Genomic DNA, 110,558 nt, shown 5'->3' with positions numbered 1-110,558 from the left:
CATCTTGAAAATATGAACTTTGTCGTGCCGGCCTTGTGCAAGTACCGTAGCTGTGACTGTGGCCCCGTCGACCAAAGGCGTGCCGATTTTCAGCGTTTCGCCTTCGCCAACAGAAAGAACCTGGTCCAGCGTGATGGCTTGCCCAATGTCTGCAGATATCTGTTCTACCTTGATCTTTTGGCCTGCGGCAATGCGATACTGCTTGCCACCGGTTTTTATCACCGCGTACATGGGGGGTTTCCTTCCGGATTGAAATAAAAGAACTGCCTTGGGCAACCGCGTAAGCCATTAAAGGTAAATACGCTTTGCGCCAAGCAAAACATAATAGCGTATTTCGCTGCCAGGGTCAATGTGCTGTTGTCGAGTGCCTTCAAGCGTAGGCAGGGCTTGGTTTGCAAACCAAGAGCGCTACTGCGGGGGTGAATGCAGCACAGCCAGCACGCCCACAAATGAAGCGGCCAAAGCCAGACCAGTAAGCAGCGCTACGGCTTGCGGCACTGCGCTAGGCGGCTGTGGGTCGCGTATCATGACGTATTCGCGCCGCCTGCTGTACAGGAATACAGTCAGTGTGCCAAATAAAAGTATAAAGCTCAGGGCGGCCAGCATGATAGAGCTGGAAAGGTAGGCCGAGCGTGCCAGAACCAGCGTGTTGAGCAACAGTGCCAATGCGGTGCGGCGCCAGGCAAGGCTGGTGCGCTCGGCTTGCAGCCCCACGTCGCGGGGGTGGGCTCTGTGTGGGGCAGCCGGTTTGCTCATCCGCCCAGTGCGTAACGCAGCAACAACACAGTTAGCACCGCGCCCACCGCCACCGTACCCAGTGTCAGTAGCACATGTAAAACAGAAACCGGTAAGGGGCGATTCAGGCGCATGGCCAGCTCTATATTGCGCCAACGTAGGTAGGCCAGTACGCACAAGGCGCACGACAAGCTGCACAGGCCTATGGCCAGCGCTGTAATCACAAGCTGCGGCGTGAGCTTGGTAGAAAACTGGTGCAACAGCACGCCCAGCGCCAAGATGGCCAAGGTGGTGCGTATCCACGCCAGAAACGTGCGCTCATTGGCCAGTGTGAAGCGGTAGTCGGGTTCTTGGCCTTGTTCAGACCAGTGGGGTTTGCTCATAGGGTTTAGCCCGTGTTGCGCAGCGCAGCCGCAATACCATTGATAGTAATGTGGATGGCTGTCTGGATGCGCTCGTCGGCCTCGCCGTCACGCCACCGGCGCAGCAGTTCTACTTGTACGTGATGCAGCGGGTCTATGTAGGGGAAGCGATGGCGTATGGACCGCGCCAAGCTGGGATTGCCGGCCAGACGCTGCTGGCTATCGGTAATCTGGTTTAGGGCATCGACGGTAAGCTGCCATTCTTGACGTAAGGCGGCAAATACTGTGTGCCGCAGTGTCGGGTCGGAAACCAAGGTGCTATAGCGCTGAGCCAAGTCAAGGTCGCTTTTAGCCAGCACCATGTCCATATTGGAAAGCAAGGTGCGAAAGAAGGGCCATTCTTGCGCCATGGCTTGCAACTGTGCCAACCGGGTCTGATGCTCGTTGGGGGGATTGTGCAGAAAGTCATGCACGGCGCTGCCGAAACCATACCAACCGGGCAAGGTTAGGCGGCTTTGGCCCCAGCCGAAGCTCCAGGGTATGGCGCGCAAGTCTTCCAGACGTTGCCCGGGTTTGCGCGAGGCCGGGCGTGAGCCTATGTTCAGTTCGGCAATCTCGCGCACCGGTGTGGCGTCAAAAAAGTAGGAAGCAAAGCCGGGCGTCTCGTAAACCAGGCGGCGATAAGCGGCCCTGCTGGTGTCGGACAAGCGTTGTGCCGTGTGCAGAAAGGTGTCGGGCACTTGCCCTTGTTGGGGCAGCAGTGTGGCCTCTAGCGTGGCAGCTACCAATGTTTCCAGGTTGCGTCGACCGATTTCGGGGTTGGCATACTTTGATGCAATCACCTCGCCTTGTTCGGTAAGACGGATCTGGCCTTTCACTGTGCCGGGAGGTTGAGCCAGTATGGCTTCGTAGCTGGGCCCACCCCCTCGTCCTACGGCGCCGCCTCGACCGTGGAACATGCGCAGGCGGATCTCTTGACCTTGTTGCTGGGCCAAGTCCGCGAAGCAGCGGGCCAAGGCCGTCTCGGCGACGTAGAGCTCCCAGTTGCTGGTGAAAATGCCACCGTCTTTATTGCTGTCGGAATAGCCCAGCATGATGTCTTGCTCAGCCCCCGATTGCAGCATCATGCGTGCCACGCCTGGCACCGCGTAATAGCGCCGCATGATGTCGGGCGCCTGGCGCAGGTCTTCTATGGTTTCGAACAAGGGGACAACGATAATCGGCGTGCTGGCTTCTTCATGAAGCAGGCCTTGTAGCAAGCCGGCCTCTTTCAGCAGCAGGAGCGCTTCGAGCAGATCGCTGACGCTTTCGGTATGGCTGATGATGTAATGACGGATGGCTTGCGGGCCATAGGTGGCGACAGCCACCCCGGCGGCGTCAAAAACTGCAAGCTCGCCGACGGTGGGTTCGGAATACCGATGACCGCGCACGCGCAAAGGCCGGGCGTCATTCAGCAGTCTTTGCAACAGCTCGCATCGCTCGTCTTCGCTCAGGCCGGCATAGTCGGGTTCAAGGCGTGCAACTTTCAGCAGCTCTGCCAGAACGGCTTCGTGCTTATCCGAGCTTTGGCGCATATCCAGCGTGGTCAGATGGAAACCAAACACTTGAACTTTACGAATAAGCGGCTGCAACCGTGCGGGCAACAGTGCGGCACCACGATGTTCTTGCAGCGACTGCGCGATGATGTGCAGGTCGGCAAGAAACGCTTGGGCGTCGGGGTAGGCTTGGCCGCTTATCGGCGAGGTATGCGGGGCCATGCTGCCGGGTGCCAGGTGCAGCATCGTCGCGCAAAGACGCGCATAAATGCCGGTGAGTGCTCGCCGATAGGGTTCATCTTGACGGTGTGGGCTGGGGTCGCCCGAGGCTTGCGCCAGATGGTTCAGGGCTGTACTGGTTTGTACGCGTCGCTGCGACATGGAAAGCTCGGCGCCCAGGGCGTGAACCTCGTGTAGATAGTGGCGTAGCGCCACGCCCGCTTGTCGCTGCAAAGCGTAGCGCAGTGTCTCGGCGGTAACGTTGGGGTTGCCGTCGCGATCACCCCCTATCCACTGGCCCATGCGCAAAAAGCTGTGCAGCGGCGTGGCGGCGCCAAGTTGCTTCTCTAGGCGAGCGTACAACTGGGGAATCTCGTGCAGGAAGGTCGAGTCGTAATAGCTCAGGGCATTATCGATTTCGTCCTGCACGCTTAGGCGCGTATAGCGTAAAAGCTGGGTTTGCCACAACTGAATGATGCGCATGCGCAAGGCGGCCTCGTTGTCGGCCAGCAGTTCCGGCAAGCGCGCGTCGGGCTCGGGAAGCCCGGACTGCTGCAGCCATTGATTGCGCTGGGCCAGCAAGCCGGCAATCGCCCGCTCAGTGTCAAGGATGCTCTTGCGTTGTACTTCGGTGGGGTGTGCTGTCAGAACGGGAGACACATATGCGTGTTCCAACATGTGCGCAATGGCGTTGTTGTCTATGCCGGCTGCGCGCAAGGTGTTCAATGCGTTCGCTACGCTGCCCCTGGAGTGTTCGCCTCGGCGCTCGTGCACGTCACGTCGACGTAGAAAATGCTGATCTTCGGCCAGATTGGCGAGATGGCTGAAATAGGTAAAGGCACGCACGACAGTCAGGGTTTGATGACTGCTCAAGCCTTGCAGCAAAGCTTGCAAGGCATCGTCGCTACCTTGATCTGCGCGCCTGTCGGCGATGGCCAACTGGCGAATATGCTCGATCAGCTCGTAGGCGGATTCACCTTCTTGTTCGCGTATGGTTTCGCCCAGCAGCCGCCCCAAGAGGCGGATGTCTTCGAGTAAAGGGAGTTCTTTGTCCAGCTCGTACGGATGGGGGGTCATGGCACTCCGGGGCCGGTGCGGCCCACTGTAGGCAAAGCATGCAAACCCTTAATCCTACAGTAAGCGCGTTGATGCAGCGTACTGAATTGAAAGCTGGGGAAAACCAAGCTTAAGCGTGACGGGCAATGACGCGGGAAGGCGGAAAGTCGAGCGAGAACGTGCTTCCGGCACCCACGCGGCTACGTATATTCAGTTCGGCGCCGTGGCGCATGGCGACATGTTTGGTAATGGCCAGGCCCAGGCCTGTTCCCCCAGTGGCGCGTGAACGCCCACGGTCTACCCGGTAAAAGCGCTCGGTCAGGCGGGGGATGTCTTGCGACGCAATGCCTATGCCGGTGTCCTGTACCGAGTAACAGGCTTGGCCTGACTCGGTTTTATACCAGCTAACGGTGATGGTGCCGTCTTTTGGCGTGTAGCGGACGGCATTGGTGAGCAAATTGCCGACCGCCGACCCCAGTTCGGCCTCTATGCCGTTGATTTGCAGTTCAGGGTCGATATTGGCCACGAAAACATGCTGATCCTTGGACAGAATCTTGGCCTGGCGCAGGGCGTGATCAATAATGGGGGCGAGCCTTACCGGTGTTCCGGCGGTGGAAGGCGACGACTCCAGTGTGGACAAAGTCAGTAAGTCGTCGACCAGCGCCTGCATGCGACCGGCCTGCTCCATCATAAGGTGGTAATAATGTTCGCGCTGCTCGTCGCTTAGCGACTCGGGCGGCAGGTCGTGCACGGTTTCCAGAAAACCCGCCAGTACCGTCAATGGGGTGCGCAGTTCGTGCGAAACGTTGGCGACGAAATCCTTGCGGGTGGTCTCCAGCTTCTCCATTTGGGTGACGTCGCGGCCAACGATCAGAAACTGCCGATCGCCGTAGCGCGTTAGCTGCACCAGCAAGCTGCGCTCGGTGTCGCCGTGACTCAGGTGCAGCAGCAGGGGCTCGGGCCATTCGCTTTGGCGTGCGTAAGCGGCAAACTCCGGGGCACGCACGATGTTGAAAATACTAAAGCCTTTGTCTTTGGCAAGGTCCAGGCCGGTATGCTCGCTGGCGACGCTATTGCACCAGGTCACCTGCATCTCTTCATTCAAGGTGATGGCGCCGTCGGGTAAGGCTTCCGCAGCCAGCATGATGCCGTCCATGTGGCGATTCAGGTCGCTCAGTTCTTGTTGGTTACGACGCAGCCTGCGGTAAACCACGGCCAGAATATCGTCCCATGGGCCGACTGAGGGCGGGGGCGGGTCATCCACATTACGCGTCCAACGCGTGATCTGCGAGAGCTGTCGTGCGCTGACCAGAATCATGCATACCAAGCCCGCCACCAGCAGCGCCCAGCCGGCAGTTTCGCCTGCCCAAGTGCTTATCAGCCAGGCGGCGGCTGCCCACATACCTAGGGTGATCAAAGTTTTGGTCATGATGGCAGGCCGGCGTTTCGATGGCTGGGAATGGCGTCAGTGTAAAGGCTGTGGGCGTTTGCGTCAGGGGGTGGGAGCGACCTGCATAGCGAAGCGGTAGCCGGCGCCGCGCACCGTTTCGATGTGCTGTTCGTGGCCGCTGGGCTCAAGCGCTTTGCGCAGGCGACGGATATGAACGTCTACCGTGCGCTCTTCTACGAACACGTGATCGCCCCAAACCTGGTCCAGCAACTGCGCCCGCGAAAACACGCGCTCGGTGTGGGTCATGAAAAAGTGCAGCAGCCGGAACTCGGTGGGGCCCACCGAGAGTGCGGTGTCACCACCATGTACGCGGTGGGTGGCCGGGTCCAGCGTAAGGGTGCCTATCTTGATGACGTCGTCGGTAAGCTGAGGGGCGCGGCGGCGTAGCACGGCTTTGATGCGCGCCATCAGCTCTTTGGGCGAAAACGGTTTGGTGATGTAGTCGTCAGCCCCGGCTTCCAGGCCTTCTACCTTGTCTTGCTCGGCGCCCTTGGCGGTAAGCATAATGACAGGCACTTGACGGGTGCGTTCTTCGCTGCGCAGTTTCTTGGCCAGCGTAATTCCCGATGCACCCGGAAGCATCCAGTCCAGCAAGATAAGATCGGGCAGTTCGGCGCGGATCAAGGTCTGGGCTTGCTCGGCGTCGAAAGCGCGCAGCACTTTATGACCGGCGAAGCTGAGGTTGACGGAGATCAGTTCTTGGATGGCGGGTTCGTCTTCGATGACGAGAATGGTCGTGCTCATGGCGTAGATAGGCTGGACGCAAAATTGAGTGATCAAGCCAACACTATATGGATGCATTATTACAGGTTTGTGAACATTCCATGTCTTTTGGATAACTGATGTCGGGTGGCGGCGGCTTAGTGCAGTCGGCTTCGGGCTAAAATGATCAGTCATACATGCAGGATCCGGCGCTCATGCAAGACAAAGATCATTCCGACACCCAACAGGGCCAAACACACTTTGGTTACCAAACGGTAGCCGAGGCCGAGAAAGCTGCCAAAGTGGCTCAGGTATTTCACTCTGTCGCTAATCGCTACGACGTCATGAACGATCTGATGTCGGGGGGGCTGCATCGCGCCTGGAAGGTCTTTACCATAGGGCGCGCCAATGTGCGTCCCGGTATGAAAGTGCTCGATATTGCCGGCGGCACGGGCGATTTGGCCAAAGCGTTTGCAAAGCGTGCGGGGCCGACGGGCGAGGTCTGGCTGACCGACATCAATGACTCCATGTTGCGGGTAGGGCGTGACCGCCTTATCGATGCCGGGGTGTTGGTGCCCACGGCGGTGTGCGATGCCGAAAAACTGCCGTTTCCAGATGCTTATTTCGATAGGGTGAGCGTGGCTTTTGGCTTGCGCAACATGACGCATAAAGATCAAGCTCTGGCCGAAATGCGGCGTGTGCTTAAACCGGGCGGCAAGCTGCTGGTATTGGAATTCTCACGCGTGGCCAAGCCGTTGGCGCCTGCTTACGACTGGTATTCCTTCAATGTGCTGCCTTGGCTGGGAAAAAAGGTGGCGGGCGACGAAGACAGTTATCGTTATCTGGCAGAATCCATACGCATGCACCCCGACCAAGAGACCCTGGCCGGCATGTTGCGCGACGCGGGCTTGTCGCAGGTCAAGTATTTCAACCTGACTGCAGGTTTGGTGGCCTTGCACGAGGGCGTCAACCTGGGCTAGTGGGTAGGCCAAACAAAAAATTGGCGTTTGGGCATCAGCCCGCCAGCAGGTTGATGCCCAATGGATGCCTTACTGCTGCGGCTTGGGCGTGTCGATGCTGCTGCGCGGCAAGGTCGGATAGACGACCTGCGGCTGTTCGCCCGTCAGTGTGTGCAGGAAGGCGGTGATGGCCTTGACTTCGTCCGCATCTAATTCGTGGCCGAGCTGGCTGGAGCCCATGATGGCGACGGCTTGTTCGAGATCCCAGACCTCCCCGCTGTGAAAGTAGGGGGCGGTCAAGGCGATATTACGCAGCGGGCCGGCGCGGAACACGTATTCGTCGGAAGCGGTATTCGTGACGGTAAAGCGGCCTTTGTCATTAGGCGGCAGAATCTCGGCGCCAGGCTTCTTGATGACGCCGAATGGGAAGTAGCCTTGTCCGCCGACGTTCACCCCTGAGTGGCAGGCAATACAGCCTTTGTTAATGAAGAGATTCAAGCCTTTGAGTTCTTGTTCGTCGAGCGTGGGCTGGCCGGCCAGGAACTGGTCGAAGCGCGCATTAGGCGTTACCAATGTGCTCTCAAAGGCTTCCAGCGCGCGTGCCATATTGTCGAAAGTGACCGGGTCGGACTCGACGCCGAAAGCCTTGCCGAACAGCTCGACGTATTCAGGCATGCTGCGCAGCGTGGTCTCGACAGCATCGGGGGTGTTGTTCATTTCGACGCTGGCCTGCACGGGCCCCTTGGCTTGCTCTTTCAGGTCGGCAGCGCGGCCATCCCAGAACTGTGCCGCGTTGAATACCGCATTGAAGACGGTGGGTGAGTTGCGTGGGCCATGCTGCCAGCCGTGGCCGATAGAGATGGGGATATTGTCCGCACCGCCCGTGCCCACGCTGTGACAGGTATTACAGCTGATAATGTGGCTGCGTGACAGGCGCGGCTCGAAGAACAGCCATTGGCCCAACTGGATCTGTTCAGGCGTATAGCCTTTTTCCTTGATGATTTCCGCAGCGGTCGGCACCGGCGCGAAGATGGTTTTGGCGACGCCGCGCAGCTGGTCGGCGGAAGCGTCCTGTGCAAGGGCGCTGCCGCTCAGGGAGAGCGCTGCCGCTCAGGGAGAGCGCTGCGCACAGGGCGGTGATGAAATGTTTTGGTTTAAGCATGGAATCCCTCCCGCTGAATTTAGGAAAACCTTAATCCCATCATGCGGTAGGGGGTATTGCCTTGATGTGTATCAAGGGATTTCGTTATAGCGCCTCTTGTGTCCAAGGCAGGGCATGGGCCAGCATCAATCCGGCCACGCCCTGCGCATCGTCCAGGTGCGCCCAGGGCAGGGCGCAGCCCTCGGGGGGCGGCACGTCGCTGGCGATGGCGCGCACCAGCGGGTCCTCGGGGTGGATCCAGGGCTTGCCGTTGGCCTGGCGGTGCACTTCTATCTTGGTGTGGCCATGGCGTTTGTAGCCTTCGACGATGATCAGATCCACCGCCCGCATATGGCCCAGCAGTTCGGGCAACTCGGGCTCTTTAGCGTCGGTAAGCTCTTCCATCAGCGCCCAGCGCTTGCCCGAGGCCACCATCACTTGGCTTGCTCCCGCTTGGCGATGGCGATAGGAGTCCTTGCCGGGCTTGTCGATGTCGAAGGCATGATGAGCATGCTTCAAGGTAGATACGCTTAAGCCTTTGGCTACCAGAACCGGAATCACCCGCTCCAGCAGGGTCGTCTTGCCGGCGCCACTCCAGCCGGCCAGCCCGATCAGGTGTTGCATGTAAGCTCCATCAATCTAAAGTCGTGTCTGTGTGGGGGCCATTATGACAAGGCGGGGCGTTGAGCAGACGTAGCGCAAGCGCTTCGAGCTCTTGGGGGGTGTTGGCACCCACAAAATCCTGGTCGTCCTCAAAGGGGACCAAAGCCAAAGCCTGTTGCCGCATCCATTGCCCGACTCCGCGCCCTCCCTTGGCCAGAAACGTTTGTAGCGAACTGCGCAGCGAGTGGTGCAGCAGGCAAAACACGGGCTGCATGGATTGCGCGTTGGCGTGCTTATCAGGTGTACAAACGACAGCGGCTTGGGCTTGGGCTTGCGCCAGACCCTGTGCCAGCCTGAAGACCAGGTCAACCGGAAAGCAAGGCGCATCGCAAGGGACGACGGCCAGATAGGGGGTGTGACAATGCGCTAGCCCCGTAGCGATACCGGCCAGCGGGCCGTCAAAGTCGGGTGTGGTGTCCGGCCATACCGGTATATTCAAACGTTGATAATCCGACAGGTGCCGATTGGCGCTAATGCCTACGTTGGCCACTTGCGGCCGGATGCGCTCTAGTGTCCAGTGCACCAGCGGTCGGCCACTCGCTAACATCAGACCCTTGTCTTGGCCCCCCATTCGACGCCCCTGCCCACCGGCCAGTATCAGGCCGGTGATCTCGTTGCGCTGGGGCGTAGAGATGAGCATGTCGTGGTTGTTGAGAGGCATGAATGAGTTAAACGTAAAAGTACCCGCTCGCAGCTTTTTGGGCGACTGAGGACGGCGCCTATGGTAACGCGGCTGCCGCTATGGCGGCCATGGAATCTAGCGGGGATTAAAAAGGGCGGCATCTTACTTGCGTCAATGTTCAGCTTCCCGTAAGATTTGTCACGTTAATGAATAGAACTCCAGGCATGGTTCGTGCCGGAGTTTTCAAGAGCGCCGTATTTTTGCGGCCCAACAGGAGTAAACGCATGACCCATAAATTTACCCGTTTCCTGGCTGGCGTAATGCTAACGCTGTCGGCTGTGGTCCTGATGGCCACTTCCTTCGACGCCGAAGCACGGCGCATGGGCGGTGGCAAAAGCTTTGGCCGGCAGTCGTCCAACGTCACGCAGCAGCGCCAGGCTGTTCAGCCGCCTGCTGCCGCGACTACGCAGCGCAGTGCGGCAACCGGCGCCGCCGCAGCAAGTGGTGCGGCCAGAACCGGCATGTCCCGCTTCCTGGGCCCTCTGGCCGGTATTGCAGCAGGTCTGGGTATTGCAGCCTTGCTTAGCCATTTGGGTTTGGGCGGCGCCTTGCTCGAATTCCTGTCCAGCGCCATCCTGATTGCCATTGTGGTGTTTGGCGTCATGTTCCTCATTCGTCGTCTGCGTGGGGCGTCTTCGCCCGCTACGCAAGCGGCTGGCGGCATGCAGCGCAACAGTCAGCAGCCTCAGGCTTCGCCGTCGTGGCAAACCTCCATGCCGTCTGCTGCAGCGCCCGCACCGGCTCAGGTGGCCGAACCTCAGCAAGTGCTTGATCCCAGCTGGTTCATTCCTGCCGATTTCGATCTGCCCACCTTCCTGGCCAATGCCAAACAGCAGTTCGCCACCATTCAGGGCATTTGGGATAAAGGCGACGTGGATGCGCTCTCCGAATATCTGACGGATGACCTGATTGCAGAGTTCCGTGGCCAGATCGAGGCACGTCAGGATCAAAACCAAACCACCGAAATTCTGCTGCTTAACGCCGAGCTGCTGGGCATAGAGCAAGTGGCGGGTGGCCACCTGGCCAGCGTGCGCTACTCGGGCATGTTGCGCGAGGCGCCCGGCGCCGAAGGCTTCCACTTTGAAGAAGTCTGGAATCTTTACAAAGCCGAGGGCCAAGGTTGGCTGCTGGCAGGTATCCAGCAAATTTCGGGTCAGTCTACGCATTAAGCCTGTTGCTTCATGCGGGTGCAAAAAGCCGGGTTCGCCCGGTTTTTTGCTTGAATGCGTTTCCATGCCAGGCAACGCATTGATCCACTTGTCCGTAAAGTAGTGCCCCTGTAAAGCAGCGCAAGTTTGATTTGGCGCATATCCATGCGCATTAAGGGCCACGACTGATAAGGGCTCGCAAGGGCAAAACGGTTAAACTTGTAGAAGTCCCCTAATATTGCGAGTCATATTCGCGCTCGGCGTACCGATGTTTCCTTTTCCTGCTTTCCCCGCCCCGGCACTGGGCGCCGGTCTGCTAAACCGCATGCTGCGTCGGCAAGCATGGGCGCAGGTGCATCTACAACCTCATGCCGGCAAAACCTTACGTTTCCAACTAGCAGGAAAAACCCTGGCATTACGTATTCAAAACGACGGCTTGTTACGCGACGTGGCGGCCAATGTACCGGCCGATGCCGTCTTTACGCTTGAAGCCAGCAAAATGGGCGAGGCCATTCGCATCCTGCGAACAAACCAGACGTCGGGGCTGGCACGCGTCATGCATATCGAAGGTGAGGCGGCTTTGGCCCAAGTGGTCATGGATCTCGCCCAAAACCTTAGACCTGACCCGGAAGACGAATTGTCGCGGCTGGTAGGCGATCGTGCTGCGGTGCGGCTCATGGGCCTGGCGCGAGGTCTGACCCAAGGCTTGCGTCACGCTGGCGAGCGCCTGAGCGGTAATGTGGTCGAGTACCTGACAGAAGAAGACCCCGTATTGCTGGCGCGTGCGCCTTTCGAAGACTGGCAGGACGAACTCAGTGCCTTGCAGCAACGCTTGGCACGCCTGGATGCCTCGATGGCAGCCTTAGAGCGTCGTAACGGCGGATTATGAAACTTATGCTGACTTTCTGCCGTCTGCTGCGCATCATCTGCATTTGCCTGCGCTACCGGTTGGACGAGCTCGTCTTGTCCGGCATTCGTCACCCCTGGGCTTACGGTTTGTTGCGCGTGGCGAGGTTGGGCCGTCCACCAAGCCAGCCTCGTGGCGAACGCCTGCGCTTGGCACTAGAGTCGCTGGGGCCCATTTTCGTCAAGTTCGGCCAGGTGATGTCCACCCGACGCGACCTCATCCCAGCCGACGTAGCCCTAGAGCTGGCGCGTCTGCAAGACAAGGTGCCGCCTTTTCCCGCCGAGCTTGCCGTTGCCACCATTCAGGCCGAACTCGGTGCGCCGCCTCAACAGCTGTTCCGGCATTTTGACATGACGCCGGTGGCGTCGGCGTCGATCGCGCAGGTGCACTTTGCAGAATTACACGATGGTAGGCAGGTGGCCGTCAAAGTGCTGCGGCCCGGCATGCTCAAGGCCATCGAGAAAGATCTGGCTTTGATGCGGGTGATGGCTGCCTGGCTTGAGCGTCTTACGGCAGACGGGCGTCGCCTAAGGCCGCGTGACGTCGTAGCCGAGTTCGATAACTATCTGCACGACGAACTGGACTTAATGCGTGAGGCGGCCAATTGCAGCCAGTTGCGGCGCAACTTTGGCCCTGGCTCGGGGCGCGAGGGCATGTTGCTGGTGCCTGAGGTGTTTTGGGACTACACCGCTAATTCGGTGTTCACCATGGAGCGCATGCATGGTATTCAAGTCAGCCAGATCGAGCGCTTGCGAGAGGCCGGCATGGACATCCCGGCTTTGGCGCGACGAGGTGTTGAAATATTCTTCACCCAAGTTTTCACTGATGGCTTCTTCCATGCCGATATGCACCCCGGCAATATCCTGGTGTCTAATGCGCCCGAAACCCTAGGCCAATATATTGCGCTCGACTTTGGCATAGTGGGGTCTTTATCGGAATTCGATAAGAACTATCTGGCACAGAATTTTCTGGCGTTCTTCCAGCGCGATTACCGCCGTGTTGCTCAACTGCATATCGAGTCAGGTTGGGCGCCGCCTGAAACCCGCGAAGAAGAACTCGAGGGTGCTGTTCGAGCCGTGTGCGAACCCTATTTCGACAGGCCCTTGGCCGAAATATCCTTAGGCCAGGTTCTGCTGCGCTTGTTTCAAACCTCGCGACGTTTCAATGTCTCCATTCAGCCACAGTTGGTGTTGTTACAGAAAACTTTATTGAATGTTGAAGGCATGGGCCGCGAGCTGGATCCCAATCTGGATCTATGGAAAACCGCCAAGCCTTACCTAGAGCGCTGGATGCGCGAACGTATAGGTTGGAAGGGCGTACGTCGACGTTTAGAGCAAGAAGTGCCACAATGGGGGCAATTGCTGCCGCAATTGCCACGGTTGGTTCATGCTCAGCTATCGCGCCCAGATTCCTCCGTAGCGCTTCAAATCGAGCTTCAGCGTTTGCGCAAAGCTCAAGAGACAGGTAACCGGCTTACAAGTGGTCTGCTCATCGTGCTGATACTGGCACTGTGCGTTGCACTGTGGGCGCTTACACAAGGCGGTTTTCAACCTTAAAACGTCGCCAGCGGCGCAGCATGCGCAGACAAATCGGACGGACGCCCGTTTTGTCATCGTTATCCAACAAGAGGGCTTTACCATCAAGGTATCCCCTGCGTCCTTTGTTGCTCACTTGGCCCAGTCGGTTCGCGGGGCGATGAACACTCAGAGAGAGAAAACTATGCTTTATCCGGAACTTTTCAAATCGATGGAAGCGGTGCGATGGAATATGGGCACCGATATTCCCTGGGGTGATTACGACGCCAGCAAGCTCTCGGATGAACAGGCATACACCGTCAAGATGAATGCCATCACCGAATGGGCAGCCTTGCCCGCCACCGAGATGTTCTTGCGCGATAATCGCGGCGACAGCGATTTTTCCGCCTTTATGTCCGTCTGGTTCTTCGAAGAGCAAAAGCACTCGTTGGTGCTAATGGAGTATTTGCGCCGTTTCCGCCCAGACCTGGCCCCCACCGAGGAAGAACTGCACAAGGTGCGTTTCGAGTTCGACCCGGCGCCGGCCCTTGAAACCCTGATGTTGCACTTCTGCGGCGAGATCCGCTTGAACCACTGGTATCGTTGCGCGGCAGACTGGCATACCGAGCCTGTCATCCAGGCCATCTATAAAACCATCGCCCACGACGAAGCCCGGCACGCTGGGGCGTATTTGCGTTACATGAAGCGCGCCCTGACCACCCAGGGTATAGAGCTTGCCCAGCAGGCCCGCATGGCCTTTTCTAAAATCGGGGTGTTGATGGCTTCGGCGCATCGCTCGCCTCAGGCTATGCACCCCACCAATCTGCACGTCAACAAAGAGATGTTCCCCAACGACACCATTCAGTCCAAGCTACCATCGCCTGGCTGGCTGGAAAACTGGCTGGATAACCAGATTCGTTTCGACAAAGAATGGGAAGGCAAGGTCAGCTCGCGCATTTTGCACAATCTGTCGCTGCTCATGGAGAACAGTTTCAATACCGTGCAAGACCTTAACCGTTACCGTAAAAGTCTGATGCGCGGCGAAGCCGTCGGGGCTTAGGTCAGATGGCCGAGCTAGCTGTGCCTCGCTTCGAGGCCAAGATTCTGTCACGGCAGGCGTGCGCTCAAGCCGTGCAGGCCGGCCACCTGCCGCGCCCTTTGGTGTTTACCAACGGTGTGTTCGATATCTTGCACAGGGGGCATGTTAGCTACCTGGACGCCGCAGCCCAACTGGGTGCCACCCTTGTGGTGGCCGTCAACACTGACGATTCCGTTAAGCGCTTGGGCAAAGGCGACGACAGGCCTCTTAATACGTGTGAAGACCGCGCTGCTTTGCTGGCTGCTTTGCAATGTGTCGCAGCCGTCACCGCGTTCGAAGAAGACACGCCCGAAGCCTTGATTGCACAGTTGAAACCTGACGTGATTGTTAAGGGGGGCGACTACCACATGCCCGATTTGCCCGAAACGCGTTTGGTGGAAAGCTGGGGCGGTCGCGCCGTGGCTATCCCCTTTGCTTTCCAGCGCTCTACCACTGCCTTGGTCAAGAAGATACGCAAGGCGCCCTAAGCGCCGAGGCCTACGGTAAGGGGCTGCGGGAAGCGTCGTTGCTATTGTGTACCAGCAGTAGCTGGTTCACTTTTTCAATATCAGCAAGCCCCAGGGTGCCGCTGGCGGCCTTTAGTCTTAGGCTGGCCATCAGGGTTTCGTAACGGGCTTGCGATAGCGCTCGGCGGGTTTCATATAGTTGCTGTTGCGCATTGAGCACGTCGATATTGATGCGCACACCAACCTCATAGCCGGTTTGATTAGCCTGCATGGAAGCCAGGCTGGAGCGTTCGGCAGCCTTAAGTGCACTGATCTGTGCCAAACCCGAGGTGACCTGCGAAAAGGCCTGCTGAGTCGACTGTATGGACTGCCGGCGAGCGGCTTCCAGGCGATAGCGCGCGTGTTGCAGACGCGAGGCTTGCTCGCGCACCTGCGAAGAAATGCCGCCACCCGAAAAAATAGGTATGGAAAGCTGCAACCCTACACTGGAATCCAGTGAGCGCGGCCCTTGGTTTTGGCCGGCAGTGCCGCGGTTGCTTGCCGTGCCAGTTTGAGCTTGTAGGCTTAAGGTGGGGTAATGGCCGCTACGGGCGATGTCTAGCTGCTTTTCTACGATCAGTGTATTCAGTTGTGCGCCAGCGACCTCAAGGCTGGCTTGTGCCGCCTGTTGGCTCCATTCGCTTAGGCGACCTGGTTGAGGCGAGGGTAGCTCAAGATCCGTGGCCAGAGGGGCCAAGCGCTCGGGGCGCTCGTTAATGATCTGAGCCAAGCGATCACGGCTGATTTGCAGAACATTGTGGGCTTGAAGTTCGGCCGCCTTGAGCAAGTCCAGTTTGGACTGCGCTTCGTACACGTCTGCAACGGTGGTGCCACCCAGTTCGAAGGTTCTACTTGCTGCGTCGAGTTGCGACTGCGTTGCGCGCATTTGGGCTTCAAGGGTGGTCAGGGTGTCTTGGGCGGTCAGGACGTCGAAGTAGGCTTGGGAAACACGCAAAATCAAATCTTGCCGGGCTTGTTGCAACCCTACGTCGGCCAAGTTGGCTTGAAACTCGGATTGGCGCAGTGTGCCCCATTTCGCCGCATCAAAGATGGGCTGGGACAGAGTAAGGTTCCAGCTGGCCACGCCCCGTGAGCTTGCATTGTGCAGGTGGGCGGCTTCTCGGGTATCGGTGCTTTGCCCTGTGCCGCCTAACGCAATGCTGGGTAGCAGCCCGGCCCGCGCTTGCGGGACTTTTTCCTGCTCGGCGTTACGAGTTGCCTGAGCCGCGGCGTAGTCGGGGTCGCGCTGTTCGGCGGCCTGCCAAGCCTGCAGTAAATCGAAGGAGCCTTGAGATAAGGCCGGCGAGCCCGAGCAGGCGAGCACCAATGAGATAAGCAGGAAGCGGCAGCGCACGATTCAGAATTTGAATTGGGAAAGCGTAATGCCGCGTAGCGGCTTGATGACTGTGTCGAACAGACCTTCGGACTCGAAGCTGGCAGCGCTGGTGCGCGTGATGCGCATTGCTGTCATGACGGAACCGGTGCCGACTACGGCCACTAAGCGCCCACCGACACAGAGCTGATATTTAAGGGCATCGGGTACACAGGGCACCGAGCCGGTCAGCAAAATGGCGTCGTATTCGGCGGTACCCCAACCTGCGTGGGCGTCGCCGATCTCGATGCGCACATTATCGACTTGGTTGCGCTGCAGGTTCTGACCCGCATGCGCAGCGATGCGACTGTCGATTTCTATGCTGGTGACTTGCTGTGCCAGTTGCGCCAGCAAAGCGGCTTGGTAACCCGAACCCGTGCCGATTTCGAGCACGCAGTCGGTGGGTTGCAACAGCAAATCTTGTGCCAAGCGTGCTTCGACTTTGGGCGCCAGCATGACTTCATGCGTATCGACGTTATTGACGATGAGCGGTAGCTCGACATCGGTGAAAGCCAGCGCCTGCATGCCCGATGGCACGTAGCGCTCGCGTCTCACGCGGGATAAGACCTCGAGCACTTTGTGGTCTAGGACGTTCCAGGGGCGGATCTGCTGCTCGATCATGTTGAATCGGGCATCTTCGATGGCGGAAAGATCAGTGGCGTTCATGTCGGCAGGCAAGAGAGAAAACCCATGATCCGTCAATTGTACCGATTCAGTCGGCTGAATGTAGACGGGGCAGGGGGGTAGAGTAACCTTGTGGAACGGAAATCGTTACCACCAGGCGTGAAAATGCTGGACCGGGCCGTGACCAGAGCCGACCTGCAAGCGGTCGGCCTGGGCAATGGCCTTGGCTAGATAATCGTGGGCGCGTTGCGCGGCTTGCGGTAAGTCGCCATTGAGCTGCGGCAACAGGGCCGCCAGGGCGGCGGAAAGCGTGCAGCCGGTACCATGGGTATTAGCGGTGTGGATGCGGCGACCGGGCAGCTCTATCATGCGATCACCGTCGTGCAGCAGGTCTACCAGCTCGTCGCCGGGCAGGTGGCCACCTTTCAAATACACCCAGCGATGGCCGTTATCAGCCATCAGGCGGCGTAGGCGCTCGGCCAGGCGTCGCATCTCTTTGGGCGTTTCTACGGTACCGCCCTCAACCAGCACAGCGGCCTCGGGGAGGTTAGGCGTGATCACGGTGGCCAGTGGCAGCAGGCTGTCGCGCAGTTCTGTGACGGCGGTGGGCTCTAGCAGCGCATCGCCGCTTTTGGCAATCATCACGGGGTCAAGCACGATATGCGCCGGCAAACAGTGGGCCAGGCGTTCGGCAACAGCGCGCGTAACGGACTGATGGCCCAGCATGCCGATCTTGACGGCGTCTACACGGATGTCTTCGAACAGGGTGTCGATTTGCTGCGCCACAAAGCTGGCGGGAACCGGGTGGATGCCGGTGACGCCCTGCGTGTTCTGGGCGGTCAGTGCGGCAATAACCGCCATGCCGTATGCACCTAAAGCGCTCATGGCCTTGACGTCGGCCAAGACGCCGGCGCCGCCCGAGGGGTCTACGCCGGCAATAGACAAGGAGTTAGGGATGGAAGCCATGGCGCGCGTGTCAGGATTGCGTGGAGCCTATGAGGCCTTCGGGGGGAGAGCTGGGGTCGGCGCTATAGAATTTGCGGGGGATGCGGCCTGCCAAGTAGGCATCACGGCCTGCCTGAACCGCATTCTTCATGGCGCGTGCCATGAGAATCGGGTCGCGCGCGCCGGCAATAGCGGTGTTCATCAGCACGCCGTCGCAGCCAAGCTCCATGGCGATCGCCGCATCGGAGGCGGTACCGACACCGGCGTCAACCAGCACGGGCACCTTGGATTGATCGATGATGAGGCGCAGGTTCCAGGGGTTGAGAATCCCCATGCCCGAACCGATAAGAGACGCCAATGGCATGATGGCAACGCAGCCTATGTCTTCCAGCATGCGGCATTGGATGGGGTCGTCTGCGCAGTAAACCATGACCTCAAAACCTTCTTGCACCAATGTGCGGGCGGCGGCCAAGGTTTCGGGCATGTTGGGGAACAGGGTCTGGGGGTCGCCCAATACCTCTAGCTTGACCAAGCTATGCCCGTCCAGCAGTTCTCGCGCCAGGCGCAGTGTGCGCACCGCTTCGTCTGCGGTGTAGCAGCCTGCTGTATTGGGCAGAATGGTAAATTCTTCCGGGGGAACCGAGTCGAGCAAGTTGGGTTCGCCGGGGTTTTGGCCCAAATTGGTGCGGCGAATAGCCACGGTGACGATTTCCGCGCCGCTGGCGTCTATGGCCTCACGCGTTTGCTGAAAGTCTTGGTACTTGCCGGTACCGACCAGCAGCCGCGAACGGTAGGCCTTGCCGGCGATGACTAGGGTGTCGGATGAGTGCATGTTGGTGATGTTGGGAAAAAACGAGCGCCCCCGGTGTCAGGGGCGCAAGACTCAAGGATAATCCATTTGCCGTACCTTGTGGCTGAGCCTTGGTGATCGGGCAGCCGGCGCCGCTAGCCGGGGTGACTAAAAGCAGGAACAAAACGGCAGTCGGGCAGGGCGGCGGACCCGCGCAAGAAGAAGGTTGTATATGACGACACATGACAATAAAGAAGATGGGCACGGTTTAGCGCGTCGACGCGATCTGGCCGAGTTCCTGCGGGCCGTTCGCGCACGCGTGGCGCCCGCCAGCGTAGGGTTGCCGGCGGGTGGCCGGCGGCGCACGCCAGGCTTACGGCGCGAAGAAGTCGCTCAGTTGGCGGGTATCAGCGTGACCTGGTACACATGGATGGAGCAAGGGCGGGAGATATCGGTGTCTCCTGCCGTGTTGGCGCGGCTGGCGTCGGTACTGCAGCTCACGCGCGCCGAACGGCATTATCTGTTCGATCTGGCGGAAAGCACCGACCCTGAGCCTCCTAAAGACGATGAGACCCGACTCCCCACCGGCCTGGATGCCTGCGTGCAGAGCATAGTCGCGCCTGCCTACATTCTTGATCGTTGCTGGAATGTGTTGGCGCGCAACCCGGCCATGCTGGATTTGTTCGACGGCTGGCCCGACCGCGACCCTCAGCCCAATCTGCTGCGCTACATTTTTCTTGACGAGGCAGCGCGGCATTTGGTGTCCGACTGGGACACCCGTGCACAGCGTGTGATTGCCGAGTTTCGTGCCGATGTCGCAGCCTATGCCGACGACGCGCCGGTTCAGGCCTTGGTAGACGAACTGATGGATAGCAGTCCCCTGTTCGCCCAAGGCTGGACCCGCCGAGCAGTGGTTGAACGAGAAGGCGGGCTGAGAGTGTTCAATCACCCCCAGCACGGGGAGCTGCGTTTTCAACAGTTCACTTTCAGATTGGCGATTCGCCCGGATTGCAAGCTGGTCATGCTGCCGCGAGAATCCTGAGAGGCGGCGCATACCCCTTTTCAGCCCTTAAGAGCGGTAATCGGCGTTGATAGTGACGTAATCGTGAGAGAAATCAGTGGTGTAGACGATTTCCGTGACATCGCCGCGCCCCAGTGCAATGCGCACCTCGATGTCGGACGCTTTCATGACGCGCTGACCATCAGCCTCTTGGTATTCGGGGTGAAGCTGCCCCTGGCTGGCCACGTGTACGCCACTGAGCCAGAGTTCTACTCGGCCTACGTCCAGGTCGGCAATGCCGGCATAGCCTATGGCCGCCAAAATGCGCCCCAGGTTGGGGTCGGAAGCGAAGAAGGCCGTTTTTACCAGCGGTGAATGCGCCACGGCATAAGCCACTTTAAGCGCCTCTTCGCGATTACCCGCTTGCTCGACTTTTACGGTAATGAACTTGGTGGCGCCTTCGCCGTCGCGCACCATATTCTGGGCGAGCTCAAGCGAGATTTCGAAGATGGCTTGGCGCAGGCCTGCGTAGGCGGGATGCGTTTCGGTATCTATGATCAGGCCGCTTTGGCCCGTGGCGATCAACACGTAAGAATCGTTGGTCGACATGTCGCCGTCAACCGTAATGCGGTTGAAGGACTGATTGGCCGACTCTAGCGCCAGTTTGCGCAGCAGGGCGGTAGGCAGGCCGGCGTCGGTGGCCAGGTAGCTCAGCATGGTGGCCATGTTGGGGCGTATCATGCCGGCGCCCTTGGTGATGCCGGTAATCGTAATGCTATGACCTTCCAGGGTGATCTTGCGTGAGCTGATCTTGGGCTGGGTGTCTGTGGTCATGATGCTGTAAGACGCTGCCAGCCAATTATTGGCTTGGCAGTTTTCTATGGCGCGTGGCAGGGCGGCGACGATACGGTCTACAGGCAAGGGTTCAAGAATGACCCCAGTGGAAAACGGCAGCACCTGATCGGCCTCCAGGCCCAACAGCTTTGCGGTTTCAATGCAGGTGGTTTGGCTGGCTTGCAGGCCGGGTTCGCCGGTGCCTGCATTGGCATTGCCTGTATTGACCACCAGCGCGCGTATGTCGGTACGCGCCGCCAAATGGGCTTCGCAAACCTGTACGGGCGCAGCCCGGAAACGGTTGGTGGTAAAGATACCCGCCACAGTGCAGCCCGGCGCCAGGCGGAATACTGTGAGGTCGTCGCGACCGGCCTTGCGCACGCCGGCTTGGGCAATGCCGATTTCGACGCCGGCAACGGGGTGGATGTCATTCGCGGAAGGGATGAGCAATGGCAGAGGCATGGTGTCGACGTCGCAAAAAGCCAGATTATCGCATCGTCAGCCGTGGTTGTATCAGTTGCTTGAGTTCGGCCAGCCCCTCATACAGGGCGTAGTGCGTGCCAGAGGGTAAACCGGTCAGCAAGGTTTGTATCCATTGCTCGTGGGACTGCGCCATTTTGCGAAACGTGCGTTGACCCTTGGGCGTGAGCTTGATGATGGAACTGCGCCTATCGGTGGCAACCTTGCTGCGTTCTACCAGGCCGTCGCGCTCTAGCTGATCGGTGATACCGGTGATATTGCCGTTGGTCACCATCATGTGGCGCGAAAGCTCGCTCATTTTCATGCCTTCGGGCGCGCGATCCAACTGGGCCATCAGGTCGAAGCGTGGCAAAGTGGTGCCATACTCTATGCGCAGGCGGCCACGCACTTCGGTTTCCAGCAGGTTGCAACAGGCCAGCAGGCGTAGCCACAGGCGTAGGTCGTGGTGGTCGTCTTGGCTAACGCGGCTTTCGATGTCGGGCGGGGGGTCGGCAGGGAGCGGCGTTGGGGTGGGAGGGGTTGTCATGAGCATCAGAAAAAGCTTTAACGTATCAATGCTTTATTGTTCAACAAACCTAAAATGTTTAAGTTTCAATGGCATCATACTGGCAAAATCCGCGTGTGGACGCTTGGTAGGCCCGTCAGCCCCTGCGCTATGGGGAAAACGCGTATAAAAAAAGTCTTGCTAGTGTCTTTTTTACGCTATATAGTTTAAGCTTAAAGTATTTTGATGGGCCCTAGTTCTACCCGGGCGCTGAGACTAGCCAACTGGCATATGGAGAACCAGCATGAAAATCGTTTGTATCGGTGGAGGGCCAGCCGGCCTGTATTTTGGTCTGCTCATGAAACTCAGCGATCCCAAGCATGAGGTTACAGTCATCGAGCGTAATCGTCCCTACGACACCTTCGGGTGGGGCGTGGTGTTTTCCGATACTACCCTGGAAAATCTGCGCGAGGCTGATCCTGTCTCCGCCGAAGAGATCGGTCAGGCGTTCAATCACTGGGACGATATCGAAACCTATTACAAGGGTAGTGTGCAGCGTAACTCCGGTCACGGCTTTATCGGCATAGGCCGCAAAAAGCTGCTGAACATCTTGCAAGCGCGTTGCGAACAGGTTGGCGTCAAGCTGGTATTCGAAACCGAAGTCACCGACGACCAAGAAATTGCGCAAAAGTACGATGCCGATCTCGTCATTGCTTCCGATGGTCTGAACAGCCGCATCCGCACCCGCTACGAGTCGACTTTCCAGCCCGATATCGACACACGCGCCTGCCGTTTTGTGTGGCTGGGCACCGAAAAACAACTAGACGCCTTCACTTTTGCCTTCGTCGAGAACGAACACGGCTGGTTCCAAGCACACGCCTATAAATTTGAACCTGGCATGTCCACTTTCATCGTCGAAACACGCGACGAAACCTGGCAGGCCGCCGGCCTGGACAAAATGAGCCAGGAAGAGGGTATTGCTTACTGTGAAAACCTGTTTGCCGACTTGCTGGACGGCAACAAGCTGATCAGCAATGCGACGCACTTGCGCGGTTCGGCCATCTGGATCCGCTTCCCTCGCGTTATTTGCCATACCTGGGTGCACGAACAAACCCTGCCCAACGGGCGCAAGGTGCCTATCGTTCTGATGGGCGATGCGGCGCATACGGCTCACTTTTCCATCGGTTCCGGGACCAAGCTGGCGCTCGAAGATGCCATCGGCCTGCGCCGCTCCATTCTGGCCAACAATGGCGATCTCGAAGCCGCGCTCAAGCACTACCAAGACACACGCAGCATCGAAGTCTTGCGCATTCAGAACGCCGCCCGTAACTCTACCGAATGGTTCGAGAACGTGGCGCGCTACGCCAACATGGAACCCGAGCAGTTCACCTACACCATGTTGACGCGTTCGCAACGTATCTCGCACGAGAATCTGCGCTTGCGCGATGCCAAGTGGATAGAAAATTTCGAACGTTGGTTTGCCGAAAAGGCGGGAGTCAAATCCACTGACGGTCAACCCGTACCGCCCATGCTCACGCCGTTCAAACTGCGCGACGTCACCCTCGATAACCGCGTCGTGGTCTCGCCTATGGCCATGTACTCATGTGTCGACGGCGTGCCCGGCGACTTCCACATGGTGCACCTGGGCTCGCGCGCCATGGGCGGGGCCGGTCTGGTCATGGTCGAAATGACTTGCCCTTCTCCCGAAGCCCGTATCACCCCCGGATGCCCGGGTCTCTGGAATGATGAACAAGAGGCTGCGTTCAAACGCATCGTCGACTTTGTGCATGGCCAGACGCACGCCAAAATTGGCGTTCAAATCGGCCATGCGGGCAGCAAGGGTTCTACCAAAGTCAGCTGGGAAGGCACGGATATGCCGCTGGACGAAGGTAACTGGCCATTGGTGTCGGCTTCCGCCATCCCCTACATCCCGGGGGTGTCGCAAGTGCCTCAAGCCATGACCCGCGCCCAGATGGATCAAGTTCGTGACGAATTTGTGGCGGCTACCCGTCGTGCCGCCAAGGCTGGCTTCGACTGGCTCGAACTGCATTGCGCGCACGGCTATCTGCTGTCCAGCTTCATTTCGCCGCTTACCAACCATCGCGACGACGAATACGGTGGTTCGCTCGAAAATCGCCTGCGTTACCCCCTTGAGATTTTCAAGGCCGTGCGTGAAGTCTGGCCCGAGAACCTGCCTATTTCCGTACGTATTTCGGCTCACGACTGGGTCGAGGGCGGCATCACCCCCGACGACGCGGTAGAGATCGCCAAGTTCTTCAAGGCTGCGGGCGCCGACATGATTGATTGCTCGTCGGGCCAAGTCAGCAAAGACGAACAACCGGTGTATGGCCGCATGTTCCAAACGCCTTTTGCCGACCGGGTGCGCAACGAAGCCGGTATTCCTACCATTGCGGTGGGCGCCATTTTCGAAGCCGATCACGTCAATAGCATTGTGGCCTCGGGTCGCGCCGATCTGTGCGCGTTGGCTCGTCCGCATTTGGCGGACGCCGCCTGGACACTGCGCGAAGCCGCTCATATCGGCTACACCGGCACCAACTGGCCTAAACAGTACTACCCCGCCAAGCGTCAGCTTGAAACCAACTTCGCTCGCGCCGCTGCTTACGCCGAGCAGCTGGTTAAATGAGCGCCGATCGCGCGCGCCATGCCCTGGTTACCGGTGCCTCCCGAGGCATCGGTTTTTCTGTGGCGCAAAAACTGCTGGCTCAGGGCTTGAACGTTACGTTGATGGGGCGTGGGCAAGCCGGCCTAGAGGCCGCTTGCGCCAAGCTGGGGCATCCCGACCGAGTGGGGTGGGTATCGGCAGACATCGGCGATGCCGCAGCGGTGCGTCAGGCATTCGAACAAGCGCAGGCCCGCTTCGGCGTGGTCAGCGTATTGGTCAACAACGCCGGCCAAGCGGTCAGCGAACGCTTCGATAGGCTGGACGAAGCCGGTTGGCACAATATGATTGCCGTCAACCTCACGGGCACTTTCCACTGCATTCAGGCAGCTTTACCGGGCATGTATGAGCAAAAATGGGGGCGTATCGTTAACGTCGCCAGTACCGCCGGCTTGGTGGGCTATGCCTATGTGTCCGCCTACTGCGCAGCCAAGCATGGGGTGGTGGGGCTTACGCGCTCGCTGGCCCTAGAGGCTGCGCGCAAAGGCGTCACCGTCAACGCCGTCTGCCCGGGCTACACTGAAACCGACCTGGTGCAAGAAGCCCTGGACAACATCATGAGCAAAACAGGCCTCTCGCGAGAGCAAGCCAAGGCCAAACTGGCCGAAGGCAATCCGCAAGGCCGGCTCGTACAACCCGAAGAAGTCGCTGACGCCGTCGCCTACCTATGCCAGGAAGGGGCGTCCGCTATCAACGGCCAGGCCATCCCTGTGGATGGCGGGGAAGTCATGGTGGGGTGAGTCCACCCCGCCTTTTAAAGAATCGAAGGAGCCAGTCATGACTCAAGAAGAACACACGATGAAGCATCACATCCGCCCGATGGCGGATTACCAAGCCAAGAATTTTCTGTGGTCGGTATCCGAAGACGGCAAGGTGGCCACCATTACCTTGAATCGCCCTGAGCGCAAAAATCCGCTCACGTTCGATTCGTATGCCGAATTGCGCGACCTCTTCCGCAGTCTCAGCTATGCCTCCGACATCAAGACTGTTGTCATCACCGGCGACGGCGGTAACTTCTGCTCGGGCGGCGACGTCTATGAAATCATCGGCCCGCTTACGCGCATGACCATGCCCGAGCTGCTGGCTTTCACGCGCATGACCGGCGATTTGGTGAAAGCCATGCGCAACTGCCCGCAGCCTATCGTTGCTGCTGTCAATGGCGTATGCGCCGGAGCCGGCGCGATTCTCGCCATGGCGTCCGACCTGCGTCTGGGCACGCCCGACACGCGTACGGCTTTCCTGTTTGCCCGCGTGGGCTTGGCTGGGGCCGACATGGGCGCTTGCGCCATTTTGCCGCGCATCATCGGCCAAGGCCGCGCCGCCGAACTGTTCTACACCGGGCGTGCCATGACGGCGCAAGAAGGCCAAGCTTGGGGCTTCTTCAATACCTTGCACGAACCCGATAGCGTGCTGCGCGAAGCGCAAAAGCTGGCTGGCCAAATAGCCAACGGCCCTATGTTTGCCCACAGCATGACCAAAAAAGCCATGCATCAAGAATGGAGCATGGGCGTGGACGAAGCTATCGAAGCCGAAGCACAAGCGCAGGCTATCTGCATGCAGACCCAAGACTTCCGCCGCGCTTACGATGCTTTCGTAGCCAAGCAAAAGCCTGTTTTTCAAGGTGACTGATCATGAGCGATAAGACATGGCTGGAGTGGCCGTTCTTCGATGAGCGCCATACGCCGCTGGCTCAAGAACTGGATAAATGGTGCGAAGCCACGCTTGCCGACATAGACCATCACGATACCGACGAGGCTTGCCGTCAGTTGGTGCGTGCCATGGGCAAGGCGGGCTGGCTCAAGGTTGCCGTCCCCAGCGGGCCTGATGGCGCCTGGGGCGGTCGTTGGCCCCAGATCGACTCGCGTGCGGTATGCATTGTGCGTGAAACGTTGGCCAGGCACGAAGGCTTGGCCGACTTTGCCTTTGCCATGCAAGGCTTGGGTAGCGGCGCTATCTCCATTGCCGGTAGCGATGCGCTGCGCAAGCAGTACTTGCCTCGCGTAGCCAGTGGCGAGGCGATTGCCGCCTTTGCGCTCACCGAGCCTGAGGCGGGCTCCGATGTTGCCGCCATGTCTTGCTCAGCCGTTCGTGACGGCGATCATTACGTTATCAACGGCGAAAAAACCTGGATATCCAACGGGGGCATCGCCGATTTCTACTGCCTTTTCGTTCGTACCGGCGAGGCGCCTGGTGCACGTGGTATCTCGGCTTTCGTCGTCGACGCCAATACGCCTGGTCTGCATATCGCCGAACGCCTTGACGTCATTGCGCCGCACCCCTTGGCACGCCTGGAGTTCAAAGACTGCAGGGTTCCCGTCAGTCACATGCTGGGTGAACCTGGCCAGGGCTTCAAAGTCGCCATGATGACTTTGGACATCTTCCGCGCCTCGGTAGCCGGTGCGGCGCTGGGCTTTGCCCGCCGTGCGTTGGATGAAGGCCTGCACCGCGCCCGCACGCGCAAGATGTTTGGCCAGACGCTGGCCGACCTGCAACTGACGCAGGCGGCGCTGGGTGATATGGCCATGGAAATCGACGCGGCGGCCCTGCTGACTTACCGTGCCGCCTGGAAGCGTGACGTGCAAGGTCAACGCACCACTCGTGAAGCCGCAATGGCCAAGATGGCCGCTACCGAGTCCGCGCAACGCGTCATTGATCGCGCCTTGCAGATGTTCGGTGGTCTGGGCGTCAAGTCCGGCATGCCGGTAGAAAAACTCTATCGCGAAATTCGTGCGCTGCGTATCTACGAAGGGGCTACGGAAGTGCAAAAACTGATTATTGCCAGAGAACTGCTCAAAGAGGCCTGATAAGCGGCCCGCCCAGAAAAGAGAACCAGGAGATAACGCCATGCAAGCATCTGCCCACGTCGACACGTTCGCGCGAGACAACCTGCCACCGCCCGAACAGTGGCCTGAACTTATACTCGAAGGCAATCCCGATGTCGCCTACCCGGCGCGTCTGAATTGTGCGGTAGAACTGGTGGACGCCCACGTCCAGCGCGGTGATGGCGACCGCATCGCTTTGCAATGGCGTGATCTCGCCACCGATGAACCTCGCGGCATGAGCTATCGCGAGCTGGCAGAATTGACCAATCGCATCGCCCATGTGCTGATCGACGACATGAAGCTGGTGCCTGGCAATCGTCTGTTGCTGCGTGGTCCTAACAACCCCATGATGGCGGCAACCTGGTTGGCGGCGGTAAAAGCGGGGCTGGTGGTCGTGGCCACCATGCCGCTGCTGCGCGCGGCCGACCTAAAGCCCATCATCGAGAAAGGCCAGATTCAGGCTGCCTTGTGCGACAGCCGCTTGCGCGATGAGCTCGAACACTGCATGAATCCGGCCCATGCTTCGCATAGCCCCGAACTCAAGCAGGCGCTTTATTTCATGGACGACAGTCCGCAGGGGCTGGAAGCCTTGGCCGCTGCCAAGCCTGCGCAGTTCACTGCTTGTGATACGGCAATCGATGACGTGTGTGTGATTGCTTTTACCAGCGGCACAACAGGCAAGCCCAAGGGGTGCATGCAGTTTCATCGCGACGTTCTCGCTATGTGCGACACGTTCTCGCGTCATATCTTGCGCACCAATCAAGATGACGTCATCTGCGGTACGCCACCCTTGGCCTTCACGTTCGGCTTGGGCGGCATGCTGTGCTTCCCCTTGCGGGCAGGCGGCAGCACGGTGCTCATCGAAAGGTTGACGCCCGCCGAGTTGCTGAAAACGGTGCAAGATTTCAAGGTGACCATGACTTTCACGGCGCCCACCTTTTACCGCCAGATGGCCGAGATCGCAGATCAATACGACCTGTCTTCCTTGAAGACCACGGTGTCGGCCGGCGAAGCCTTGCCCGACGCCACCCGTCAGTTGTGGAAGGACGCCACCGGCATAGAGATGCTGGATGGCATAGGCGGCACCGAACTCATACACGTTTATATCTCTTGCACCCCCGAAGACACCCGTCGTGGCGCCATCGGCAAGGTCGTGCCGGGCTATGTCGCTCAAATCGTCGATGACGATATGAAGCCGGTTCCCAATGGCACAGTGGGCAGACTGGCGGTCAAGGGTCCTACGGGATGCCGATATCTGTCGGACGAGCGCCAGCGTACCTTCGTGCAGCAAGGCTGGAACTTGCCTGGCGATACCTTCATGATGGACGACGACGGGTATTTCTTTTACCAGGCGCGCAATGACGACATGATCATTTCGGCGGGCTATAACATCGCCGGCCCCGAGGTCGAAGACTGCCTGATGACGCATGAAGCCGTAGCCGAATGCGGCGTTGTGGGGGTTTCCGACCCGGCACGTGGTTCCATCGTAAAAGCCTTCGTGGTGCTCAAGCCCGGCTTCGAGGGCAACGAAGCGATGACCAAGGCATTGCAAGACTACGTCAAGGCCAATATCGCCCCTTATAAGTACCCCAGGGCTATTGAGTTCATGGACAAGCTGCCGCGTACTGAAACCGGCAAGCTACAGCGTTTCGTTCTGCGCAAGCAGTAGTTTTTCACAGGCAAGCCACCGCCTTGATCGCAATATCGGCCAAGGCGGCAGGGCCTATTTCACCGAGAGGTAAACAATGAAGTTCTTGCAACCCCCCGAGTGGCTCGAGCCGCGTGGATACGCCAATGGCACCATGGCCGAAATGACGGTCGGCAGCCGCATTATTTTTGTAGGTGGCCAAATCGGCTGGAATGGTCAGCAGCAGTTCGAGACTGACGACCTGGCCGACCAAGTGGGCCAAACCTTGCGCAATATCGTTGAGGTGCTGAAAGAGGGCGGTGCCGGCCCCGAGCACATCACGCGCATGACATGGTATGTGAAGGACAAGAAGGAATACGTGGCTGCTTACAAGGGCATAGGCCAGCATTACCGCGCCATCATCGGCAAGCATTTCCCTGCCATGACGGCTGTGGAGGTGGCTGACTTGGTCGAAGACCGCGCCAAGGTCGAAATCGAAGTCACCGCCGTGGTGCCGCCTGCCGCCTAATGCTGGCTTGCAGATTTTCGGGGCCAGGCTAGAACGGGGCTCCGGGAGCAAGAAGGGCGGTCTACGGGCTGCCTTTTTTGTTACCGTTGGCCGTATTAAAACGATAAAGTGCCTAAGGCGTGGGCCGCACCAGCATGGGCATGAATCGCCACAAGTACATCAGGAAAGCCAAGACCCACAGTGTGGTGGCGCTGTGCAGTAAAGGCACGATAGCGGGCGTGGGGAACAAGGCGGCCAACCGTAACAAAGTGGCTGCCAGGATCAGCCAGTAGCTGATGACCATGCTGGTGTCCAGTGCCAGGGGACGGCCCATGTGCCCGAGTGCGGTACGGGTGATCATGCCTATGATCAACAGCCCGAACCCCCCCATGCCTATAACGTGTACCGGCGTTGCCAGTCGTGCAAACCAGGCGCCGCCTATGCCGGCAAAATGCGCGGCGGAGGCAATCAAGCCTAGGCCCAGAAAGGCATAACCTAGATACAGTACCCATAGAATGGGTCGCCCACGAACAGCCCAGGGTTTCCAGCGCAAGACCTGAAACAGCGCAGCGATACCCACTAAAAACAATAGCGGCGCTGCCGCGACGGCCTGCTTGAAAGCCAACAACAGCACCGCTAGCAAGGTCAATACCAGTTGAGCCTGGCCCAAGCGAGTCAGCATGGGAATCTTCAACTGTGGCACGGCACGCATGGCAAAGAAGGGGATAACGCGCCGTGCGACCAGCAGTGCAATCATGGCCATGCAGATCATGCCCAGGCCAAAATAATGCATTAAGCGAAGGTAGTCACCCTCCAACACAGCCCACAAAAAGAAAGCGTGACTCAAGCCTAATCCGGCGACCAGAAAGGGAATGCCCAGGTTGCGCTTGCTTGCGCCGCGAATCATGACGCGCATCAAAGCAGTGGCACTGAACAGATAAAAAGCGGTTTCTGCCAGACCCGCCACAAAAAAAGCAGGCATGCTACCTGCCAAATACCCTGCACGCGCAATGATCCATAGCAAAACGATTATGGCCAGGGGTGTCCCCTTCATGGGGTTATGGCCTGTCCAGGTGGCTGCGGCAGTGAGCAAGAAGCCCACGGCAATGGTGCCGACACAGCCCCAAAGCATCTCATGAGCGTGCCACACCATGCCGTTCATGGGGCCATCCAACCATTGGGGCGCAAAGACCCATAAGGCTGCCGCCACCGCGGCCCAGAGGGCGCCCGCTGGGTAGAGCGGGCGAAAGCCCAGGCTAAGAAAAGCACGCCACTGGGGTTTGCCGCCTGTAGGGCGGCCAGGTTCTTGAATGCGGATGACGCTAGCCATGACGAATTTCGGTAACAGGTCGTTCGGGTTGTCTATGTAACTGGTAGCCAAACCATAAGCTGCGCGCAATGCGATGCGCAAGCTCCTGGGCCCTCTCTGCCAGCGCTTGGTTGGGCAGGGTCTGTGTGGTTTCTTGAAACAAAGCCAGCCAGTGTTCGAACAGCTCGGCCTTCAGGTCGGGCAGGGCAATGTGCTTGGGCATGGGTGTGCCGTCGTAGGTACCGGCCCCCAGCAGCATGGAAGACCAGAAACTGACCATGCGCGCCAAGTGAACATCCCAGTCATGGACGTGCGCATTGAAGATGGGGCCCAATGTTTCGTCTTGACGAATGCGGTCGTAAAAGGAATGGACCAGGGTGGTGATTTCTTCCTGGGTGCACAAGGTGTCGCGCTGTGTCATGGCTAAGCCCCTATAGTGGTAGCGAAGGAAGCTGCAGAAAAAGGTATGAGGCTAAAAGATATATTTTATATGAATCTTTTTGTCGTGAGCTATATATAGGTGCTACTGAGGGTAGTCATCGTTGTGCGCGGAAGCCTTTCGTTGCAATCGGTATTGGGGTGGATTACATTGGCGAGGTTTCACACGCCTAGTCTTATCGGGCGCCACTTCTGTCGATCTGGTCTTTGCCGCCTTGCTTGTCGTGACTACTCGCTCCCCTTCTACTATTAGCTGCGTTGTACCGTGCTTCAACGAAGCCGCGAATCTGCAGGTGCTGGTACCTGCCTTGATGGCGGTGCTTAAAACCCTGGCCGACAGATACGAAATCATACTGGTAGATGATGGTAGCCGTGATCATACGGTACAGGCACTGACGCCCCTGCTGCAAGCGCATCCTCAACTGGTGATGATCGAGCTGTCGCGTAATTTTGGCAAGGAAGCGGCGCTCAGTGCGGGCCTGGCTGCCGCTAAAGGCCAGGTGATCATCACCATGGACGCAGACTTGCAACATCCCCCGGCATTACTGCCCAAGATGCTCGAACGTTGGAGCGAAGGCGTGCAGATGGTGTATGCGGTACGCGCAACCCGCCGCGATGAGTCCTGGGCTAAGCGCATGGGGACGCGCTTCTTTTACAAACTTATGCGCACTTCGGGCGGGCCTTCCCTGCCAGAAAATGCAGGTGACTTCCGTTTGATGGATCGCGTGGTGGTAGACGCCTTATTGATGCTGCCCGAACGCAATCGCTTTATGAAAGGCTTGTTTGCCTGGGTGGGGTTTCGCGCCGAGCCGCTGGCTTACGAACCCCCCGAACGCCTGCATGGGCGCAGCACGTTCAAGCCTTTCAAACTATTCGACTTTGCGCTGGACGGCCTGACCGCCTTTACCACTTGGCCCCTGCGCATGGTCAGCACATTGGGCATGTTGATATCGCTCATGTCTTTTGTCTATGGCGCATTCATCGTCATCGACTATTTCGTCCATGGCAACGAGGTGCAAGGCTGGGTCACCTTGATTACCGTGATTCTGTTTTTCTCTGGCATCAACCTGCTATCGGTGGGGGTGTTGGGCGAGTATGTCGGGCGTATCTTCAACGAGGTCAAACAAAGGCCGGTATATCTTGTACAGGCCCGGCGTGGCCAAGGCTTGGCTAAGCCTACAGACTCTGATGGGCCACAAGTTTAGTGTGGCGAGGCCGGTTTAGGCGGTAGACGCCGGAAGGCCCAGAAGCGGCTAAGCAAGAAGGTCAGGGCGGCTACGCCTACCAACACAACAGCCAGCGCCACGTCGTAGCGCAAGCCAGTGGTGTGCAGCAGTAAGGCATAAGCCAACTCGTTCAGTATGAAGCCCAGCAATGCAACGCCGAAGAACCTGAGTGCAGCTTGTTTCCAGGGGGCGTGCTGATGTTTGAAGGTAAGATGGTAATGACCAAACAGCGACACGTTGAACGCTACCAGCCAGCCGGCTACGTTGGCCAGCAGGGGTGCCAAGCCCAAAAGCTCAACGCATAGCACTGCCACGGCCCAATGGGTGGCGGCGGCGCTGCAGCCGACAATAACAAACCACGACAATTGCGTAAGCAGTGTGTTCATTTAGCAAGCATGACAAGGGAGTAGCGATGGGCGGGCAGCAGGCAGCCAAGCACATCATCATTTGTGCTGATGATTTTGGCATGAATTCGGCGGTAAACCAGGGCGTGTTGGAACTGGCGCGCCTGGGGCGCTTGAATGCCACCAGCTGTTTGGTAGACGGCCCGCAGTTTGGCGCTGATGCCGCTGCTTTACGAGATTCGGGGCTAAGCGCAGGCCTTCATCTGAATTTTACCGAACCCTATCCCGCAGCGGCCTTGATACATCCCTTGGGAACGCTGATTCGAAAAGCTTATCTACGGCGCTTGAATCCGCGCCTGCTGCGTGATCAGATCGCGCGTCAGTTTGACCGTTACGAAGACCTCATGCAGCAAGCACCGGACTTTGTTGATGGTCATCAGCACGTACATCAACTGCCGCAAATTCGAGAGGCTTTATTGGGCGAGTTGGCGCGCAGGTATGCAGCGCACCCTCCGTGGCTGCGTTGCACCACGGCTTTGCCGGTAACCGGCTTACCCCTAAGCTACCGTTTCAAGGCGGCGGTGATTCAAACGCTGGGGGCAGGGGCGCTGGGGAGGCTGGTAAAGGGGCGCTTGCCCCTGAGTCGCAGCTTAACCGGTGTGTATGATTTTCAAGGCGGCGAGGCGTCCTACGCCCGGTTGTTGAAAGCCTGGCTGTCCCAGATGCGCGAAGGGGATTTACTAATGTGCCACCCCGCCAGCCATATAATGCAAGGTGATATTTTGGGCGAACAGCGAGTGGCGGAATTTCGCGTACTGGCAGCCCCAGAAACCGGGCAGCATCTGGCGCGCCTGGGCCTCACCCTTACACTCCCAAGGAGACTCGCATGTCCGTACCCCTGAATCGCCTGAGCGAAGGCCTTGCCGTTGCTCCACAACTGGCGCCCCAAGACATGGCGGCAGTGGCACAGGCCGGGTACCGCAGTGTCATTATCAACCGCCCCGACAACGAAGGCGGGGCCGAGCAGCCTACCTCTGAGCAGGTGATGCAAGCGGCTCGCGAGGCGGGTCTGCAAGTGGCCTACCAACCCGTGGTCAGTGGCGCCATGACGCTCGAAGACGTTCAGCGCTTCAAGCAGCTTCTTGAAGAGCTGCCCGCGCCAGTGTTGGCGTATTGCCGTTCTGGCACTCGTTGCACGAATTTGTACCGCGCTTCCCAGCAGATTTGATTCTGCGCAAAGTAGGCGTCATTACCCATTTTCATCGCCTCGGGCTTGGCTTAGCATAGACGGTAGTGGCTGGCGTCTTAAAACCGCGCCTGCGCGTACCACCCGTCGTTATCACTCAACATTGGAAACCGCCATGTTCAAGAAAATCCTCATCCCCACCGATGGTTCGCCGCTGTCCGCGCAGGCTGCCAACAAAGGCGTGTGCCTGGCCCGCCAAATCGGCGCCGAAGTCGTCGCCCTGCACGTCTCGCAGCCTTTTGCCGCCACCGTGGGCTTCGATGGCATGGCCGCCGCGTATGCCATTACCGACGAAGACTACGATAAAACGGCTGCCAAGCAAGCCGAGAAATACCTGCAATCCGTGCTGGATCGCGCCGAGACGGCAGGCGTGAAAGCCACGGCTCACGCTGTCTCTAACTTCAATGTGGCCGACGGCATCGTTCAGGCAGCCACCGATAACGGCTGCGATCTTATCTTTATTGGCAGCCACGGACGCAGTGGTTTGTCGCGTCTGTTGCTGGGCAGTGTCACGGTCAAGGTGTTGGGCTTGGCGCACACCGCCGTGCTGGTCTATCGGGTCAAAGAGTCCGACTAAGCCGTCGCGCCATGCCCACACGCATATTCACAAAGGTGGGTATGCGCGTGTGGGCATGGCGTGCTTTTTTTCAGTTACTGCAATCGCTAGTAACCCGAGTCAACAAACTTTGCCGAACCAGGCATTGTTTAATCAGCACCTCAACAAGGCAAGCCCGCTTACGTTATGATGCGGCTCGAATGAGTGCCGACAGGATCAGGAAAGTGTTTCCTCGATCACCGGACAGCCTTGAAAGAGAGTGACATGGCTTTGCGTTCCACCGTCTATAAAGCGGATATCCACGTTGCCGACAATGACCGTGCTTACTATGGCAGCCATGCTGTCACGGTTGCTCGTCATCCTTCGGAGACGGACGAGCGCCTGATGGTCAGGTTGCTGGCCTTTTCTTTACATGCCGACGAAGAAGACCGCCTGGCTTTTACGCGGGGCCTCAGCGAAGTCGATGAACCCGATCTGTGGCGTCTAGACTTAACGGGGGCGGTAAAACTATGGGTGGAAACCGGTTTGCCGGACGAGCGGCGCCTGCTGAAGGCATGTGGCCGTGCAGATCAGGTGGTGGTTTATGCCTATGGCCGCAACGCGGACGGCTGGTGGGCGGGTGTAAAAAACAAATTGTCGCGCGCGCGTAACCTGACGGTCTACGGTTTGCCTGTGCAGGCGACCCAGGATCTGGCGGCATTGGCGGCTCGTAGCATGAGCCTGAATGTGAATGTGCAAGACGGCACGGCGTGGGTAACAGCGGACTCCGGTGAGGCCAGTGTTGAGGTTTTGCTTTGGCGCGAAGCTGAATAAAAAACAGCGGCCTAAGCCGCCGTGGGTATAACGCCAGTTGCGATGACACCTACTAGGCGCGAGGACGCAGCGAATCCTTATTACGCTCAATGGCTTCAAGCGTAAATGGCGTCAGTGTTTGACTACCGGTGGAACCGTCGGGTTGCTGTGCCAGAAAATCCAGCAACGCGGTGCGCATGCGGGGTTCCCAAAAGTTACGGATATGAGTGGCAATACCAGACATGCTCTCTTCGCGGTCGGGTTGCGACTCGAAAAAATCGCCTATACGGTTAGCCATGATGATCAAGGTGTCGATGCTGTTGTTCACGGTAAGGATTCCGAATCTTGTGTCCCCAGATGCTGGGGGTGTGCGTAAGCGGTAAAGCCCTGATTGCGCGCAAAGCCAATCAGTAAAACGCCCAACTGCTGGGCGGTTTGCACGGCGTAACTGGTGGGCGCCGAAACGGCAGCAACGGCGGGTATGCCCACTGCAGCTGCCTTCTGCACCATCTCGAAACTGGCCCGGCTAGAGATCACCGCCATCCCCTGGGCCGGGTTCAGCTGCTGGCGCAGCAAAGCCCCTATCAGCTTATCCAGCGCATTGTGGCGGCCCACGTCTTCGCGCACATAGAGTAGCTCGCCCTCTAGCGTGGCCCAAGCGGCGGCATGGGTAGCCCCGGTTTGTTGATGCAAGGGTTGACGTTCGCGCAGCGCCTGCATGGCGCGCACAATGGCAGAGGGCAGTATGGGGTAAGGAGGGCCCGCTACCGGTGGCAGCGGGCGCACGACGTCGTCCAGGCTTTCCAGGCCGCATAGGCCGCAGCCTGTACGACCGGCCAGCGTGCGGCGACGACGTTTAAGCTGATCCAGGCAGGCGCTGGCTATGCTTAATTGCGCAATCAAGCCCTGCGGCGTGGGCGTGACTTCGATGTCGTAGACGTCGGCAGCACTGCGTACGATGCCTTCTGTAATAGAAAACCCCAGGGCTAGATCTTCGATGTCGCACGGTGTGGCCAGCACGGTAGCGTGGCTGATGCCGTTGTATTCCAGCGCGATAGGGGTTTCTTGCGCCAGCCAGTCAGCCTCTGGCGTAGCCAGGGGCTGAGCGTCGCGATAGCGATGGACTTGCGCCTCCAGGACGCCGTTCGAATCGGCATCCTGGGTGGCGCAAGAGACAGGAGCAGGCGCGTGCATAAGGCGTGTCAGGGCTGCTCAATGGCTTCCTGGGAACTGGCACGTAGCAGTGCCAGCTGGGTACCCGTAAAGCTGGACCATTCCTTCTGCCAATCGGAGGTCTGCGTGACCTTGCGCACCTGCACTGCCGTTACTTTGTACTCGGGGCAGTTGGTAGCCCAGTCCGAGCTATCGGTGGTAACCACATTGGCGCCGGACTCCGGGAAGTGGAAGGTGGTGTAGACCACGCCCGGCTGTATCCGTTCGGTGACGTCGGCACGCAGTACGGTTTCGCCCACACGGCTTTGAATCGCCACCCAGTCGCCCTGATTCACGCCGCGATCCTCAGCGTCTTGTGGGTGTATCTCGAGCACGTCGGCGCTATGCCACATATTGTTGTCGGTGCGGCGTGTCTGTGCTCCCACGTTGTACTGCGACAGAATACGGCCGGTGGTCAACAACAGCGGGAATTTGCGCGTGCTGCGCTCGTCGGTGGGAATGTACTGCGTAATCATGAACTTGCCCTTGCCGCGCACGAAAGCGTCTGTGTGCATGATGGGCGTGCCTTCGGGCGCCTGCTCGTTGCAAGGCCACTGAACGCTGCCCCCCAGCTCTTCGATGCGAGCAAAGGAAACCCCCGTGAAAGTGGGCGTCAGGCGTGCGATCTCGTCCATGATTTCGCTGGGGTGCGAGTAGTTCATGGGGTAGCCCAAGGCCTTGGAAAGCAGGCAGGTTGCCTCCCAGTCGGCGTAGCCGCCCATCGGCTCCATCACCTTGCGTACCCGCGAGATACGGCGTTCGGCATTGGTGAAAGTGCCGTCTTTTTCCAGGAAGGACGAACCCGGCAGGAAAACGTGTGCGAACTTGGCGGTTTCGTTCAGGAAGATGTCCTGGACGATGATGCACTCCATGGCAGACAGCGCTGCCTCCACGTGTTGCGTGTTGGGGTCGGATTGCGCTATGTCTTCGCCTTGGCAATACAAGGCCTTGAAACTGCCTTCCAGCGCCGCGTCGAACATATTGGGAATGCGCAGGCCGGGCTCGGGCTGAATGCTAACGCCCCAGGCCTCTTCGAACTGGGCGCGAACGACGTTGTCGGAAACGTGGCGATAGCCTGGCAGTTCGTGCGGGAAGGAGCCCATGTCGCAAGAGCCCTGCACGTTGTTTTGGCCTCGCAGAGGGTTGACGCCCACACCCTCGCGACCCACGTTACCGGTGGCCATGGCCAGGTTGGCAATGGCCATCACCGTGGTAGAACCTTGGCTGTGTTCGGTGACGCCCAGGCCGTAGTAAATGGACCCATTACCGCCGGTTGCAAACAAGCGAGCGGCGTTGCGGATGTCTTCAGCGGGTACGCCTGTAACGCCCTGCATGGCTTCGGGGGAGTTCTCGGGCTGGGAGACGAACGCACGCCATTGCTCGAAGGCGGGGATTTCGCAGCGCTCTTTCACGAAGTCTTCCGCGATCAGGCCTTCGGTGGCAATGACGTGTGCCAAGGCAGTGAGCATGGCGGTGTTGGTGCCCGGGCGCAGCGGCAGATGGTAGTCGGCCTTGATATGGGGCGAGTCAACCAGCTCGGTCTGGCGGGGGTCGATGACGATAAGCTTGGCGCCTTGGCGCAAACGCTTTTTTAGGCGCGAAGCAAACACAGGGTGTGCTGCGCTGGGGTTGGCGCCGATGACAATCACGACATCGGTATGCATGACCGAATCAAAGGTTTGCGTGCCGGCGGATTCACCCAGCGTTACCTTAAGGCCGTAACCCGTGGGCGAATGGCATACCCGTGCGCAGGTGTCGACGTTGTTGGTGCCAAAAGCGGCGCGTACGAGCTTCTGCACCAGATAGGTTTCTTCGTTGGTGCAGCGCGAAGACGTCAGACCGCCTACGGAGTTGCGGCCATACTTGGCCTGTATGCGCTTGATCTCGGAAGCGGCATACTGAATGGCTTCGTCCCAGCTGACTTCGCGCCAGGGGTCTTGAATGTTGGCCCGTATCATGGGCTTGGTGATGCGGTCTTTGTGGGTGGCGTAGCCCCAGGCGAAACGCCCCTTGACGCAAGAATGCCCGCGATTGGCTTGGCCGTCCTTCCAAGGCACCATGCGCACTACTTGCTCGCCTTTCATTTCGGCTTTGAAGCCGCAACCCACGCCGCAATAAGCGCAGGTAGTGACGACCGCATGTTCGGGCTGGCCCATGTCGATAACGGTTTTTTCGGTCAGTGTGGCGGTGGGGCAGGCCTGCACGCAAGCACCGCAAGAGACGCATTCGCTATCGATGAAATCTTCGTGCTGACCCGCCGTAACGCGCGAGTCGAACCCTTTGCCGGTGATGGTCAGGGCGAAAGTCCCTTGTACCTCTTCGCAGGCCCGCACACAGCGGCTGCAGACGATGCATTTGGAGGCATCGTAAGAAAAATAAGGGTTGGAGGCGTCGGTAGGGTCGCTAAGGTGATTGGCCCCGTCGAAGCCGTAACGCACATTGCGCAAGCCCACTTGGCCGGCCATGTCTTGCAGTTCGCAATTACCGTTTGCAGGGCAGGTCAGGCAGTCTAGCGGGTGGTCGGAGATGTAGAGCTCCATGACGTTGCGACGCAGGTCGTGCAGCTTGGGCGTTTCGGTGCGCACAACCATGCCTTCTTCAACAGGCGTGGTGCACGATGCCGGATAGCCGCGGCGCCCTTGAATTTCGACCAGACAAAGGCGACAGGAGCCGAAGGCTTCCACGCTGTCGGTTGCGCAAAGCTTGGGGATGTTGACGCCGGATTCGGCGGCAGCACGCATGACTGAGGTACCGGCGGGGACGGTGCAGCGCTGGCCGTCTATGGTCAGCGTGACCATCTCGGTCTGTAGCGAGACCGGGGTGCCGAAGTCACGTTCGCGAATAACGATGGTTTCAAGCATGAGAGATCTCCGGTTCAGGCGGGCTCGTCCGAAGTCACAGGGCGGGTTACGCCGAAGTCTTCGGGGAAGTGGTTGAGTGCGGACAGCACCGGGTAGGGAGCCATGCCGCCCAGCGCGCACAGCGAGCCGGCCAACATGGTGTCGCACAAGTCGCGCAACAGCGTGATTTGTTGCTCACGCTGTTGGCCGTTGCGTATCTTTTGAATGACCTCTACGCCGCGAGTTGATCCTATGCGACAGGGCGTGCACTTGCCACAGGATTCGACGGCACAGAAATGCATGGCGTATTGAGCCATGTGAGCCATGTCTACGTTGTCGTCAAAGGCCACAATACCGCCGTGGCCGACCATGGCCGACATGGCGGCATAGGTTTCGTAATCGATGGGGGCGTCCCACTGCGACTCGGGCAGATAGGCGCCCAAGGGGCCACCCACCTGCGCCGCGCGCAGAGGTTTGCCCGAGGCACTGCCGCCGCCGTAGTCGTACAGCAGTTCACGCAAGGTGAGCCCGAAGGCGCGCTCGACCAGGCCGCCCTGCTTGATATTGCCCGTAAGCTGGAAAGGCAGAGTGCCTTTGGAGCGGCCCATGCCAAAGTCGCGGTAATGGGCTGCGCCCTTTGCCATGACGATGGGAACGGTGGCCAGCGAGATCACGTTGTTGACGACGGTAGGTTTGCCAAACAAACCCACGATGGCGGGCAGCGGTGGCTTGGCACGTACTTGGCCGCGTTTGCCTTCCAGGCTTTCCAGCATGGAGGTTTCTTCGCCGCAAATATAGGCGCCCGCCCCGACACGCACTTCAAGATCAAAGGTGTGGCCGCTACCGGCGACATCAGTGCCCAGCCAACCGGCTGCACGCATGATCTGGATGGCTTCGTTAAGGGTGGAAACGGCGTAGGGATACTCAGAGCGCACGTAGATATAGCCATAGGTTGCACCCACAGCCAAGCCGGCGATGGCCATCCCTTCGATCAGCGTGAAAGGATCGCCTTCCATGATGAGTCGATCGGAAAACGTACCTGAATCGCCTTCGTCTGCGTTACAGGCAATGTATTTCTGGTCTGCCGGTGAGGTCAGTACGGTTTTCCATTTGATGCCGGTGGGAAAAGCCGCACCGCCCCGGCCACGCAGGCCGGAGTCGGTGACTTCGGTGACGATTTCCATGGGCTGCATGGAGAGTGCGCGCCGTAGCCCCGCCAGCCCGCCGTGGGCTTCGTAGTCGGCCAGGTTGAGCGGGTCGGTAATGCCCACACGAGCGAAGGTAAGCCGCTGCTGATTTTTCAGGTAGGGGATTTCTTCGGTAAGGCCATGGCACAGTGCGTGGCTGCCGCCTTGCAGCCAATCGGCATCGAACAGGCCGGGCACGTCTTGGGCTTGCACGGGGCCGTAGGCAATGCGGCCCTGCGGGGTTTGTATCTCGACCAAGGTTTCCAGCCACAGCATGCCGCGCGAACCGTTGCGCACAATCTGGACGGCTTGACCGCGGCGCTGGGCTTCTTGACGTACCGCCAAGGCCACAGCATCGGCGCCAACGGCCAACGCGGCTGAGTCGCGGGGGATAAAAACGGTGACGGCGGTGCTCATGCCTGGACTCCTTGTTCGGCCAGCAAGGCATCGAGTCGCTCGGGCGTCATGCGTGCATGCGGCTTGCCATTGAGCATGACAGCAGGCGATTGCGCACAGAGGCCCAGACAGTAAACGGGTTCCAGGGTGATGGCGCCGTCGCTGCGGGTGGCGTGGAAATCGCAACCCAGCTTACGGCTGGCCTGTTCGGCCAACTGCTCGGCACCCATGGCCTGACAGGCCTCGGCCCGACAGATTTCCAGGACATGACGCCCTGCGGGTGTTTCGCGGAAATGGGGGTAGAAGCTGATGACGCCTTGGACTTCGGCGCGCGAACGCTGCAAAGCCTGGGCGATGACGGGCACGGACACGGCGGGAATGTAGCCCACGGCATGCTGGATACCGTGCAGGATAGGCAGCAGCGTGCCAAGGCGGCCTTCGTGGCGTTCAAGCACTTGGCGCGTGACTTGCAAAATGGCGTCTTCCGAGAGGGGGGCCTTCTGCGGAGTATTCATGAGGAATCCTTGGATGGGGGGCTGCGGTGAACTAAAAACCGCAGTATCATGTAATGTGTTGCATATTAAAAGTGGCGAAGGACGCGCCTACCCATCGATAATCTACGCTTTCCTGGCGGGGTTTTCAATAGGAAATCCATGACATATAACTTTCACCTACAGCCGCAGACCTCTTGGACACTGCATACGCCCAGCGGCGAGTCCATGTCCATGAGCGATTTACTGCTTTTGCTAGAGGCGGTGAATCAGGCAGGCCATATTGCGGGTGCCTGCAAAAGCTGTGGGGTGTCGTATCGGCATGCCTGGGGGGTGTTGCGCCGGGCCGAGTCTTTATTGGGGGCGGCGCTATTAACCACCAGCCGACGTCAGGGCAGTCAACTGACTGGTTTGGGGCGACAGTTGTTGCAAGCCCATCGCAAGGCCGCAGGCCGCCTTATCGAGGTGCAAGAGGACGCTGCCCAAGAATTCAGCGACGTGTTGGCGTTGCTACGGGGCGATCCTCAGCAGGTGCCGCGCTTGCGTTTGCATGCCAGTCATGGTTTTGCCGTCGAAGGCATGTTGCGCATGGCGCAGTCTCAAGGCTTGGCGGGGCTGGATTTGCGTTATCGCAGTGCCATAGAAGCTCTCATGGCTTTGCATCGCGACGAGTGCGATTTGGCCGGGTTTCAAGTGCCTGTGGGGCCTTTTCAGGCAGACATGCTGGCTTACTACCGGCCCTGGTTAGACGCAGGCCGGCATCGCTTGATCTATCTGGCCCAGCGCGAAACCGGTCTGTTTGTGCGTCAAGGCAACCCCAAGGGCATTCAAGGCGTACACGACCTCACTACCGAAGGCGTGCGTTTCGTGAATCGTCAGGCCGGTTCGGGCACACGGTTGCTGCTAGAGCATATGTTGCGCCAGGCGGGCCTGCGCACGCAGCAGGTGCAAGGCTACGACAGCAGCGAGTTCACTCACATGGCGGTGGCGGCGCATATCGCCAGCGGCATGGCGGATGCCGGCATGGGGGTGCGTACCGCAGCCGAACGCTGCGGGCTGGATTTCATCTCCCTGACACAAGAACGTTACTTTTTTGCCGTGCGTAGCGACAGGCTGGAAAAGCCCATCATGCGCCAGTGGTTGGCTTTGCTCGACAGCCCAGTCTATCGTGAACACGTTGGTGGTCTGGCTGGGTATGATGCTCAGGGCGTGGGCGCAGTGCTTACGCTGGAGCAGGCGTTTGGGGCTGATGCGGGGCAAGCGGTGGCGCGCCCTGTGTTGAAAGAGGTCATGGCATGAGCAAGGTATTCGTTCTTACGCCCGAAGAATCGGTCAGCCCTTTGGTGTTGAGGGCTGCCCCCTTGCCCGGCGCGCCCGCCTTGGATACGCGCAATAGGCCTTTGCATGATTTGCGCATCTCGGTAACCGACCGCTGTAATTTTCGCTGTACCTACTGTATGCCGCGTGATCAGTTCGGCCCCGATCACGCTTTCATGCCTCATGCCAGCTTGTTGCGCTTTGAAGAAATCCTGCGTGTGGCGCAAGCCGCCGTGTCGTTGGGGGTGCGTAAGCTGCGTTTAACCGGCGGCGAACCTTTGTTGCGCAAAGACATAGAAAAGCTCATTGCCATGCTGGCGCAGCTGCGTACGCCGCAAGGCGACCCCGTCGAGCTCGCAATGACGACCAATGGCACCTTGCTCGGGCGCAAGGCCCGTGCCCTGCACGAGGCGGGTTTGGGGCGCGTCAGCGTCAGTCTGGATGCCCTCGACGACGCTCAGTTTCGTCGTCTTAGCGATAGCGATGTCAGTGTGGCCACAGTGCTTGAGGGCATAGAAGCCGCTGCCGCCGCGGGCTTGAGCCCGGTCAAAGTCAATATGGTGGTACGCAAAGGCCTTAATGACGATCAGATCCTGCCCATGGCCCGGCATTTCCGCCACACGGGGCACATCCTACGTTTTATCGAGTTCATGGATGTCGGCAATACCAATGGTTGGAATCTCGACGAAGTCATGTCGGGGCGTCAAATACTTGATCGCTTATGCCAAGAGTTCGAGATGGAACCTGTGGCCCCCGGCTATCGCGGCGAGGTGGCCGAGCGTTGGCGTTATGCCGATGGGGCAGGCGAGGTCGGGGTGATCACCAGCGTTTCCCAGCCTTTCTGTGGCGACTGCAGCCGAGCCAGGCTGTCGCCCGAAGGGCGCCTGTATCTTTGCTTGTTCGCTCACCAGGGCTTTGATTTGCGGGCCGTGCTGCGCGGCGGCGTGTCAGACGAAGATCTGCGTGCGCATTTAGCGGGTATCTGGGGTCAACGCGACGACCGTTACTCTGAGATCCGCGGTCGCCAAACTTTGGCATCACCCAAAATAGAGATGAGCTATATCGGCGGGTGAGCCAGGGGTGTAGACCACGCCGCGCTGCGGTAACCATGTAGTGACATTTACGTTCACTACGTATGGCGGTGAAGGTGGCGGATAACGGATAGTAGGAATCCTTATATCGGCGTCTTGCGTGGACGTCTGATTCATTCCCTGCCCAAGGCACCCGCCGCATGGCCTATCGATCGGATTTTGACAGCGCTTGGAAAGACACTTTACAGGCTTACTTTCCGCAGTTTCTGGCCTTGCTGTGGCCGGACATTCACGTGCAGATAGATTGGCGCCATTCTCCCGAGTTTCTGGACAAAGAGCTGCAAGCCTTGCTGCGCAGCCGCGCGCGTGGGCGGCGGCATGTGGACAAGTTGGTGCTGGTGCGCTTATTGACCGGCCAGGACGCGCTGGTGTTGGTTCACGTTGAGATTCAGGCAGGGCGGGATGCGGCACTCGCTCATCGTATGTTTGCTTATCACGTGCGCTTGCGCGAGAAATATCCGCAGCGCTCGGTGGTAAGCCTGGCTGTGCTGACCGAAGGGGCAAACCTGGCGCCAACAAGGCACACCTACGCTTACGATTATTGGGGCTTCAGCCGGGATAATGTCGTACAGTTGTTTCGCATCATAGACGCGATGGTGGGTCTGCCGGAGGCTCTGGAGTCCGCCTTCGGAGACGCTGTCATTCAGATCGAAGAGGAAAAGCAAATGGTGTACATCAGCAGCGTAGAACGCGTGATTCGCAAACGCGAGCACGATCAGGGCATGGAAAAAGGCCTTCAAAAAGGCGCAGCCGAAATCCTGTCCGTCCAACTCGTCCGCAAGTTCGGCGCGCTACCCGACTGGGTGCGCGCGCGCATGGCGCAGGCCGACGAAACTAGCCTGAGCCGTTGGGCGTTGCAGATTCTGGACGCCCAGCGTATCGAAGACGTGTTTAACTAATTAGGTGGATGGCTGCAATTGTGCCATCATCGTTAATGTTGGCGCAACGTAAACATGTCCGCACCTCCATGCCTATGCCTAAGCATCGACCGGCGGCAAAGCGCTAGCGCAGCCAGTCGTGCCATGCGTAGTAACTGACCATAGCGCCGTCGCCGGTCAGAGTATCGGGCGGAATGCGCGCCAGGCCATCCGAATCGGCCAGCGAACTGATAATGTTAGAGCCTTGTTTAGCATAAGGTTGCAGCAGCAGTGTGCCTTGCTTGTCGGTGGCGGCACGCACGCGAAGGAACTCAGCGCGAGTTTCTTTGTAAGGCCTGTTGCAGTTCAGTCGACCTGTATTCACTGGGGGTAGGCAATCGCTGCGCCCCTGCATGCGACGAATAAGCGGCGTTACCATCAGCGCAAACACCACATAAGCAGACACCGGGTTACCCGGCAAGCACACAACCGGCGTCTCGCCCAACCAAGCGAGCGCCACAGGCTTGCCTGGTTTCATGCGCACTTTCCATAGGTCTAGCGAGGCCCCGGCTTGTTCCAGGGCTGGGCGGACATAGTCTTTCTCGCCCACCGAAATACCGCCTACCGTGAGGATGAGATCGCAATCTACACGCAGTGTGGCGAGCGCTTTTTCTATGGCTTGCGGCTGGTCGGGGGCGTGGATTTGATGCACCACTTGGGCACCCATGCCGGCACTGAGCGCAGCCAGTGTGGGGCCGTTGGTGTTGTAGATTTGCGCCGGGCCCAGTGCCTGGCCCGGCACTACAAGTTCATCACCGTTGGTGAGAATGCCAATGCGTAGCCGCTTATAAACGCTGATGCGATCGCGGCCTTGTGCCGCCAGGCAGGTAAGTTCGGCAGGCTCTAGGCGCGTGCCTGCTTGCAGAATGACTTGACCGGCAGCCATGTCTTCACCGCGTTTGCGCACGTTCTCGCCTAGCTGGGGTGTGGAGTGAATGGTGACGGTGTTATCCGTCTCAGTGCAGTTTTCTTGAATAACAACCGTGTCGGCCCCGGCAGGTATCAGGCTGCCGGTAAACAGCCGTATAGCATGCCCTGGTTTGAGGGCCGCTGGGCTTTCGCCGGCGTATACGCGTTGCTGTATGGGCAAGGCCTGATCGGGGTGAAAGTCGGCCAGGCGCACAGCATAGCCGTCCATGGCGCTGTTATCGTCGGGCGGCAGATTCACCGTGGCGGTAATGGTTTCGGCCAATACGCGACCCAACGCTTCGTGCAGTAGGCAATTTTCTGTTTTGTCAGTGGCTTGGCCGGCTTCGACCATGCGCGCTTGGGCAGTATCAAAATCAAGCATTGGGCTGGGTATCCATCCATTCAGAAGTGCGGTCGGCATCGTCTTGCTTTTGTTCTACCCAAAAGCGCTGTCCGTCAGCCAGTGTCTCGCGCTTCCAAAAGGGCGCGCGTGTCTTGAGGGCGTCGATAACAAACTCGCAGGCCCGAAAGGCGTCGCCTCTGTGGGCGCTGGCGACACCGATAAATACAATCTGGTCGGTATGTGCAAGCTCGCCATGCCTGTGTACGGCCACGATTTCTTCTATGCGCCAGCGCTGGCGCGCCGTCTCGCAAAGTGCTTCGATTTCGCGTTCGCACATGCCTGGATAATGTTCGAGATACAGGCTGCGCGTGGCCTGGCCTTCAGTGTAGTCGCGAACATAGCCGGTGAAGGTGACAATCGCACCCGCTTTGCCGGCACTGCGTGCGCGCAACTGAGCGGTTAACTGCGCCGCATCGAAATCTTGGGGTTGGACGATGACCATCTCAGCCTCCGGTAACCGGCTCGAACACCGCAACCTCATCGCCGGGTTGAATCAGGGTTTGAGCCTGAGCGTATTGCTGGTTTACCGCTATCTTAAGACGACGGGCCGGCTCTAATTGTGGGTAGCGCTGCACCAAAGCTTGCAGCCAGGCTTGGCAGCTAAGGGGCTCGGCCAGCGGCCAGGTTTCTTCGCGTACGCCTGTCAGCTCGGCGACCCGTGCAAAATAAAGGACTTTAAGAGGCATGCCATTCACCGCTTTTACCTCCAGATTTATGGATGAGCCGCATGGCATCGATACGTATGCCTTTATCGGCTGCCTTGCACATATCGTAAATGGTCAGCGCGGCAATGCTGCAAGCGGTGAGAGCTTCCATTTCCACGCCTGTTTGGGAACTGGTTTTGCAGGTGGCCCGTACGGTAATGGTATGCGTGGCTTCATCCATTTCGAAATCCACGCCTGCAAAGCTAAGGGGCAGGCTGTGGCACAAAGGGATGAGTTCGGCGCAACGCTTGGCTGCTAACACACCGGCAATGCGTGCGGTGTTCAAGACCTCCCCTTTGCTATTGGCTTGCGCAGAAAGCAGATGCCACGCCGTTTGCCCCATGCTGACTTGTGCCTGGGCCGTCGCGCTGCGCTGCGTACTGGCCTTGTGGCCGACATCCACCATGCGGGCTTGGCCCGTTTCATCCAGGTGGCTGAGCGTGGGGGCGGAGGAGGAAGCTGATGTCATGTCAATCCGAGGCAGCGATGCGTCGCCGATAAAGTACAAAGTCGAAGGCCAGCCCGTTTTCTTCGGGCTGGGGCTCGCGTGAGACTTCTTCCCATTCTTCGGGATCAATAGGGGGGAAGAAAACGTCGCCCTCCGGTTCGGCGTGAATTTCAGTGGCGACGATTTCATCGGCCAGGGGCAGGGCGGCCTGGAAGATCTCGGCGCCACCAATAATGCAAAGCGTATCTTGGCCTGAACAGGCCAGCACAGCGGCGGCCAGGGTGGGATAAATTTCGGCGCCTGGAGCCAAGTAATCGCTTTGGCGGGTGATCACCAGATTACGCCGTCCTGGCAGCGGGCGCCCTAAAGATTCCCAAGTGCGCCTGCCCATCAAAATGGGTTGGCCCATGGTAACCCGTTTGAAATGCGCCAAGTCACTGGGCAGACGCCACGGCAGATCGTTGTCTTTGCCTATGACGCGGTTGGCGGCGTAAGCGACGACGAAGCGGACAAGAGGGTGTGGGGTATGAGTGTCGGGCATGGCGAAAAAAGGTGCCCCACGCTATACGGCGACCGGCGCCTTGATATGGGGGTGAGCCTGGTAGTTTTCTATGGCGAAGTCTTCGTACTCGTAGTCGAACAGACTGTCGGGCTTGCGCAGGATACGCAGTTGCGGATACGGGTAAGGGTCGCGCGCCAGTTGCTGCTCAACTTGCTCGAGATGGTTGCTATACAGGTGGCAGTCGCCACCCGTCCAGATAAAGTCACCGACTTCCAGATTGCATTGCTGCGCCACCATGTGCGTTAACAGCGCATAACTGGCGATGTTGAACGGCACACCCAGAAAGATATCGGCGCTGCGTTGATAGAGCTGGCAAGAGAGTTTGCCTTGCGCCACGTAAAACTGGAAAAAAGCATGGCACGGCGGCAATGCCATATTGGGGATGTCGGCCACGTTCCACGCCGACACGATCAGGCGCCGTGAGTCGGGGTTGCTGCGTATTTGCTGCAAGACCTGGGTGATCTGGTCTATGTGCTGACCGTCGGGAGCGGGCCAGGAGCGCCATTGCACTCCGTAAACGGGGCCGAGGTCGCCGTTGGCGTCAGCCCACTCGTTCCAGATGCTGACCCCGCGTTCCTGCAACCAGCGCGCATTGTTGTCGCCTCGCAAAAACCACAGCAACTCTATGAAGATGCTTTTGGTGTGCAGCTTCTTGGTGGTCACCAGCGGAAAACCTTCTTGCAGGTCGAATCGCATCTGATGGCCGAAGACCGAGCGTGTGCCTGTACCGGTGCGGTCGGTCTTGGTGACGCCGTTCTCGTACACGTACCGCATGAGGTCTTCGTATTGGCGCATGACTTTAACTATTTCTTTACTGGGGGGAGTTCAGATCTACGATATCCACGCTGTGCGTGATGTCGGCGCTTTTGGCTAACATGGCCGAAGCTGAGCAGTACTTTTCGTGCGATAGCTTCACGGCGCGCTCGACGGCGGCTGTCGGCAATCCATGGCCTGTCACGGTAAAGGCGAAGTGTATCTTCGTGAATACCTTGGGGTCGGTCTCGGCGCGCTCGGCCTGCAGCTTGACCTGGCAATCGCGTATGTCGTGGCGACCGCGCTTAAGAATAAGCACGACATCGTAGGCGGCGCAGCCACCCGTGCCCGCCAGCAACATTTCCATGGGGCGAGGTGCCAAGTTGTTGCCACCGCCCTCGGGCGCACCATCCATGGCGGTGACGTGGCCGCTGCCAGTGCGGGCAACGAACAGCATGCCTTCGGGGCCGCCCCAATCAATTGTGCATTCCATGCGATTCTCTAAGCGAAACGAAGTGATTTTGGTACAAGCGTTAATCATAGCTTACCCGGCAGCCACCATAGCCTGTGCCAGGCTGGAAGGTATACTGAATAGTGTCTTGCCAGGAGGTGTTTCATGTCTCATAAAGTTCATGCTGCGTCGCTCTCTGCGGGCGTGCGTCGTTTTTCCCGTATCGATGACGTGCTGACAGAAGCCGGCAGAGCCTTGCGGATTCTTGCCGGCGCGGCTCAGGCAGGCCGGCCCAACCCTGCGGCAGGCGGGGGCGCGCAAGCCAAAGCGCAGGATGCCGAACTTAGTACCGAACAGCGCCGCCACGCGGCGGGCCTGATGCGTGTGAATCACGTGGGCGAGGTGTGCGCTCAAGCCTTGTATCGCGGGCAGGCATTAGGGTGCCAAGACGCCAGTGTGCGCGAGGTGTTTCAACAAGCCGCCGCCGAAGAAGTCGACCATCTTGCTTGGTGCGATCAGCGCCTGAAAGAGTTAGACAGCCGCCCCAGCTATCTTAATCCCGTGTGGTATGCCGGCTCGTTTGCCTTGGGTGCTTTAGCCTCGCGCGCCGGCACAGGGCTGAATTTGGGCTTCATGGCCGAAACCGAACGCCAAGTCAGTGACCACCTTGATAGCCATCTGCGTCTATTGCCTGCTCAAGATCATCGCTCACGTCGTATTGTTGAGCAGATGCGCCAAGACGAAGACCAACATCGCAGCACGGCCGAGCAGCATGGGGGGCGGCCCTTACCCTTTTTGGTTAAGCGCGCGATGAAGCTCATGTCGCGCGTGATGACAGCTACGGCCTACCGTATCTAGCACCCTTTTCAGGGCTGGCGCGTGCGGAAAACAACAGGTTTTGCTTGATATTCAAAAAAACGGGAATAAAACGCTTGACGGCTAGGGGTTAACCCTTGTAATATCACTCCATACCCCTTGCAAAGCAGTCGCAAAGTCAGGCTCTAAGTTGATTTTTTAGGGTTAAGTAAAAAATCTTGCACTGCACAAATTTTCGCAATATAATGGGTTGTAGGATGTTGGAAAGCCTTCATAAGGTATGAGCAAAAAAGCTCCTGATGCAGGCCCGGCTCAAGCAAAAGCTTTTGTAGCCCAACATGCCAAGGTTGTCTCCTCCACCCTCCTCCTTTGGTGGATTTAGCCCGAGATCTTTAGATCTCGGGCTTTTTTTTGCCTGCTCGTTATGTGGCGCACCGGCAGCGCAGCGTTTTGAAATGTGCTGGGGGTCAATAGGTAAGCAAACTGGATTTCAAACCTTGTGTTACTGGAAACGAAATGTTGCGACGCAACGAAACAAATAAGGCCTAAACCCAGCCAGCAATCTGTTGCAATAAAGTGACGCCACACTGTACAGGCTTGGGGATACGCTTACGCCAACGTTGTATCATCTTCCCGTTGCAATTTCTCGCGTTTGCGGGACGGCGCTGTTACATTGACGCCCCATAATGGGGTCTGTACGTATTGTGTCGTAGGGGGTTTTGTGGGTTCACCTCAAACCTGGGGTAGTCTTACCTGGCTTTATATCTGTATTGTGGCGTTCATGGTGGGCGGGCTGATTGTCGCCTCTGAACGCTGGCATGGCAGTTTTACCGGGGATTCCGATCTGGATAAGCCCCAGGCTTCGCACGCGCGGGCCACGCCCAGAGTCGGCGGGATTGCCGTTGTCGCAGGGTCTTTGGCCGGGCTGTTGGTACTAGGCCCCAGCAATATGACGCTGACGTGGTTATGGCCCGTGCTTTTTATCGCGGCCATGCCGGTATTTGTGTCCGGCTTACTCGAAGACATCACCAAAGAAGTCGGTGCCGGCAAGCGCTTGCTGGCAGCTTTTGCGTCGGCGGCTATTGCTTGGTGGCTGCTGGGTGGTGTTACGCGTGTGGGCATAGCGGGAATCGATTGGCTGTTGGCGTTCTGGCCTATCTCCATGGTGGTCACCGTGGTGGCGGTTGGCGGCTGTACGCACGCCCTCAATATCGTGGACGGCATGAACGGCCTGGCGGGCATGGTGGCCTTGTTGATGGCGCTGTCCATAGGCCTGGTGGCCTTCCAGGTGCAAGATATCCCCATTTTTCTGATCGCTGCGGCGCTGGCTTCGGCCACCCTGGGCTTCCTAGTTTGGAACTTCCCCTTTGGCCGGGTGTTTCTTGGGGATGGCGGGGCTTACTTCCTGGGTTTCATGCTGGCTGAACTGGCTGTGCAGTTGGTGGTGCGTAACCCCAGCGTATCGCCTTTCTATGCCTTGGCGGCGGTTTTCTATCCGGTATTCGAGACACTGTTTTCCATCTGGCGCCGTCGTTTCAAGCGCGGCACGCCGGTGGATCAGCCCGATGCTTTGCATTTGCATCAACTGGTGTTTCGCCGCTTGGTGCGTGTCACCTTCAGCCGTGATCGGCGCCATGCCGTCCCCGCGCTATGCAATGCTTTGGCATCGCCTTACCTATGGGTGCTCACCCTTATCGGTTTGGTGCCGGCAACTATTTGGTATGACGATGTCTATATATTGTGTGCCAGCATGGCGGTATTTGCGGCGGTCTATATCTGGATCTACTCGCGCCTGGTGTCATGGCGCAGGCCAGCCTGGCTGCTGTTGCCCTCTCTAGGTAAACGGGCCGGGCCACCCAAATAAGCTTAAACAGGTATGTGAGCGGCCCGCTAGGTGCCGTTCAGCCAAGATTGTTTCAAGGAGAAAGTGTTGCGAATCGAAGACGTGAAACTGGCAGTAGTGGGTTTGGGTTATGTGGGCCTGCCCCTGGCTGTGGAATTCGGCAAGAAGCGCGAAGTATTAGGTTTCGACATCAACGTGCAACGCATTGCCGAGCTGCAAGCTGGGCAGGATCACACGCTGGAAGTTTCGTCCGAAGAACTGGCCGAGGCGGCTCACCTGCGCTTTTCCAGTGATGGGGAGTCCCTGGCTCAGGCCAATGTCTATATTGTCACGGTGCCCACCCCCATAGATGAATTCAAACAGCCTGATCTGACCCCGCTGGTTCGCGCTAGTGAAACGTTGGGTCGGGTGCTCAAGCGTGGCGACATAGTCATCTACGAATCAACGGTCTATCCGGGCGCTACCGAAGAGGTGTGCGTGCCGGTGCTGGAGCGCCTTTCGGGCCTGAAGTACAACCAGGACTTTTTCGCGGGTTATAGCCCCGAGCGTATTAACCCCGGTGACAAGCTTCATCGTGTGGCCACCATCAAGAAAGTCACTTCTGGCTCTACCCCCGAGATCGCCGACCTGGTCGATGCGCTGTATGCCAGCATCATCACGGCGGGCACGCATAAAGCCCCTAGCATCCGCGTTGCGGAAGCCGCCAAAGTGATCGAGAACACCCAGCGCGATGTGAACATCGCCCTGATCAACGAATTGGCGCTGATTTTCAACCGCTTGGGTATCGACACCCAGGCTGTGCTTGAAGCTGCCGGTACCAAGTGGAATTTCCTGCCCTTCCGTCCCGGTTTGGTGGGTGGACACTGCATAGGCGTAGACCCTTACTACCTGACGCATAAGGCACAGGCTATCGGCTATCACCCCGAAGTCATTTTGGCAGGGCGTCGTTTGAACGACAGCATGGGCGGCTATGTGGCTTCGCAGTTGGTCAAGGCCATGGTCAAGCGCACGATTCAGGTGCAGGGTGCCCGCGTTCTTATCATGGGCCTGACTTTTAAAGAAAACTGCCCCGACTTACGCAACACGCGCGTTGTAGATATTGTGGCCGAGTTGGCTGAGTACGATGTGTCGGTCGATGTCTACGACCCTTGGGTGGATGCCGAAGAAGCCAAGCGCGAATATGGGCTGACCCCTGTGTCTGCGCCCGAGGCCGGCTCCTACGACGGTATTGTGCTGGCGGTGTCGCATCAACAGTTCATCGATATGGGTACTCAGGCCATACGGGCCTTAGGCAAACCAGAACACGTACTGTATGACCTCAAGTATGTGCTGGGTACGGACGAATCCGATCTGCGGCTCTAAGCACGTTCAGGCGTCATCAAAGTAGAAAAGGCAAGCATGGAAAATCGTTATCAGACCGTATGTGAGCAATTGCGGGCTCAGCCTGGTCGCTGGTTGGTTACCGGCTGCGCGGGCTTTATTGGTTCCAACTTGCTGGAAGCCTTATTGCAGCTGGACCAAACCGTGGTGGGCTTGGATAATTTCGCGACTGGCCATAGACGCAATCTAGACGAGGTGGCGGCTACGGTGGGGGCCGAACGTTGGGCCAGGTTCCGCTTCATTGAAGGGGATATTCGCGATCTCGACACCTGCCATGAAGCCATGGTGGGGGTTGAACGGGTATTACACCAAGCGGCGCTGGGCTCTGTGCCGCGCTCGCTGGAGGACCCCATCACCAGCAACAGCGTCAACGTCTCCGGTTTCCTGAACATGCTGGTCGCGGCGCGCGACGCCAAAGTGCAGTCTTTCGTGTATGCCGCCTCTAGCTCTACCTACGGTGATCACGAAGCCCTGCCCAAGATAGAAGACCGCATAGGCAAGCCGCTTTCACCCTATGCCGTCACCAAGTACGTCAACGAGTTGTATGCCGATGTGTTTGCCCGCGCCTACGGTCTGGGCAGCACAGGTCTGCGTTACTTCAACGTGTTCGGTAAGCGCCAAGATCCCAACGGGGCTTATGCCGCAGTCATTCCAAAGTGGGTGGCGGCCATGATTCGCGACGAGGTGGTGGTGATCAATGGCGACGGTGAAACCAGCCGGGACTTCTGCTATGTAGACAACGCGGTGCAGGCCAATATTCTGGCTTCTCTTGCCGTGAAAGCCACCGAGCACGAAGTCTACAACGTTGCCTTCAACCAACGCACCACCCTGAATCAACTGTTCGATCAGCTGGTGCAGGCATTGCGCCCTCTTGATATCGACTACAAGCTCGAGCCTCAGCATAGGGATTTTCGCGCTGGTGACGTCAGGCATTCTCAAGCCGATATCAGCAAGGCTAGGCAGCAACTCGGTTACGAGCCGCAGTTCGACGTGGCGCGCGGTATCCAGGCCGCCATGCCTTGGTACGTGCGCTTTCTGGGCTAGCGCCGGCGGAGTTGATGGGATGAAGGCAGGCTTGGCAGGCGGCGACCGCGCATGAAGCGGATACTGCGCAAGCTGGAGGGCTTGCACGCAGATCATCGCCGCATTGCCCGAGGGGCGGCGCGAGTCGCGTTTTTCCTGCTGCTGGGGAAATTTGCGGGTGCAGCCAAGGAAATGGCTGTGGCTTACCGATACGGCATCAGTGATGTCGTCGATGCCTATCAGTTCACCATGACCATGGCCAGTTGGTTGCCGGTGACGCTGGTGGGCGCCTTGTCCGTTGTGCTCATCCCCGTGCTGGTGCGCATGCGCAACGACAGTGCTTCCGGCCAAGCCCGATTCCTAGGTGAGCTGCAGGGCGCATTGCTACTGCTGGGCCTAGGTTTGGCGGGCCTCACCTGGCTGGTGTGGCCGTGGGTTTTGCATTGGGGTGGGCGAGGCCTGGCGCCGGAAGTGCGCGATATGAGTGCCACCCTGTTGCTGGCTTTCGCACCGGCTGCGTTCTTGACGCTCATCACCGGCTTAAGCGCGGCCCGTCTGCGTGCGCGCGAACGTCATATCAATACCTTGCTCGATAGCGTGCCTGCCTTGGCGATTCTGGCCTGGGTGATGTTGGCCGCCGACGACTGCAGCGTGGCGCCCTTATTGTGGGGCACGTTGATTGGCTACTTGATTCAATGTGCGTGGCAACTGAAATTGGCGGCTCGCGCTGACGGCATGTGGGGTAGGCCGTGCCTGGGGCTGACTTCTCCAGCCTGGTCGGGCATGCTGGCTGCCGCAGGTGTCATGATAGTCGGGCAGGTGGCCATGAGCTTCGTTGGACCCATTGATCAATATACGGCTGCCAATTTGGGCCAGAACGCCAATGCCACCTTGGGCTATGCGGCCCGGTTGCTGTCGCTGGTGTTGGGCGTTGGTGCAGCGTCAGTGGGGCGTGCGGCCTTGCCGGTGCTGGCCGATGTGCAACGACAAGGCGATGAGACTAGAGCCCGAGCCATGGCGCTGAAGTGGTCAGTTGCCATGTTGGGCGCGGGCGCAGTGGCGACGGCTGTGGGGTGGGCGCTGGCACCTTGGGGAGTGGCTTTGCTGTTCGAGCGTGGTGCCTTTACGGCTCAGGATACGCTTGAGGTCGCCCAGGCCTTGCGTTGGGGCTTATTGCAACTGCCTTTCTATTTTGGCGTACTTGTGTTGGTGCAGTTGCTGGCCAGCCAGGGGCGTTACCGTATCATGGCCTTGATTGCCGTTGCCAACTTCGGTATCAAGGCCTTGCTCAACCTGTTGTTGGCGCCCAGCATGGGCGTGTCCGGCATTATGCTGGCTACCGTCGGCATGTATGCGCTGTCCTTTACCTGCTATTTGTGCGTGGCTTGGCGCCCGCCTGCTGTCCCTCAAGAGAAAAAACGTGTCCAGCCCTAGCCGTCCCTTACGTATCCTGATTGTCATCCGCTCGTTAGGCGGAGGAGGTGCCGAGCGGGTGGCCGTCGACCTGGCCGAGTACTGGGCGGCCAAGGGTAGGCAAGTCACGATCAGCACGCGTGCTGACGCCTCTGAAGACGCTTACGACTTGCCCCCTTCCGTTGACCGGGTGGTATTGGGCCTGGCTCAGGAAAGTCGCGGCTTGTTCGAGGGCTTGTGCCTTAACCTGCGCCGCGTTTGGCGTTTGCGCCGGCTCATTCGCCGCACCCGTCCCGATGTCGTGCTGGGCATGATGACCACGTCGTCCGTGCTGGCGGTTGTGGCGGCAAGAGGCTTGCGTTGTCGTGTCATCGCTACCGAACACACACATCCGCCGGTTCAAAGCATCTCGGGGCTGTGGCGTTATTTGCGCAAGAAAGCTTATCCGCAGGCGTCTAAAGTCATCACCTTGACCTCTGGCACGGCAGCCTGGGTAGAGCAGAACCTGCCGGGCTCGAAAGTCGCCGTCATACCCAATTCGGTCAGATGGCCCTTGATGCCCGCTGATCCTGTTGTCGAGCCGCCTGAGCGTCATGGGCGTTTACGCTTGCTGGCGGTAGGGCGGCTGCACACACTCAAGGGTTTCGATCTTTTGATCGAGGCTTTTGCGCGCGTTGCCGCTCAGCGGCCTGAGTGGGACCTCGTCATCTTGGGCGAAGGCGCATTGCGTGACCCCCTGCAAAAACAGATAGAAGAACTGGGTTTGACAGAGCGCGTCAGCATGCCTGGCCGTGTTGGTAATGTGGGTCAGTGGTACGAACAGTCGGACATGTACGTGCTTAGCTCGCGTGCCGAGGGCTTGTCCAACACCCTGTTGGAAGCCATGGCCAGCGGCTTGCCTTGTGTGGCTTTCGACTGCGACACCGGGCCGCGCGAAATCATCCGTCCCGATATTGACGGCGTATTGGTTCGCCCCAGCGGGGATGTTTCCGCTTTGGCTGAAGCCTTGGCCGACTTGATGATGCACAGCCATAAACGGCAAATGTATGCCCGGCGGGCGGTCGATGTGAAGGAGCGTTTCTCGCCCGCACGCGTCATGCGCCTGTGGGACGAGCAACTGAGAGACTGACGCAAACAGGAGATTGCAGCATGCGCATATTGTTCCTGGTGGGGCGGCTGGGCGCAGGAGGGGCCGAAAGGGTGGCCACTACGCTTGCCAGCGCCTGGGCCCAAGCGGGGCATGCGGTAACGCTGACGACGACCTTTATTCCCAAAGGCGAGTGCTTCTATCCCCTGGATTCGAACGTAGACCTTTATCATTTGGCCGATGACGTGACGCCTGGCAGCCAAGCTGGTTTAAGTCTGCGTAAATTGGCGGCCTTGCGCACCTTGATGCGCACCCGCAAGCCTGACGTAGTTGTCTCCTTCCTGACCAACGTCAATGTCATGGCATTGATGGCAGCCTGGGGTTTGGGAATTCCTGTGGTTGTGTCAGAGCGCACCGATCCTGTACATGGCCGAAGTGCGGGGCGCGTCTTGAAGCTGTTGCGGCGCATGCTGTATCCACGGGCTGCCAGCGTGGTAGTGCAAACCGAAGCCGCCATACAAGGCATGTTGAGCCAAGCACCGGGTGCGCGCCATGTCGTTGCGATCAGCAACCCCCTTCCCGATGCTTTGGCGGGCATGCAAGTTGCAAGCCAGACAAAAGCAGATGCTTCCGCTTCGCCTCCAATACGCCAGCTTGCAGCCATGGGGCGGCTGATTCCGTCCAAACAGTTCGACTTACTGATACGCGTTTTTGCGCAGTTGGCAGATCAATATCCCGATTGGCACCTGACGATCTGGGGTGAGGGGCCCATGCGCGAATCTTTGCACCAGCAGATAGATGCGGCGGGTTTGGGCGCTCGCATCCAGTTGGCGGGTAACACCAGCCAGCCCTGGCAAGCGCTGTCCAAGGCTGACGCATTTGCCATGGTTTCCGCCATTGAAGGTTTTCCTAATGTGTTGCTGGAATCCATGGCCTTGGGGCTGCCTTGCGTGGTCATGGACTGCCCCAGTGGGCCGGCTGAGATGACGCGCCAGGGCGAGGACGCCTTGCTCGTCCCTTTGGGGGACGAAGCGGCTTTAAGTCAGTCGCTGTCCCGCTTGATGAGTGACGCAAATTTACGGCTCACTTTGGGTGATAGTGCGGCGCAGTCGGTACGGTCACGCTATGGGCTGCCAGCGGTCTTGGCTCAGTGGCAGACGGTTCTGCGTGATGTGACCCAAGCAGGAGGCTTATGAGCGAACAGACATCCCTAGTGCCCCCTACACACGAAGGCCAAACGCCTTTCAGGGTAGTGCATATTATTTCCGGCTTAGGGCAGGGCGGAGCCGAAACGGTACTGTACCGACTGGTAACGGCGCCCGGGCAGCAGATTCAGCACCATGTGGTGTCTCTGACAGATGAAGGGGTATTCGGCGAGCGTTTACGCGCTGCCGGCGTAGCGGTGACGACGCTGGGCATGCCGTCTGGACGCCCCAGCCTGAGCGGTTTGCGGCAGCTTTACGCCTTGCTCAAACGTGAACGTCCGAACGTGGTGCAGACCTGGATGTATCACGCTGATTTGATTGGCGGTGTCGTAGCCCGATTGGCTGGTATACGCGCAGTGTCGTGGGGCATACGCAACTCGGGCGCCAACCTGGCGCAAGGTAGTCGTGCTTCACGTGTTTCCGCCTGGCTGTGTGCCAGGTTGTCCAAATGGGTGCCCGCGCGCATAGTCGCCTGCGCCCAAGAGGCCAGCCGTCGACACCAGCAGTGGGGCTATCGGGCCGACATTATGCAAGTCATTCCCAATGGCTACGATCTGTCGCGTTGGCGCCCTGACGCCCAGGCACGCGCGCGCTTGCGGGCGCAGTGGGGTGTCCAAGACGGAGCCTTGCTGATAGGGAGCGTGGCGCGATGGAATCCCCTTAAGGACCACGGCAACTTTCTGGCGGCTTTTGCGCTATGCGCACGTCAACACAGTGGGCTGAAGGCCGTGTTGCTGGGGGATGGCATTTCAGCAGAGAATGCGGCCTTGATGGCGCTGATTGACCAGCATGGGCTGCGTGAGCAAGTGATGCTGCTAGGGCGGCGAGACGATGTGCCCGAGGTCATGAATGCGCTGGATATGCACGTGCTTTCCAGTATGGCCGAAGGCTTTCCTAATGTCGTGGCCGAAGCCATGGCGACGGGGGTGGCTTGTGTGGTCACGGATGTAGGGGATGCAGCACGTATCGTAGGCGCTGATGGTTGGGTGGCCCCACCGCGCAACGCGCCAGCCTTGGCCGAAGCCATGCTGCAGGCTTTGCAAGTATTGCCACTGCCCGAAACGCGGCAGAAGCTGTTGAATGCGCGTGAGCGTATAGCCGGTGAATATGGTCTGACGCGCATGGTTCAGGCTTACGACAATGTTTGGAGAACCATGGCACAAGAAGAAACGCGAGCTCATTCCAAGAGCGACAAGCGTGCGGCGGGCCCACGCTTGTGCTTTGTGATCAACAATCCCGCCTTCTTCATGTCGCATCGTTTGCCGCTGGCCTTGGGGGCTCGTGATGCGGGTTTCGATGTCCATGTGGCCACCATGGACGGACCGGCTGTTGCGCAAATCAACGAGCACGGCCTCACGCATCACGTAATTCCGCTTTCTCGCAGCGGCGGGAATCCCTTGCAGGAAGTACACAGTATTTGGGCTATGTGGCGCTTGTTTCGGCAGATCAGGCCCGACCTGATCCACGCGGTGACGATCAAACCGGTGCTATACGCCGGGATTGCGGCTCGACTCGCACGGGTGCCCGCTTACATGGCGGCTATATCCGGTCTGGGCTTTTTGTTTCTGGACAATAGCCGCAAGGGCGTGTGGGTGCGTCGCATCGTCACCGTCTTGTACCGCCTGGCGCTGGGGCATCCTAACAGCCGAGTGATTTTTCAGAACCGCAATGATGCCGAAGTGCTGCAGCAGGCCGGTGCGGTCAGGTCTGGGCAAATTGTGCTGATTCGTGGCTCTGGGGTGGACTTGACTGCGTACCAAGCTTTTCCCGAGCCTGAGGGGCCGCCGGTAGCACTAATGGTGGCGCGCATGCTGGCAGACAAAGGCGTACGTGAGTTTGTCGAGGCAGCCAGACTCGCTGCCGGGCAACCCCACGGCTTGCGCTGGGTGTTGGCGGGCAGTCCGGACCCAGGCAATCCGGCTAGTGTGACCGAACAAGAACTCTTGCAATGGCAGACTGAAGGCGTCGTCACCTGGTTGGGTGAGCAACACGATATTGCAGGGCTTTATCGCGACTGCCATATCGCCGTATTGCCCTCGTATCGCGAGGGTTTGCCCAAGTCCTTGATCGAGGCGGCGGCTTGCGGGCGCGCCGTGGTCACCACCGATGTGCCGGGTTGCAGAGACGCGATAACGCCGGATGTGACGGGCCTGCTGGTGCCCGTGCGAGATGCCGTCGCGCTCTGCGAAGCCGTACAGCGCTTGGCGGGTGATGTCGAGTTGCGTACCACCATGGGGCGTGCCAGCCGTGAATTGGCCGAAGAGGCATTCGATATTCGCGAGGTGGTGCGTCGCCATGTGGCGCTCTATCGCGAACTGACGAACACCGGTAAAGCCTGATGGTGTAAAGCAGACGAACACGTGGAAAGTAAAAGGGCGCCAGTGGCGCCCCTTTTACGACTTTAAAAAGGTAGCCTGGCTTCGCCGGCCAAAGGCGTCAATGCAGCGCGAAACTCTGCTTGTATGCGTGCTAAGGCTTCCTGGGTTTCCGCCTCAAAGCGCAGCACCACCACTGGTGTCGTGTTAGACGCCCGTGCCAAACCGAAACCGTCGGCATACTCGGCACGCACGCCGTCTATGGTATTAAGCGCTTGGGCCGTGGGGAAGCGGCCATTGCTCTGAAGCTCGCGGATCAAGGCATGTGGCTGGCCTTCTTGCATCTCCAGTTTGAGTTCAGGCGTGGAGATATCCTTGGGCAGGGCTTCCAGAACGGCGGTGGGGTTGGCGTCACGTGCCAGAATTTCCAGCAGACGGGCACCCGTGTAAAGGCCGTCGTCGAAGCCAAACCAGCGTTCTTTGAAAAACGTGTGGCCGCTCATTTCGCCGGCCAGCGGTGCACCGGTTTCAGCTAGTTTGGCCTTGATCATGGAATGGCCGGTTTGCCACATCAGGGGCTCTCCGCCGGCTTGGCGTATGGATTCGCCCAGATGACGGCTGCATTTGACGTCATAAATAATGGTGGCGCCGGGTTGGCGGGACAAAATGTCGCGTGCATAGAGAATCATCTGACGATCGGGCCAAATGATTTCACCGGTTTTCGTCACCACGCCCAGACGGTCGCCGTCACCGTCGAAGGCCAGCCCGATTTCGCAATCGGTTTGCTGCACGTGACGGATAAGGTCTTCAAGGTTGTGTGGGTCGGCAGGATCGGGATGATGGTTGGGGAAACGGCCGTCAACTTCGCAGAACAAAGTATCGACTTCGCAGCCCAGCGCCTCAAACAATTGGGGGGCGACCGCGCCGGCCACGCCGTTGCCGCAATCGATGGCGATCTTCATGGGGCGCGCCAGCTTGACGTCTTCGACAATGCGCTGAATGTAGGCGGGAACGATGTCGAGTTGGCGACGCGAGCCGCCACCTTCGCCTTCACCCGGGTCTAGCATGATGTGTTTGAGCTCTTGCACCAGCGGCCCATGCAGCGTAATGCCGCCCACCATCATTTTGAAGCCGTTGTACTGCGGCGGGTTATGGCTGCCGGTAATGGCCACGCCCGAGCCGGTTTTTTGGGTATGTGCGGCAAAGTACACCAGCGGCGTAGGCACCATGCCCAGATCCAGGGTGTCGACCCCGCCGGCCATAATGCCCTCTTGCAGCGCGGTAGACAAAGTAGGAGAGCTCAGTCGACCGTCGTATCCAACCACCAAGGTGGAAACACCGGCTTTCTTGGCTTGCTGCGCCAAAGCGCGGCCCAGCAACTGGGCAAATCGATTATTGAGTTGATCGGGCACTATGCCGCGAATGTCGTAGGCCTTGAATACGGCGTTGGGAAGCGTGTTTTGTGTCACGGCGTGATGTCCTTTTAGGAACCCAATAGTGGGTGGATTATGACATAGGCAAGGCTTAAACCTACTCCGGGCAGACCGCCTCTGGGCGCGGCGCGGCTACAATGCATGGATGAAATCATGAAAGCAGCGTTGCCCATTCAAAGGCGGCCTGTTGGGCCTGCCGGCTGCCCGGAAACGCCGGTGTTCACTGGAATGGTTGAGCATGAACGATCTGGTTAAAGCCTTGACGGACCTGTTGGGCGCGGAATACGTATTGCTGGGCGACGAGACCGCGCCCTATGTGGCTGACTGGCGCGAGCGCTATCACGGCAAAGCGCTGGCCGTCGTGCGGCCTGGCTCTACCGAAGAAGTCGCACAAGTGGTCAAGCTTTGCGCCCAGCACGCAACACCTATTGTTCCTCAGGGGGGGAACACGGGTTTATGCGGGGCCGCCACGCCCGATATGAGCGGCAATGCTGTCGTGCTTTCCACCGCTAGACTGAACCGCATCCGCCATATCGACAGCGCCAACGACACCATGGATGTCGAGGCGGGCTGCATATTGCAAAACCTGCAGCAAGCCGCGCGCGATGCAGGCAGGTTGTTTCCGCTCAGTTTGGCCGCAGAAGGCAGTTGCACCATAGGCGGCAACTTGGCCACCAATGCGGGGGGCACTCAAGTACTGCGTTACGGCAATACACGTGACCTGGTCTTGGGCCTCGAAGTCGTCACGCCGCAAGGCGAAATATGGCGCGGTTTGCGCGGCCTGCGCAAAGACAACACCGGCTACGATCTGCGCAACCTTTTCATAGGCAGCGAAGGCACATTGGGCATTATTACCGCGGCTACGCTCAAGCTGTATCCCTTACCGGTGGCGCAATGCACGGCCTTGCTGGCGCTGGGTTCGCTGGATGACGCCATTGCGGTATTGTCCGCCGCCCGCCAAGGCTTCGGCGCCTCCCTCACGGGGTACGAGCTTATGGCCGGCGATTGCTTGCGCCTGGTCAACCAATGCTATCCCCAGCAGCGCTTGCCCTTCGAGGGCGAGTCAGCCGCCAGCCCTTGGTTTGCCTTGCTTGAGCTCTCTGACAGCGAAAGCGAGACGCATGCACGCGAGCGTTTCGAAGCGGTGGTTGGCGAGCTTCTGGAAGCCGGCAGGGTGCTGGATGCGGTGATTGCCGAAAACATCACGCAAAGCAAGGCCTTGTGGCATTTGCGTGAAAGCATTCCTTTGGCAGAAAAAGACACGGGCAAGAGCATCAAGCACGATGTCTCGTTGCCGGTTTCCAATATTGCCGATTTCATTGAACGTGCCAATGCCGCCTTGCAAGCCGCTGTGCCAGGCATACGCCACATCATCTTCGGGCATTTGGGCGACGGCAACTTGCACTACAACGTGGCACGCGGCCCCGACATGAGCGAAGACGCACTGCTGGCGCGCCAAGAAGACGTCTACCGCATCGTGCACGATTGTGTGCACAGCTTAAAAGGCTCTATCAGCGCAGAGCACGGCGTTGGGCAGCTAAAGCGGGATATCCTGCCCCAGTACAAAGACCCGGTTGAAATGGCCCTGATGCACAGAATCAAGCAAGCGCTCGACCCTCAGGGCTTGATGAACCCAGGCAAGGTGCTGGTGACGAGTTAAGCCTGATAGCGGCCTGAGGGCATGTCAGGTCGCTGCCAAGACGATTCCCGAACACTCGCCCAGGCTGACAAGCGGATAACCCTCTTTGCGGCACTCCGCCTTCAAGATGATTTCGTCGCCATCCAGCAAAAAGCTGCGTTGTTCCCCCCAGGGTAGCTGCACAGCCTGCTTGCCGCCCTGGGTCAGTTCCAGCAAAGAACCCTCCTCGCCGGCTTCCGGCCCCGACAGCGTGCCGGTTCCCAACAGATCGCCAGGGCGCAAGTTGCAACCGTTCACGGTATGGTGAGCCAGCAGTTGCGCAGGCGTCCAGTAAGCATGACGAAAATTGCTGCGCGCCAGCTGATGTGGCGCTTGCCCGGTCTGCCGTGACTGAGCCGTGGTCAGCAAGACTTGCAGGTCGATATCGAAAGCACCTGCGCGCGTATTGGCTTCGGAGCTTAAGTAAGGCAGGGGTTGAGGGTCTTGCGCGTCGCGGTTGAAGGCAATGCGAAACGGTGCCAGCGCCTCTAGCGTGACCACCCACGGCGAGAGCGTCGAGGCAAAATTCTTAGCCAGGAAAGGCCCCAAAGGCTGGTATTCCCAAGCCTGAAAATCGCGCGCCGACCAGTCATTCAATAGGCAAAGCCCAAATAGGTGGGATTCGGCTGTTTCTATGTCTATGCGCTGGCCCAGATCATTGCCTTGGCCTATGAACAAGCCCAGTTCTAGTTCGTAATCCAAGCGCTGTGCGGGGCCGAATGCAGGCGCCGCACCCTCTTGCGCGGGGCGAGTCTGGCCTATGGGGCGCGTGAAGCTTTGACCCGACACAATAATGCTGGACGCCCGACCGTGATAACCAATGGGCACCCACTTGTAATTGGGTAGCAATGGGTTGTCGGGCCGAAACTGACGCCCGACTGCAGTGGCGTGATGCAAAGAAATATAGAAATCCGTGTAGTCGCCGATTTGTGCGGGCAGCTTCAGGTGGGCGCTTAGACGAGGGGATAGCGCCGATGCCAGTACGGGCTGCAGCGCTGAACCTTGCGCCAGTGCCGCACTGAGCGCAGCGCGCAATGCGCTGGTGTGTGTGGCGGGCAGGCCCATCAAGGCATTCAGGGTTTGCCCCTTGCATGCAGCCAAAGCTTCCGCGGCCTGCCCCTGAAACGGGGCCAAAGCGGCTACCTTGCGTATATCCAGAATGCTGTCGCCTATGGCAACGCCGACGCGCCAGTCTGCCGCTTCGTTCTCGGGATGAAAAACACCGAAGGGAAGATTCTGGATGGGAAACCCGTTCTCGGGGGCGTTGGCGCTTTCGACCCAGCTGCGTAGCTGAGGGGCGTGGGTGGCGTTCAGGGCGGTCGTCATGAAGCAGAGTCCTTCAAGGCTGTTGCGGATTAAAGTTGCGTTGCAAGCCGTCCCAACAAGCGAGATAGTTGCGTTGCCGCAGGGGCGACGCCAGGGCTGCGGGTGTGGGCCGAATGACGCGCCGAGTTTCAAACATGAAAGCCAGTGTCTCTCGCAGATATTGCGGTTGGCGGGTATCCAGTTCGCTGGCGTGACGGAAGGTCTGGGCGTCTGGCCCGTGAGGCGTCATGCAATTGTGCAGACTTGCGCCGCCGGGCTCGAAACCTTCTGCCTTGGCATCGTACACGCCTTGAATCAAGCCCATGAACTCGCTGGCTACGTTGCGGTGAAACCAAGGAGGGCGGAAGGTGTTTTCCATCGCCAGAATACGGGGGGGGAAGATGACGAAATCCAGGTTGGCGACGCCGGGGGTATCGGAGGGCGAAGTCAAGACCGTGAAAATACTGGGGTCGGGGTGATCGAAGCTGACTGAGCCCATGGCGTTGAAATGGCGTAAGTCATACTTGTAAGGCGCATGCGTACCGTGCCAGGCCACCACATCCAGCGGCGAGTGATCTATGGCTGACCGCCAAAGCGCCCCGCCAAAGCGCGCAATCAGTTCGAATGCGCCGTCCTTATCTTCGTAGGCGGCCACGGGTGTTTGAAAGTCTCGGGCGTTGGCTAAACCATTGGAACCCATGGGACCAAGCTCGGGCAGGCGTAATGGCGCACCGTAATTTTCTAGCAGATAGCCGCGTGCGTGCCCGTCGGGCAGTCGCATCTGAAAACGTATGCCACGAGGGATAACGAGAATTTCACAAGGAGCGACCTCAAGTATGCCTAACTCGGTAAAAGCGCTTAGGCGCCCTTGCTGTGGCACGATCAGCATTTCGGCGTCGGCATTGTAAAAATAGCGCGCGTGCATGTCGGCAGTAGCGGCGTACAGGTGTATGCCCACGCCCGAGAGATCGGCGGGGCTGCTGTTGCCTGCCCAGGTATGGATGCCGTCTATGAAATCAGTAGGGGCGTTTGGCGGAGCGAGAGGGGACCAGCGCATGGGTTCTGGTGAAAACGGGCCGCTACCGAAATCGGCCGACCACGAGGCCTGCTCGTAAAGTTCCGGGGCTTGAAGACCCGCTGCCGAGGGGCGGATGCGATATAACCAACTGCGACGGTTATCAGCGCGTGGCGCTGTAAAGGCGGTGCCCGAGAGCTGCTCTGCGTATAAACCGTAGGCGCAGCGCTGGGGCGAATTCCGGCCTATGGGTAAAGCGCCCGCAAGCGCTTCTGTAGCCCAGTCGTTGCAAAAACCGCTCTGATAAACAAGGGAAGACATGAGTGTGTCTCCGGTTGGTATGGGGAATCAGGGGCGGGCGTGATGGTTTTTGAACGCTATTTTCTTAAAGCCCGTTATGGATTGATTTTAGTTTTAGTTGAATCAATTTGTCTATTACTAATTTTTTAGGGTTATCGCTTCTGGCAGGTGGGGCAGTAGTAGGTGGCACGCTGGCCCTGCACTATGCGTTTGATAGGGGTGGCGCAAACCCGGCAAGGCTGGCCGGCCCGGTCATAGACCGCCGCATGAATTTCAAAGTAGGCGCCGGGCTGCCCTGAGGCATTCACATAGTCGCGCAGTGTGCTGCCTCCTGAGGTCAGGGCGTCTTGCAGTGTGGCCTGTATGGCAGCGTGCAGGCGCTGAATACGGACCAAAGCAATCCGACCGGCTGGGGTGGCGGGGTGAATACGCGCACGAAACAAAGACTCGCAAGCATAGATATTGCCCACGCCCACGACAATATTGCCCGCCAGTAGTGCGGGTTTAATGGCTTGCTGCTTGCCGCGCAGATGCTGATACAAATGGTCCGCGGTAAAGTCCGGCCCCAGCGGTTCTACTCCCAGCCCCGCTAACAAGGGGTGCTGTTCTATCGGGCCGGCACTCGCGTCGTGCCAAAGCACGGCGCCGAAGCGGCGGGGGTCGTGCAATAAAAACCGGGCGTCATCAAACCGCCACTCTACGTGGTCATGTTTGCGCTTGTCCTCATCCAGCGGCGCGCGACGCAAAGAGCCGGACATGCCCAGATGAACGATCAGACAGCCATGGTCGAAGTGCAACAACAAGTATTTGCCGCGGCGGTCACAGCGCCGTACAACTTGGCCGTCCACCAGCACCGAGAGGCCTTCTGGGATAGGCCAGCGCATGCGGGGCTCGTGAACGACAAGCCGACGCAGGGTTTGGCCGGTCATGACCGTCGCTATTCCGCGACGAGTGGTTTCAACTTCCGGTAATTCGGGCATGGCGGGGTGCTAACATGCATAACTTGAATGCGCTAGTTTAATTTGCTTTGTCCGGCTCAGTTACGACGGAAACCCTAAGCTTATCCCGCTGCAAGGTTTGCAGGTTTTCCCCCAACATGTGTCAGGGCGTTTTTTCCTGCATGAAACTCTCCTCTCTATTTTTGTTTTCCTCGGTTCTGTGCAGCACAGTTTTGCCTGCGGTACAGGCACAGGAGTTCCTGCGGCCCGAAACGCCCGTGGAGGAAATCCGACTGCGGCCCGGCCAGCTACCTGCTGTCAAGCTCACGGGCGAATTGCTCTATCGCGTGCTTTCTGCGGAAATCGCCGCGCATCGCGGGCATTTCGATATGGCCAGCGGTTGGTTCTTCGGCTTGGCGCGCGACACTTCCGATCCGCGTTTAGCGCAGAAAGCTTTCCAGGCTTCGGTGTTGGCCCGCAATATGGAACGCGCTCAGCGCGCCGCTCAACAGTGGGTGTTGCTGGCACCCGATGACGAAGAAGCTGTGGCCAGTGCCATGGCCTTGGCGGCGTCAAACGGGCGTACCTCTGGCATGGCGGGTGCCCTGCGTGCCCGTATCGAGCGGGCCGAAAACGCCGAACTGGCCATCATGCAGGCCGCCGCCATTGTCAGTAAGCTCAACGATAAGCAGGCGGCACTGAGCGTGCTCGACCAAACCCTCACCGAAGAGATGCGCGAGTTGCCGGTCGCGCATTTGGCGCTTTCTGATGCGGCTTGGGCTGCGGGGCAGGCCGCGCGCGCGCTCCAAGAGGCGCGCCACGCTTTGCAGCTTGATCCCAATCTTGAGGGTGCGGCGCAGCGCATGCTTGAGTACGGCCTGGGCGTTGATCCTGCACAGGCAATAGAACAAGCGCGAGCCTTCCTGGTGCGCCACCCTAATGCCGACAAGCTCGCCATGCAGTTGGCTTCTCATCTGGCGCGACAAGGCCGCGTAGACGAAGCGTTGACCTTGGTCGGCCAACTGCAGCAGCGGGCACCTGAGGACTTCGACCTGATGCGCGTAGAGGCCGAGCTCAATTTGCAGGCCGGGCGTTTGGCTCGCGCCAAAGAGTTGCTACACGCTTACATACAAGTTCAAACGCAGCGGCGCGCAGCGGTCAATGATCAAAGCAGTAGTGCCGCCTCTGATGCCTCAGACGCTCGTCTATTGTTGGTGCAAATAGCCGAAAAAGAAGGCAATGTGCACGACGCCATCGAGCAACTGGATCTGGTAGAAGATCCGACCTTGGTGTTTCAGGCGCAAATCCATAAGGCTGTCTTGCATGGTCAGCTGGGTAACTTGGCCGAGGCCTTGCGCACCCTGGATGCCCTGCAACCTCGCAGCGACGAAGAGCAGGCGGTGTTGATGCTGACGCAAGCGTCCATCTACCGCGATGCGGGGCGCAGCGAGCAAGCCGTCGAACTGCTGGAAAAGGGTGATCGCCGACTGCCGGACACCATAGAGATCAAATACGATTTGGGCATGATGTACGAGCGGCAGGGGCGCTTCGAGGATTTCGAGCGCATGATGCGCGAGATCATCGCACTGGATGCCGAGCACGCCAATGCATTGAACTCTTTGGGTTACACCTTTGCCGATCAAAACGTGCGGCTGCCCGAAGCGGGACAGTTGCTTGAAAGGGCTTTGCAGCTCGAACCAGACAACCCGTATATCCTGGACAGCATAGGCTGGTATTACTACCGTGTTGGCGACTTGGCGACGGCGCTGCGCTATCTCGAACGCTCTTACCAATTGCTGCCCGCTGCCGACGTTGCCGCGCATTTGGGTGAAGTGCTCTGGAAGCAAGGCCGGCGCGATGAGGCCAAACGCATATGGCGTGAGGCTTTGGCTAAAGAGCCCGAGAACGATGTGGTGCTCAGGACACTGCGTCGCCTAGAGGTCAAGCTGTGATGCGTGACTTTAAGCGCCTGGCGATAGTTGTCTTGTCACTGTGTTTGGCGGCTTGCGCTACGCCCCAATACATAGGCGGCGAACCAGCGGCAAGCATGTTCGAGCGCGTCGGGCGCTTTGCCGTGAGTGCAGACATTCCGGGCGAGCCTCAGCAAGCAGCGCAGGGTGGTTTTGCTTGGCAGGATGCCGGCAAGGTGCTGAAGGTAGATTTGGCCACGCCTATGGGGGCTACCTTGGCGCGTGTGCAAGTCCAGCCGGGGCACGCTCGTCTTACGCCTGCCGAAGGCGATGAAATTCATGCGGCCACCGCCGACGCACTACTCGAACAAGTGCTTGGTAGCCCGGTGCCTGTGGCGCAGTTGCGTTACTGGCTGCGTGGGCAGCTGGGCCCCGAGCCAGCTCAAGAGGTAAAGCTCGACGAACAAAAGCGCCCGGAAAGTTTCCGGCAAGAAGGGTGGTCTGTTGTGCTGAGCCGCTACGATACTCAGGGCCCACGCCTGCTGCGACTTTCGCGCCAAGAGGCAGGGCGGCAGATCAGCGTACGCCTGGTCGTCGACGCCTCTCAACCCTGAGCCTTAAGCCAAGTTCAATACCCCATGCTTTACGACGTACCCGCACCCGCCAAGCTGAATCTTTTTCTGCATGTTGTGGGGCGCAGGCCCGACGGCTATCACTTGCTGCAAACGGTTTTTCGTTTCATAGATCTATCCGATGTGCTGTCTTTCGACCTGCGTCGCGATGGGCAGCTTAGCTGTGAGAACGACCTTGATATTCCGCCCGAGTCAGACCTTGTGCTGCGTGCGGCTCGTCTCTTGCAGCAACATACCGGTGTGCGCCAGGGCGCGCATATCGTTTGTCGCAAGCATATTCCGGCAGGCGGGGGCTTAGGTGGGGGGTCTAGCGACGCGGCCACCACACTCATTGCCCTGAACCGTCTGTGGCAGACCGGGCTGGATAGAACGGCTCTTGCCCGATTGGGCGTGCAACTGGGGGCGGATGTTCCGGTGTTTCTGTATGGGCAACCGGCTTTTGCTGAAGGGATAGGCGAGCAGCTGACGGCAGTGCCGGTACCCGACTGTGCTTATTTAGTGGTGCAGCCTGATGCTTTTGTGTCGACTCCCGAGGTTTTTTCGGCACCCGAGTTGACAAGAGATTCTGAATCGATCAAAATAACGTTCTTTGCTGATTGGCAAAAAGATTGTGAAAGCTTTTTTGGCAAAAACGATCTTGAGCCCGTTGTCATGGCAAGATACCCAGCAGTGCAGGCAGCCCAAAAGTGGCTTGCGCAGCAAGGTGTCGTGGCCCGGATGACAGGTTCTGGTGCTTGCATGTTCGCGCAGTATCCCGACTTGCAACAAGCCAGTTCCAATCAAAAGCAAATTGCCGGTAAAATAGCAGTCAGTTTGCAAGAAAGCAGCAACTCAACTGGTAGTATGCCTTTAAGCGCTATACGTCAGGTTTGGGCTTGCGTTGGTTTGCAAGATCACCCGCTACGTTATTGGTAGTCATAACATTTGGGGAATCGCCAAGCTGGTTAAGGCACTGGATTTTGATTCCAGCATGCGAAGGTTCGAATCCTTCTTCCCCAGCCAATTTAAATGGCTAGCCCTGCTAGGGCGGCTGTAGTCATCACAAAGCTGTTGAGTCGGCCCTGCGTCATCGGGGTGCGGTCAACAGCTTTGTTGTTGACGCCACCGGATCCTCACCATCCATCATGGCACACGACAGATTCATGATCTTCACAGGCACCGCCAACCCCCGTTTGGCGGTCGATGTCGTCAACCATCTAGGCATGTCCCTGGGCAAAATGGCGGTAGGCCGTTTCTCCGACGGCGAAGTCATGGTTGAGATCAACGAGAACGTTCGTGGTAAGGATGTCTTCGTTTTGCAGCCCACCTGTGCGCCCACCAACGACAACCTCATGGAAGTCATGGTAATGGTTGACGCCTTGCGTCGCGCATCGGCCGGTCGCATTACGGCTGCCATTCCTTACTTTGGTTATGCCCGCCAAGACCGCCGCCCCCGCTCGGCGCGCGTGTCCATCTCGGCCAAAGTCGTGGCCAATATGCTGCAAGTCGTAGGCGTCGATCGCGTCATGACCATGGACCTTCACGCTGATCAGATCCAGGGCTTTTTTGATATTCCTGTCGACAACATTTACGCCGGCCCTCTATTGCTTAGCGATATCTGGCGCTGCAACCACGAGAACGTGGTGGTGGTGTCTCCCGATATCGGTGGCGTGGTGCGTGCCCGGGCGTTGGCCAAGCGCCTCGAAGTCGACCTGGCCATCATCGACAAACGTCGCCCGCGTGCCAATGTCTCCGAAGTCATGAACATCATCGGCGATATCGACGGTCGTACTTGCATCATCATGGATGACATGGTGGATACGGCCGGCACGCTGTGCAAAGCGGCCCAAGCGCTCAAAGAGCGCGGCGCCACAAAAGTCTTTGCCTACTGTACGCACCCGGTGTTGTCGGGTGGCGCGGTACAGCGCATCGCCGCTTCCGAACTCGACGAACTCGTCGTCACCAACAGCATCCCACTTTCCGAAGAAGGCGTCGCTTGCGCCAAGATTCGCCAGTTGTCTTGCGCCTCCTTGCTGGGTGAAACCATGCTGCGCATTTCCAACGAAGAATCCGTCAGCTCGCTGTTCGTCGAATAAATTTTTTGTTTCAGGTGCTGGTCGCGGCACCTGAAGCCTTGTGTGTGGCTCAGCCACACTTTTCTTGATCGGGGCTTAGCCCCAAAACGGAGTCATCCATGAAATTCAATGCCACATCGCGTAGCGTCCAGGGTTCGAGTGCGAGCCGCCGCCTGCGCCGCGCCGGGCGTGTTCCCGCCATCGTCTACGGTGGTCAAGAACAGCCTCTGAACATCGAACTCGACCACAACGAGATCTACCACGCCCTGCGTAAAGAAGCCTTCCACGCTTCCATTCTCGATATGGAATTCGAAGGCAAGACCCAGTCCGTGCTGCTGCGTGCCGTGCAATGGCACCCCTACAAGCAACAAGTCCTGCACATCGACTTCCAACGCGTCAGCGCTACTGAGTCCATCACGACCAAGGTTCCCCTGCACTTCCTCAATGGCGACAACTCGCCCGCAGTGAAGCTGGGCGGCGCCATGATTAGCCAAATCGCTACCGAACTCGAAGTCACCTGCTTGCCAGCCGACTTGCCCACAGCCATCGAAGTCGATCTGTCCAAGCTCGAAGCCGGTGCTTCGGTGCACCTGGCCGACGTTGCCTTGCCCAAGGGCGTTACCGCTGTTGTGCATGGTGATGACAACCCAGTGCTGGCTCTGGCCGTGGTGGCCGGCGGCGCTAAATCCGAAGAAACCGAAGAAGACGCTGGCGAATAAGCTTTGCCCGCTGCCGCACGCCCACCTCTCGCGGGCGTGTCCAGGTTTTTTTTCTGAACCACCCCTGAGGCCCTCGGCTGTCAGGGGTGCGTTTTATGGGGGACTATCTTGAAACCACCCATACGCCTGATCGTTGGTCTGGGCAATCCAGGCCCAGAATACGAAGCCACACGTCACAACGCCGGATTCTGGCTTGCCGACCACGTGGCCGATGACGTGCGCGCCAATTTCAACCAAGACAAAAGTTTTCATGCCTGGGTAGCCAAGGGCCGATTCGACGGCCAGGTTGTCGTGGTTGCCAAGCCGAACACCTTCATGAATCGCTCTGGTCAATCGGTTGGGGCATTGATGCGCTTTTATAAGCTGGCGCCCGAAGAGCTCTTGGTGTTGCATGATGAACTCGATTTGCCGCCCGGTCAGGCCAAGCTTAAGCAGGGCGGGGGCCATGCGGGCCACAATGGCTTGCGCGACATCCAATCGGTGCTGGGTAGCCCGGCCTTCTGGCGTTTACGTATAGGCATAGGTCATCCGCGCAGCTTGGGCTTGGCACAGCAGGTCGCCAATTTTGTGCTGCATCCCCCACGAGCCGATGAAGCCGGCCCCATAGGCGACGCTATCGCGCGCTGCAGGGCCGTCGTGCCTGACCTGCTTAGCGGGGAGTTTGAGCGCGCCATGCATGTCTTGCACAGCGGTGATAAACGCCAGTGAATAGCGCCCGTCCACTTTTCAAGCACGAACTGCTGAATTTCCTGGCTTTTGCGGTGCGCCCCACATTGGGGCCGCGCTTGCCGGGCAGGCAGTTGGGTGACGGATGGCATCTGGACTGGTTCCAGGCTTTACCCTTGAAGCGCCTGCTTCAGTGGGCGCTGGCGCTGTGGGCTTTGAACATGCTGGCGCTAGGCCCCCTGGCCTTATCCGCCGCGTCTGCCGCGGGTGCGCAACACCGCTTGGACATCCACAATATTCCCTGGCTGCACGCCTTGCTATGGGCGCCCATAGTCGAAGAGCTGGTGTTTCGTTATGGCCTGCGCCAGCCCGTTAAGTCGTTATGGCTATTGCCGTTTGCGATAGCCGCGATGCTGATGGGGCCGAAGTGGCAAGCCATGCTGCTATTAGGGGCGGGCGTTTTGCTATGCTGGTGGTTGCACGGACGCAGGTCTTTGGTTTGGCGCCCCTCGTTGCACTGGCATGCGGCTTACCGACGCCGGTTTCCCTGGGTGCTGCATTTAGCTTGCCTGGCATTTGCCGCAGTGCATCTGCATAATTTTTCTTTGCAATCGGCGCCGCTATGGTTGCTGCCCCTTATGGTGGCTCCGCAATGGCTAACCGGCTTGGTGTTGGCCTGGTTGCGTGTGCGCCGGGGCATAGGCGCCGCTATCGCCCTTCATGCCATTTTCAATGGCGGCCCGTTATTGCTGATTTTTCTGCTTTTGACTTTATTGGGCGGCGAGTTGCCGCTTTCTTGAACCGATCACTGATTTAATACTGGAACACTCATGGCTTTGCAATGTGGCATCGTTGGCCTACCCAACGTCGGTAAATCCACCCTGTTCAACGCACTGACCAAGGCAGGCATCGCCGCCGAGAACTACCCGTTCTGCACCATAGAACCCAACGTGGGGGTGGTAGAGGTGCCCGATGCGCGCCTGGACGCGCTGGCCGAAATCGTTAAGCCCGAACGCGTGCTGCCCGCCGTGGTCGAGTTTGTCGACATCGCCGGCTTGGTGGCGGGGGCTTCCAAAGGCGAGGGCCTGGGCAACCAGTTCCTGGCCAACATCCGCGAAACCGATGCCATCGTGCAAGTGGTGCGTTGTTTCGAAGACCCCAACGTCATCCACGTGGCAGGTCGTATCAGCCCGTTGGACGACCTTGAAGTCATCAACACCGAGTTGGCGCTGGCTGATTTGACCACTGCCGAGAAAGCCTTGCAGCGTCACCAGAAAACCGCACGTTCCGGCGACAAAGACTCCATCAAAATGGTGGCAGTACTTGAAAAAATCATCCCTGCCCTGAACGAAGCACGCACCATCCGTTCGCTGGGCCTGGACGAAGAAGAACTGGCCATGGTCAAGCAATACTGCTTCATCACCGCCAAGCGCTGCATGTATATCGCCAACGTCAAAGAAGACGGCTTCGAAAACAATCCCCACTTGAAAGCCGTACAAGACTATGCGGCTGTCGAAAACGCACCGGTCGTAGCCGTATGTGCCGCCGTCGAAGCTGAAATCGCCGAGCTTGACGACGCCGACAAGCTTGAGTTTCTGGCCGACCTGGGCATGGAAGAGCCAGGCTTGAACCGCGTGATTCGCGCCGCCTACTCGCTGCTGGGCCTGCAAACCTACTTCACCGCCGGCGTCAAAGAAGTCCGCGCCTGGACCATCCGCATCGGCGACACCGCCCCCAAAGCCGCAGGCGTCATCCACACCGACTTCGAACGCGGCTTCATCCGCGCCCAAACCATCGCTTACGACGACTACATACAGTTCAAAGGCGAATCAGGCGCAAAGGAAGCCGGCAAAATGCGCGCCGAAGGCAAGGAGTATGTGGTACAGGATGGGGATGTGTTGAACTTCTTGTTTAACGTTTAAACGTGTGATCAACGTCTGACGATTTTTGCTGGATCTCGGTGGCGCTCAGTAGCGCTTGGTGGACGGGTTGGCTCATTTGAAATCAATGGGTTGCGTAAGCAATACGGTCTACTGAGCGTTCCTATTGTTCGTCGAGGTCTGAAAAATTCGGGGGTAGCGTTGGGGGTAAAGATCCAGGTTCCGACAATTGAGGAGCAGGACGCCATCGCCACCGCCCTCGAAACCCGTCGCATCAAGACTCACGCCCTCAAACAGGCCATGATGCAGGAACTGCTGACTGGCAGGACGAGGCTGGTATGAATGCGTTGAACGATGCCGATGCCGATGCCGATGCTGATGAGGAAGCCTCATGACAGACAAGAAGCGCATTGCTGATAACGAGTCGATAGCTGAGATGCTTCGACTTATTGAAGGTGCCAGTGCTATTGAAAGCCTATGGCACGCTATCCCGTTACTTCAGCAAGCGTTTCCGCGACTCCCGGATTTTTCAGAAAAGCTCTCGGAGCTGAAGGAGCAATCCAAGATCTCCCTGCTACCGGATCGTTTCAACGAACTCTTTGCTTCATCAGGCTGGATTGCGTATGAATCCATGAGTCTGGAGGTGATGAAACATGCCATCGAAAGGTTCGAGGCGCATGGTTTGGAAGCTGCGGAAGATTATCTTGTTAGCACCTACGATGCCGATACCTTGAAGTGGGGCATTGTGCGGTTCAATGGGCATGATGAGTTCAGGAAAAGGATGCGCTTGATCGAGCTCGCAAAAGATGATTATCTGGCGGAGCGTTACCACGCCTGCACACCGTTGTTGCTGAGTTTGATGGATGGCTTGGCCAACGATGTTTCCCGGCATGTGGGGCTCTTTGCTGACAATGCAGACTTGACTGCATGGGATTGCATAGCGGCACACGAATCAGGGCTTCAGGCTTTGGTGACGTTAATGACCAAAGGCAGGGGTAAGACAAGCGAAGAATCCATTTCCGTTCCATTCCGCCACGGCATTCTTCACGGGCGGGAGCTGGCATTCGACAACCGTATCGTAGCTGCGAAGACGTGGGCGGCATTTTTCGCAATACGGGATTGGGCTGGGGCGCTGGCCGAAGGCAAGAAGACCTCGACACCAAAGCAAGAACCAACCTGGAGCGAACTGCTTCAGTCGCTCAATAAAACACAGGAAACCAAGCGACTTCTTGATGCCTGGAAGCCGAGAGAAAAAGAGGATTTTGCATACCTTCCCTGCGATGGATTATCGTCCTCACTGCCTGAGAATTCGCCAGAACGCATGGTGGCCGAGTTCATGGAAAACTGGAGGCTAGGGAGGTTCGCTCCGCTGGCTGACTCGCTTTCCCACACCTATGACATGGCGATGGGAAAGAAAGCCGGAGAAGCAAAGCAGGATTTCGGAAAATACAAGGTTGTTTCGTTTCAGATCGTAGACGTGGAAGACCGCACTCCTGCGTACTCCACCGTTACCATCAGGGCAACATTCAGCGCCGAAAATGACGTTTTCGAAGAGGTGCTGAAAGTGTCGGCGGGCTATCAGGATGGAAAAGGATTGCCCATGTGCCGTCTGGAGTCAGGCGGGAAATGGGCGCTGGTTCAGAACTCATTTCGCAGTGTGATCTACAGGAATGTCCAATAAGGGAAACAACGGATAACAAAGAAGATGGAAAGCCGATGACCGACAAACCAATCTCCCTAACCTCCACCCCGCAAGGCTACGCCGACTGGCTGGCTGACCTGAAGGGACGCATCCACACCGTGCAGCAGCGTGCGGCGTTGGCGGTCAACCGGGAACTGGTGAGTCTGTACTGGCAGATCGGCCGCGACATCCTGGCGCGGCAGGCCGAGCAGGGTTGGGGCGCAAAGGTGATCGAGCGGCTGGCGCATGACCTGCGTGCCGCCTTCCCGGAGATGAAGGGTTTTTCGCCGCGCAACCTCAAGTACATGCGGGCGTTTGCCGAGGCCTGGCCGGACGCTGAAATTGTGCAGCAGACTGCTGCACAATTGCCCTGGGGTCACAATCTGGTATTGCTGGATCGCCTGAAAGCGCCAACGGAGCGCTTGGCGTATGCCCTCGCGGCCATCGAACATGGTTGGTCGCGCAATGTGCTGAACATCCACATCGAAACCCGCCTGCTGGAGCGCACGGGCAAAGCCGTTACCAACTTCAATCAGCGCCTGCCAGCACCGCAATCCGATCTGGCCATCGAGTCGCTGAAAGATCCGTACCGCTTCGATTTTCTCGGCCTGGGCGAGGAAGCACAGGAACGCGAGATCGAAAACGCGTTGGTGCAGCACGTCACCGATTTCCTGCTTGAGCTGGGTGCGGGCTTTGCTTTCGTGGGCCGGCAGGTGTTGCTGGACGTGGGCGGCGAAGAGTTCTTCATCGACCTGTTGTTCTACCACCTCAAGCTGCGCTGCTACGTGGTGATCGAACTGAAGGCCGGCAAGTTCAAGCCCGAGCATCTGGGGCAACTGGGCTTTTATCTGACGGCAGTGGATCGGCAGGTGAAGCACGCGCAGGATAACCCGAGTATCGGCCTGCTGCTGTGCAAGAGCAAGAACAAGGTGGTGGCCGAGTACGCCCTGGGCGATAAGTCGCAGCCCATGGGCATTGCTGAATACAAACTGGTGGAATCCCTGCCGCAAGAGTTGCAAACCGGCCTGCCGACGATCGAACAGATCGAGCGGGAGCTGGCCAAGCCTATGGATGATGGCACCGAGGAATGATGCGATGACCCAGCCCATGCCGCGCTCCGAGCGCAACAGCCAAAACCGCGTGGCGCGGCTGTTCACCACCCCACTGGCCGATGGCGGCCTTGGCTACGAACATCTGGGCAACTGGAGCAAGCGCGATCACAACCGCGCCATCGAAGTCGATCTGTTGCGCGCCAACCTGGCCGCTCGCGGGTACTCGCCCGCCCACATCAGCGCAGCCTTGCAGAAGCTGGAAGTCGCGATGGATGTCAGAGTATGAGTATTCGCTTGTTCTTCCCATTCATCCGAAGTGATAAAGAAGATACTTAAACAAGTTGGCACATCCCTCTGCGTATCCCCGCCGACCCAGCTACACTGCCCGCATTGGGGAGAAAACCATGCATGAAATCATCTGCCCGCATTGCGGGAAAGCCTTCAAAATTGACGAGGCGGGCTACGCCGACATTCTGAAGCAGGTGCGCGACAGCGACTTTGAAAAGCAGTTGCACGAACGTCTGGAGCTGGCCGAGCGCGATAAACGCAATGCGGTAGAGCTGGCGCAAGCCAAGGTGGCGGGCGAGCTGCAGAAAGCGGCGGCAAGCAAAGACGCCGAGATCCAAGAGCTGAAAGCCAGGCTGGATGCAGGCGAGGTGGCACGCAAGTTGGCGGTCACCGAGGCCTTGAGTGCGGTGGAAAAAGAGCGGGACGCGCTGGCCAATGAGCTTGAGCGCGCCAAACGTGACAAGCAGGCATCCAGCGAACTTGCCGAAGCTCGACTGTTGAACGAATTGCAAAAAACGGCAGCGGCGAAAGAGGCAGAGATACAAGATCTAAAAGTGCAGCTTGATGCCAGCAAGCTTACCCAGCGCTTGGCCGTTACCGAGGCGGTCAATGCCGCCGAGCGCGAGCGCGACGAGCTTAAAAGCAGCTTGCAGCGTGCCCAGCTGGAGAAAGATCTTGCGGAAAAATCCCTAAAAGAAAAATACGAAACGCAGATCAAAGACCGCGACGGCATGATAGATCGCCTGCGCGATATGAAAGCGCGGCTTTCTACCAAAATGGTGGGCGAAACGCTCGAACTGCATTGTGAGACCGAGTTCAACCGTATTCGGGCGACGGCTTTTCCACGTGCTTACTTCGAAAAAGACAACGATGCGCGTGGGGGTAGCAAGGGCGACTATATCTTCCGTGACCTTGATGAGGACGGCACCGAGATAGTCTCCATCATGTTCGAGATGAAGAACGAGAGCGACGAAACGGCTACCAAGAAAAAGAATGAAGACTTCCTAAAAGAGCTGGATAAAGACCGCGCAGAGAAAGGGTGTGAGTACGCGGTGCTAGTCTCTTTGTTGGAGCCTGAAAGCGAGCTCTACAACACGGGTATTGTCGATGTCTTTCATCGCTACCCCAAGATGTATGTCATCCGGCCGCAGTTTTTCATTCCCATCATTACGTTGCTGCGCAATGCGGCGATGAAGTCACTGACTTATAAGTCGGAACTCGCACTGGTCAGGGCGCAAAACCTGGATATCACCCGGTTCGAGACCCAGCTGGATGATTTCAAGAACGCTTTCGGGCGCAATTGGCGCTTGGCTTCCGACGGCTTTGAAGAGGCCGTGAAGCGCATAGACGAGGCCATCAAAGACCTGGAAAAAACCAAGGATGCTTTGTACAAATCGGCGAACAATCTGCGCTTGGCCAATGACAAGGCGGAAGACCTGACGATCAAGAAGCTGACGCGGGGCAACCCCACCATGGCGGCGAAGTTTGCCGAGCTTAAGGGGCGCGAAGGCTCCGACCCGCAGTGAGGCGGCTTACTTCACCCCACGTAGTAGTCTGAGGCCGTTGAAAACCACGAGCAGGCTGGCGCCCATATCTGCGAACACCGCCATCCACATGGTGGCGTCGCCGAAAATGGCCAGTACGAAAAAGACAGCCTTGATGCCCAGGGCCATGCTGATGTTCTGCCACAGTACGGCATGAGTCTTTTTTGAAAGTCTGATGGTTTCTGCAACGCGGCGCAGGTCGTCGTTCATGATGAGGATGTCGGCGGCCTCTTTGGCGGCATCGGTGCCTGTTGCCCCCATGGAATAACCAATATGGGCGGCGGCTAAAGACGGGCTATCGTTGATGCCGTCGCCCACCATACCAAGGGGGCCATGAGCCGCTTGCAGCTCGTGCACGGCCTGCAGCTTGTCTTCAGGCAGCAAGCTGGCCCGTACTTCATCGATATCAAGCTGGGCCGCAATGGCCTGCGCTGTCGTGGCGTTGTCTCCTGTCAGCATCACGGGGTGTATCCCTAATGCTTTCAGCTGCACAATCGCTTGCCGGCTGTCGGGTTTTATCGTGTCTGCAACCGCAAATAAGGCCAAGGCTTGGGTGTCGTCGGCCAGAACCGAAACGCTGCGGCCCAAGGCTTCATGTTCTTGCATCAAGACTTCAATTTGCGGCGAGCATAGGCCTTGTTCGTGTAACCAGCGGTGGTTGCCTAATGTGTAGCGGCGACCTCCCACATTACCGAATACCCCTTTACCGATTTTGGCGCCGAAGGCCTGAACCTCAGTAGAGGGCACTTGCAGACCATCTGCCAAGGCTTTGGAAACGGGATGGTCGGAGCGCAGGGCAAGGCTGCGTGCCAGCGATAAGATCTCGCCCTCGGGTTGTGCGGTGACAAGCAAACGATGGGCAACAAGTTGCGGTTTACCTTGGGTAAGGGTGCCCGTTTTATCTAGGGCCAAGACTTTCAGGTGGCGTGCTTGCTCAAGATAGACTCCACCTTTTATGAGTATGCCGCGTCTGGCGGCGGCAGCCAGCCCACTGACGACAGTGACAGGGGTGGAGATGACCAGCGCGCAAGGGCAAGCAATCACCAGCAATACCAAAGCCCGGTAGATTGCATCCAGCCAGGGCCAGCCCGCCAGCAGCGGAAAACCGATGGCAACGGCAAGGGCAAGCACAAATACGGCAGGGGTGTAGATGGCAGCGAATTTGTCGACGAAACGTTGTGTGGGTGCACGCTGGCCTTGCGCCTCTTCGACGGCATGGATAATGCGTGCCAGCAGCGTGTCGTTGGCGGGTTTGCTAACGACGAACTCCAAAGCGCCGCTTTGGTTGACGGTGCCTGCGAATACGGTATCGCCGGGGCCTTTGTCGACGGGAATGCTTTCGCCGGTGACTGGCGATTGATCAACCGCACTGACGCCTGCGCTGATGATGCCATCCAGGGCAAAGCGTTCGCCGGGACGCACCCTTGCCACAGCACCTACGGTAACGTGTTGGGCATCCATGGCCAGCCATGAACCGTTGGGTTGGCGTATTTCGGCCTGAGGTGGGGACAGCGACAGCAGGCCTGCCACGGCATTGCGGGCACGTTCTACCGCACGCGCTTCTATGAGTTCGGCCAGTGCATACAAGGCCATCACCATCGCGGCTTCTGGCCACTGGCCGATAATAAATGCGCCGCTGACGGCAACGCTCATCAGCGCGTTGATGTTCAAATGCCCGCGCCATAAGGCGGCAAGGCCTTTTTGGAAGACGCCCAAGCCCGATAAAGCGATGGCGGCCAGCGCGGCAGCCATGCCGACGAGCTGCCACACCATGCCGGCGGGCGCCAGAAAATGGCATAGCTCTGCCAGAACGGCAATGAAAAGCGCGGCGGTGAGGCGTAGAAGTTGATGGCGCTGGGACTGTGCAATCTGCTCTGCAGAGGGTGGGGCGCTTAGCTTTTCCACGCCAAAGCCCATGCCTTTGATGGCGTCTATCACGGCATGCCAATTGCCCTCCGGCGCTTCCACTGCCAAGGTGCGAGCCGGCAAGTCAAAGATCAAGCCGCGCACCTGTTTGAAAGGGGCCAGTGCTTGGCGTATTTGTCCTTCTTCGACCAAGCAGTCCATTTGGGGGATGCGCAGCAAAAGCGCGCCGGGCGGCACAGCAGCGGCAGGCCGGCTGGCCTCGGTAGAAGGATGGGTGGCACAACATGCGTCATGCGAGTGAGCATGAGAGTGATCGGGGTGATGCGAGTGGCGACTCGCATGCGTGTGTTCGGTACTGTGCATGGCTATGACTTTGATGTGCGTAGCAGACAACAAGCCATTGGCGACGACGCCGAGCTGGCCTCCCCCATGATTCTATAACGCACCGCCTTCACCTTGCTTCATTCCATCTCAACTGCCCCATCCTGGCCTAGTCACGCGGTGGCGTTACGCCGAAAGGTCTTTTCATTTCTTGAATATACGATTGACGACTGTTTATTACAATCGACTTGCTTTCCAGCTCAATACTCTCTGTCCATCCACGACCATGTTTATCTCCGATGCTTCTACAACGGGTGATGCAGGTTTCTCGCCGGCGGTGCGAGAGGGTGAAATCCTGCGTCACGTCAGCGCACTCATGGCACTCCCTCCCGATGTGGCTTGGTTGCAGTCTGCCGTGTCTCGTGCCGTTCACGATCTGGGAATACTCCATGCCTGGGCGTATCTGGATCTGCCCGATGAAAAGCCGCGTTTGTTCCATGATGAAGGCCTAAGCGTCACGTTAAGGTCGGCCGTGTTGCAGCTCGCACACGTATTTGACGATGAACTGGGTGATGGAAAATCGGTGGCGTGGATCAAAGGGCAAGCGCTGAATACCTTGTCCGAAGTTTTGCAAAACCCGGTGCAGGCATGCCTGCTAGGGGCTTTGGCTTTGCCCGACGGATCGCCTTGCGGGCATCTTGTTTGGGTGTTGGCCCAACCCCCGGTGTCTGCCCCTGCCTACGAACCCGCTTTGCAGGCCTTGCTTCATCACGTGCGCTATGCAGTGTTCAGCAAGCGTGTCTTTGAAAAGAAGCTAGAGCGCTTGCAAGAGGCAGTTGATCAGTACGAGTCTTTGCTACAGTCCGCGCCAGTGCTGTTCAACGCTTTTGAGGAAGACGGGCAGTGTGTCATGTGGAATAAGGAGTGCGAACGCCGATTGGGTTGGAATCAACAAGAGGTGTTCGAGCATCCCGAGCCTTTATCCTTGTTCTACCCCGACCTGGATGACCGCAAGAAGGTGATTGCCTCGGTTAGTTCCAGCCCCAGCCTGACTTTCCAAGAGTGGGCTCCCAGAGCCCGTAACGGTGAACGTGTGCACACCATATGGTCTAACGTGCGTTTGCACGGTGGCCGTGTTCTTAACATCGGCATAGACATCACCGAGCGTAAAAAAGCCGAAATCGAAGTGGTGCGCTTGTCCAAAATCGATGCCTTAACCGAGTGCTGGAACCGCAAAGAGATCGTAGAGCGCTTGAGCCGGGCTCTGGCAGCCAGGCGGCAAAGTGATCCCAGTTTTGTTGTGATGATGCTGGATCTGGATTACTTCAAGAGTATCAACGATAGCTACGGGCACCTGAGGGGCGATTTGGCTTTGCAGCACTTTTGCAAGCACCTGAGAAGTTGCTTGCGGGGGATGGATCAATTGGGGCGACTGGGCGGTGAGGAGTTTCTGATTTTGTTGCAGGGTAAAACTGAAGAGGCCGCCGAGGGCGTGTTTGCACGTTTGCGTGAAAGCTTGCAGGCTCATCCGGTCATGTTGGGCGACGAGCCCGTCGTGCTAACGGTCAGTGCAGGCATTGCCGCGCCCCGTTGCAAGGAAATCGGTGTTTCAGAGATACTGCGCAGGGCTGATCAGGCCTTGTATCAAGCCAAGCAACAGGGTAGGGACAGAGTCTGCGTCTACCCTTCATAAGCGCTTAAGCTCAGTCACAATACTGAACTTTTCTTGAGAGCGCCGATCCGCCTACGTGTATAAAATGGTTTTCATAAAAACCACGTGGAAGCGGACAAACATGAAACTCCCGATACGCGCCTTGTTGCTGTCCTTGACTTTGGGCTTGGTAGGTAACGTTTGGGCGCAGAGTACTTCCCCAGTTGTCGACCCGCTGCGAGCGGCTGTTGATAGCAGTGTGCGCACCCCGGTTTTCGTGGCGCGCGACGAGGCCAGGCACCCTTACGAAACCCTCAGCTTTTTCGAAATTAAGCCCAACATGACCGTGCTGGAGATTTCCCCCGGTGGTGGTTGGTATACCGAAATTCTGGCGCCTTACCTTCGAGAGCAGGGGCGTTATATTGCGGCGGTCTATGATGGCCGTTCTCAGCTAGAGCGCTATCAGCGCTATGCCAAGATGTTCGAAGAAAAGCTCGCGTCCAAGCCCGAGGTGTTCGACAAAGTTCAGGTTAATTTTTTTGAACCCCCTAATGCTCTGGCCCTGGCCGAGCCAGGCACCGTCGACCGCGTGCTCACCTTCCGCAATGTTCACAATTGGCTGGATTACAGCGAAGACACAGCGCTTGGCATGCTGCGCAGTATCTATAGCAGTCTGAAGCCAGGCGGCTATCTTGGCGTGGTAGAGCATCGCCTGCCTGCACAGCGTACCCAAGATGCCAAAGCCAGCTCGGGTTACGTGCATGAAGACTACGTGATCGACCTGGTACAGAGGGCAGGTTTCAAGCTGGTGGGCCGCTCCGAGATCAACGCCAACGCTAAAGACAGCGCTGATCACCCCGGTGGCGTGTGGGCCTTGCCCCCCTCGTACCGTAATGGTGAGGCGGATAAGGCCAAGTACCAGGCCATAGGCGAGAGCGACCGCATGACTTTGAAATTCGTCAAGCCCGAGTGAGCGTTACGCAAACTGATTACGGCAGGCTTGATGCTGCCCGCTGGATGGCTGCGCTGGCAGTGGTGCTGCTGCATTGCGCCGCCTTTCCTTTAACCTCCACTACCGACTACGGCTCTACTGCGTGGCAATGGGCTAATGTGTACGATGCCGCCACACGCTGGTGTGTGCCTGTATTCGTCATGATTAGTGGCGCTTTGCTGCTCGACCCTTCCAAGCGCGAAGGCTTTCGGCGTTTTTATCAGCGTCGTGCGATACGCATACTGCCTGCCATTGTTTTCTGGTCTGCCCTTTTTCTGTTGTGGCGCGCCTATATCTATAGGCTTGAGGATGCGTCCGTCGATGCTCTAGATTGGCTGCGCTTGGCCCTGAGCGGCGAGCCTTACTACCACTTGTGGTATCTCTACATGCTGGTGGGCTTGTACCTCTTTACCCCATGCCTAAGGTTGCTATATAGCGGGAGTTCTGTGCGGCAGCGTTTGTTCATGATTTTGGTGGTGTTTGCTTTGGCGACTTTGCAGGGGCTGCACCGTGAAATCAGTGGCTCGGGTTATGGTTTTTTTCTGGTGTGGTTCCTGCCTTACATCGGCTATTTCATGGCGGGGCGCATGATGTTCGAGGGCCAGTTGCGCTTGCCACTACCGGGGCTGGTGTTTGTGCTTGCGGCAGCGCTCACAGCTGCGGGGGCCAGTGCCCTGACCACTTCCGAGTCTCTTAACGTTTACTTTTACGATGCTTTCAGTCTGACAGTGCCGTGGATGTCTCTGGCCGTGTTTCAGCTGATCTTGAATGCACGTCGCCTGCCGCGTTTACCCGCTGTGATTCCCCTGACCTTCGGCATTTACCTCGTGCACCCCGTGTTTCTGGACATAGGCAAGCAAACCGGCTGGTACGCGCCGCAGGCCAGCACGGTATGGCAGGTACCGCTAACCGCCCTGATCGTTTTTGGCTTGTCGATGGCGACGGTCTGGGTGCTGCGCCAGGTACCTGGTTTTACGCGGCTCACCTGAAAACGGGGGCGGCAGCCGCGTTATCATGGCAGGCTAATGAGCCTGATGACGATGAATTGCCGCGACCAATGCGGTGCCTGTTGCACTGCCCCTTCCATTTCCAGCCCGATTCCCGGTATGCCGCTTGGCAAGCCCGCTGGGGTGCGCTGTGCGCAGTTGGATGAACACGAGCGGTGTCGCATTTTCGGCCACCCCGGGCGCCCTAAGGTCTGTGCGTCTTTGCAGCCCAGCCCCGACATGTGTGGCCATACGCGCGAGCAGGCCTTGCAATGGTTAAGCTGGCTAGAGCGCGAGACGGCTTGACGCCAGGATATTTCTGATAAGGGCGGTAGGTCACCACACGGCTATCGGCCACCCGCAATAAAATCGATTTTTTGGTAATTTATCGGTTATTGTGTCAGAATGACGCGCCTTAGCAGTCCACCCCTAAGTCGAGCAGGAGACAGCATGATCATTCTTGAAAACTTCAAAATGCCCAATGTCGATCTGGATGCCGTCATGCAGCATCTGAAGGACACCGGTAAGCGTACCCATCAATTGTGGTTGGATGACGAAACACTGGCTTTCGTGGCGCGCGGGCGCGAATATCGCAGCGAGTTTCACATCAACCCCAGCTACGAAATCCAGTATTCGCTTAAGGGCTTTCAAGATCTGATGTATCGCACCCCCGAGGGCGAGGTGAAGGTAGCCCACGTGCCAGAGGGCTCGGTGCTTTATCAACCGCCCTTCGTGCCGCATTCCCCCCGTTTTGCCCCCGATGCTTTTCAATTCATTATTGAACGCGTGCGCAAGCCTGGCGAAATCGACAAATTTCACTGGTTCTGTCCGCAGTGTGATCATCTGTTGCACGAAGAAACCTTTTTCGTCGACGACTACCGCAAAGACCCGGTCAGTCGCGCTTACGATAATTTCTTCAATTCTCTCGAGTTTCGCACTTGCAAGAAGTGTGGCACCGTGGCGCCAGGCCGCGACGGAAGCTGACAGCCTGTGACTTTTCTAGTACGATAAATCGATTATTTAATATAAATCGATTTATCGTAGAGGATACTTGCATGCTGCCACCCAGAATAGATAAGGAAGTTGTTCGCCAAGCCATGGGCGATTACGCCGATCCCGCCACGACGGCGGAATCGCGCAGCGCCATCTACGAAGACTTGCTCGGTTTCGTCCCACCCCGCATTGAAGCTCGCATGCATGTCACGGGTGCGCTTGACCCCGAAATGTTGGCTATCCAAGAGCGCATGCGTGAACATGGCATGTATCCCAAGTGTTTTGACGTCAAAACCTCGCAGTTAATGCTGTTTGGCATGTTGCTGATGGATGGTAGCGACGCATCGGTATTGCATGGTATTGCTGCACGTCGTGCTGGCGCTACTTGGGAAGAAATGCAGGCAGTGGTCAACCTGTGTTTCCTGTTTCGCGGCCTATCGGCTGCCAATCGCGGTGCCGAGCAGCTGGCCAACATTGCCAAGCGCGAAGCTGCCAGTCAGGCGGCTTGAGCCCTTACGGAGAACCCAGATGCCCAAAATTCTTGTTCATTCCGACGCGGCGCCCACCACTGGTTTTACCAATCAAGGCACGCCATCGCCCTTGGCGCAGGCCATTCGTGCGGGTGATTTTCTTTACTTGTCGGGTCAAGGGCCGCTAGACCCTAAAACTCGCGAGGTCGTCTCTGACGATATTCAGGTGCAAACGCGTCAGACGCTCAGCAATCTGCGCTCGGTGCTAGAAGCCGGTGGCGCGAGCATGGCGCAGGTAGTCAATATGCGTGTTTGCTTGCGTAACACCACTGATTTTGCGGCCTTCAACGAGGCCTTTCGCGAATTCATGCAGGGCGAGAAAGTCACGCGCACTTGTATAGGTGGTACGCCGCATCGCGCCGGTGTTCTGGTCGAAATAGACTGCGTGGCTTACCTAGGCTAAGCATCTGGCCGTGCCGGGCTTGCCGGCAGCACCCGCATCGCTTTCAGGGGCCGTGAAGACGGCCTACTGAGTGACTGTCTGCTGCGCCATCAAGGCACGCAAAGCGTATTCGGCGCTGCGTTCGATATGCCGGCGCAGCAGGTCGCAAGCATCATCAGCGCGTTTACTGACGGTGGCGTCGCAGAGCGCCTCGTGCTCTTGTCGTACGTCGCGGTCTATGGGCACATCGCGCAAGAAAATGCGGCGATAACGGTCGTTAAGGTCGTGCAGCGTGGCGCAAAATTGCAGCAACAAAGGCAAATCGCAGGCACAAATGAGTTGGCGGTGAAAATGCGCGTGAGCGGATTCCCATAGGGCCAGTTGTTCCCCTTCGATATTGACCCGTTCAAGCTTGTTCAGTCGGTACAAAGCCGCAATGATCTCGCCTTCCCATTGATCGTCGCCCAAACGTATGGATTCGCGCAGGGCAAAACTTTCGAACTCGCAACGCAGGCGTGTGACTTCGCGCAGATTGTCTGGGGATACCGGCGCTACGGTGTAGCCGCGCCGACCCTCGGTCATCACATAGCCTTCGGCACTCAAACGCGACAGCGCCTCGCGCAGTGGGCTGAGGCTGACGCCGAAGTCGGCGCGCAGATCATCCAGATGCAGGCGCGTTCCTGGCATCAGGCGACCGCTGGCGATATTGGCGCGCAGCCTTTCGGCAATGGTTTCGGAGAGCGTCAGGGAGGCTTCGAGTCGAGTCGAAGTGGACATGGAAAACCCTAGGATTTTTGTACTTGGCTTGACACCCATTATAAACGACCCTACAGTAAATCGATTATTTATAAATAATCGTGAATTGGAGAAAAATCGATGGGCATACAAAATGTCGATAAGACATTGCCGTCTAATCAGATGGTTTTCGATCTGCGTCGCGATGCTGATAAATACCACTTATTTCAACAAGACATCGAACGCGTCATGCAGGATTACGGCCTCACGCAGGAAGAGCGTATGGCGTGGCGCGGTATGGATATCTCTCGTCTGGCTGAATTAGGCGTGCATCCCTACTTCTTGCCGCAGATCAGCCGTTTGTTCAAGGGCGGCGGCTATAACCACAACGATAGCGATGCCGCCCGCCTCTATGCCGAGAAAATGGGTATCAGCCAAAAGGAGAGTTAAAAGATGGCGCAGCTTGTCGCTACTCTGGGCATTGCCCACGCACCCGGCGTGACGGGTTGGATAGATCGCGCCCCGAAATCGGAGCAAGACGCCGTGCTTGCCGGTTACGCTGAGTTCACGCGGCGTATGGACGAACTCAAACCAGATGTTGTGATCGGTGTGGCCAACGATCACTTGCTTAACTTTCCCATGAGTCACGTACCTGACTTCTGTGTCGGTATTGGCGATCAATGGGAAGGCCCGGCCCCCTGGTTCAAAGATTGGTTGAATGTGCCCGACTACCAAGTGCAAGGTCATCGCGAGATGGGCCGCGCACTGGTGCGCGAGTCGGCCAAGGCGGGCATCAATCATGCCTTCGCAGAAAAACTGTTGTTCGACGATAACTGGTCTGTGCCGCTCAAGTTTTTGTTCCCGCGTTACGACATCAAGTTCGTCCCCATTCACATGAATCCCATCGTGCCTCCAACGCCTTCGTCGGCTCGCTGCCTCGAAGTGGGGCGGCAAATTGCCCGCATCGTGCGCGAGTTCCCTTCGCAAGAGCGCGTCGTGCTCATGGCTACCGGCGGTTTGTCGCATGACCCCGGCGGTGTCGACTATTTCACGGTGCACGAAGATTTTGACCGCTGGTTCATGGGCTTGCTGGAAACCGGAGACACCGAAACCGTAGCGCGCGAGCTTCCCTTTGAAAAATATCTTGAAGGTGGTGATGGTGGTGGCGGCGAGCTTCTGGCTTGGCTGGTGGCGATGGGTGCGGCTGCCGAAGCGGGTCGCCCCAAAGCAGAAAGCGTGTTCTACGTACCTTCCGTGCCCATGCGCTGCGGCATGGGCGGGTCGTATTGGGACCTGAGCTAAAAGGGCGCGCATATGGCATCAAACAGCGATTTGCCTTGGGTGAACGAGTTGGCGCCTTCACAGTGCGCCTTGGTGGTCATCGACATGCAGAATGATTTCTGCGCGCCCGGTGGCTATATAGATCAGGTCATGGGCAAAGATGTTTCGGGTGCGGCGGCAGTCGTGCCTGTCATTGCCGAGCTTGTGCAGCGCGCCCGTCAAGCCGGCGTGCGGGTGGTGTGGGTGGGGTCTGACTATTCCACTGAAAAAATCCCTGCCTCTATGCGCCGCAAATTGGCCCTGCGAGGTATTACTGCCGAATGTTGCAAGCCGGGCACTTGGGGTAGCGAATGGTTTGGCGTTCAGCCGCAAGCGGGCGAGGCCATCGTCATCAAGCACAACTATGCGGGCTTTACGGGCACCGCTTTGGGTAGCGTTCTTCAAGATTTAGGTGTGCGCACCCTGGTGTTCACGGGGGTGCAAACTCAGGTGTGTGTTGAATCCACCGTGCGCGAGGCGCACGCCATGGGTTACACCGCGGTGGTTGCTCGTGATGCGGTGGGCTCGCACAGCCCCGTTTTGCACGAGGCCAGTCTCACCAATATTCAGTTTCTTTTCGGCGAGGTATGTGCAGCCGGCGATATTGCCGCCGCTTGGCAGGCGGCATAGCAGCAGTCTTTTCCAGCCAATAATCAATCAGTAGACCTCGCCGCAGCCACTGTAGACGAGGGTCTGTGCTCTTTGCATTTGTCAGCCGCGCGAGCGGCTGATGCAATAGAAGAAAGGCTGTTGCTCCGCTCCGCCTGAATGTATTATGTCGTTTTCTCGCTCTACGAATGGATGCTTCCCAGTGTCTTTTGTAGGGCGACAACAAAGGAAACGTAATGTCATTCAGTGTGGTTCATGAATCCTGGGGGCCCAGCCAGCATAGACTTAGCCTGCACGGCAGGCTCGACACCTCAACACGCCCCCAGCTCGAGCCCCTGGTTGGCGAATTGGCGTCTCAAGAAAATGTCTTCTTGGTCTTCGACTGTGAGCAGCTCGACTACGTGGCCAGCGCAGGGCTACGCGTGTTTTTCATGGCTTACAAGTACGCCGAGCAGCACGGCGGTCGGATCGTTTTCAGCGGTTTGCAGCCTACGGTACGTGTGGTTTTCGAAGTCAGCGGCTTCCTCAAATTCCTTGAGGTCGTAGACAGCCTTGCTAAAGCCAAGGCCCTGGCCGCCGCTTGAAAAACTAAAGGGGCCTTACACCCCCGGTCGTTTAAATCACGGGCAAGAGCAGTGTGGGGCTTTCGGGCGTGGTCGTCCAAAGGTCGCCGCTTTCAAGGTCAAACCACCAGCCATGCAGCTGCAGATTGCCCGCATCTACGCGGGCGCGCAGCCACGGGTAAGTCATCAGATTGCGCAACGAACCCTGTACCGATGCGCGCTCGACCAAGTCTTGGTGTTCCCTTAACAGATCTATCGAGATTTCTTTTTGCGAACCAGGGTTGTCGGGGTCGCCCACGAACTGACGGCAGGCATCCATGGCGATAGAAACCCAGTCGGCGATGAAATCGCGCTGCATATCGTTGCCCGACAAAGTAGAGAGCAAAGCCTGGATACCCCCGCAGCGGCCATGTCCCAACACGATGATGTTGGGCACTTGCAAGTCGCGCACCGCGAACTCTATAGCCGAACTGGTACCGTGAAAGTTGGCGCTGGGGCCGTAAGGCGGAACGATATTAGAGACGTTGCGCACGGTGAAAAGCTCACCCGGCTTGGCGTTGGTTAAAAGCGCTGGATCGACTCGAGAGTCGCTGCATGAAATCACCAATGTGACAGGCGACTGACCTTGTTCTACCAATTGCCGCATGAGTTCGGGGTCTTGGCTGTAGAAGCGCTGCTTGAAGTGGCTGGCGCCTTGCATCAAGTGTTGAATATCACGGCATTGGCAGGAGTCGGTAGTGGGCATGCTGGGCAAACAGTCGCGTAAATAATGTGTGGAGGCCGGCTCAGTGACTCAGGCGGTACGCCTTGGGGGTGAGGCCGGTCATTTTCTTGAATACATGGGTAAAGTGGCTTTGAGTAGAGAAGCCGCATTCCAATGCAATTTCTGCCAGTGTATAGCGTTGCTGTCGTAAGAGTCGACGAGCAGTGTCCACACGCATCTTGAGCAGGTATTGATAGGGGGTTACCTGGTTCAGTGATTTGAATTCCCGTATGAAGTGGAAAGTCGACATGCCGGCGGCATCGGCGATGGCGTCCAGACTGATGTTCAGACCCAGGTTCTGTTTCATGAAGGCCTTGGCGCGCTCGACTTTTTCGCCCGAGGGGTGAGTGTCGCACGACAAGGCTCGCAGCGTTAAATTGGAGTGGTTTTTTATCAGGCAGGAGGCAAACTGCGTGGTGACCAACTGCATGTACTTGGTGTCGTAGACCAGCGAGGGTTGGTTTAAGGCTTGTACAAACTCTAGGCACAAACTGGCCAGCAGCGGGTCTGCGTAAGCCAAGCGTGGCAATAGATCTATGGTTGCGGGGTCGGTGTTAAAGATGGTGGCAGAGACCTCGTCAAATACCTGACGATGCACATATAGCAAGAGCGTGTCGGGTTTGCCATCTATGTGCCAGTGCACTTCGGTATCGCTGGGCAACACGCTGAACTGGTGAGGGTGTAGCCAGGCGGCGTCAGTGTCGTCGTGGTCGCCCATCATACGGGTAACCAGCGTGGGGCTACGCAAGTTAAAGGCGATGCCTATATGCGGGATAGCCGGCAGCCGTGCATTCCAAGGCGCCTCACGCACTAGCGAGGCGTGAGCAAAACCCCAGTTAAAGGGCGTACTGTCGGTAAGCAGAACATTGCGTTCGCGGTAGGCGACCAGATGGGTGTCACGTTCGCGGATTTCTACCATGTCCACTTAGTGGGCTCCGTATCGATGTGGTGCCAAAATACGCACCGATTGAGGCGGATAAAACGAATCAAGGGCAAGTAGTATTTTCTTACTAATGCATTCTACTGCATCGCCTCAGGCAAACAAATCTCCGGCCCGTGCTGCGCTGAAAAAGCAGGATTCTGCAAAAGCTGGGCAACATTCGGGAAGCCACGATAAGCGGGGTGGACAATAATTTTCGAGAATGCCGGCAAGCCTTCTTGCGGTCCGGCTCCACTACAAGAGAAGAGGAGACTATGGGAGATTCCTACCCCGTCATTAAGGCGGCTGTTGTGCATGCCGCTTCCGAATTTCTGGATCGCGAAAAGTCTACTGACAAGGCATGTCGCCTGATCGAAGAAGCGGGCGCCCAAGGGGCGCAGCTGATTGCTTTTCCCGAGTCATTCATTCCAGGCTATCCGTTCTGGATCTGGACGCACACCCCTACTCGCGGTGCGCCGCTGTTTGCCGAGTTCTTTGCCAATAGCGTAGAGCTAGACTCAGATTGTGTGCGCCGAATCGGCGCTGCAGCCCGCAAAGCTGGGGCCTATGTGGTGATGGGAGTCACCGAGCGCGACGGCGGAACACTGTACAACTCGCAGTTGTACTTTAGCGATACGGGCGAGCTTATCGGTCGCCACCGCAAGCTGCAGCCTACCCATGTCGAGCGCACGGTCTGGGGTAGGGGTGACGGCAAAGACGTCGTTGTGCTGGATACCGCCATCGGCAAGCTGGGCGGCTTGATCTGCTGGGAACACACCATGGATCTTGCACGTTATGCCCTGACGTCCATGGGGGAGCAAATTCATATTGCAGCCTGGCCCGGCATTTCTGCGCTCACCCACGACCCGAACTCCGGCTTCTTCAACGATGTCACCGCCTCCGCTGCACGTCATCATGCTTTGGCGGGGCAAACCTTTGTGCTGAACGTGCAGTCTTGCGTCAACGAGCAAGTTATCGAAAAGTTAGGCTTGCAAGGGCAAGAGGACATGATTCGCGTAGGGGGCGGGTGGAGCGCCATCATTGGGCCTAACGGTTTGTTCGTGGCCGGGCCGCATACTGAAACCGAAACGATACTGTATGGCGACCTCGACATGCAGCAGATCGTTTACATTAAGTACATCTGCGACTCGGCCGGCCATTACGCGCGTCCTGACGTCCTTCGTTTACTGACCAATTTTGATGCGCAGCCGGTTGCCGAACAAGTGGGTGAGCCCAGCTCTGGCTTGCCTGCCGACTTCAAATCCGCCAAGCCTCAGCGCGAAGAATCGCCAGACGGCGAGGGGACGGTAAGCGGTGGGTAAAGACACGCCAACAGGGCCGTTTACGGTTCCTGAACGCTAAGGTTTTTACTAGCCTACAGGAGGAGGGCAGCGTGATATGCTCGACGCCAGAAGGTAGTCGCGTATAAAAATGGTGCCCCCTGTTTTGAAAAAAAGCAGGCCGATTGTGCGGCATGCTCCATAACAAGTAGTACCCCAAGGAGATTCAAATCATGGTTTCTATGTCACGCAGATTCGCCATGCGCACCCTTACGTGCGCGGCAGCCCTGGCGATGGGAATCGCCGTCATGGCTCCGGCTAGTGCACAAGAGCGCAAAGCGGTAAAGATCGGCTATGCCGTCTCCAAAACGGGTGTGAATGCGGGCGGCGCCGGCATTACTACCATTCCCAACTACAAGCTGTGGGTAGAGGAAATCAACGCAGCGGGTGGTCTCGAACTCCCCGACGGCAAGCGCTTGCCCATCGAAGTCGTCGAATACGATGACCGTTCTTCCGCCGAAGAAGTCGTACGCGCCACCGAGCGCCTGATTACTCAAGACAAGGTGGATTTCGTTCTTTCTCCCTGGAGCACCGGGTTTAACCTGGCGGTCGCGCCTTTGCTCGACCGCCACGGCTATCCGCAGTTTGCTTCCGCCTCAGTCACGGATCGCGCCTCTGATTTTGCCAAGCGCTGGCCACGCAGTTTCTGGCTGCTGGGTGGGGGTGCCGATTACGCGGGCGCCATGGCCGACGTGCTGGGCCAAGCCTACAAGCGCGGCGAAATCAACGACAAAGTGGCGGTAATTTCCGTGGCCGAAGGTTTCGGTATCGATCTCATCAAAGCCGCGCGCGAGGCATTCGCCAAGCAAGGGCTTAAGATCGTCATGGACCGCACCTATCCTGTGGGCACAACAGACTTCACCCCCATGCTGAACGAGGCCAAAAGTTCAGGCGCCGACAGCTTCGTGGCGTTCTCTTACCCACCTGAAACTTTTGCCCTTACACAACAGTCGCAGGTAGCCAAGTTCAACCCCAAGGCATTCGCCCTGGGCGTGGGTACGGCATTCCCCAACTACCTCGCTGCTAACGGCAAAAATGCCGAGGGTGTCATGAGCCTGGGTGGCATAGACCCCAACAACAAAGCGCTTATGGATTACCGCAAGCGTCACCAAGAAGTCACCGGTCAAGTGCCTGACTCCTGGGCCAGCACCATGACTTACGTTGGTCTGCAGATGTTGGCTGAAGCCATCAAGCGGGTTGGCCTTGACCGCGACGCTGTCGCCAAAGAGCTCGCCAACGGCACCTTCCAGACCGTATTGGGCGAAACCAAGCTCGAAAACAACCAGTTGCGCGACATCTGGTGGACGGGGCAGTGGCAAGACGGCGTTTTCGTCGGACTCGAGCCGGCTGACCAGCCTGGTGCGGGCAAGCCGCGTCTGCCCAAGCAGCCTTGGGGCGAGAAGTAACCCTTAACCAGCGCCCCCTTGCGGGGCGCTCATTCAATCCTAGAGAAGAGGCCGGCTCATGCTGACCACGGCGCTGATCTCGGGCCTGGTGCTAGGCGGAACATACGCTTTAGTCGCCATGGGCCTGTCATTGCAGTACGGTATTTCGCGCATTTTGAACCTTGCCTATGGCGAGATCGTCATTTTTGCCGCGTTTGGTGCCTTCGTTCTGTTTGCCACCATGAACATCAACCCCGTGTTGGGGATGGCAGTCGTATTGCCGCTGGCATTTGTATTCGGCTATGTGGTTTACGGCCTCATGATGCAGCCCTTGGTCACTCGTTCGGCCAAGCGGGGCACGCTAGAGGTAGATTCCATTTTGGCCACTTTTGGGTTGATGTTCGTACTGCAGGGCGTGATGATGGCGTTCTTCGGTTCCAATTACACCAGCTATAACTATTTGAACTTCGGCGTAGAAGTTTTTGGCACTACGCTGGCTGCCAATCGCTTGCTCGCCTTCGGCTTGGCAGTGGTCATCGGGGGCGTGCTGTTCTGGGTGCTCACGCGTACGCGCTGGGGTACCACCGTTCGCGCCATCGCCGTGGCCCCGGGTTCCGCACCCTTGGTCGGCATCGACCTCAACCGCACGGCACGCTTTGCGTTTGCCTTGGGCACTTCCCTGGCTGCGGCTGGCGGCGTCATGATCTCCATGTACCAAACCTTCACGGCGGCAATGGGCGTGGTCTTCACCATGAAAGCGCTGGTTATCGTCATCATGGGGGGCTTAGGCAACCTCATGGGCGCTTTGGTGGCGGGCTTGCTGCTGGGGGTGGCTGAAACCCTGGTGGCTACTTATGTAGATCCTGGCCTCACGCTGGCGACTACCTATCTTGTATTCCTGGGTGTGCTGCTCTGGCGGCCCTCTGGTTTGTTCGGCAAAGGGGCAAGCCGATGATGCGCGCGCTATTGTTCATTGTGGTTGCCGCCGTAGCATTGGCGTGCTTGGCACTGCTGCCCAGCAAGCTGGGTGGAGAATATGGCGTGGGCCTGATGCTGGGCATGGCGGGCTACGTTACATTGGCCAGTGCCTGGGCCTTGTTCTCGGGCCCCACCCGCTATATCTCTCTGGCAACGGTAGCCTTTTTTGGTATCGGTGCCTACACCGTTGCTGTACTAAGCGACCATCTGCCTTACCCCGTCGTGTTGGCCATTGCCGCGCTTATAGGTTTTGTCGTGGCCTTGGTTGTGGGCTTGGCTACCTTAAGGCTGGCGGGCATCTACTTTGTCATCTTCACCTTTGGTTTGGCCGAACTCGTGCGCCAATTGGTGTCATGGTACGAAGTCAACGTCACTGCTACCTTGGGGCGTTATATTTTTCTGTCTATCACTGCCGAGCAAATCTACTGGCAACTGCTGGCGCTGGCAGCCATTACGCTGGGCATAGGTTGGCTGATCTCGCGGTCGCGCATAGGCTTGGCGCTCAAGGTCATTGGTGATGACGAAGTCGTAGCGGCACATACCGGTATACCGATTGCCGGTATCAAGCTGGGCCTTTTTGCCCTTAGCGCCACGCTGATCACTTTGGTGGGGGCTATTCAGGCACCACGCTGGACATACATAGAGCCGGCCATCGTGTTCAACCCCACCATCTCCTTCCTTACCGTCATCATGGCCTTCCTGGGCGGCGCGCATCGTTTGTGGGGTCCCACACTTGGCGCCGTCCCGCTGTTCCTATTGTTTGAATGGCTAAGCGCCAACTTCCCCGCGCACTATTCCATCATTCTTGGGGTGTTGTTTATCGCTATCGTCTTTCTTGTTCCTGATGGGATACTCTCGCGCTTCGAGGGTGGCTGGAAACGCTTGCGCACGGGCGCACGTACCGGAGGCGCGTCATGAGCACCCTGTTGGAAATCCAGAATCTTTGCAAACAGTTTGGCGGCCTTAAAGCTGTCAACGACGTCAGCTTTACGGTGGCAGAAGGCGAGATCGTTGCCTTGTTGGGCCCCAACGGATCAGGCAAGACCACGGTCATCAATATGATTTCCGGTGCCTTGCCTCCCACGTCTGGCTCCATACGTTTGGGCGGTGTGGTGTTGTCTGGTTTGCCGCCACACAAAATTGCGCATAAGGGCGTAGCCCGCACGTTTCAGCTGGTGCGTGCTTTACCCTCACTCACCGTCCTCGAAAACGTGATTACCGCGCTGGCATTCCGCGGCAAACCGCTGTGGGGAGCCCAGGCGCGCAGCCGCGCCGAAGAGCTGCTTCAACAGGTAGGGCTGGAGGGCCGTGGGCCCGAGCACGCGGCTGACCTTACCTATATAGACCAAAAGCGCATGGAGCTTGCACGTGCGCTGGCCGCTGACCCACGTCTGCTGTTGCTAGATGAATGGCTTTCCGGCCTTAACCCCACAGAACTGCGCGTAGGCATAGACTTGATCATGTCTCTGCGAGAGCGCGGCATGACCATTCTGCTGGTCGAACACATCATGGAGGCCGTACGGGCCTTGTGTAGTCGGGCCGTTGTCATGAATGCGGGCACCAAGATCGCCGATGGTCCGACGGCACAAGTCTTGGCCGACCCGGCCGTTGTGGCAGCCTACCTCGGAGACGAAGATGCTTGAAGTCAGCCAGCTTTCCTTACGTTACGGACGGCATCTGGCCTTAAACGAGGTTTCGGTCCAGGCCTCCGAGGGCGAAACCGTGGTCATTCTGGGTGCCAATGGCGCAGGCAAGTCGTCTTTGCTGAAAGCCATAGGCGGTTTGGTGCCGGCCGAGGCCGGCAGCAGCGTGACGCTGGACGGCCAGCCTTTGATAGGGGTAGCGGCTCACCGCATACCCGAAATGGGTGTTGCGCTGGTTCCTGAAGGGCGGGGTGTATTCGGTGATCTGACGGTCGAAGAAAACCTGTTGCTGGGCGCCAACCCCAAGCGGGCTCGTGCTACCGAAGCCAATCGTCATGCCTTGGTGTACGAGCTTTTCCCCCGGTTGTCCGAACGTAAACGTCAGATGGTACGGACGATGTCGGGTGGCGAGCAGCAAATGGTAGCCATAGGTCGTGCGCTGATGAGCAATCCGCGCTTCTTGCTGCTGGACGAACCCAGCCTGGGTCTGGCCCCAATTGTCGTGAAAGAGTTATTTGGCGCCTTGCGCCGCGTAAAAGAAACAGGCGTGGGCATGCTGGTGGTTGAACAGAACGTTTCCATCTCGCTCTCTATCGCCGACCGTGGCTACCTGATGGAAGCGGGGCGCATCGTGGGCGAAGGCAGCGCAGAACAACTCAAGGGCGACGAAGCGGTGCAACGTGCTTTTCTTGGGGTCTAGCGCGGTTACGTGACTTGTGTTTGCTGGGCGGCTTTAGCCTGCCCAGCATTAGGCAAGTAGTTCAAGGCCAGCGCATGATAGAAGGGCAGGCGCCAGAAGCATTTGGACACTTGAGTCGCAAGCAAGGACACCGCCATCAAAGGCATCATCATGTCATTGCCGTCTGTCATTTCTACCATGATCACAAAGGCGGTCAGGGGCGATTGCGTGATGGCTGACAGAAAGCCCACCATGCACAAGGCTGCCAGTGCCTGCAGTGGCAACGTGGTGACCACCATAGACAGTAGATTGCCTATCCCTGCGCCTATGGCCAGGCCAGGGGCAAAGATGCCGCCGGGAATACCTGACATATATGAAACCGTCAGGGCGATAAATTTAAGCGGCGCATAAAAGGGCGACATGGGCTCTTGTGTTTCGAGCAAAGAGCGGGCTTCGGCATAGCCGCTACCGAAGGTGGCGCCGCCAGAAACAACGCCCACAATGGCCAATACCAAACCGCAGATTGCAGCAAACCAAACAGGGTGCAGGCGTTTGATCAGAGCCAAAGGCGAGGGCAACCAGCGCAAGGTGTTAAGCAGCAGCCAACAAAACAGGCCGCCGAACAGCCCGGTGATGATGCCGGCTGCCAACAGAATCGGTACTGCTGACCACAGCCACGGGATAGTCGCTTTGATTTGGCCGAAGTAAAGATAATTGCCTTGTAGGCTGATGGTAACCACGCCCGAGAAAAGCATCGCGGCGATGAGTATGCCGCTGGTGCGCGAGGCAAAGTTACGGTTGAGTTCTTCGATGGCGAATACGATGCCTGCCAGCGGAGTATTGAAGGCAGCAGCCAGCCCGGCTGCGGCGCCGGCTGTGGCAAGCTGGTTCTCCATGAACTCGCTGCTATGCCGGTAACCACGTCTCATGGCGTACATTAGCGAGGCGCCAATTTGTACCGTGGGCCCTTCACGACCAATCGTAAAACCGCATAACATGCCGATGAACGAGGCAATGATCTTGCCTATCATGATACGGAACGACAACAGGGAGCGAGCCAGGGAGTGGTCTTCCAGCGTGGCAATCACCTGTGGAATGCCACTGCCCTCGGCTCCCTGAAAATATTTACGTGTCAGCCAAACCGCCAGGGCGGCGCCAGCGGGTGTCAGCACTAAAGGCAACCACCAGGCATAGGCCTCGATACGCCTGAACAGGGCAAAGGCGGAATCCATCAACGAGGCATAGCCAACAGAGACCAAGCCTACCAGCAAGGCACCTAGCCAGAACACGCCATAGCGCTCCCAATAGGAAAGCAGGCGATCACGCATAGAGCCGGATGAGGTGGGGGCAGGCATGGACATAGGCGCAGTGGATGAGGGAATGAACCGAACCCATTATAGGTGGGGCTTGGTATCCCAGCGCGGCTGCCTCAAGATAGTGACACGCAGCAGCGCCATGGCATCTTTCGTAAGGTTCCTTATATGACTACTTGCCCTGTGTGGGAGCGGGAGGAGTAATGCTTACACGTTGATGCCGTGAGCTGCGCGGGCTTAGATCGGAGGGGCGGAGGTTTATGCCCCTCCCAGATAGGCTGTCGAGCTGTTCTTCCTGCATATCGATCACCATGCCTCATGATCGACGACTTCAAGCAGGCTTGCTTCAGACTCGTTTCATGCTGGAAACGCAAGACCACGTTCAGACTCATGTCATGTTGGAAAAGACTTGCTCTTGCAAAGATGTGGGGCTGGGATAAGCTATGGCTTTCCCATCCATTGCTACGGAGACATTCATGGCGACTTTCAAGCAATCCAGCCAACTGACGATATCCAACCCCGCTGGTCTGTACGACCCCAGCAACTATGGTTTTTCTCATGTGGCGGATGTAGCGCCTGGATCGCGCATGGTGTTCATTGCCGGGCAAGGCGGAGAGCGTGAAGACGGCAGCTACCCTGAAGGCTTTCAAGCTCAGGTCAAGCAGGCTTTCCATAATCTGCTGACCGCCTTGCGTTCTGTCGGGGCCGAACCTAAAGATGTGGCCAAGATGACGATCTTGATTGTGGATCATGCCGAGTCCAAGCTGGCGCAGTATGGCGCCGAGCTGATGGCGGCCTGGGGCGATGTACCCAAGCCCGCTTGCACGCTGATTCCTGTACCCAGGTTGGCCCTGGACAGCATGCTGTTCGAGATCGAAGCCGTGGCGGTTTTGCCGGCTTGATTCTCAACTGCGGCAGGTTTGGCCTGCGACGGGCTTGAGCCCATAAAAATGCCTCCCGAAGGAGGCATTGCACTACTTTTAGAACCCCCTGGGGCGCGCTGCGCTTAGGGGGTTCTGTTTTTGGCCCGCCTTTTGCAAGGCGGGGCCTGTTTTACTCCACAGCTTTGACCATGTCTTCGATGACCTTCTTGGCGTCACCGAAGACCATCATGGTCTTGTCCATGTAGAACAGTTCGTTGTCCAGACCGGCATAGCCTGCCGCCATGGAGCGCTTGTTCACAATGATGGTGCGTGCTTTGTAGGCTTCCAGAATGGGCATGCCGGCTATGGGTGATTGCGGGTCGTTCTTGGCAGCTGGGTTGACCACGTCGTTGGCGCCCAGCACCAGTACGACATCAGTTTGCGAGAACTCGCTGTTGATGTCTTCCATTTCGAAGACCTGGTCGTAAGGCACCTCGGCTTCCGCCAACAGCACGTTCATGTGACCAGGCATGCGTCCGGCGACAGGGTGAATAGCGTACTTCACCGTCACGCCTTTCTCCGTCAACTTCTCGGCCAGCTCTTTCAGGGCATGCTGTGCGCGAGCGACAGCCAGACCATAGCCGGGCACGATGGTGACAGTCTCGGCATTGCTGAGCAGGAAAGAAGCGTCGTCGGGGCTACCCGATTTGACGTTGCGCTGTACTTGCTCGCCGCCTTGTGCGGCAGTGGCGTCTCCGCCAAAACCACCCAGAATGACGTTGAAGAAGGAGCGGTTCATGGCCTTGCACATGATGTAGGACAGAATCGCACCCGACGAACCCACCAGCGAGCCCGCAATGATGAGCATGGAGTTGTTGAGCGAAAAGCCTATGCCTGCTGCTGCCCACCCTGAATAGCTGTTCAGCATGGAAACGACGACCGGCATATCAGCACCGCCAATGGGGATGATGATAAGCACACCCAACACGAAGGCCAGCGCGGTCATGATAATAAATGGCAGCCATTCTTGCGTGGCCATGAACCACAGGCCGCAGACTATCATGACAACGGCCAACAGCAGGTTCAGCATGTGCTGGCCCTTGAACACAACTGGTGCGCCTTGGAAGAGCCGGAACTTGTATTTGCCCGAGAGCTTGCCAAAAGCGATGACGGAACCCGAGAACGTGATGGCGCCCACGAATGTGCCGATGAACAGCTCAAGCCGGTTGCCTACCGGCAGCATGCCGCCTTCGGGTGCAATGTTGAAGGCTTGTGGTTCGGCCACGATTGCCACGGCGATGGCAACGGCTGCCAGACCAATCATGCTGTGCATGAAAGCGACCAGTTCGGGCATTTTGGTCATTTCAACGCGCTTGGCCATAAGGGTGCCAACGCTGCCGCCAATGACCAGGCCCAGCAGTATCCAGCCCAGACCCACGCCTGCTTGACCAGGTTTGGCCAAGCTAACGATCAAGGCAGCTGTGGTGAGTACGGCAATGGCCATGCCCACCATGCCGAACACATTGCCGCGTCGGGAGGTGGTCGGGTGGGAAAGCCCTTTAAGCGCCTGAATGAAGCAGACTGAGGCAACGAGATAGAGGAGGGTGACGAGGTTGATGGATATCACGATTTGTCTCCGCCTTTACGTTCTTTTTTCTTGAACATTTCGAGCATGCGCCGTGTGACGAGAAAGCCGCCGAAGACGTTGACGGCAGCCAGCGCCACAGCGAACACGCCCATGAAGCGGGCAAGGTTACCTTCGGTCAGGCCGGCGGCCAGCATGGCACCCACGATGACGATGGCGGAAATGGCGTTGGTGACGGCCATCAGGGGAGTATGTAGTGCCGGCGTAACGTTCCAGACAACGTGAAAGCCCACGTAAACGGCCAGTACAAAAATGATGAGATTGAGCAGGGTAGGGTTGATAGCTTCCATTACGCGCTCCTAATGAGATTGCCTTGCGTGCACATCAGGCAGGCGGCGACGATTTCGTCCTCGCGCTGGATGGCCAGCTTGCCCTCGCCATCGACGATAAGCTTGAGGAAGTCGAGCAGGTTGCGGGCATACAGGGCCGAGGCGTCGGTGGGAACCAGCGCCGGCAAGTTGGTATAGCCCACCAGGGTGACGCCATGCTTTTGCACGACTTGATCGCGTTCCGAGAGCGGACAGTTGCCGCCCCTTTCGACTGCCAGATCGACGATGACTGAGCCCGGCTTCATGGCTTTTACGGTCTCTTCGGAAACCAGAGTGGGAGCGGGGCGACCTGGAATCAGGGCGGTCGTAATGACGATATCGGCTTGTGCGCAGCGTTCAGCCACCAGTTTGGCTTGTCTGGCCATCCAGGCGGCAGGCATGGGGCGTGCATAGCCGCCTACGCCTTGGGCGATCTCGCGTTCTTCATCGGTTTCGAAGGGAACCTCGATGAACTTGGCGCCCAGTGATTCCACTTGCTCTTGGGCGGCGGGGCGCACATCGGAGGCTTCGACCACCGCACCCAAGCGGCGTGCCGTAGCAATGGCTTGCAAGCCGGCCACGCCAGCCCCCAGGATGACAGCACGGGCAGCCTTGAGCGTGCCGGCAGCCGTCATCATCATGGGGATCAGACGCCCGTAATGATGGGCAGCCAATAAGACAGCTTTGTATCCGGCCAGGTTGGCTTGGGAAGAAAGTACGTCCAGGCTTTGCGCGCGCGTGATGCGCGGTGCGGCTTCGAGGGAGAAAGCGGTCAGCCCTGATTCGGCCAGTCGTTTCAGCCCTTCGTGATTAAAAGGGTCTAGCATGCCAACAAGAACGGCGTCTTTGCGCATCGACGCTATCTCTTGTTCTGAGGGCGAGCGCACTTTGAGCACCAGCTCTGCGCCCAATGCCTGGCTGGCGTCCACTAATGTGGCGCCTGCGGCTTCATAAGCCTCGTCGGGATAATTCGCGGTGATACCGGCGCCACGCTCGATAATGACGGCATGTTTGCCGGCAACGAGCTTCTTGACGGTTTCAGGCGTCGCCGCGACACGCGTTTCGCCGACGAGGCTTTCGCGTGGGATACCTATTTGCATCAGCTCCTCCTTGCTGCAGTACAGCATTTTTTTTGAAGTGATTAATATACCTGAAGGCCCAAAAAACCACCTATCCAGTAACAAATTACCGCTTTTTCAAGCTAATTCCTGCCTAAAATTCGAAAAATGCTGTTTTCTTCAGTCTTCCCGACCCCTGTTTAAAGGGGCGGTCACACTATGGAATGGCTTGGGCCAAGCGCTCAGATTAAAGCGCTGCAAAGGTTCCACGCATTGTTTTTCATAATGCGGTATGCACCGTCATTAGATGAAAATCTCGGGAAATGACAAATGCTCACATCCGGCCCAGCCTGGCGTGTATAGTTCATGACAAAAGAGGCTCCGACAAGCGTCGGGGCGGTATGGCCTAATTAGATGGAGAAATCCGCAATGAGTATGCTCAATTCCTTGGTGTCTTCGCTGGCAGGTGGCCAGTCTTCTGGTTTGGGGGCGTTGCTGCCGGCCGCACTCGATTTCGTCAAGCGTTATCCGGGCGGCTTGGCCGGTCTGCTGGAAAAGCTGCGTCAGGGCGGGTTGAATGAGGTGGTCGCATCGTGGTTGGGTTCGGGTGCGAACCTGCCCGTCACCGGCGCGCAGCTTCGCTCGGCTTTGGGTGAGGAAGATGTCAGCCAACTGGCTGCTCAAGTTGGCCAAGATGCCGACTCGGTGCTGGGTAATTTGGCTGCGATTCTGCCGCAGGTAATAGATCATCTTACGCCTGACGGGGCGGTGCCAGACAAAAGCCCTGATGCGATGACGCTGATGGGTGTGCTGGCCAGCCTGACGGGCAAGAAATAACACCACGCTCCAAACTGAGCTAGCCGGCCAGTCGGCTCGGCGCATTGACCACCCGCTAGCGTGGGCGGCAATGCACCGGAGCGCATAAGATGGCATTTAGGCCTTACTGGCTTCCAAGGCCTGCGAGATATCGGCGAGCAAGTCGTCGATGTGTTCCAGCCCAATGGAAAGACGTACCAGGTCTTTGGAAACGCCTGCGGCAGCCAGTTCGGCGTCATCCAACTGACGATGCGTGGTTGAGGCTGGGTGCGTAGCCAAAGATTTGGCATCCCCGATATTGACCAAGCGCAGAATGAGTTGCAGGGCATCGAGGAAACGCACACCCGCATCAAATCCGCCCTTGACCCCAAACGACAAAATGGAAGCTGGTTTGCCGTCGAGGTAGCGTTGCGCTAATGCGTGTTCGGGGTGGCTGGGCAAACCCGCGTAGTTGATCCACTCTACTTGTGGATGCTTGTCGAGAAATTCGGCTACTTTCAGCGCGTTTTCGGTATGGCGTTCCATGCGCAAGGGCAGGGTTTCGATACCTTGCAGAATCTGAAAGGCATTGAAAGGTGACAAGGCGGCGCCTGTGTTGCGCAGCGGTACGACTCGGCAGCGAGCGATGAAGGCTGCGGCGCCAAATGTTTCTGTATAGCTGACGCCGTGATAAGAGGGGTCGGGCTCGGAAAGCAGCGGGAAGCGGTCGGCGTGCTCGGCCCAAGGGAATTTACCGGAATCTACTACCGCACCGCCTAGTGTTGTGCCATGGCCGCCCATGTATTTGGTGAGCGCATGTACGACGATGTCGGCCCCGTGCTCGAAAGGCCTGCACAGCGCCGGAGAGGCAACGGTGTTGTCGACGATGAGCGGCACGCCATGTTTGTGGGCGATGTCGGCCAGGGCCTGGATATCTGCGATGTTACCGGCAGGGTTGCCTATGGTTTCGCAGAACACCGCACGCGTTTTGTCGTCGATGAGGGCTTCAAGAGCCGCGAGATCGTCGTGGGGCGCAAACTTAACCGTCAAGCCTTGGCGAGGAAAAGTATGCGCAAACAGGTTGTAGGTGCCGCCATACAATTTGCTGATCGAGACGATGTTGTCGCCGGCTTGGGCGATGGTCTGGATGGCGTAAGCGACAGCCGCCATGCCTGAAGCCACGGCCAGCGCTGCCACGCCCCCTTCCAGCGCCGCGACGCGTTCTTCCAGGACGGCGTTGGTGGGGTTCATAATGCGGGAGTAAATATTGCCGGCGACTTTCAAGTCAAAGAGGTCGGCGCCATGCTGGGCATTGTCAAAAGCGTAGGAAACCGTTTGATAGATGGGAACCGCCACCGATTTGGTGGTGGGGTCGGGGCGGTAGCCCGCATGAATGGCAAGGGTTTCAAGTTTCATGGCGATATCTTGTCTCGGAGTAGTAAGAAAACGTATTTTTTTGTCAGGGGCGCGTTTGGTGATTTTTATTCTTGCGCGCGGGGCCAAGGCCCGATTTTGTATTAATTGCTACGCAGCATACGTGCAACAACTGTAATGGGCAAGCAAGTTAGGTTAGCATTCAGCCTAATATTCACGCAATGCGAAGCCGAATGTCGGCTCGAGGTAAAAGATGAAAGTTGGGTTCAAGCGCGTCCTGATCGGCTTGCTTACGGTGGTGGTGCTGGCTTTGGCAGGGGTCGCGGTCTTCCTGCTTACGTTAGACCCCAACTCGTACAAGGGCAAGATACAGAGCTGGGTCTACGAGCATTACCAGCGTACGTTGAGCATAGATGGCGACCTTCAATTGTCGCTTTTTCCGCGTATTGCCTTGGCTGGGCGAGACGTCACGTTAACCGAGAAAGAAAGCAAAGAGCCTTTCATTTCAGTGGATAGCGCTCGTTTTGCCGTCGCCATCTGGCCTCTGCTATTCGACCGCTTTGTGGTTGATCATGTTTCTGTAAGTGGTTTCAAAGCCAATTTGGTGCGCCACGAAGAAGGCGGTTTTAACTTCGATGATTTATTGGGGGCCGAGCCTGCCTCTACTGCAGATGCCCCCGCCTCGCAAGCGCAGGGCGAGGGTGCTCACGCACGACAAGAAGAGGGCTCCCTGAATGTAGATATAGCCGGCCTCGAACTCAGAGACGGCGAAATCTTTTACCTGGACCGCAAAACCGGTCAAAGCGCAGAGCTAAGCAAACTGCAGGTCAATACGGGCCGAGTGACGTTTGATCAGCCCTTTGACGTCACTTTGAGTGCTGTTTTAAAAGGGCAGGCGCCCGATATAGACGCCTCGATTTCTGGCCAGGCCTTGGTCAAGCTCGACCCTGGTCGCGACTCCTATTCAGCGCAGAAGCTCAGTTTGCAAGCTTCGGGTCGCCTGGATCAGCTTCAGGCGCAGGTCTTGTCGGTAAGGGGGAATGTGGCTTACGACGGCGCGTCGCATATGGTTGACGCCAGCCAGATCGAGTGGCGCTTCGAAGGTCAGGTCGAGGGTGACCGACCTGTCCAAGGCATAGAGGCCAGCCTTGCTGTTCCCAAGTTCAAGATGGATCCCAGCCGCCTCGAATTTGTCACCGAAAAGCTGGCGTTGCGTGCCAAGGCCCAAGTGCCTGCGGGCGAAAGCGCGGAAGAGTTCGAGCTGGCTGTTGATGCGCCTCAGTTGTCCATCTCGCCTGAGCAGGCAAGCGGTCAGCCGGTGCAGGCCTCATTCAAGCAGACGGGCCAGCGCACCTTGGGTGTTTCCATGCGTCTTGAAGGCTTGGGCGGCCACGCGCGGCAGTTGACGCTTAAAGCCGCCCAGTTTGATGCCCAGATCAAGAAGGGCGAGCAACTCACCCAAATTGTGCTGGCTTCCCCTGTCGAGTGGGATGTCTCTAACGATAAAGCGGTGTTGTCTGCCATCAAAGGAGACGTGCGCATCAATGATGCCTACCTTCCTTCAGGCAGCTATGAGTTTCCCTTTATTGGCAGCTTGCATGTCGGGGCCGAGGGGCTGGATAGTGACCTGAATGCGGTGCTAAGCGGCACACCCTTGAATTTCTCCCTGGGCGTGCGTCAATGGCAAGATCCCAGTTGGCAGTTTGCCTTGCAGGCAGATGCGGTCGATATAGACAAGCTCTTTCCGCCCGTGCCTGCGCCTCAGGAACCCGAACCTGAAGCGGCCACCCCGGCCGAAACGCCTGCCAGCACCGATGAAAAAACAGCCCCGGCTCCAGAAGCCGATGCCGAGACCGCCGCGCCAGCGGTCGCTCAAGCAGAGACGAAGCCCGCGCCTGCGTCCGATGAGCAGCCCGCTACTGCTGTCGCACAAGCGTCTGGTTTCAGATGGCTGCAAGATCTGGATCTCACCGGCAAGGTGGATATTGGTTCCCTCAAGGGGCGCGGTCTCGAGGCTCAACAAGTCAAGGCCAAGGTGCTTGCCAAAGACGGGGTTCTGCTTGTTGATGGCCTGTCAGCCCAGCTTTATGATGGCACGTTTACCGGTCGTTTAAGCGTAGATGCGAAATCGGCCATGACTGCTCGCGCTTCGCTTAAAGGGGTTCAGGCCGAGCCTTTCTCGCGCTTGGTGGGGCTTAGTCACCCGATTACTGGTAAAACCAATTTGGATGTTGATCTGCGGACTCAGGGTGGCACCCAGGAAGAGCGCCTTCTGCAACTGGCGGGTACTACCAAGCTGCGCATTCAGTCTGGTTCCATTCGAGGCGTCGATGTCGAGGGAACCCTGAGCAGCTTGGGCCAGGCGGTGCAGGCCGCTCTGGCGGGACGCCGTGTGGATGTCAGTATGCAGGCTAGCGCCGATGCCCGAACCGCTTTCTCGTCGTTGACGCTGGATACCGTCATCAAGCAAGGTGTGGCTGACGTGAAGCAGTTGGCTGTGCAGTCCTCGCTCTTTCAAGTAGCCCAGGGCAAGCCGGCGACGGTGGATCTCGTGAACTCGCGCATCGATATGCGTTTGGATGTGCGCGTGACGGGTACCTTGAAGTCTCCGGATGGTGGCAAAACCATCAATATTCGTGGTTTGACCATACCTGTCATGATCACGGGCCCTCTTGGCCAGCCCGCCTACCAAGTGCAATGGGATCGTTTGGGCGGCAAAGTTGCCGAGCAGGCACTCAAGCGCGGCCTGCTGGATATGCTGGGGGGCAGCAGCGCCGCAGGTGGCGCCTTGCAGATACCTGAGGTGCTAGGCGGGTCTGGAGAAACGCCGTCTCAAGCCGAGCAAACCTTGCGTGGCTTGGGCGGCGCCCTGAAGAACATACTGCGGCCTTAAAAAGCCGCAGGACACTTGGGGCAAGTGCTTTCTTTCAGGCTTGCACCAGTCGTAAATACTTGGCGTGAAGTTGAGCTTGGTCTTCTGGGTGCGCCGAGTCTTTTTCTATGCACTCTACCGGGCAGACCACCACGCATTGGGGTTCTTCGTGGTGGCCTATGCACTCCGTGCACTGGTCAGGGTTTATCTCGTAAAACTCGTCACCCATGTATATGGCCGAGTTCGGGCACTGCGGCTCGCAGACGTCGCAGTTGATGCATTCGTCGGTGATCAGCAACGCCATGGCTATTCCTCAGGCCTTACGTGCCTCTTGAAGCTGGCGAGCCTTGGTTTGCAGCCAGCGTTCAACAGAGGGAAACACGAACTTGCTGACGTCGCCACCCAGGATTGCAATCTCGCGCACGAATGTGCCAGAGATGAACTGGTATTGGTCTGAGGGCGTCATGAACAAGGTTTCGACTTCGGGCAACAGGTGGCGGTTCATGCCGGCCATCTGGAACTCGTATTCGAAATCGGAGACTGCACGCAGGCCGCGTACGATAACGCTGGCATTCTGATCGCGCACGAAATCCTTAAGCAGACCTTCGAAGCTTTTGACTTCTACGTTGGAATAGTGACCCAAGACTTCCTGAGCGATTTCCACGCGTTCTTCGACGGTGAAAAATGGCTTTTTGGCCTGGCTATGGGCCACACCCACGACAACGTGGTCGAACAGCCCAGCGGCTCGTCGCACCAAGTCTTCATGGCCACGGGTCAGTGGGTCGAATGTTCCGGGATAGACTGCTGTGATCATGACAATTCCGAAAGTTTTTTGCTAAGCGAGGCCTTAAGCCGCCGGCTTATGTAGGATTGGGCTCGCCTTCGGTGGGAACGTCAGTAGCCGAGCCCGATTGGCCGCCGACGTTATCGTGCAGTGCAGCAAATTGTATCAGACCGAAGTGCACCTGTCCGGCGCGCCCCTGGCGCACGATAATAGCGTTTTCGGGCGCCGAAAGGGGCGACTCGCTCTCAATATAGACCAGCCCGTTGGGGGTCAGCAACGACGCAACAGTGGGCAGCACCCGTACCAGCCAGTCTTGACCGAAAGGCGGGTCAAGAAAAACAAGGTCGAAGCGAGCGGCCTCAAGGCGTTCGAGCACCATCTCGGCATTGCCGGGATGTATGCGCACGCATCGCGCACCCAATTTGTCGCGCAAGGCGCGTAAATTGGCCACGGCTTTTGGGTTTTGTTCGACCATCTGAACATGAGAAACGCCAAGCGATGCGGCCTCGAAGCCCAAAGCGCCGGTGCCGGCGAACAGATCGAGTACGCTTTTGTCGTTAAAGTGCCCGCCCCAAAGGTGGCGCAGCCAGTTGAACAGCGTTTCACGTACGCGGTCGGGGGTCGGGCGCAGGCCCGGCACGTCTACCACGGGAATCGGGGTATGACGGTACTGACCGCCTACAATACGAATTCTGTGTTTTTTCACAATTGCCCGGCAACAGGAAACTGGGGTCGAGGTTTTATTTTCCGCTAGTGTAAGGCCTATGTTCAGTTTCTTTAAACGCAAAAAAGCGCCCGAGCCGAATAAGCAGACCCCTGAAGAGGTCGCAGAGGTCGCGCCGGCTCAGGTCGAAGAAGCGCTTGCCGAGGTGCCGCCTGTTGAAGCGGCGCTTGCGCCGCCTTCCGTCACACCTATCGTAGAGTCAGAGCCCAAGGCCCCAGTGCTGCCAGAGGTCGAGCCCGAACCGGTGTCCTATGAGCCTCAGCAAGAGGCCGCTCCGGATTTGGGTGTCCAGGCGAGTGCCGAGCCCACGCCCGAGGTTCAGCCGCCGGCAAAGAAAGCATCATGGCTTTCGCGGCTGACGCGTGGTCTGTCTCGCACCGGGCAAAGTATTGGTGGTCTATTCGTTGGCGCCAAGGTCGATGATGCCTTATACGAAGAGCTGGAAACCGCGCTGATCATGGCGGATGCCGGTATGGAGGCCACAGAAAAACTGCTGGGTGCTTTGCGCGTAAAAGTGCGCAAGGAGAAAATCACCGATGCCGCTCAAGTCAAGACGGCACTGCGTGATTTGATCGCCGAGCACTTGGCGCCTCTGGAACGTGCGTTTCCGCTAGATCGTCCAGCGCCTCAGGTGGTGATGATCGCCGGGGTCAATGGTGCTGGAAAAACGACATCCATAGGCAAGCTGGCCCATGCCTTCCAAGCCAATAACAAGAAAGTCTTGCTGGCGGCCGGCGACACATTCCGGGCGGCTGCGCGTGAGCAGCTCGTGATCTGGGGCGAGCGCAACAATGTTGCTGTCATTGCCCAAGACGGTGGCGACCCAGCCGCTGTTGCGTTTGATGCTGTCAATGCAGGTCGTGCGCGAGGCATGGATATCGTGATGGTAGACACGGCAGGGCGTTTGCCTACGCAACTGCACCTGATGGAAGAGCTTAAAAAGATCAGGCGTGTTGTGGGCAAGGCGGATGCTCAGGCGCCGCACGAAGTTTTGCTCGTTGTCGATGGCAATACAGGGCAGAATGCCCTGGCGCAAATTCGCGCTTTTGATGCGGCTATCAATCTGACCGGGTTGGTGGTCACCAAACTGGACGGCACTGCCAAGGGCGGGGTGCTGGCAGCGGTGGCAGCCGGTAGCCAAGGGGTAAGGCCTGTGCCAGTGTATTGGATAGGCGTGGGCGAGGGCATGGACGATCTACAGCCGTTCGTAGCCAAAGAGTTTGCCGCTGCTTTGGTGGGCGACTGAAGCAAGCGCATCGATATCGGTCGGCACTTGCGCTGCAGCAGGGGTTCGCACGGTCGCGAGCCCCTGGCGCTCTGATTTTAACGTTTGCCTAGGCTAAGCTTGCGCAGTTCTTTAAAGGCGGCCTGGGCTTGGGTCTGGCGCTGTGTTTGCATGGCCTTCAGCCAACCTAGGGCGAACCAAGCCTGCGGCTGTTGCTCGACAAGACGCTCGTAACACGACTGCGCCACGTAGTAATCGTTGAGGTCGCCCAATACGTCTTGGATATGCGCCAAATCTACGCGTACGGATTGCAAGCTACGCCGTGGTAGTAAGTCTTCACAGAAATCCAGG

The 110,558-nt window shown here is 58.1% G+C and carries 110 protein-coding genes, 1 tRNA gene and 1 pseudogene (2 of these 112 running past the window's edge); 65 read left to right on the top strand and 47 right to left on the bottom strand.

What is annotated here, in order from left to right; translation table 11 throughout:
* From rplU to phoB, 6 genes are all read right to left on the bottom strand, one after another.
* Nucleotides 1-231, bottom strand: the 5' portion of a protein-coding gene (rplU, locus tag H0484_RS07295) for a 50S ribosomal protein L21 (RefSeq protein WP_226953889.1). The gene continues 81 nt to the left of window position 1, outside the view; only the first 231 of its 312 coding nucleotides appear in the window; the start codon lies at nucleotides 229-231; the stop codon falls past the left edge of the window.
* 177 nt (nucleotides 232-408) lie between these two features.
* The gene (locus H0484_RS07290; protein WP_226953888.1) at nucleotides 409-756 is read right to left on the bottom strand and encodes a DUF202 domain-containing protein; all 348 of its coding nucleotides are present in this window, start codon (nucleotides 754-756) and stop codon (nucleotides 409-411) included.
* Nucleotides 753-1,118, bottom strand: coding sequence for a YidH family protein (locus H0484_RS07285; RefSeq protein WP_226953887.1), 366 nt, complete (start codon nucleotides 1,116-1,118; stop codon nucleotides 753-755). The genes H0484_RS07290 and H0484_RS07285 overlap by 4 nt, the downstream gene beginning before the upstream one ends.
* Before the next feature lie 5 nt (nucleotides 1,119-1,123).
* A complete protein-coding gene (gene ppc / locus H0484_RS07280) occupies nucleotides 1,124-3,928 on the bottom strand; it encodes a phosphoenolpyruvate carboxylase (RefSeq protein ID WP_226953886.1) in 2,805 nt (934 codons plus the stop codon).
* A gap of 109 nt (nucleotides 3,929-4,037) precedes the next feature.
* The gene (gene phoR, locus H0484_RS07275; RefSeq protein WP_226953885.1) at nucleotides 4,038-5,336 is read right to left on the bottom strand and encodes a phosphate regulon sensor histidine kinase PhoR; all 1,299 of its coding nucleotides are present in this window, start codon (nucleotides 5,334-5,336) and stop codon (nucleotides 4,038-4,040) included.
* Nucleotides 5,337-5,399: 63 nt separating this feature from the next.
* Nucleotides 5,400-6,101: a phosphate regulon transcriptional regulator PhoB gene (gene phoB / locus H0484_RS07270; protein WP_226953884.1), complete on the bottom strand. Its 702-nt coding sequence runs from the start codon at nucleotides 6,099-6,101 to the stop codon at nucleotides 5,400-5,402.
* A 173-nt stretch (nucleotides 6,102-6,274) separates the two neighbouring features.
* Between phoB and ubiE the strand changes: the two genes are divergently transcribed.
* On the top strand, nucleotides 6,275-7,039 hold the full coding sequence (ubiE, locus tag H0484_RS07265; RefSeq protein ID WP_390624821.1) for a bifunctional demethylmenaquinone methyltransferase/2-methoxy-6-polyprenyl-1,4-benzoquinol methylase UbiE: 765 nt from the start codon (nucleotides 6,275-6,277) through the stop codon (nucleotides 7,037-7,039).
* A gap of 69 nt (nucleotides 7,040-7,108) precedes the next feature.
* On the opposite strand, the gene H0484_RS07260 is transcribed toward ubiE, so the two are convergent.
* The 3 genes from H0484_RS07260 to mobA form a co-directional block, all read right to left on the bottom strand.
* Nucleotides 7,109-8,038 (bottom strand): cytochrome-c peroxidase, encoded by a 930-nt coding sequence (locus tag H0484_RS07260; RefSeq protein WP_315859937.1) that lies wholly within the window; start codon nucleotides 8,036-8,038, stop codon nucleotides 7,109-7,111.
* A gap of 226 nt (nucleotides 8,039-8,264) precedes the next feature.
* Nucleotides 8,265-8,783, bottom strand: coding sequence for a molybdopterin-guanine dinucleotide biosynthesis protein B (gene mobB / locus H0484_RS07255; protein WP_226953882.1), 519 nt, complete (start codon nucleotides 8,781-8,783; stop codon nucleotides 8,265-8,267).
* Nucleotides 8,784-8,793: 10 nt separating this feature from the next.
* Nucleotides 8,794-9,483: a molybdenum cofactor guanylyltransferase MobA gene (gene mobA, locus H0484_RS07250; protein ID WP_226953881.1), complete on the bottom strand. Its 690-nt coding sequence runs from the start codon at nucleotides 9,481-9,483 to the stop codon at nucleotides 8,794-8,796.
* Nucleotides 9,484-9,728: 245 nt separating this feature from the next.
* Between mobA and H0484_RS07245 the strand changes: the two genes are divergently transcribed.
* The 5 genes from H0484_RS07245 to rfaE2 all read left to right on the top strand — a co-directional run bounded on the left by H0484_RS07245 (nucleotide 9,729) and on the right by rfaE2 (nucleotide 14,639).
* The gene (locus tag H0484_RS07245; protein WP_226953880.1) at nucleotides 9,729-10,673 is read left to right on the top strand and encodes a Tim44 domain-containing protein; all 945 of its coding nucleotides are present in this window, start codon (nucleotides 9,729-9,731) and stop codon (nucleotides 10,671-10,673) included.
* 247 nt (nucleotides 10,674-10,920) lie between these two features.
* Nucleotides 10,921-11,541, top strand: coding sequence for a ubiquinone biosynthesis accessory factor UbiJ (locus H0484_RS07240; protein ID WP_226953879.1), 621 nt, complete (start codon nucleotides 10,921-10,923; stop codon nucleotides 11,539-11,541).
* Nucleotides 11,538-13,115, top strand: a complete 1,578-nt coding sequence (ubiB, locus tag H0484_RS07235) for a ubiquinone biosynthesis regulatory protein kinase UbiB (protein ID WP_226953878.1) — start codon at nucleotides 11,538-11,540, stop codon at nucleotides 13,113-13,115. The genes H0484_RS07240 and ubiB overlap by 4 nt, the downstream gene beginning before the upstream one ends.
* A gap of 163 nt (nucleotides 13,116-13,278) precedes the next feature.
* Nucleotides 13,279-14,133, top strand: coding sequence for a ferritin-like domain-containing protein (locus H0484_RS07230; protein WP_226953877.1), 855 nt, complete (start codon nucleotides 13,279-13,281; stop codon nucleotides 14,131-14,133).
* 5 nt (nucleotides 14,134-14,138) lie between these two features.
* Complete coding sequence (gene rfaE2 / locus H0484_RS07225) at nucleotides 14,139-14,639, top strand: D-glycero-beta-D-manno-heptose 1-phosphate adenylyltransferase (RefSeq protein ID WP_226953876.1); 501 nt, start codon at nucleotides 14,139-14,141, stop codon at nucleotides 14,637-14,639.
* 10 nt (nucleotides 14,640-14,649) lie between these two features.
* Here the strand turns inward: rfaE2 and H0484_RS07220 are convergent, their stop codons facing one another.
* The 4 genes from H0484_RS07220 to H0484_RS07205 all read right to left on the bottom strand — a co-directional run bounded on the left by H0484_RS07220 (nucleotide 14,650) and on the right by H0484_RS07205 (nucleotide 18,430).
* Nucleotides 14,650-16,011: a TolC family outer membrane protein gene (locus tag H0484_RS07220; protein WP_226953875.1), complete on the bottom strand. Its 1,362-nt coding sequence runs from the start codon at nucleotides 16,009-16,011 to the stop codon at nucleotides 14,650-14,652.
* A gap of 3 nt (nucleotides 16,012-16,014) precedes the next feature.
* Entirely contained in the window at nucleotides 16,015-16,695 is a 681-nt protein-coding gene (locus tag H0484_RS07215) for a protein-L-isoaspartate O-methyltransferase family protein (protein ID WP_226953874.1), read from the bottom strand.
* Between the two features lie 105 nt (nucleotides 16,696-16,800).
* Entirely contained in the window at nucleotides 16,801-17,619 is an 819-nt protein-coding gene (thiD, locus tag H0484_RS07210; RefSeq protein WP_226953873.1) for a bifunctional hydroxymethylpyrimidine kinase/phosphomethylpyrimidine kinase, read from the bottom strand.
* 10 nt (nucleotides 17,620-17,629) lie between these two features.
* Nucleotides 17,630-18,430, bottom strand: a complete 801-nt coding sequence (locus H0484_RS07205; RefSeq protein WP_226953872.1) for a thiazole synthase — start codon at nucleotides 18,428-18,430, stop codon at nucleotides 17,630-17,632.
* Between the two features lie 190 nt (nucleotides 18,431-18,620).
* Here H0484_RS07205 and H0484_RS07200 point away from each other — a divergent pair, with 190 nt between their 5' ends.
* A complete protein-coding gene (locus tag H0484_RS07200) occupies nucleotides 18,621-19,430 on the top strand; it encodes a helix-turn-helix transcriptional regulator (RefSeq protein ID WP_226953871.1) in 810 nt (269 codons plus the stop codon).
* A 27-nt stretch (nucleotides 19,431-19,457) separates the two neighbouring features.
* Here the strand turns inward: H0484_RS07200 and argJ are convergent, their stop codons facing one another.
* The gene (argJ, locus tag H0484_RS07195) at nucleotides 19,458-20,684 is read right to left on the bottom strand and encodes a bifunctional glutamate N-acetyltransferase/amino-acid acetyltransferase ArgJ (protein WP_226953870.1); all 1,227 of its coding nucleotides are present in this window, start codon (nucleotides 20,682-20,684) and stop codon (nucleotides 19,458-19,460) included.
* Nucleotides 20,685-20,709: 25 nt separating this feature from the next.
* Entirely contained in the window at nucleotides 20,710-21,228 is a 519-nt protein-coding gene (locus tag H0484_RS07190) for a MarR family winged helix-turn-helix transcriptional regulator (protein WP_226953869.1), read from the bottom strand.
* Nucleotides 21,229-21,490: 262 nt separating this feature from the next.
* Here H0484_RS07190 and H0484_RS07185 point away from each other — a divergent pair, with 262 nt between their 5' ends.
* The 6 genes from H0484_RS07185 to H0484_RS07160 all read left to right on the top strand — a co-directional run bounded on the left by H0484_RS07185 (nucleotide 21,491) and on the right by H0484_RS07160 (nucleotide 28,844).
* Entirely contained in the window at nucleotides 21,491-23,830 is a 2,340-nt protein-coding gene (locus H0484_RS07185) for a bifunctional salicylyl-CoA 5-hydroxylase/oxidoreductase (RefSeq protein WP_226953868.1), read from the top strand.
* Nucleotides 23,827-24,606: an SDR family NAD(P)-dependent oxidoreductase gene (locus tag H0484_RS07180; RefSeq protein ID WP_226953867.1), complete on the top strand. Its 780-nt coding sequence runs from the start codon at nucleotides 23,827-23,829 to the stop codon at nucleotides 24,604-24,606. The genes H0484_RS07185 and H0484_RS07180 overlap by 4 nt, the downstream gene beginning before the upstream one ends.
* Before the next feature lie 37 nt (nucleotides 24,607-24,643).
* A complete protein-coding gene (locus tag H0484_RS07175) occupies nucleotides 24,644-25,495 on the top strand; it encodes an enoyl-CoA hydratase family protein (RefSeq protein ID WP_226953866.1) in 852 nt (283 codons plus the stop codon).
* A 2-nt stretch (nucleotides 25,496-25,497) separates the two neighbouring features.
* Entirely contained in the window at nucleotides 25,498-26,670 is a 1,173-nt protein-coding gene (locus H0484_RS07170) for an acyl-CoA dehydrogenase family protein (RefSeq protein ID WP_226953865.1), read from the top strand.
* Nucleotides 26,671-26,710: 40 nt separating this feature from the next.
* Nucleotides 26,711-28,357 (top strand): AMP-binding protein, encoded by a 1,647-nt coding sequence (locus H0484_RS07165; protein WP_226953864.1) that lies wholly within the window; start codon nucleotides 26,711-26,713, stop codon nucleotides 28,355-28,357.
* A 76-nt stretch (nucleotides 28,358-28,433) separates the two neighbouring features.
* Nucleotides 28,434-28,844 (top strand): RidA family protein, encoded by a 411-nt coding sequence (locus H0484_RS07160; RefSeq protein ID WP_226953863.1) that lies wholly within the window; start codon nucleotides 28,434-28,436, stop codon nucleotides 28,842-28,844.
* A gap of 112 nt (nucleotides 28,845-28,956) precedes the next feature.
* Here the strand turns inward: H0484_RS07160 and H0484_RS07155 are convergent, their stop codons facing one another.
* A complete protein-coding gene (locus H0484_RS07155; protein ID WP_226953862.1) occupies nucleotides 28,957-30,153 on the bottom strand; it encodes an NnrS family protein in 1,197 nt (398 codons plus the stop codon).
* Nucleotides 30,146-30,553, bottom strand: a complete 408-nt coding sequence (locus H0484_RS07150) for a group III truncated hemoglobin (RefSeq protein ID WP_226953861.1) — start codon at nucleotides 30,551-30,553, stop codon at nucleotides 30,146-30,148. Before H0484_RS07150 ends, H0484_RS07155 begins: the two co-directional genes overlap by 8 nt.
* A 241-nt stretch (nucleotides 30,554-30,794) precedes the next feature.
* On the opposite strand from H0484_RS07150, the gene H0484_RS07145 reads away from it, so the two are divergent.
* Complete coding sequence (locus H0484_RS07145; RefSeq protein ID WP_226953860.1) at nucleotides 30,795-31,775, top strand: glycosyltransferase family 2 protein; 981 nt, start codon at nucleotides 30,795-30,797, stop codon at nucleotides 31,773-31,775.
* On the opposite strand, the gene H0484_RS07140 is transcribed toward H0484_RS07145, so the two are convergent.
* On the bottom strand, nucleotides 31,772-32,182 hold the full coding sequence (locus H0484_RS07140; protein ID WP_226953859.1) for a GtrA family protein: 411 nt from the start codon (nucleotides 32,180-32,182) through the stop codon (nucleotides 31,772-31,774). The two genes, H0484_RS07145 and H0484_RS07140, sit on opposite strands and share 4 nt — an antisense overlap.
* Before the next feature lie 26 nt (nucleotides 32,183-32,208).
* Here H0484_RS07140 and H0484_RS07135 point away from each other — a divergent pair, with 26 nt between their 5' ends.
* From H0484_RS07135 to H0484_RS07120, 4 genes are all read left to right on the top strand, one after another.
* Nucleotides 32,209-33,042 (top strand): ChbG/HpnK family deacetylase, encoded by an 834-nt coding sequence (locus tag H0484_RS07135; RefSeq protein ID WP_226953858.1) that lies wholly within the window; start codon nucleotides 32,209-32,211, stop codon nucleotides 33,040-33,042.
* The gene (locus tag H0484_RS07130) at nucleotides 33,027-33,368 is read left to right on the top strand and encodes a TIGR01244 family sulfur transferase (RefSeq protein WP_226953857.1); all 342 of its coding nucleotides are present in this window, start codon (nucleotides 33,027-33,029) and stop codon (nucleotides 33,366-33,368) included. The genes H0484_RS07135 and H0484_RS07130 overlap by 16 nt, the downstream gene beginning before the upstream one ends.
* A 133-nt stretch (nucleotides 33,369-33,501) precedes the next feature.
* Complete coding sequence (locus H0484_RS07125; RefSeq protein WP_226953856.1) at nucleotides 33,502-33,963, top strand: universal stress protein; 462 nt, start codon at nucleotides 33,502-33,504, stop codon at nucleotides 33,961-33,963.
* A gap of 243 nt (nucleotides 33,964-34,206) precedes the next feature.
* Nucleotides 34,207-34,755, top strand: coding sequence for a YaeQ family protein (locus H0484_RS07120; protein ID WP_226953855.1), 549 nt, complete (start codon nucleotides 34,207-34,209; stop codon nucleotides 34,753-34,755).
* A 52-nt stretch (nucleotides 34,756-34,807) separates the two neighbouring features.
* On the opposite strand, the gene H0484_RS07115 is transcribed toward H0484_RS07120, so the two are convergent.
* From H0484_RS07115 to H0484_RS07095, 5 genes are read right to left on the bottom strand one after another with little or no spacing between them, the layout of a single operon-like run.
* Nucleotides 34,808-35,032: a formate dehydrogenase subunit delta gene (locus H0484_RS07115; protein ID WP_226954121.1), complete on the bottom strand. Its 225-nt coding sequence runs from the start codon at nucleotides 35,030-35,032 to the stop codon at nucleotides 34,808-34,810.
* A 26-nt stretch (nucleotides 35,033-35,058) separates the two neighbouring features.
* Nucleotides 35,059-35,928, bottom strand: a complete 870-nt coding sequence (fdhD, locus tag H0484_RS07110; RefSeq protein WP_226953854.1) for a formate dehydrogenase accessory sulfurtransferase FdhD — start codon at nucleotides 35,926-35,928, stop codon at nucleotides 35,059-35,061.
* Nucleotides 35,929-35,936: 8 nt separating this feature from the next.
* Nucleotides 35,937-38,807: a formate dehydrogenase subunit alpha gene (gene fdhF, locus H0484_RS07105; protein WP_226953853.1), complete on the bottom strand. Its 2,871-nt coding sequence runs from the start codon at nucleotides 38,805-38,807 to the stop codon at nucleotides 35,937-35,939.
* A 14-nt stretch (nucleotides 38,808-38,821) separates the two neighbouring features.
* Nucleotides 38,822-40,390: a formate dehydrogenase beta subunit gene (locus H0484_RS07100; RefSeq protein WP_226953852.1), complete on the bottom strand. Its 1,569-nt coding sequence runs from the start codon at nucleotides 40,388-40,390 to the stop codon at nucleotides 38,822-38,824.
* Complete coding sequence (locus H0484_RS07095; protein ID WP_226953851.1) at nucleotides 40,387-40,884, bottom strand: formate dehydrogenase subunit gamma; 498 nt, start codon at nucleotides 40,882-40,884, stop codon at nucleotides 40,387-40,389. The genes H0484_RS07100 and H0484_RS07095 overlap by 4 nt, the downstream gene beginning before the upstream one ends.
* A 138-nt stretch (nucleotides 40,885-41,022) precedes the next feature.
* On the opposite strand from H0484_RS07095, the gene H0484_RS07090 reads away from it, so the two are divergent.
* The 3 genes from H0484_RS07090 (at nucleotide 41,023) to H0484_RS07080 (ending at nucleotide 44,167) form a co-directional block, all read left to right on the top strand.
* Nucleotides 41,023-42,159, top strand: a complete 1,137-nt coding sequence (locus H0484_RS07090) for a substrate-binding domain-containing protein (protein WP_226953850.1) — start codon at nucleotides 41,023-41,025, stop codon at nucleotides 42,157-42,159.
* A complete protein-coding gene (gene moaA, locus H0484_RS07085) occupies nucleotides 42,156-43,250 on the top strand; it encodes a GTP 3',8-cyclase MoaA (RefSeq protein WP_226953849.1) in 1,095 nt (364 codons plus the stop codon). Before H0484_RS07090 ends, moaA begins: the two co-directional genes overlap by 4 nt.
* 158 nt (nucleotides 43,251-43,408) lie before the next feature.
* Nucleotides 43,409-44,167, top strand: a complete 759-nt coding sequence (locus tag H0484_RS07080; RefSeq protein ID WP_226953848.1) for a hypothetical protein — start codon at nucleotides 43,409-43,411, stop codon at nucleotides 44,165-44,167.
* 103 nt (nucleotides 44,168-44,270) lie between these two features.
* On the opposite strand, the gene H0484_RS07075 is transcribed toward H0484_RS07080, so the two are convergent.
* The 7 genes from H0484_RS07075 to H0484_RS07045 are packed head-to-tail and all read right to left on the bottom strand — an operon-like array spanning nucleotide 44,271 to nucleotide 48,457.
* Entirely contained in the window at nucleotides 44,271-45,476 is a 1,206-nt protein-coding gene (locus H0484_RS07075; RefSeq protein WP_226953847.1) for a molybdopterin molybdotransferase MoeA, read from the bottom strand.
* The gene (locus H0484_RS07070) at nucleotides 45,469-45,939 is read right to left on the bottom strand and encodes a molybdenum cofactor biosynthesis protein MoaE (RefSeq protein WP_226953846.1); all 471 of its coding nucleotides are present in this window, start codon (nucleotides 45,937-45,939) and stop codon (nucleotides 45,469-45,471) included. The genes H0484_RS07075 and H0484_RS07070 overlap by 8 nt, the downstream gene beginning before the upstream one ends.
* Before the next feature lies 1 nt (nucleotide 45,940).
* Nucleotides 45,941-46,192 carry a molybdopterin converting factor subunit 1 gene (moaD, locus tag H0484_RS07065; RefSeq protein ID WP_226953845.1) on the bottom strand — a complete coding sequence of 84 codons (252 nt, stop codon included), beginning with the start codon at nucleotides 46,190-46,192 and terminating at the stop codon, nucleotides 45,941-45,943.
* Nucleotides 46,173-46,670: a cyclic pyranopterin monophosphate synthase MoaC gene (gene moaC, locus H0484_RS07060; RefSeq protein ID WP_226953844.1), complete on the bottom strand. Its 498-nt coding sequence runs from the start codon at nucleotides 46,668-46,670 to the stop codon at nucleotides 46,173-46,175. The genes moaD and moaC overlap by 20 nt, the downstream gene beginning before the upstream one ends.
* Before the next feature lies 1 nt (nucleotide 46,671).
* Nucleotides 46,672-47,190 carry a dihydrofolate reductase gene (locus H0484_RS07055; RefSeq protein ID WP_226953843.1) on the bottom strand — a complete coding sequence of 173 codons (519 nt, stop codon included), beginning with the start codon at nucleotides 47,188-47,190 and terminating at the stop codon, nucleotides 46,672-46,674.
* 21 nt (nucleotides 47,191-47,211) lie between these two features.
* Entirely contained in the window at nucleotides 47,212-48,006 is a 795-nt protein-coding gene (locus H0484_RS07050) for a thymidylate synthase (RefSeq protein ID WP_226953842.1), read from the bottom strand.
* A gap of 16 nt (nucleotides 48,007-48,022) precedes the next feature.
* The gene (locus H0484_RS07045) at nucleotides 48,023-48,457 is read right to left on the bottom strand and encodes an OsmC family protein (protein WP_226953841.1); all 435 of its coding nucleotides are present in this window, start codon (nucleotides 48,455-48,457) and stop codon (nucleotides 48,023-48,025) included.
* 123 nt (nucleotides 48,458-48,580) lie between these two features.
* On the opposite strand from H0484_RS07045, the gene coq7 reads away from it, so the two are divergent.
* From coq7 to H0484_RS15205, 9 genes and pseudogenes are all read left to right on the top strand, one after another.
* Nucleotides 48,581-49,273: a 2-polyprenyl-3-methyl-6-methoxy-1,4-benzoquinone monooxygenase gene (gene coq7 / locus H0484_RS07040; protein WP_226953840.1), complete on the top strand. Its 693-nt coding sequence runs from the start codon at nucleotides 48,581-48,583 to the stop codon at nucleotides 49,271-49,273.
* Nucleotides 49,274-50,012: 739 nt separating this feature from the next.
* Nucleotides 50,013-51,095, top strand: a complete 1,083-nt coding sequence (locus H0484_RS07035) for an MraY family glycosyltransferase (protein WP_226954120.1) — start codon at nucleotides 50,013-50,015, stop codon at nucleotides 51,093-51,095.
* Between the two features lie 66 nt (nucleotides 51,096-51,161).
* A complete protein-coding gene (tviB, locus tag H0484_RS07030; RefSeq protein ID WP_255644613.1) occupies nucleotides 51,162-52,436 on the top strand; it encodes a Vi polysaccharide biosynthesis UDP-N-acetylglucosamine C-6 dehydrogenase TviB in 1,275 nt (424 codons plus the stop codon).
* A gap of 36 nt (nucleotides 52,437-52,472) precedes the next feature.
* A complete protein-coding gene (locus H0484_RS07025; RefSeq protein ID WP_226953838.1) occupies nucleotides 52,473-53,498 on the top strand; it encodes an SDR family oxidoreductase in 1,026 nt (341 codons plus the stop codon).
* 51 nt (nucleotides 53,499-53,549) lie between these two features.
* A complete protein-coding gene (gene murJ / locus H0484_RS07020; protein WP_226953837.1) occupies nucleotides 53,550-54,911 on the top strand; it encodes a murein biosynthesis integral membrane protein MurJ in 1,362 nt (453 codons plus the stop codon).
* The gene (locus tag H0484_RS07015; protein ID WP_226953836.1) at nucleotides 54,898-56,019 is read left to right on the top strand and encodes a glycosyltransferase family 4 protein; all 1,122 of its coding nucleotides are present in this window, start codon (nucleotides 54,898-54,900) and stop codon (nucleotides 56,017-56,019) included. Before murJ ends, H0484_RS07015 begins: the two co-directional genes overlap by 14 nt.
* Nucleotides 56,020-56,039: 20 nt before the next feature.
* Complete coding sequence (locus tag H0484_RS07010; RefSeq protein WP_226953835.1) at nucleotides 56,040-57,173, top strand: glycosyltransferase family 4 protein; 1,134 nt, start codon at nucleotides 56,040-56,042, stop codon at nucleotides 57,171-57,173.
* Nucleotides 57,170-58,216, top strand: a pseudogene (locus H0484_RS15210) (glycosyltransferase family 4 protein); the annotation flags it as partial. The gene H0484_RS07010 and the pseudogene H0484_RS15210, both read left to right, overlap by 4 nt.
* Nucleotides 58,217-58,336: 120 nt before the next feature.
* A complete protein-coding gene (locus H0484_RS15205; protein ID WP_315859940.1) occupies nucleotides 58,337-59,521 on the top strand; it encodes a glycosyltransferase family 4 protein in 1,185 nt (394 codons plus the stop codon).
* A 62-nt stretch (nucleotides 59,522-59,583) separates the two neighbouring features.
* On the opposite strand, the gene H0484_RS07000 is transcribed toward H0484_RS15205, so the two are convergent.
* Entirely contained in the window at nucleotides 59,584-60,966 is a 1,383-nt protein-coding gene (locus H0484_RS07000) for a phosphomannomutase/phosphoglucomutase (protein ID WP_226953833.1), read from the bottom strand.
* A gap of 202 nt (nucleotides 60,967-61,168) precedes the next feature.
* On the opposite strand from H0484_RS07000, the gene H0484_RS06995 reads away from it, so the two are divergent.
* Nucleotides 61,169-62,590, top strand: coding sequence for an FAD-binding oxidoreductase (locus tag H0484_RS06995; protein WP_226953832.1), 1,422 nt, complete (start codon nucleotides 61,169-61,171; stop codon nucleotides 62,588-62,590).
* 24 nt (nucleotides 62,591-62,614) lie between these two features.
* Here the strand turns inward: H0484_RS06995 and fahA are convergent, their stop codons facing one another.
* From fahA to mutM, 3 genes are all read right to left on the bottom strand, one after another.
* The gene (gene fahA / locus H0484_RS06990; protein ID WP_226953831.1) at nucleotides 62,615-63,934 is read right to left on the bottom strand and encodes a fumarylacetoacetase; all 1,320 of its coding nucleotides are present in this window, start codon (nucleotides 63,932-63,934) and stop codon (nucleotides 62,615-62,617) included.
* Nucleotides 63,935-63,947: 13 nt separating this feature from the next.
* Nucleotides 63,948-65,249 (bottom strand): homogentisate 1,2-dioxygenase, encoded by a 1,302-nt coding sequence (gene hmgA / locus H0484_RS06985; RefSeq protein ID WP_226953830.1) that lies wholly within the window; start codon nucleotides 65,247-65,249, stop codon nucleotides 63,948-63,950.
* Between the two features lie 131 nt (nucleotides 65,250-65,380).
* On the bottom strand, nucleotides 65,381-66,208 hold the full coding sequence (gene mutM, locus H0484_RS06980; protein ID WP_226953829.1) for a bifunctional DNA-formamidopyrimidine glycosylase/DNA-(apurinic or apyrimidinic site) lyase: 828 nt from the start codon (nucleotides 66,206-66,208) through the stop codon (nucleotides 65,381-65,383).
* Nucleotides 66,209-66,348: 140 nt separating this feature from the next.
* Between mutM and H0484_RS06975 the strand changes: the two genes are divergently transcribed.
* From H0484_RS06975 to H0484_RS06915, 13 genes are all read left to right on the top strand, one after another.
* Nucleotides 66,349-68,118: a tetratricopeptide repeat protein gene (locus H0484_RS06975; protein ID WP_226953828.1), complete on the top strand. Its 1,770-nt coding sequence runs from the start codon at nucleotides 66,349-66,351 to the stop codon at nucleotides 68,116-68,118.
* On the top strand, nucleotides 68,118-68,690 hold the full coding sequence (lolB, locus tag H0484_RS06970) for a lipoprotein insertase outer membrane protein LolB (RefSeq protein ID WP_226953827.1): 573 nt from the start codon (nucleotides 68,118-68,120) through the stop codon (nucleotides 68,688-68,690). The genes H0484_RS06975 and lolB overlap by 1 nt, the downstream gene beginning before the upstream one ends.
* A gap of 24 nt (nucleotides 68,691-68,714) precedes the next feature.
* Nucleotides 68,715-69,623, top strand: a complete 909-nt coding sequence (ispE, locus tag H0484_RS06965; protein ID WP_226953826.1) for a 4-(cytidine 5'-diphospho)-2-C-methyl-D-erythritol kinase — start codon at nucleotides 68,715-68,717, stop codon at nucleotides 69,621-69,623.
* Between the two features lie 10 nt (nucleotides 69,624-69,633).
* A tRNA-Gln gene (locus H0484_RS06960) sits at nucleotides 69,634-69,710 on the top strand.
* 122 nt (nucleotides 69,711-69,832) lie between these two features.
* A complete protein-coding gene (locus tag H0484_RS06955; protein WP_226953825.1) occupies nucleotides 69,833-70,783 on the top strand; it encodes a ribose-phosphate pyrophosphokinase in 951 nt (316 codons plus the stop codon).
* Between the two features lie 98 nt (nucleotides 70,784-70,881).
* Nucleotides 70,882-71,481, top strand: a complete 600-nt coding sequence (locus H0484_RS06950; protein ID WP_226953824.1) for a 50S ribosomal protein L25/general stress protein Ctc — start codon at nucleotides 70,882-70,884, stop codon at nucleotides 71,479-71,481.
* A 108-nt stretch (nucleotides 71,482-71,589) separates the two neighbouring features.
* Nucleotides 71,590-72,189, top strand: a complete 600-nt coding sequence (gene pth, locus H0484_RS06945; protein WP_226953823.1) for an aminoacyl-tRNA hydrolase — start codon at nucleotides 71,590-71,592, stop codon at nucleotides 72,187-72,189.
* Nucleotides 72,186-72,947, top strand: a complete 762-nt coding sequence (locus H0484_RS06940) for a CPBP family glutamic-type intramembrane protease (RefSeq protein WP_226953822.1) — start codon at nucleotides 72,186-72,188, stop codon at nucleotides 72,945-72,947. Before pth ends, H0484_RS06940 begins: the two co-directional genes overlap by 4 nt.
* Before the next feature lie 30 nt (nucleotides 72,948-72,977).
* Complete coding sequence (gene ychF, locus H0484_RS06935; RefSeq protein ID WP_226953821.1) at nucleotides 72,978-74,069, top strand: redox-regulated ATPase YchF; 1,092 nt, start codon at nucleotides 72,978-72,980, stop codon at nucleotides 74,067-74,069.
* A 349-nt stretch (nucleotides 74,070-74,418) separates the two neighbouring features.
* Complete coding sequence (locus H0484_RS06930) at nucleotides 74,419-75,708, top strand: hypothetical protein (RefSeq protein ID WP_226953820.1); 1,290 nt, start codon at nucleotides 74,419-74,421, stop codon at nucleotides 75,706-75,708.
* 35 nt (nucleotides 75,709-75,743) lie between these two features.
* Nucleotides 75,744-76,799: a PDDEXK nuclease domain-containing protein gene (locus H0484_RS06925; protein WP_226953819.1), complete on the top strand. Its 1,056-nt coding sequence runs from the start codon at nucleotides 75,744-75,746 to the stop codon at nucleotides 76,797-76,799.
* A 4-nt stretch (nucleotides 76,800-76,803) separates the two neighbouring features.
* Nucleotides 76,804-77,046, top strand: a complete 243-nt coding sequence (locus H0484_RS06920) for a hypothetical protein (protein WP_226953818.1) — start codon at nucleotides 76,804-76,806, stop codon at nucleotides 77,044-77,046.
* A 118-nt stretch (nucleotides 77,047-77,164) separates the two neighbouring features.
* Nucleotides 77,165-78,574: a DUF2130 domain-containing protein gene (locus H0484_RS06915; RefSeq protein ID WP_226953817.1), complete on the top strand. Its 1,410-nt coding sequence runs from the start codon at nucleotides 77,165-77,167 to the stop codon at nucleotides 78,572-78,574.
* Nucleotides 78,575-78,580: 6 nt separating this feature from the next.
* Here the strand turns inward: H0484_RS06915 and H0484_RS06910 are convergent, their stop codons facing one another.
* Nucleotides 78,581-80,821, bottom strand: a complete 2,241-nt coding sequence (locus tag H0484_RS06910) for a heavy metal translocating P-type ATPase (protein ID WP_226953816.1) — start codon at nucleotides 80,819-80,821, stop codon at nucleotides 78,581-78,583.
* A gap of 244 nt (nucleotides 80,822-81,065) precedes the next feature.
* Between H0484_RS06910 and H0484_RS06905 the strand changes: the two genes are divergently transcribed.
* The 7 genes from H0484_RS06905 to H0484_RS06875 all read left to right on the top strand — a co-directional run bounded on the left by H0484_RS06905 (nucleotide 81,066) and on the right by H0484_RS06875 (nucleotide 86,333).
* A complete protein-coding gene (locus tag H0484_RS06905) occupies nucleotides 81,066-82,472 on the top strand; it encodes a GGDEF domain-containing protein (protein ID WP_226953815.1) in 1,407 nt (468 codons plus the stop codon).
* Between the two features lie 100 nt (nucleotides 82,473-82,572).
* Complete coding sequence (locus tag H0484_RS06900; protein WP_226953814.1) at nucleotides 82,573-83,403, top strand: class I SAM-dependent methyltransferase; 831 nt, start codon at nucleotides 82,573-82,575, stop codon at nucleotides 83,401-83,403.
* On the top strand, nucleotides 83,400-84,410 hold the full coding sequence (locus H0484_RS06895; protein ID WP_226953813.1) for an acyltransferase: 1,011 nt from the start codon (nucleotides 83,400-83,402) through the stop codon (nucleotides 84,408-84,410). Before H0484_RS06900 ends, H0484_RS06895 begins: the two co-directional genes overlap by 4 nt.
* Before the next feature lie 51 nt (nucleotides 84,411-84,461).
* Nucleotides 84,462-84,713, top strand: coding sequence for a YkgJ family cysteine cluster protein (locus tag H0484_RS06890; RefSeq protein ID WP_390624824.1), 252 nt, complete (start codon nucleotides 84,462-84,464; stop codon nucleotides 84,711-84,713).
* Between the two features lie 144 nt (nucleotides 84,714-84,857).
* On the top strand, nucleotides 84,858-85,391 hold the full coding sequence (locus tag H0484_RS06885) for a 3-hydroxyanthranilate 3,4-dioxygenase (protein ID WP_226953811.1): 534 nt from the start codon (nucleotides 84,858-84,860) through the stop codon (nucleotides 85,389-85,391).
* 71 nt (nucleotides 85,392-85,462) lie between these two features.
* Nucleotides 85,463-85,909, top strand: coding sequence for a carboxymuconolactone decarboxylase family protein (locus H0484_RS06880; RefSeq protein WP_226953810.1), 447 nt, complete (start codon nucleotides 85,463-85,465; stop codon nucleotides 85,907-85,909).
* Nucleotides 85,910-85,928: 19 nt separating this feature from the next.
* A complete protein-coding gene (locus tag H0484_RS06875) occupies nucleotides 85,929-86,333 on the top strand; it encodes a RidA family protein (protein WP_226953809.1) in 405 nt (134 codons plus the stop codon).
* Between the two features lie 63 nt (nucleotides 86,334-86,396).
* Here the strand turns inward: H0484_RS06875 and H0484_RS06870 are convergent, their stop codons facing one another.
* Nucleotides 86,397-87,089, bottom strand: coding sequence for a GntR family transcriptional regulator (locus H0484_RS06870; protein ID WP_226953808.1), 693 nt, complete (start codon nucleotides 87,087-87,089; stop codon nucleotides 86,397-86,399).
* A gap of 99 nt (nucleotides 87,090-87,188) precedes the next feature.
* Here H0484_RS06870 and H0484_RS06865 point away from each other — a divergent pair, with 99 nt between their 5' ends.
* From H0484_RS06865 to H0484_RS06850, 4 genes are all read left to right on the top strand, one after another.
* The gene (locus H0484_RS06865) at nucleotides 87,189-87,497 is read left to right on the top strand and encodes a hypothetical protein (protein ID WP_226953807.1); all 309 of its coding nucleotides are present in this window, start codon (nucleotides 87,189-87,191) and stop codon (nucleotides 87,495-87,497) included.
* 3 nt (nucleotides 87,498-87,500) lie between these two features.
* Nucleotides 87,501-88,349 carry a DODA-type extradiol aromatic ring-opening family dioxygenase gene (locus tag H0484_RS06860; protein WP_226953806.1) on the top strand — a complete coding sequence of 283 codons (849 nt, stop codon included), beginning with the start codon at nucleotides 87,501-87,503 and terminating at the stop codon, nucleotides 88,347-88,349.
* Between the two features lie 12 nt (nucleotides 88,350-88,361).
* Complete coding sequence (locus tag H0484_RS06855) at nucleotides 88,362-88,997, top strand: cysteine hydrolase family protein (protein WP_226953805.1); 636 nt, start codon at nucleotides 88,362-88,364, stop codon at nucleotides 88,995-88,997.
* Nucleotides 88,998-89,212: 215 nt separating this feature from the next.
* Nucleotides 89,213-89,560, top strand: coding sequence for an STAS domain-containing protein (locus H0484_RS06850; RefSeq protein WP_226953804.1), 348 nt, complete (start codon nucleotides 89,213-89,215; stop codon nucleotides 89,558-89,560).
* A 31-nt stretch (nucleotides 89,561-89,591) separates the two neighbouring features.
* Here the strand turns inward: H0484_RS06850 and H0484_RS06845 are convergent, their stop codons facing one another.
* Together H0484_RS06845 and H0484_RS06840 are read right to left on the bottom strand one after the other, a co-directional pair.
* The gene (locus H0484_RS06845) at nucleotides 89,592-90,284 is read right to left on the bottom strand and encodes a carbonic anhydrase (RefSeq protein ID WP_226953803.1); all 693 of its coding nucleotides are present in this window, start codon (nucleotides 90,282-90,284) and stop codon (nucleotides 89,592-89,594) included.
* A 40-nt stretch (nucleotides 90,285-90,324) separates the two neighbouring features.
* Nucleotides 90,325-91,221 carry a helix-turn-helix transcriptional regulator gene (locus H0484_RS06840; protein WP_226954119.1) on the bottom strand — a complete coding sequence of 299 codons (897 nt, stop codon included), beginning with the start codon at nucleotides 91,219-91,221 and terminating at the stop codon, nucleotides 90,325-90,327.
* Nucleotides 91,222-91,496: 275 nt separating this feature from the next.
* Between H0484_RS06840 and H0484_RS06835 the strand changes: the two genes are divergently transcribed.
* The 6 genes from H0484_RS06835 to H0484_RS06810 all read left to right on the top strand — a co-directional run bounded on the left by H0484_RS06835 (nucleotide 91,497) and on the right by H0484_RS06810 (nucleotide 97,267).
* Entirely contained in the window at nucleotides 91,497-92,543 is a 1,047-nt protein-coding gene (locus tag H0484_RS06835; protein ID WP_226953802.1) for a carbon-nitrogen hydrolase family protein, read from the top strand.
* Between the two features lie 218 nt (nucleotides 92,544-92,761).
* The gene (locus tag H0484_RS06830) at nucleotides 92,762-93,967 is read left to right on the top strand and encodes an amino acid ABC transporter substrate-binding protein (protein WP_226953801.1); all 1,206 of its coding nucleotides are present in this window, start codon (nucleotides 92,762-92,764) and stop codon (nucleotides 93,965-93,967) included.
* A gap of 58 nt (nucleotides 93,968-94,025) precedes the next feature.
* On the top strand, nucleotides 94,026-94,901 hold the full coding sequence (locus tag H0484_RS06825; protein WP_226953800.1) for a branched-chain amino acid ABC transporter permease: 876 nt from the start codon (nucleotides 94,026-94,028) through the stop codon (nucleotides 94,899-94,901).
* A complete protein-coding gene (locus H0484_RS06820) occupies nucleotides 94,898-95,842 on the top strand; it encodes a branched-chain amino acid ABC transporter permease (protein ID WP_226953799.1) in 945 nt (314 codons plus the stop codon). The genes H0484_RS06825 and H0484_RS06820 overlap by 4 nt, the downstream gene beginning before the upstream one ends.
* Nucleotides 95,839-96,567, top strand: coding sequence for an ABC transporter ATP-binding protein (locus H0484_RS06815; RefSeq protein ID WP_226953798.1), 729 nt, complete (start codon nucleotides 95,839-95,841; stop codon nucleotides 96,565-96,567). The genes H0484_RS06820 and H0484_RS06815 overlap by 4 nt, the downstream gene beginning before the upstream one ends.
* Nucleotides 96,560-97,267: an ABC transporter ATP-binding protein gene (locus H0484_RS06810; RefSeq protein WP_226953797.1), complete on the top strand. Its 708-nt coding sequence runs from the start codon at nucleotides 96,560-96,562 to the stop codon at nucleotides 97,265-97,267. The genes H0484_RS06815 and H0484_RS06810 overlap by 8 nt, the downstream gene beginning before the upstream one ends.
* A gap of 5 nt (nucleotides 97,268-97,272) precedes the next feature.
* Here H0484_RS06810 and H0484_RS06805 read toward each other — a convergent pair whose 3' ends face one another.
* On the bottom strand, nucleotides 97,273-98,601 hold the full coding sequence (locus tag H0484_RS06805; RefSeq protein WP_226953796.1) for a chloride channel protein: 1,329 nt from the start codon (nucleotides 98,599-98,601) through the stop codon (nucleotides 97,273-97,275).
* Nucleotides 98,602-99,035: 434 nt separating this feature from the next.
* Between H0484_RS06805 and H0484_RS06800 the strand changes: the two genes are divergently transcribed.
* Entirely contained in the window at nucleotides 99,036-99,461 is a 426-nt protein-coding gene (locus tag H0484_RS06800; protein WP_226953795.1) for a RidA family protein, read from the top strand.
* A gap of 151 nt (nucleotides 99,462-99,612) precedes the next feature.
* Here H0484_RS06800 and H0484_RS06795 read toward each other — a convergent pair whose 3' ends face one another.
* From H0484_RS06795 to H0484_RS06785, 3 genes are read right to left on the bottom strand one after another with little or no spacing between them, the layout of a single operon-like run.
* A complete protein-coding gene (locus H0484_RS06795; RefSeq protein WP_226953794.1) occupies nucleotides 99,613-101,049 on the bottom strand; it encodes an NAD(P)(+) transhydrogenase (Re/Si-specific) subunit beta in 1,437 nt (478 codons plus the stop codon).
* A complete protein-coding gene (locus tag H0484_RS06790; protein ID WP_226953793.1) occupies nucleotides 101,046-101,357 on the bottom strand; it encodes an NAD(P) transhydrogenase subunit alpha in 312 nt (103 codons plus the stop codon). The genes H0484_RS06795 and H0484_RS06790 overlap by 4 nt, the downstream gene beginning before the upstream one ends.
* The gene (locus tag H0484_RS06785) at nucleotides 101,357-102,475 is read right to left on the bottom strand and encodes a Re/Si-specific NAD(P)(+) transhydrogenase subunit alpha (protein WP_226953792.1); all 1,119 of its coding nucleotides are present in this window, start codon (nucleotides 102,473-102,475) and stop codon (nucleotides 101,357-101,359) included. Before H0484_RS06785 ends, H0484_RS06790 begins: the two co-directional genes overlap by 1 nt.
* A gap of 387 nt (nucleotides 102,476-102,862) precedes the next feature.
* Here H0484_RS06785 and H0484_RS06780 point away from each other — a divergent pair, with 387 nt between their 5' ends.
* Entirely contained in the window at nucleotides 102,863-103,270 is a 408-nt protein-coding gene (locus H0484_RS06780) for a YidB family protein (protein WP_255644611.1), read from the top strand.
* 96 nt (nucleotides 103,271-103,366) lie between these two features.
* On the opposite strand, the gene H0484_RS06775 is transcribed toward H0484_RS06780, so the two are convergent.
* Nucleotides 103,367-104,644 carry a bifunctional O-acetylhomoserine aminocarboxypropyltransferase/cysteine synthase gene (locus tag H0484_RS06775; protein WP_226953790.1) on the bottom strand — a complete coding sequence of 426 codons (1,278 nt, stop codon included), beginning with the start codon at nucleotides 104,642-104,644 and terminating at the stop codon, nucleotides 103,367-103,369.
* A gap of 211 nt (nucleotides 104,645-104,855) precedes the next feature.
* Between H0484_RS06775 and H0484_RS06770 the strand changes: the two genes are divergently transcribed.
* Nucleotides 104,856-107,495 (top strand): AsmA family protein, encoded by a 2,640-nt coding sequence (locus tag H0484_RS06770; protein WP_226953789.1) that lies wholly within the window; start codon nucleotides 104,856-104,858, stop codon nucleotides 107,493-107,495.
* Between the two features lie 34 nt (nucleotides 107,496-107,529).
* Here H0484_RS06770 and H0484_RS06765 read toward each other — a convergent pair whose 3' ends face one another.
* Genes H0484_RS06765 through H0484_RS06755 form a run of 3 tightly spaced genes read right to left on the bottom strand, consistent with a single transcriptional unit; the run spans nucleotide 107,530 to nucleotide 108,964 of the window.
* Nucleotides 107,530-107,778 carry a YfhL family 4Fe-4S dicluster ferredoxin gene (locus H0484_RS06765; RefSeq protein ID WP_226953788.1) on the bottom strand — a complete coding sequence of 83 codons (249 nt, stop codon included), beginning with the start codon at nucleotides 107,776-107,778 and terminating at the stop codon, nucleotides 107,530-107,532.
* 9 nt (nucleotides 107,779-107,787) lie between these two features.
* Complete coding sequence (coaD, locus tag H0484_RS06760) at nucleotides 107,788-108,288, bottom strand: pantetheine-phosphate adenylyltransferase (RefSeq protein WP_226953787.1); 501 nt, start codon at nucleotides 108,286-108,288, stop codon at nucleotides 107,788-107,790.
* 46 nt (nucleotides 108,289-108,334) lie between these two features.
* On the bottom strand, nucleotides 108,335-108,964 hold the full coding sequence (locus H0484_RS06755; RefSeq protein ID WP_226953786.1) for an RsmD family RNA methyltransferase: 630 nt from the start codon (nucleotides 108,962-108,964) through the stop codon (nucleotides 108,335-108,337).
* A 58-nt stretch (nucleotides 108,965-109,022) separates the two neighbouring features.
* On the opposite strand from H0484_RS06755, the gene ftsY reads away from it, so the two are divergent.
* Entirely contained in the window at nucleotides 109,023-110,228 is a 1,206-nt protein-coding gene (ftsY, locus tag H0484_RS06750) for a signal recognition particle-docking protein FtsY (RefSeq protein ID WP_226953785.1), read from the top strand.
* Nucleotides 110,229-110,305: 77 nt separating this feature from the next.
* Here ftsY and H0484_RS06745 read toward each other — a convergent pair whose 3' ends face one another.
* A protein-coding gene (locus tag H0484_RS06745) for a CYTH and CHAD domain-containing protein (RefSeq protein WP_226953784.1) crosses the window boundary here: on the bottom strand, nucleotides 110,306-110,558 show its 3' end. The gene runs 1,271 nt beyond the window's last position; only the last 253 of its 1,524 coding nucleotides appear in the window; its start codon lies beyond the right edge, outside the window; its stop codon occupies nucleotides 110,306-110,308.

Source organism: Mesopusillimonas faecipullorum, from assembly GCF_020539505.1.
GTDB classification, from domain to species: Bacteria; Pseudomonadota; Gammaproteobacteria; order Burkholderiales; family Burkholderiaceae_B; genus Mesopusillimonas; species Mesopusillimonas faecipullorum.
This window is presented reverse-complemented; position numbering and strand designations above follow the sequence as displayed.

What these genes read in the sequence shown, in the direction of transcription:
- H0484_RS07290 (WP_226953888.1), bottom strand. Translation starts at nt 756, where the DNA reads ATGAGCAAACCGGCTGCCCCACACAGAGCCCACCCCCGCGACGTGGGG.
- H0484_RS07285 (WP_226953887.1), bottom strand. Translation starts at nt 1,118, where the DNA reads ATGAGCAAACCCCACTGGTCTGAACAAGGCCAAGAACCCGACTACCGC.
- ppc (WP_226953886.1), bottom strand. Translation starts at nt 3,928, where the DNA reads ATGACCCCCCATCCGTACGAGCTGGACAAAGAACTCCCTTTACTCGAA.
- phoR (WP_226953885.1), bottom strand. Translation starts at nt 5,336, where the DNA reads ATGACCAAAACTTTGATCACCCTAGGTATGTGGGCAGCCGCCGCCTGG.
- phoB (WP_226953884.1), bottom strand. Translation starts at nt 6,101, where the DNA reads ATGAGCACGACCATTCTCGTCATCGAAGACGAACCCGCCATCCAAGAA.
- ubiE (WP_390624821.1), top strand. Translation starts at nt 6,275, where the DNA reads ATGCAAGACAAAGATCATTCCGACACCCAACAGGGCCAAACACACTTT.
- mobB (WP_226953882.1), bottom strand. Translation starts at nt 8,783, where the DNA reads ATGCAACACCTGATCGGGCTGGCCGGCTGGAGTGGCGCCGGCAAGACG.
- mobA (WP_226953881.1), bottom strand. Translation starts at nt 9,483, where the DNA reads ATGCCTCTCAACAACCACGACATGCTCATCTCTACGCCCCAGCGCAAC.
- H0484_RS07245 (WP_226953880.1), top strand. Translation starts at nt 9,729, where the DNA reads ATGACCCATAAATTTACCCGTTTCCTGGCTGGCGTAATGCTAACGCTG.
- H0484_RS07240 (WP_226953879.1), top strand. Translation starts at nt 10,921, where the DNA reads ATGTTTCCTTTTCCTGCTTTCCCCGCCCCGGCACTGGGCGCCGGTCTG.
- ubiB (WP_226953878.1), top strand. Translation starts at nt 11,538, where the DNA reads ATGAAACTTATGCTGACTTTCTGCCGTCTGCTGCGCATCATCTGCATT.
- H0484_RS07230 (WP_226953877.1), top strand. Translation starts at nt 13,279, where the DNA reads ATGCTTTATCCGGAACTTTTCAAATCGATGGAAGCGGTGCGATGGAAT.
- rfaE2 (WP_226953876.1), top strand. Translation starts at nt 14,139, where the DNA reads ATGGCCGAGCTAGCTGTGCCTCGCTTCGAGGCCAAGATTCTGTCACGG.
- H0484_RS07215 (WP_226953874.1), bottom strand. Translation starts at nt 16,695, where the DNA reads ATGAACGCCACTGATCTTTCCGCCATCGAAGATGCCCGATTCAACATG.
- thiD (WP_226953873.1), bottom strand. Translation starts at nt 17,619, where the DNA reads ATGGCTTCCATCCCTAACTCCTTGTCTATTGCCGGCGTAGACCCCTCG.
- H0484_RS07205 (WP_226953872.1), bottom strand. Translation starts at nt 18,430, where the DNA reads ATGCACTCATCCGACACCCTAGTCATCGCCGGCAAGGCCTACCGTTCG.
- H0484_RS07200 (WP_226953871.1), top strand. Translation starts at nt 18,621, where the DNA reads ATGACGACACATGACAATAAAGAAGATGGGCACGGTTTAGCGCGTCGA.
- argJ (WP_226953870.1), bottom strand. Translation starts at nt 20,684, where the DNA reads ATGCCTCTGCCATTGCTCATCCCTTCCGCGAATGACATCCACCCCGTT.
- H0484_RS07190 (WP_226953869.1), bottom strand. Translation starts at nt 21,228, where the DNA reads ATGACAACCCCTCCCACCCCAACGCCGCTCCCTGCCGACCCCCCGCCC.
- H0484_RS07185 (WP_226953868.1), top strand. Translation starts at nt 21,491, where the DNA reads ATGAAAATCGTTTGTATCGGTGGAGGGCCAGCCGGCCTGTATTTTGGT.
- H0484_RS07180 (WP_226953867.1), top strand. Translation starts at nt 23,827, where the DNA reads ATGAGCGCCGATCGCGCGCGCCATGCCCTGGTTACCGGTGCCTCCCGA.
- H0484_RS07175 (WP_226953866.1), top strand. Translation starts at nt 24,644, where the DNA reads ATGACTCAAGAAGAACACACGATGAAGCATCACATCCGCCCGATGGCG.
- H0484_RS07170 (WP_226953865.1), top strand. Translation starts at nt 25,498, where the DNA reads ATGAGCGATAAGACATGGCTGGAGTGGCCGTTCTTCGATGAGCGCCAT.
- H0484_RS07165 (WP_226953864.1), top strand. Translation starts at nt 26,711, where the DNA reads ATGCAAGCATCTGCCCACGTCGACACGTTCGCGCGAGACAACCTGCCA.
- H0484_RS07160 (WP_226953863.1), top strand. Translation starts at nt 28,434, where the DNA reads ATGAAGTTCTTGCAACCCCCCGAGTGGCTCGAGCCGCGTGGATACGCC.
- H0484_RS07155 (WP_226953862.1), bottom strand. Translation starts at nt 30,153, where the DNA reads ATGGCTAGCGTCATCCGCATTCAAGAACCTGGCCGCCCTACAGGCGGC.
- H0484_RS07150 (WP_226953861.1), bottom strand. Translation starts at nt 30,553, where the DNA reads ATGACACAGCGCGACACCTTGTGCACCCAGGAAGAAATCACCACCCTG.
- H0484_RS07140 (WP_226953859.1), bottom strand. Translation starts at nt 32,182, where the DNA reads ATGAACACACTGCTTACGCAATTGTCGTGGTTTGTTATTGTCGGCTGC.
- H0484_RS07135 (WP_226953858.1), top strand. Translation starts at nt 32,209, where the DNA reads ATGGGCGGGCAGCAGGCAGCCAAGCACATCATCATTTGTGCTGATGAT.
- H0484_RS07130 (WP_226953857.1), top strand. Translation starts at nt 33,027, where the DNA reads ATGTCCGTACCCCTGAATCGCCTGAGCGAAGGCCTTGCCGTTGCTCCA.
- H0484_RS07125 (WP_226953856.1), top strand. Translation starts at nt 33,502, where the DNA reads ATGTTCAAGAAAATCCTCATCCCCACCGATGGTTCGCCGCTGTCCGCG.
- H0484_RS07120 (WP_226953855.1), top strand. Translation starts at nt 34,207, where the DNA reads ATGGCTTTGCGTTCCACCGTCTATAAAGCGGATATCCACGTTGCCGAC.
- H0484_RS07115 (WP_226954121.1), bottom strand. Translation starts at nt 35,032, where the DNA reads ATGGCTAACCGTATAGGCGATTTTTTCGAGTCGCAACCCGACCGCGAA.
- fdhD (WP_226953854.1), bottom strand. Translation starts at nt 35,928, where the DNA reads ATGCACGCGCCTGCTCCTGTCTCTTGCGCCACCCAGGATGCCGATTCG.
- fdhF (WP_226953853.1), bottom strand. Translation starts at nt 38,807, where the DNA reads ATGCTTGAAACCATCGTTATTCGCGAACGTGACTTCGGCACCCCGGTC.
- H0484_RS07100 (WP_226953852.1), bottom strand. Translation starts at nt 40,390, where the DNA reads ATGAGCACCGCCGTCACCGTTTTTATCCCCCGCGACTCAGCCGCGTTG.
- H0484_RS07095 (WP_226953851.1), bottom strand. Translation starts at nt 40,884, where the DNA reads ATGAATACTCCGCAGAAGGCCCCCCTCTCGGAAGACGCCATTTTGCAA.
- H0484_RS07090 (WP_226953850.1), top strand. Translation starts at nt 41,023, where the DNA reads ATGACATATAACTTTCACCTACAGCCGCAGACCTCTTGGACACTGCAT.
- moaA (WP_226953849.1), top strand. Translation starts at nt 42,156, where the DNA reads ATGAGCAAGGTATTCGTTCTTACGCCCGAAGAATCGGTCAGCCCTTTG.
- H0484_RS07080 (WP_226953848.1), top strand. Translation starts at nt 43,409, where the DNA reads ATGGCCTATCGATCGGATTTTGACAGCGCTTGGAAAGACACTTTACAG.
- H0484_RS07075 (WP_226953847.1), bottom strand. Translation starts at nt 45,476, where the DNA reads ATGCTTGATTTTGATACTGCCCAAGCGCGCATGGTCGAAGCCGGCCAA.
- H0484_RS07070 (WP_226953846.1), bottom strand. Translation starts at nt 45,939, where the DNA reads ATGGTCATCGTCCAACCCCAAGATTTCGATGCGGCGCAGTTAACCGCT.
- moaC (WP_226953844.1), bottom strand. Translation starts at nt 46,670, where the DNA reads ATGACATCAGCTTCCTCCTCCGCCCCCACGCTCAGCCACCTGGATGAA.
- H0484_RS07055 (WP_226953843.1), bottom strand. Translation starts at nt 47,190, where the DNA reads ATGCCCGACACTCATACCCCACACCCTCTTGTCCGCTTCGTCGTCGCT.
- H0484_RS07050 (WP_226953842.1), bottom strand. Translation starts at nt 48,006, where the DNA reads ATGCGCCAATACGAAGACCTCATGCGGTACGTGTACGAGAACGGCGTC.
- H0484_RS07045 (WP_226953841.1), bottom strand. Translation starts at nt 48,457, where the DNA reads ATGGAATGCACAATTGATTGGGGCGGCCCCGAAGGCATGCTGTTCGTT.
- coq7 (WP_226953840.1), top strand. Translation starts at nt 48,581, where the DNA reads ATGTCTCATAAAGTTCATGCTGCGTCGCTCTCTGCGGGCGTGCGTCGT.
- H0484_RS07035 (WP_226954120.1), top strand. Translation starts at nt 50,013, where the DNA reads ATGGTGGGCGGGCTGATTGTCGCCTCTGAACGCTGGCATGGCAGTTTT.
- H0484_RS07025 (WP_226953838.1), top strand. Translation starts at nt 52,473, where the DNA reads ATGGAAAATCGTTATCAGACCGTATGTGAGCAATTGCGGGCTCAGCCT.
- murJ (WP_226953837.1), top strand. Translation starts at nt 53,550, where the DNA reads ATGAAGCGGATACTGCGCAAGCTGGAGGGCTTGCACGCAGATCATCGC.
- H0484_RS07010 (WP_226953835.1), top strand. Translation starts at nt 56,040, where the DNA reads ATGCGCATATTGTTCCTGGTGGGGCGGCTGGGCGCAGGAGGGGCCGAA.
- H0484_RS15205 (WP_315859940.1), top strand. Translation starts at nt 58,337, where the DNA reads ATGGCACAAGAAGAAACGCGAGCTCATTCCAAGAGCGACAAGCGTGCG.
- H0484_RS06995 (WP_226953832.1), top strand. Translation starts at nt 61,169, where the DNA reads ATGAACGATCTGGTTAAAGCCTTGACGGACCTGTTGGGCGCGGAATAC.
- fahA (WP_226953831.1), bottom strand. Translation starts at nt 63,934, where the DNA reads ATGACGACCGCCCTGAACGCCACCCACGCCCCTCAGCTACGCAGCTGG.
- hmgA (WP_226953830.1), bottom strand. Translation starts at nt 65,249, where the DNA reads ATGTCTTCCCTTGTTTATCAGAGCGGTTTTTGCAACGACTGGGCTACA.
- mutM (WP_226953829.1), bottom strand. Translation starts at nt 66,208, where the DNA reads ATGCCCGAATTACCGGAAGTTGAAACCACTCGTCGCGGAATAGCGACG.
- H0484_RS06975 (WP_226953828.1), top strand. Translation starts at nt 66,349, where the DNA reads ATGAAACTCTCCTCTCTATTTTTGTTTTCCTCGGTTCTGTGCAGCACA.
- lolB (WP_226953827.1), top strand. Translation starts at nt 68,118, where the DNA reads ATGCGTGACTTTAAGCGCCTGGCGATAGTTGTCTTGTCACTGTGTTTG.
- ispE (WP_226953826.1), top strand. Translation starts at nt 68,715, where the DNA reads ATGCTTTACGACGTACCCGCACCCGCCAAGCTGAATCTTTTTCTGCAT.
- H0484_RS06955 (WP_226953825.1), top strand. Translation starts at nt 69,833, where the DNA reads ATGGCACACGACAGATTCATGATCTTCACAGGCACCGCCAACCCCCGT.
- H0484_RS06950 (WP_226953824.1), top strand. Translation starts at nt 70,882, where the DNA reads ATGAAATTCAATGCCACATCGCGTAGCGTCCAGGGTTCGAGTGCGAGC.
- ychF (WP_226953821.1), top strand. Translation starts at nt 72,978, where the DNA reads ATGGCTTTGCAATGTGGCATCGTTGGCCTACCCAACGTCGGTAAATCC.
- H0484_RS06930 (WP_226953820.1), top strand. Translation starts at nt 74,419, where the DNA reads ATGACAGACAAGAAGCGCATTGCTGATAACGAGTCGATAGCTGAGATG.
- H0484_RS06925 (WP_226953819.1), top strand. Translation starts at nt 75,744, where the DNA reads ATGACCGACAAACCAATCTCCCTAACCTCCACCCCGCAAGGCTACGCC.
- H0484_RS06920 (WP_226953818.1), top strand. Translation starts at nt 76,804, where the DNA reads ATGACCCAGCCCATGCCGCGCTCCGAGCGCAACAGCCAAAACCGCGTG.
- H0484_RS06915 (WP_226953817.1), top strand. Translation starts at nt 77,165, where the DNA reads ATGCATGAAATCATCTGCCCGCATTGCGGGAAAGCCTTCAAAATTGAC.
- H0484_RS06910 (WP_226953816.1), bottom strand. Translation starts at nt 80,821, where the DNA reads ATGCACAGTACCGAACACACGCATGCGAGTCGCCACTCGCATCACCCC.
- H0484_RS06905 (WP_226953815.1), top strand. Translation starts at nt 81,066, where the DNA reads ATGTTTATCTCCGATGCTTCTACAACGGGTGATGCAGGTTTCTCGCCG.
- H0484_RS06900 (WP_226953814.1), top strand. Translation starts at nt 82,573, where the DNA reads ATGAAACTCCCGATACGCGCCTTGTTGCTGTCCTTGACTTTGGGCTTG.
- H0484_RS06890 (WP_390624824.1), top strand. Translation starts at nt 84,462, where the DNA reads ATGAATTGCCGCGACCAATGCGGTGCCTGTTGCACTGCCCCTTCCATT.
- H0484_RS06885 (WP_226953811.1), top strand. Translation starts at nt 84,858, where the DNA reads ATGATCATTCTTGAAAACTTCAAAATGCCCAATGTCGATCTGGATGCC.
- H0484_RS06880 (WP_226953810.1), top strand. Translation starts at nt 85,463, where the DNA reads ATGCTGCCACCCAGAATAGATAAGGAAGTTGTTCGCCAAGCCATGGGC.
- H0484_RS06875 (WP_226953809.1), top strand. Translation starts at nt 85,929, where the DNA reads ATGCCCAAAATTCTTGTTCATTCCGACGCGGCGCCCACCACTGGTTTT.
- H0484_RS06870 (WP_226953808.1), bottom strand. Translation starts at nt 87,089, where the DNA reads ATGTCCACTTCGACTCGACTCGAAGCCTCCCTGACGCTCTCCGAAACC.
- H0484_RS06865 (WP_226953807.1), top strand. Translation starts at nt 87,189, where the DNA reads ATGGGCATACAAAATGTCGATAAGACATTGCCGTCTAATCAGATGGTT.
- H0484_RS06860 (WP_226953806.1), top strand. Translation starts at nt 87,501, where the DNA reads ATGGCGCAGCTTGTCGCTACTCTGGGCATTGCCCACGCACCCGGCGTG.
- H0484_RS06855 (WP_226953805.1), top strand. Translation starts at nt 88,362, where the DNA reads ATGGCATCAAACAGCGATTTGCCTTGGGTGAACGAGTTGGCGCCTTCA.
- H0484_RS06850 (WP_226953804.1), top strand. Translation starts at nt 89,213, where the DNA reads ATGTCATTCAGTGTGGTTCATGAATCCTGGGGGCCCAGCCAGCATAGA.
- H0484_RS06845 (WP_226953803.1), bottom strand. Translation starts at nt 90,284, where the DNA reads ATGCCCACTACCGACTCCTGCCAATGCCGTGATATTCAACACTTGATG.
- H0484_RS06840 (WP_226954119.1), bottom strand. Translation starts at nt 91,221, where the DNA reads ATGGTAGAAATCCGCGAACGTGACACCCATCTGGTCGCCTACCGCGAA.
- H0484_RS06835 (WP_226953802.1), top strand. Translation starts at nt 91,497, where the DNA reads ATGGGAGATTCCTACCCCGTCATTAAGGCGGCTGTTGTGCATGCCGCT.
- H0484_RS06830 (WP_226953801.1), top strand. Translation starts at nt 92,762, where the DNA reads ATGCGCACCCTTACGTGCGCGGCAGCCCTGGCGATGGGAATCGCCGTC.
- H0484_RS06825 (WP_226953800.1), top strand. Translation starts at nt 94,026, where the DNA reads ATGCTGACCACGGCGCTGATCTCGGGCCTGGTGCTAGGCGGAACATAC.
- H0484_RS06820 (WP_226953799.1), top strand. Translation starts at nt 94,898, where the DNA reads ATGATGCGCGCGCTATTGTTCATTGTGGTTGCCGCCGTAGCATTGGCG.
- H0484_RS06815 (WP_226953798.1), top strand. Translation starts at nt 95,839, where the DNA reads ATGAGCACCCTGTTGGAAATCCAGAATCTTTGCAAACAGTTTGGCGGC.
- H0484_RS06810 (WP_226953797.1), top strand. Translation starts at nt 96,560, where the DNA reads ATGCTTGAAGTCAGCCAGCTTTCCTTACGTTACGGACGGCATCTGGCC.
- H0484_RS06805 (WP_226953796.1), bottom strand. Translation starts at nt 98,601, where the DNA reads ATGCCTGCCCCCACCTCATCCGGCTCTATGCGTGATCGCCTGCTTTCC.
- H0484_RS06800 (WP_226953795.1), top strand. Translation starts at nt 99,036, where the DNA reads ATGGCGACTTTCAAGCAATCCAGCCAACTGACGATATCCAACCCCGCT.
- H0484_RS06790 (WP_226953793.1), bottom strand. Translation starts at nt 101,357, where the DNA reads ATGGAAGCTATCAACCCTACCCTGCTCAATCTCATCATTTTTGTACTG.
- H0484_RS06785 (WP_226953792.1), bottom strand. Translation starts at nt 102,475, where the DNA reads ATGCAAATAGGTATCCCACGCGAAAGCCTCGTCGGCGAAACGCGTGTC.
- H0484_RS06780 (WP_255644611.1), top strand. Translation starts at nt 102,863, where the DNA reads ATGAGTATGCTCAATTCCTTGGTGTCTTCGCTGGCAGGTGGCCAGTCT.
- H0484_RS06775 (WP_226953790.1), bottom strand. Translation starts at nt 104,644, where the DNA reads ATGAAACTTGAAACCCTTGCCATTCATGCGGGCTACCGCCCCGACCCC.
- H0484_RS06770 (WP_226953789.1), top strand. Translation starts at nt 104,856, where the DNA reads ATGAAAGTTGGGTTCAAGCGCGTCCTGATCGGCTTGCTTACGGTGGTG.
- H0484_RS06765 (WP_226953788.1), bottom strand. Translation starts at nt 107,778, where the DNA reads ATGGCGTTGCTGATCACCGACGAATGCATCAACTGCGACGTCTGCGAG.
- coaD (WP_226953787.1), bottom strand. Translation starts at nt 108,288, where the DNA reads ATGATCACAGCAGTCTATCCCGGAACATTCGACCCACTGACCCGTGGC.
- ftsY (WP_226953785.1), top strand. Translation starts at nt 109,023, where the DNA reads ATGTTCAGTTTCTTTAAACGCAAAAAAGCGCCCGAGCCGAATAAGCAG.